Source organism: Hephaestia mangrovi, from assembly GCF_019880555.1.
Taxonomy (GTDB): domain Bacteria; phylum Pseudomonadota; class Alphaproteobacteria; order Sphingomonadales; family Sphingomonadaceae; genus Sphingomonas; species Sphingomonas mangrovi.
In genome coordinates this window covers 1-115343 of record NZ_JAINVU010000004.1, presented here as the reverse complement: position 1 = coordinate 115343, position 115343 = coordinate 1, and the positions used below count along the sequence as shown (strand labels likewise).

Here is a 115343-nt window from a genome sequence, read left to right as displayed (position 1 = left end):
CTGCGCGGGGTGGATCAGCGATTTGCCGTCGGAGCCGAGCGTGCGGCCTTGCGCGCATTCGGCGGCGAAGCGATCGAGATCGGTGAAATCGTTGCTAACCCCGTCGAGCACGACGATGCCCGCCGCGCGCGCCGCCGCGACCGATAAGGCGAGATAGGGCACCAGCCCTGCCCGGTCCGCGGCCGGCTTCGCCCGCAATTCGAGCGCGAGATCGTTGGTGCCGACCACCATCGCCGCCAGCCGGGTGCGCGATGCCATGTCGGCGATCGATTGCAGCTGGCTGATCGCGCGGCAGGTTTCGATCATCACCCACAGTCGCATCGCATTGGGCGCCGTGGCGAGTTCGGCATGGCAGAGCTCGACGTCGCCGGCCGTCGCGACCTTGGGCACCAGCACGGCATCGGCGCCGCAGCGGGCCAGCGCGGCGAGATCGGCAGCACCCCATTCGCTATCGAGCGCATTGGCGCGAACGACGACGGTCGGCGCGCGGAACCCGCCCTGCTTCACGGCCTCGATCGCTGCATCGCGCGCCGCCTCCTTGGCATCGGGAGCGACGGCATCTTCGAGGTCGAGAATCACCGCATCGGCGGCCAGCCCGCGCGCCTTTTCGATCGCGCGGGGATTCGAGGCGGGCAGGAACAGCGCGCTGCGCAGGGGGCGGATCGAGTCGGTCATGTGGGCCTTGTGCCCCAGCCGCCGGGGGTGGACAAATACCCCGGATCGGCGGCATGCGCGCCAGCAAAGGAGAGACTGTGATGGCCGGCATGGCAAGCTTCGACTGGACGGACCCGCTGTTCCTCGACGACCAGTTGAGCGACGACGAACGCATGATTCGCGATACCGCGCGCGCCTATGCGCAAGACAGGCTGGCGCCGCGCGTGATCGAGGCCTTCAACGAGGAAAAGACCGACCCCGCGATCTTCCGTGAGATGGGCGAGCTCGGGCTGCTCGGGCCGACGATCCCGGCGGAATATGGCGGCGTGGGGGCGAGCTATGTCGCTTACGGGCTGGTCGCGCGCGAGGTCGAGCGGATCGATTCGGGCTACCGCTCGATGATGAGCGTGCAATCGAGCCTCGTCATGTATCCGATCCACGCCTACGGCTCCGAGGAGCAGAAGCGGAAATACCTTCCCAAACTGGCGACCGGCGAATGGATCGGCGCGTTCGGGCTGACCGAGCCCGACGCGGGGTCCGATCCCGGCGGCATGAAGACCCGCGCGGTAAAGACCGATGGCGGCTATCGCATTTCGGGCTCGAAGACGTGGATCAGCAATTCGCCGATCGCCGATGTTTTCGTGATCTGGGCGAAATCCGATGAGCATGGCGGCGGCATCCGCGGCTTCATCCTCGAAAAGGGGATGAAGGGGCTCTCCGCGCCCAAGATCGAAGGCAAGCTCTCGCTGCGCGCGTCGATCACCGGCATGGTGATGATGGACGAGGTCGAGGTCGGCGAGGAGGCGCTGCTGCCCGAGGTGCAGGGACTGAAGGGGCCGTTCGGCTGCCTTAACCGCGCGCGCTATGGGATCAGCTGGGGCACGATGGGCGCGGCCGAGTTCTGCTTTCATGCCGCGCGGCAATATGGGCTCGACCGCGAGCAGTTCGGCAAGCCGCTGGCCGCCAACCAGCTCTATCAGAAGAAGCTCGCCGACATGGAGACCGAGATCGCGCTCGGGCTGCAGGCGAGCCTGCGGATCGGGCGCTTGATGGACGAGGGCCGGTTCGCGCCGGAGATGATCTCGATCGTCAAGCGCAACAATTGCGGCAAGGCGCTCGATATCGCCCGCGCGGCGCGCGACATGCACGGCGGCAACGGGATTTCGGCCGAATATCAGGTGATGCGGCATTTGATGAACCTGGAGACGGTCAATACCTATGAGGGCGCGCATGACGTCCACGCGCTGATCCTCGGCCGGGCGATCACGGGGATCGCGGCTTTCTGATGCCCATTCCCCCCTCCCCTGAAAGGGAGAGGCTGAAAAAGGCCACCCCCCTCGCCGGCCTCAAGGTGGTGGAACTCGCCCGCATCCTCGCGGGCCCGTGGGCTGGGCAGACGCTGGCCGATCTCGGCGCCGAGGTGATCAAGGTCGAGAGCCCCGATGGCGACGACACGCGTAAATGGGGGCCGCCGTTCGTCGAGAATGCCGACGGCAGCCATGACGCCGCTTATTTCCATGCCACCAATCGCGGCAAGAAATCGGTGGCGATCGATTTCCGCACTGCCGAGGGACAAGCCGCGGTGCGCGCGCTGATCGCCGACGCCGATGTCGTGATCGAGAATTTCAAGGTCGGCGGGCTCGCCAAATACGGGCTCGATTACGCCAGCCTCGCTGCGATCAACCCGCGCCTCGTCTATTGCTCGATCACCGGCTTCGGGCAGGACGGGCCGTACGCGCGCCGCGCCGGCTACGATTTCATCATCCAGGGCATGTCGGGCATCATGGACCTGACCGGCGACCCGGCGGGCGAGCCGCAGAAGATCGGCGTCGCTTTCGCCGATATCTTCACCGGGCTCTACGCGGTGATCGCGATCCAGGCGGCGCTGGCGATGCGCGAGCGCACGGGGCGCGGTCAGCATATCGACATGGCGCTGCTCGACACGATGACCGGGGTGCTGGGCAACCAGGCGATGAACTATCTCGTCTCGGGCATATCACCCACGCGGCTCGGCAACGCGCATCCCAATATCGCGCCCTATGCCGCGTTTCCGACCAGCGATGGCTGGTTCATCCTCGCAGTCGGCAACGACGCGCAATTCCGCCGCTTCTGCGCGATCGCCGGGCTCGACGACATGGCCGAGCATCCGCGCTTTGCCACCAATCCGGCACGCGTCGCCAATCGCGACGCGCTGACCGCACGCGTGACTGCAGCAACGCAGCGCTTCGCGCGCGACGACTTGCTCTCCCGGCTGGAAGCGGCGGGGGTGCCGGCGGGACCGATCAATACCGTGGCCGAGGCATTCTCCGACCCGCAGGTCGTGCATCGCGGCATGGCGCTCGACATCGCGCGTGAAAGCGGCGGCAACGTGCCGGGCGTTCGCACGCCGATCCGCTTTTCCGACGCCGATCTGTCGCTCGATCGCCCCGCCCCCGCCCTGCCGGGCAAGCGGCGGGACTGATCGAGCCGCGCGCGCTCAGCGCGAGGCGCTGCCGGGGTCCATGCCCTGGCGATATTCGGCCTGGCGCTCGATCATCCAGCCGGGATATTCGCGCGGCAAGGCGCTGACCTCGTCGAGTGTCTGCAGGTCGTCTTCGCTCAGTTCGACATCGACCGAGCCGAGATTGTCCTGCAACTGATCGAGCCGCTTGGCGCCGACGATCACGCTGGTGACATGCGGCCGCGACAACAGCCAGGCGAGCGCGACCTGCGCGACCGACACGCCGTGCGCTGCGGCGATCGGCTCCATCGCATCGAGAACGGCATCGGCGCGCGCCGCATCAACCGGCGGGAAGCTGAAATTGGCGCGACGGCCCTCGGCGCCTTCCTTGCGATACTTGCCCGAGAGCAAGCCGCCGGCGAGCGGGCTCCACACCATCAGGCCGACATTTTCGGACTGCATCATCGGCACGATCTCGCGTTCGAGGTCGCGGCCGGCGATGGTGTAGTAAGCCTGCACCGTCTCGAACCGTGCGAGGTGGTCCCTGGCCGAGATGCCGAGCGCCTTGGCGATCTGCCACGCCGCCCAGTTCGACACGCCGACGTAGCGAACGTGGCCCTGACGGACGAGATCATCGAGCGCGCGCAGCGTCTCCTCGATCGGCGTCACCGGATCCCATCCGTGGATCTGGTAAAGATCGATATGATCGGTGCCGAGCCGCTTCAGGCTGGCCTTGGCCTGATCCATGATGTGGCCGCGCGAGGCGCCGCGATCGTTGACGCCCTCACCCATTGGGCCGAGCACCTTGGTGGCGATGACGACATCCTCGCGCTTGATGCCGAGGTTCTTGAGCGCCTGGCCGGTGATCTCCTCCGACCAGCCCCGCGAATAGACATTGGCGGTATCGAGGAAGTTGATGCCGCCATCGATGGCGGCCTTGACGATCTGATCGGCCTCGTCCTGCTGGACCTGGCCGACCGCCTTGAAGAAGCCCTCGCCGCCGAAGGTCATCGTGCCGAGGCACAATTCGGAGACGAACAGGCCGGTATTGCCGAGTCGGTTGTAGCGCATGGATTTTCCCTGGATCGAACGACCCCCGCCGCTCGCTCCAGAGATGGGGAGGCGGGTGCCCGAGGGCAACCGCACCTTCCCGATTAGACGATTACGGCCGCGCCTGGCCGGTGCCGCGCACGATCCATTTGTAGGTCGTCAGCCCTTCGAGCGCGACGGGGCCGCGCGCGTGGAGGCGGCCGGTGGCAATGCCGATCTCGGCGCCGAGCCCGAATTCGCCGCCGTCGGCGAACTGGGTAGAAGCGTTCCACATGACGATCGCCGAGTCGACCGCCGCAAGGAATTTCTCGGCGACCGCCTCGTCGGCCGCGATGATCGCATCGGTGTGGCCCGACGAATGCGCGGTGATATGCGCCAGCGCGCCATCAACGCCATCGACCATCGCCACCGAAGCGATCGCCTCGAGATATTCGGTGTCCCAATCTTCCGGCGTCGCCGCTTCCAGCGCCGGATCGATCGCCCGCGCCGCCTCGTCACCGCGCAAGTCGCACCCAGCAGCGGCCAGCGCCTTCATGAGGTCGGCGGCTTTCGGATAGGCCTTGTCGATGAGCAGCGTTTCCATCGCACCGCAGATGCCGGTGCGGCGCATCTTGGCATTGACGACCAGTGTTTCCGCCATCTCCGGATCGGCCGAGGCGTGGACGAAGATGTGGTTGATGCCGTCCAAATGCGCGAGCACGGGTACACGCGCCTCGGCCTGAACGCGAGCGACGAGGCTCTTGCCGCCCCGCGGCACGATCATGTCGATCAGCCCGTCGGCCTTGAGCATCGCCCCCACCGCAGCGCGATCGGTGGTCGGCACGAGTTGCACGGCGTCAGCAGGCAGCCCGCCCTTTTCGAGGCCGGCGGCGAGGGCCTTGTGGATCGCGCGGTTGCTCTCGATCGCCTCGGAGCCGCCGCGCAGGATCGCGGCATTGCCCGATTTGACGCACAGCGCCGCAGCGTCGGCGGTGACGTTCGGGCGGCTTTCGTAGATGATGCCGATCACGCCGATCGGAACGCGCACGCGCCGCAGCACCATGCCGTTGGGGCGCTGGGTCTCGTCGATCACGGCGCCGACCGGATCGCGCAGGCCGGCGACCGCTTCGACGGCGTCGGCAACGGCGGCAATGCGCGCTTCGTCGAGCTGGAGGCGATCGAGCATCGCGCTCGACAGGCCCTTGTCGCGGCCTCGCGCCATGTCCCTGGCGTTCGCAGCGATGATCTCGGCGCTGGCGGCGCGCAAAGCATGCGCCGCCTCAATCAGACCGCGCGACTTGGCGCCGGCGGACAGACCGGCGAGCGTTCGCGCCGCGGCGCGGGCGCGCTCGCCCATGGTTGCGATGAGGGTGGTCGGATTGGGTGTTTCAATATCAGCCATGGGTTCCCTTTTAACATGCTTCGCCATCCCAACTCAAAAGCGGATGACTTTATCCGCCAAAGCGATAGCTTTGCGGCATGACTGGGGGATTCGAAGCAGCCGGCGACATCGCCACCGGAGCTTTTATGGGGCGTAGCGTCGAGCCGCGCGCGGGCGAGCATGTCCATGGCGCGGACGGACACGGTGCCTGTCTCAATTGTGGCGCCGCGCTGATCGGCGAGTTCTGCCACGAATGCGGGCAGAACGGGCACGTCCACAAGACGCTCGCCTCGATCGGGCACGACCTGCTTCACGGCGTGTTCCATTTCGAGGGCAAGATCTGGCGGACGCTACCGATGCTCGTCATCCGCCCGGGCGAACTTACGCGGCGCTATATCGCCGGCGAGCGCGCCAAGTTCGTCTCGCCGCTCGCGCTCTATCTGTTCGCGGTGTTCCTGATGTTCGCGGTGATCCACAGCGTCGCTGGCGAATTCGACGGCGAAGGGCTGACCTCTACCAATCGTGCGGCGGCGGTCGAGAAACTCGATACGCAGATCGGCAACGCCAAGAGCGCGCTGGCCAAGGCGCAGGCGGCCCAGACCAGCGCCAAGACCGCGGCCAAGCGCGCCGATGCCGCCGACGACGTCAAGGCGCTGACGATGACCATTTCCGGCCTGGAGACGGCGCGCGAAGGGCTCAAGTCCGACGCCGACGAGAAGGCAGTGACGATCGCCGACATCAAGACCGGCTGGGCGCCGCTCGATCACGGCATCGCCAAGGCGAACGCCAACCCGGGGCTTGCGATCTACAAGCTGCAGATGAGCGCCTACAAATACAGCTGGGTGCTGATCCCGATCTCGGCGCCGCTGGTCGCGCTGCTGTTCCTGTGGCGGCGGCGGTATCATCTTTACGATCACACGATCTTCGTGATCTATTCGCTCGATTTCATGACGTTGCTGGTCACCGTGCTGACGCTGCTCGGCGCCATCGGGGTCGGAAGCGGCGTGATCTCGATCACCGCCATGCTGGTGCCGCCGGTGCATATCTACAAGCAACTGCGCGGCGCTTATCAGCTCCGCCGCTTCTCGGCCTTCTGGCGGATGTGCGTGCTGGTGATATTGGCATTCGTGGCGCTGACGCTGTTCGTGATGCTGCTGCTCGGCCTCGGCCTGATGGGCTGATCGAGCCGGCGCTCGAGCCAGGTCGCCGCCTGGTCGGGCGATTGCTTGTCGACGTCGCGATCGACCAGATAGTTCGCCTGTCGCATCGTCTCGACGGGAATGGCGCCGATCAGCGGCTTCAGCGCCGCTGCCATGCGGGCGTCATCGGCATGGGCGGGCGACAGCATCAGGATCGCATCGTAACCGGGGATCGCTCCCTTGGGATCGCGCAGCACCGCGAGATGCTGCGCGGCGATGCGGCCATCCGAGGAAAAGGCCGAGATCACATCGGCACGGCCGCTGGCCAGCGCGCGATACATGAAGCTGGGGGTGAAACGCTGGGTGTCGGCGAAGCGCAGACCGTAAGCGTCGCGAACCGCGCGCCATTCGGGACGATCGAGAAATTCGAGATCGGAGCCCAGCGTGAGTTGCGGCGCCTGAAGGGCAAGATCGGCGAGGGTGGCGATGTGGCGGCGCTTGGCAACGTCACCGCGCATCGCGAAAGCATAAGCATTCTCGAACCCGAGCGCGCCGAGCACGCGGACGCTGCTGGTGCGCCGCGCCCAATCGGCGACGCCGGCGATGATCTCGGGGCGCGAGGGCGTGTCGTCATGCCCCATCTGGTTGGTCCACAAGGTGCCCGAATAATCGACATAGACATCGATATCGCCGCTCGCGAGCGCCTGGTAGATCACCGCCGAGCCGAGGCCCTCGCGATAGCGGACGTGGTAGCCCGCCGCTTCCAGCCGGTGGCCGATGACGCGAGCGAGAATATATTGCTCGGAGAAATTCTTGGCGCCGATCGTCACCGTGCGGCCCCCGCCGGCGCTCGGCCAGAGCGGGGCGAGCGCGAGGGCGATCCCGGCGAGGAGCAGGCCGGCGCCGGTCCACACCTGCCAGCGGCGGCGCGCCTTGATGCCGCGCTCGATCAGGCCGAGCAGCGCATCGACGATCAGCGCGAGCAGCGCGGCGGCGACGCAGCCGGCGAGCACCAGCGCCCAATTCTGCGTCTGCAGACCGGCAAAGATCAGATCCCCGAGGCTCGGCTGGCCCACGGTGGTGGAAAGCGTCGCCGCGCCGATCGTCCACACCGCAGCGGTGCGGATGCCGGCCATCAGGACGGGCGCAACGAGGGGCGCCTCGACCAGGCGGAGCTTCTGCCAGCTCGTCATACCGACACCGTCGGCCGCCTCGACGATCGCGGGATCGAGGCCGAGCAGGCCGGTGACGGCATTGCGCAGGATCGGCAGCAACGCGTAGAGCGCGAGTGCCAGCAGCGACGGCAGGAAGCCGAGCGCCGGGATACCGCCGCCGACCAGCGCGGAGAGCGACAGCAGCAGCGGATAGAATAGCGCGAGCAGTGCCAGTGACGGGATCGTCTGGACGAGGCTGGCGAAGCCGAGCGATAGGCGCGCGACATGCGCGTTGCGCGCCGACCAGATCGCCAGCGGCAGGCTGATCGCCAGGCCGGCAAGCAGCGCCGAGGCGGCAAGCAGGACGTGGCTCGCCAGCAGATCGGGCACACGCGCCATCGCGGACCAGAACGGGCCGGTCATGCCCGCCCTTCCAACGCGCGCAACCGGTCCGCCTGCGCGCGCGGCACCGCGACCAGCGCATCGGCTTCTTCCCCGCCCTCGCCCGCCAGCAGCGCGCGCGGAGTCGCGTCGGCGACCAACCGGCCAGCCTGCATCACCAGCACGCGATCGGCGAGCAGCAGCGCTTCGGCCATGTCGTGGGTAACCATGATCGTCGTCAGGCCGAGCCTGTCGTGAAGGCGGCGGAAGGCGGCGCCGAGTTGATCGCGCGTGACGGGATCGAGCGCGCCGAACGGCTCATCCATCAGCATCAGCCCCGGCCGCGCCGCCAGCGCGCGCGCAACGCCGACGCGCTGCTGCTGGCCGCCCGACAGCGCATCGGGCATACGGCCTGCGAACTCTCGCGGCAGATCGACGAGATCGAGCAAATCGGCAACGCGATCGGCGGTCTCGCGCTCGCCATCGAGGCGCAGCGCGATCGCGATATTCTCGGCCACCGTCATATGCGGGAACAAGCCGATATTCTGGAACACATAGCCGATCGAGCGGCGCAGCCGGTGCGGCTCGGTGCTGGCCACCGGCTCCCCGGCGATCAGGACACGGCCCTCGCTCGGTTCGACGAGGCGGTTGATCGTCTTGAGCAGCGTCGACTTGCCCGAGCCCGAGCTGCCAACCAGGGCGATGAAGCTGCCCGCGTCGATCTCCGCCGAGACGTGGTCGACCGCCATCGTACCGCCATCATAGCGCTTGGTGACAGCCTCGAACGCGAGGCTCGGGCCGTTGGCGGAAGATGGTGCTGGCATCCGGGCACGATTGTGAGGAAACTACCCGGCAAGGTCAAACGAAGCGGGAGGGTGGCGTGGCGGACGAGCGCAAGGCGATCTTCATTACCGGCGGCGCGTCGGGAATCGGACTGGCAACGGCGAAGCTGTTCGCAAGCCGCGGCTGGACGGTCGGGATCGCCGACGTCAATGCGGCGGCGCTGACGGCGGCCGGGGCCATGGTGCCCGGATCGATCACCTATCGGATGGACGTGCGCGACCGCGAGGCGTGGGCGCAGACGCTCGACGATTTCACCGGCCTGACGCGGCGGCTCGACGTGCTGTTCAACAATGCCGGGATCGGCGTCGGCGGGCCGCTTGCCGAGGCCGATTTCGCCGATCTCGATCGCGTGGTGGCGATCAATTTCGGCGGCGTGCTCAATGGCGCGCGGATCGGCTACGCCTATCTCGCGCGGACGCCGGGCTCATGCCTGCTCAACACCGCCTCGGCCTCGGCGATCTACGGATCGGCCGGGCTCGCCACTTATTCGGCGACCAAGTTCGCGGTGCGCGCGCTGACCGAGGCGCTGGACGGCGAATGGGCGGCGGCGGGGATCAACGTGCGCGATATCGTGCCGGCCTTCATCGAGACCCCGCTACTCGACGGCGGCGTTGCCGGCTCCAACCGCACGATCCGCGACACGGTGACCGACGCCGGGCTCGAACTCACCCCGGTCGAGGCGGTCGCGGAGGCGGCGTGGCGCGCGGTGCATGGGCAGAAGCTGCATACCTATGTCGGCAAGACCGCCGACCGGATGCGCTTCGCGGCGCGGTGGATGCCGGGACAGCTAAGGAAGATGATGCGTCGCGGGGCTGTGGGAAGAGAGTGACGCATCCCCATCGTCCTCAGCCGCCTCTATTCCAGCAACCCCTCGATCGCTTCCGCCATCTCCACGTCGCGACCCGACAGGCCACCGGCATCGTGGGTCGTGAGCGTGATCTCCACGCGGTTCCAGACGTTCGACCATTCGGGATGGTGATCGGCCTTTTCCGCCAACAGTGCGACGCGCGTCATGAAGGCGAAGGCCTCGCTGAAATCGGCGAAGGTGAAGGTGCGCGTGATCGCGTCGCGGCTTTCGTCATAATCCCAGTCGGGCAGGCCATCCAGCGCATCGGCGCGTTCGGCCTCGCTCAATTGTTCGACCATGACGATCCTCCTTGCCGTGCTTTGCCCGCCAGGACTATCACGCAGGCATGACGGGGCAAGCGCCGAGTGCCGGCGATATCGAGGAACTCGCCCGCGCGGCGATGGCGGCGCTGCCCGAAATTTTCCGCGCGCACCTGGGCGACGTCGTGCTGCGCGTCGAGGAATATGCCGACGAGGAGACGCTGGCGGCGCTCGGCATCGATCACCCGCTCGACCTGAGCGGGCTCTATCACGGCCGGCCGGTCGGCGAGAAATCGTCGATGGATTCGGGCGCGCTGCCCGACATGATCACGCTCTATCGCCGCGCGATCCTGGAGGAATGGATCGAGACCGGGGTCGATCTCGATGCGCTGGTAACGCATGTGCTGATCCACGAGGTCGGGCATCATTTCGGCTTGTCGGACGACGACATGCACCGGATCGAACGCGAGCCGTGAGCACGCGGCTGGCTTTCGACGGCGTGACCGGCGTGCGCGGCGGGCGAACGCTGTTCGAGGCGCTGAGCTTCGCGCTCGGCCCGGGCGACGCGGCGCTGGTAACGGGACCGAACGGCGCAGGAAAATCGAGCCTGGTGCGGATTGCCGCGACCCTGCTCGCGCCATTCGCCGGGCGGGTGTCGCGTGCCGGCGACATCGCGCTGCTCGCCGAGGCGCACGCGCTCGATCCCGAACTGCCGTTGGCCCGTGCGCTGGGCTTCTGGGCGGCGCTCGACGAGCGGCGGGGCTCGGTTGGCCCGGCCCTCGCCGTTCTGCGGCTCGACCATCTTGCCGACGTGCCGGTGCGGATGCTCTCGACCGGGCAAAGGCGACGCGCGGCGATGGCTCGGGTGGTGGCGAGCGGCGCGCAACTGTGGCTGCTCGACGAGCCGGCCAACGGGCTCGACGCGGTTGCCGTCGGCACGCTCGAGGCGCTGATCGCCGATCATCGTAAGCAGGGCGGCATCGCGCTGGTGGCGACGCACCTGCCGGTGCATCTGCCCGGCGCCGTGCCGATCGCGCTGGGAGATGCGGCGTGAGCGGGCTTGCCGCGCTGGTCTGGCGCGATCTGCGGCGCGCCTGGGCGGGCGGCGGCGCGGCGCTGCCGGTCGCCTTCTTCCTGCTGGCGACGATCCTGTTTCCGTTCGCAATCGGGCCCGACGCGGCGCTGCTGGCGCGGATCGGCGGCGGGGTGATCTGGGCGGCGGCGCTGCTCGCGGCGTTGCTGCCGGTCGAACGGCTCGTCGCGCCCGATCTGGAAGCAGGCGTGCTCGACCAGTTTGCGGTGCGTGGCGCCAGCATGGCGGCGGTGGCGGCGGCCAAGATCGCGGCGCATTGGCTCGCCTTCGCGCCGCCGCTGATGCTGGCGGCGGTGATCGCGGCCGGGTTGCTCGACCTGCCGGCCGAAACGCTCGGCATGGTCGAGCTCGGCCTGCTGATCGGGACGCCGGGGCTCGCCGCGCTGGCGGTGGCGACGTCGGCGCTCGTCGCCGGACTGCGCGGGGCAAGCGCGCTTGCCGGGCTGGTGATGCTGCCGCTCGCGGTGCCGCTGCTGATCTTCGGCGCGGGCTCGCTGGCGGGCGGGCCGGCGGCGCTCAAGCTGCTTGCGGCGGTAAGCCTGGTGCTCGTTGCCGGCGCCCCCTTCATCGCCGGCGCCGCGATCCGCGCGGGGAATAGCTGAAACGCGATAAAAAGGTGCTTTTCCTAAACACCTCTTAACCCTCCGCGCCTAGCGTGATGGTGCGATGCTGCGCGTGCTCACTCTCTCGACGCTGTTCCCCGACGCGTCCCGGCCGAATTTCGGCATTTTCGTCGAGCGCCAGACGTGCGAGCTCGCCGGCCGGCCGGGCATCGATCTCAAGGTGATCGCGCCGATCGGGCTGCCACCGGGGCCGCTCGCCCGGATGGGGCATTATCAGCCGCTCGCTGCGCTGCCGATGCGCGAGACATGGCGCGGGCTCGACGTTCGCCGGCCGCGCTTCGCGACGATACCCGGCACCGGCGGGCGCTTCCACGTCACCGGCCTGTTTCGGGCGCTGGTGCCGCTGCTCGACCAGTTGCGCGACGACTTCCCGTTCGACGTGATCGACGCCGAGTTCTTCTTTCCCGATGGGCCGGCGGCGGTGGCGCTCGGCGCGCGTTACGGCGTGCCCGTTTCGATCAAGGCGCGGGGCGCCGACATCCACCACTGGGGGCACGGGCCGACCGCGCCGCAGGTCCGCCGCGCCGGGCGGATGGCTGATGGAATGCTCGCGGTATCCGCGGCAATGAAAGACGACATGGCGGCACTGGGTCTGCCCGCCGAGCGCATCCGCGTGCATCACACCGGGGTCGATCTCGATCGCTTCCGGCCGAGCCCTGGCCATGGCGCCAACGCGTCTTTGAACGTCGCCGGACCGCTGATTGTCTCGGTCGGGGCGCTGATCCCGCGCAAGGGACACGATATCGTCATCGACGCGATCAAGGCGCTGCCGCAGGCAACGCTGCTGATCGCCGGCGAGGGGCCGGAGCGCGCGGCGCTGGAGGCCCGGATAGCGGCCGCAGGCCTTGCCGAGCGCGTCAGGTTGCTCGGCGCCATCGCACATGATGCGTTGCCGGCGCTGCTGGCGGCGGCCGACGTGATGGCGCTCGCCTCGTCGTCCGAAGGGCTCGCCAACGCCTGGGTCGAGGCGCTCGCCTGCGGCACGCCGATCGTCATCACCGACGCCGGCGGCGCGCGCGAGGTGGTGACCTCCGCCGGCGCCGGCCGCATCGTGGCCCGCGAGCCCGCCGCGTTCGCTGCCGCGATCGACGACCTGCTTCGCTCCCCGCCACCGCGCGACGAGGTGCGCAAGGCCGCGGCAGGCTTCACCTGGCCGGCCAATGCCGCGGCGCTCCACGCTCATCTTTCCGGGCTGGTCGATGCCGCGCCCCAGCAGCGGCGGCGGGCATGACCGGCGCGTTGTTCGCCGATCGGCCATATGGCCCGCCCGCCGAGGGCGGCGATCACGCGCCGCGCGCACCGCGCACCAACCTGCTGCTGTCGGCGTCGATCGAAACCACTGCCGGCGAAGCACCGGTGCGGGTGCGCAACCTTTCCGAGGGCGGCGCGATGATCGAGGGCGCCGGGCTCCCGGCGCCGGGCGAGCGGCTGCTGCTGCGGCGCGCCATGCTGACGATCGCGGGAACCTGCGCGTGGCGCGACGGCAATCGCTGCGGGGTGCGATTCGATCGCTCGATCTCCGTCCAACAATGGGCGTCGAGCGTGCGCGCGGCGGCGAGCGTCGGCCAGCAACGCGTCGACGCGATCCAGGCGACGCTCCGCGCGGGCGACGCAGCGCCGGCCGCCGATCGGCTGGTAACCCCCGGCAAGGCCGTCGTCATCAACAATGTCGCCGACGAAGTCGCCGCAGCGGCGCGGCTGATCCGCGCGCTGTCCGACCGACTGGCCGACGACATGGCAGTGATCGCCGCGCATGGCGACGCGCTCCAGCAGCTCGATCCGCTCGCCCAGACGCTCGACCACCTCGCGCGCATCCTCAACGCGGCCGACCCCGCGCCAGTGATCGAGGCGATCGGCATGGACGACCTGCGGGCAAGACTGACCCGCCGCCCCTAGGGCCTGGCGAGAATCGTCGAAGTGGAGAAAGTGGAGAGCGTGGCAGGGTTTTGCCGCCTTCCGCGCCGGCGAAGCGCCGTATCGTAAAGACGAAGCGCGGCATCGGCGACACCCGCGCGGCATCCGCGCGCCGGTGACGCGACACCAAGGCGACGGGTGAGCGACCGGTTCGCGGCAGGCGCGCGCCAGGATCGCGCCGGTCGCGCATCGCCGGCGCGGCGGCGGCAAGCGAGCGGGGAATGCGATTGGCGTCCATCGGGAAGGATAAACCAGATGAAATCCAACATTGAAAGGGGCGGCTAGGGTCAGACCCTAGCCTAGCGGCCGGTTTCCGCCTATCTGGACGACCATTCTCCCTCCAGACAGGTGCACTTTCCTCATGGGTTTTCGCTGCGGCATCGTCGGGTTGCCCAATGTCGGCAAATCGACGCTCTTCAACGCACTGACCGAAACCGCCGCGGCGCAGGCGGCCAATTATCCGTTCTGCACGATCGAACCCAATGTCGGGAACGTCGCGGTGCCCGATCCGCGACTCACCAAGCTCGCGGAGATCGCGCATTCGGCCAAGGTGATCGAAACGCAATTGGGCTTCGTCGACATCGCCGGGCTGGTGCGCGGCGCGAGCAAGGGCGAAGGGCTCGGCAACCAGTTTCTCGGCAATATCCGCGAGGTCGACGCGATCGTCCACGTGCTGCGCTGTTTCGAGAATGACGACATCCAGCATGTCGACAACAAGGTCGATCCGATCGCCGATGCCGAGACGGTCGAAACCGAGCTGATGCTCGCCGATCTCGAAAGCCTGGAAAAGCGCGTACCCAATTTCGCCAAGAAAGCGGCACAGGGCGACAAGGAAGCCAAGATCGCCGCCAGCGTGCTGGGCCAGGCGCTCGACCTGCTGCGCGAGGGCAAGCCGGCGCGGCTGACCGAACCGAAGGACGAGGAAGAAGCGCGGGTATTCGGCCAGGCGCAACTGCTGACCGCCAAGCCGGTGCTCTACGTCTGCAACGTCAACGAGGAAGATGCCGCGAACGGCAACGATTATTCGGCGCGCGTGTTCGACAAGGCCAAGGCCGAAGGCGCCGAGGCGGTGGTCGTTTCCGCCGCGATCGAGGCGGAGATCGCGACGATGGAGCCCGAAGACCGCAAGGAATTTCTCGCCGATCTGGGGCTGGAGGAAACCGGGCTCGCCCGCGTGATCCGCGCCGGCTACAAATTGCTCCACCTGCTGACCTTCTTCACCGTCGGCCCGAAGGAGGCACGCGCCTGGACCGTCGAGGCCGGCGCCAAGGCGCCCCAGGCGGCCGGCGTGATCCATACCGATTTCGAACGCGGCTTCATCCGTGCCGAGACGATCGCTTATGACGATTATGTCGCGCTGGGCGGCGAGAGCGGGGCGCGCGAAGCGGGCAAGCTGCGCCAGGAAGGCAAGGACTATATCGTCCATGATGGCGACGTGATGCTGTTCCGCTTCAACGTCTGACGGTCTTGCTCTCGTCATCGGCGCCCGGCATCAGGCGCGCGAAGGAGCTTTGCGCATGACTCGATTCCGTTCGCTCGCCCTGGCGGTTTGCGCGGGCCTGGCCCTGGCCGGGTGCGCGGTCAGCAATACGACGGCCGCCCCGCCGGCACGGACCGCCGCCGATATCGCACAGAAGCCGCCGGTGACGATCCTCGTCTCGATCGACGGGTTTCGCGCGGACTATCTCGATCGCGGTGTCACGCCCCGGCTCAACGCCCTTGCCGCGACGGGGGTCTCGGCGGCGATGGAGCCGAGTTTTCCGTCCAAGACCTTCCCCAATCACTGGGCGATGGTGACCGGCGACTACCCCGATCATTCAGGCATCACCGCGAACAAGATGGAGGATCCCGAGCGGCCGGGCGAGACCTTCACCATGGCGACGGACGACCCGTTCTGGTGGAACACCGCCGCGCCGATCTGGGTCGATGCCGAGAAGGCGGGCATCCGCACCGCGACAATGTTCTGGCCGGGCGCCAACGTCGCCTGGGGCGGCACCGAGGCGAGCGCGTGGCCGCACGACATCACCGGCGGCACCCGGCCCGAGGACTGGCAGCAATTCAACCAGGCAGTGACGGGCGAACAGCGGGTCAATGCGGTGCTCGACTGGCTGCGGCGGCCGGCGGCGATCCGGCCCCGGTTCGTCACGCTCTATTTCGACACCGTCGATACCACCGGGCATGAATATGGGCCGGACGACGCGCGGACGACGCAGGCGGTTGCCGATGTCGATCGCAAGATCGGAATGCTGGTCGATGGACTAAAGCAGCTCGACCAGCCGGCCAATCTCGTCATCGTCGCCGATCATGGCATGGCGCCGATCAGCAGCGACCGCGTCGTCGCGCTCGATCAGATCGCGCCGGCGGCGGACTATCGAGTGATCGAAAGCGGCCCCTATGCCAGCCTGGAACCGACGCCGGGGCACGAGGCCGATGTGGCGCGGCTGATCCCCGGCAAGCACGGCCACGCGACCTGCTGGCGCAAGCAGGATATCCCGGCGCGCTTCCATTACGGCACCAACCGCCGCATCCCGCCCTATTTCTGCCTCGCCGACGTCGATTGGCAGGTGTTGCCGAGCAAGCCCGACAAACCCTCGACGGGCGGCAACCACGGCTATGACAATCTGGCGCCCGAGATGCAGGCGCTGTTCGTCGCGAACGGGCCGGCGTTCGCGGCCGGCAAGACGCTCGCCCCGTTCATCAACGTCGATATCGAACCGCTGCTGCGCGATCTGATCGGGCTACCGCCCAAGAGCGGGATCGACGGCACCGACGCGCCGTTCGGCAGCGTCATGCGGAAGGCTGGATAACGCGATGCAATATTTCGAGGATATCGAGGTCGGGCGGAAGGCACGCTTCGGCCATTACGAGGTGACGCGCGAGGAAGTGGTCGCCTTTGCCGAGCGATACGATCCGCAGCCGTTCCACCTTTCCGACGAGGCGGCGGCGCAGACCCATTTCGGCCGCCTGTCGGCCAGCGGCTGGCACACCTGCGCGATGACGATGGCGATGGTGGTCGAGAATCTGAAGGCGCATGGGCAGGCCGGGCTCGGCTCGCCGGGGATCGACGAGCTGCGCTGGCTCAAGCCTGTCTATCCGGGCGACACGCTGACCTGCGAAACCGAGGTGATCGACAAGCGCGCGTCGCGTAGCCGCCCCGAAATGGGCAGCTACCGCAGCCGCATGACCGTGCTTAACCAGCATGGCGAGCCGGTGATGACCTTCGTTTCGATCGGGCTGATCCGGACGCGGCCGGCCGATTGAGGCCAGCCGCGGCGGCGGCGATCAATGGCGGCGGTGATGACCGCCCCACGAATGGCGGCCGGAATCGCCGTCACCGCCCCGGTGACCGCGGGAATCGCCATCCGAACGGTGCCCGCCGGAATGATGTCCTCCGTCGTGACTGCCGCCCCAATGGCCGCCGCCGTTCCAATGGCCGCTACCATTTGAGCCGCCGTGCGGCGCCGGGTGATGCGGAAAGCGATCCCAATTGCCGTTGTCCGGACGCTGGCCGCGCCAGTTGTGCCCGCGATTCTGCCAATAGCGGCGCTGCGCATCGTTCCAGCGATGGCGGTTGTGGTTGCGATCGTATACATAAACGCCGGTGCCGGGATAATAATAATTGCCATACCATCCGTAATAGGACGGATCGTAATAGAGGCCGCCATCATCCCAATAGCCGCCATTGTAATCGTAATAATCGCCGTAATAGCCGCCGTAGCCTCCATAGCCGCCACCATAATAACCATCGGTGGCACAGGCGCTGACACCGAGGCCAGCAGCGACGACGAGACCGGCCAGCATGAGCCGTGACTTCAACATTATTTCATCTCCCAAGATGAGAGGAATGGATGAGGACGTTATTACACAGGCGTAGTGACTGCAGCCTGAACCGCCGAACAAAAAAGAAACGTGCAGCAATTCGAGTCGGTTCCGGCCGGGAAGTGCTGGAACGGCGCGCGGCGACGACCTATCCCCCGCCTTCCCGCTCGACACGAAATCGCTTTGACAAGGATCGCTTCATGCTCGCCGTCGGATGCCTGGTGCCTTTCATCCTGCTGGTCGGCGGCGCCATCCTTGGCGCGCAGCTCGGCGGGACGGCGGGCTCGATATGGGGCAGCGTGATCGGCCTGGTGGCCGGTCTCGCGGTGCCGGCTGTCATGTTCGGTGCGCTGCTATCGGCGCGCAAGAAGGACTGAAGATCAAGGGCGCCCGACCAGCAGATCGGACGCCCCTTGCCCTGTCAGGCAGGCTCAATGCTCGAGGTCGCGCCAAACGTTCTGGTAGGCGCCCCAGGCAAGGAAGCAGAAGATCACCAGGAAGATCACCGTCGCGAAACCGGCGACATGGCGCGATTCGAGCTTCGGTTCGGCGGCCCAGACGAGGAAGGCCGAAACGTCCTCGGCCATCTGATCGACGGTCGGCCTGGTGCCGTCCTGATACTGAACCTGCCCCTCGGTGGTGAGCTGCTGCGCCATCGCGATGTTGAGGCTGGGGAAATAGGGATTGTAGTGGAGCCCCGGCAGCGGCAGCGAATCGGGAAAGTTCTTCTTGAGCGCGACCGGGATCGGCTCGTAGCCGGTCAGGATCGAATAGATGTACGGCGCGCCGCCCTCGCGTGCCTTGGCCATCAGCGACAGATCGGGCGGCAGCGCGTTGTTGTTAGCAGCGCGCGCGGCGATATCGTTGGCGAACGGCGGCGGGATGTGATCCGACGGCAGGTTCTTGCGCGTCGCCGGCTCACCGGTATCGGGATTGGTGGTCGGCTGCTCGACCGCCCATTGATCGGCGATCGCCTTGATCTGGGCATCGTCGTAACCGATGCCCTTCAGATCGCGGAACGCCACCAGCTTGAGCGAATGGCAGTTCGAGCAGACTTCCTTGAACACCTGGAAGCCGCGCTGGAGCTGCTGCTGGTCGAACTTGCCGAATGGCCCGTCGGAGGCGAGATGCAGCGCCTTGGGCTCCTTGTGGAAGAGATCGGCGGCGGTCGGCTTCGGCGGATCGCTGATCACGCCGCTGATGCTGCCCCAAAGAGCAGCGAGCAGCGAGAGGACGAACAGCGCGCCGACGGCGTTGGCGATGGTGCGGACCATGTGTCTGTTGCCCCCTTATTCGGCCGGAACCGGATCGCCCGCGCCATGCGGCGCACGGTCATGCGCCTTGGCGAGCACCGCCTCGGTGATCGAATTGGGCAGCGGGCGCGGGCGCTCGCTGCGCGAGATGATCGGCAGGATGATCAGGAAGTGCGCGAAATAATACGCCGCCGCGAACTGGCCGACGATGATGTAGCCCGGCGTCGCCGGCGAGCCGCCGCACCAGCCGAGCACCAGAATGTCGAGCAGCCAGATGAAGAAGAACATCCGGTAGGTCGGCCGGTAGCGCGCCGAGCGGACCGGCGAACTGTCGATCCACGGCAGGAAGAACAGGAGCAGGATCGACGAGAACATCGCCATCACCCCCCACAGCTTCGCCGGGATCCACAGGAAATTCGCCGTGAACGCGCGCAGGATCGCGTAGAACGGCCAGAAATACCATTCGGGCACGATCTCGGCAGGCGTCGAGAGCGGGTTGGCCGGGATGTAGTTGTCGGCATGGCCGAGATAATTGGGTGCGAAGAACAGGATCACCGCGAACACCAGCAGGAACACGCCGAGCCCGAAGCCGTCCTTGGCCGTGTAATAGGGGTGGAACGGCACGGTATCCTGCTCGCCCTTCACGTCGACGCCGGTCGGGTTGTTCGAGCCCGGAATGTGCAGCGCCCAGATGTGCAGGATGATGACTGCGGCGATGACGAACGGCAGCAGATAGTGCAGCGAGAAGAACCGGTTCAGCGAGGCGTCACCCGGCGCATAGCCGCCGAGCAGCCAGATGCGGATGTTCTCGCCGACCACGGGAATCGCCGAGAAGAAGCCGGTGATGACCTGAGCGCCCCAGAAGCTCATCTGCCCCCAGGGCAACACGTAGCCCATGAAGGCGGTGGCCATCATCAGCAGGAAGATGACGACGCCGAGCAGCCACACCATCTCCCGCGGGGCCTTGTACGAGCCGTAATAGAGGCCGCGGAAGATGTGGATGTAGACGACGATGAAGAACATGCTGGCGCCGGTCGCGTGCGCATAGCGCAGGAACCAGCCGGCGTTGACGTCGCGCATGATATGCTCGACCGAATCGAACGCGACGCCGGCATTGGCGGCATAGTGCATCGCCAACACGACCCCGGTGATGATCTGGATCGCCAGCGCGGCACCGGCGAGGACGCCGAAATTCCACCAGTAATTGAGGTTGCGCGGCACCGGATAGCCGCCGCCGACCGAATTGTAGACGAGCCGCGGCAACGGCAGCTTCTCGTCGATCCAGCGCATGAGCGGGTGCTTCGGCTGGTATTGCTGTGCCCAGGGAAAGCTCATGTCAGGACCCTACCGTGATCGTCGTCGGCGTGTTGAACTTATAGTCCGGCACGACCAGATTCCTCGGCGCCGGTCCTTTGCGGATGCGCGCCGCGGTATCGTATTGCGAGCCGTGGCAGGGACAGAAATAGCCGCCGAACTCGCCGCGCGGCTCGCCTTCCTTGTTGCCCAGCGGCACACAGCCGAGATGGGTGCAGACGCCGATCACGATCAGCCAGTCCTTATGCCCCTCTTTGGTCCGCTCCTCGAGCGTCTGGGGATCGCGCAGATCGGAAAGCGGCACCGCGTCGGCCTCGGCAATCTCCTTGGGCAGGAGGTTGCGGACGAACAACGGCTGCGAGCGATAGCTGGTCGTCACCGCCTGGCCCTTGCCGATCTTGGAAAGATCGACGTCGGTGGTCGACAGCGCGAGCACGTCGGCCGAGGGGCTCATCTGGTTGATCAGCGGGAGGATGGCGACCACCGCGCCAGCGCCGGCGAAGGAAACCGCGGCGATATTCAGAAAATCACGGCGGCGGGGATCATGAACGTCTTCGTGATAGGGGCCCGGCGCTTCTCCGGGCGGAATCGCATCATCTGCTGTCGCCATTCACTTGCCTCTACCTTCGAACGGGCGAACGCCCTGCGGCGGGAGGTGTGATTGTATCCGGCCCCGCCTTCACCGCAGCTCCCGTCCCCACGGGTGCCGCGGGGGTGATAGCCGGGCGAAACCGTGTTTGCCAATGGCTTTCTGGCATCTTGTGAAGATCGGGCGCGACGGACTAAGCGCACGGCGATGCGCGTCGCCCTTCACCAGCCCGATATCGCCGGCAATGTCGGCACCATCCTGCGCCTCGCGGCGTGCCTGCGGGTCGGCGTCGATCTGATCGAGCCGATGGGCTTCGCCTGGAGCGACCGCGCGCTGGCGCGCGCCGGCATGGATTACGCGGCCGGCGCCGACGTCTCGCGGCATGCCGACTGGGATGCTTTCGACGCTCGCGTGGCAGGACGCATCGTGCTGCTGACCACCAGCGGCGGCGTGCCGCTGCCCGAGGCCCGGTTCGCAGCGGACGACGTGCTGTTGATGGGATCGGAGGGCAGCGGCGTGCCCGATCACGTCCATCAACGCGCCGATCTGCGCGTGCGGATTCCGATGGCGGCGGGGTTCCGGTCATTGAACGTGGCGGTTGCCGCCGCGATGGCGCTGGGCGAAGCATTGAGGCAAACCGAGGGATGGCCGGCATGACGATCGCACTCGACGAGCAACAGGCAGCGGCGAAAGCGTGGTTCGAATCGCTGCGCGACGCGATCTGCGCCGAATTCGAGGCGATCGAGGCCGAAGCCGGGTCCGATGCGCGGTTCGAGCGCACGCCGTGGGACCGGGTCGATCCGTCGGGCGCGCCGGGCGGCGGCGGGGTGCGCGGCGTGATGAAGGGCCGGGTGTTCGAGAAGGTCGGCGTCAACGTCTCGACCGTCGGCGGCAGTTTCGAAGGCGATTTCGCCAAGACCATCCATGGCGCCGGCGACGATCCGCGCTTCTTCGCCACCGGCATCAGCCTGGTCGCGCACATGGCCAACCCGCATGTTCCCGCCGTCCACATGAACACGCGCTTCCTGGCGACCACCAAACGCTGGTTCGGCGGCGGCGCCGATCTCAACCCGCCAATCCCCTATGATGAGGATACCGCCGATTTCCACGCGCGGCTGAAGGCAGCGTGCGATGCGCATGATCCGACGCACTACCCGCGCTTCAAGCAATGGGCCGACGAGTATTTCTACATTCCCCACCGCAAGGTGCACCGCGGCGTGGGCGGCATCTTCTACGATCACCTGGAGGGCGCGTTCGCTGACAATTTCGCCTTCACCCAGGATGTCGGCCGCGCGTTCCTGGATATCTTCCCGCAGATCGTAAGGCGGCGGATGGCAATGCCGTTCACGGACGCCGATATCGCCCGGCGCAACGCCTGGCGCGGGCGATATGCCGAGTTCAACCTGGTCTATGACCGCGGCACGCTGTTCGGGCTCAAGACCGGGGGCAATATCGACGCGATCCTGATGAGCCTGCCGCCGGTCGCGACATGGGACTGACGCCGGTCCTTCCCGGTGAGGTGGCGACGATCGTCACCACGCTGGAAATGACGACGCGGCCCCTGCCCCGCCCGCTGCCCGATGCGCCGCTACGCCTCGTGCCGTGGGACAGGCCCGACCCCGACCGTTATCGCCCATTGTTCCGGCGGGTCGGCGAGCCATGGCTGTGGTTTTCCCGCCTGGCGATGGCCGAGCGCGACCTGCTGGCGATCATCCACGATCCCGCGGTGCGCGTGTTCGCCGCGACCGACCCGCGGCGCATCGAAATCGGCATGATCGAGCTCGATTTCCGCCAGCCGGGGCAATGCGAGATCAGCTATTTCGCGCTCGTCCCCGAGCTCGCCGGCAAGGGCCATGGACGCTGGCTGATGGCGCAGGCGCTGGCGCTCGCCTGGCGCAGCGGGATCGAGCGGGTGTGGCTGCACACCTGCACGCTCGATCATCCATCGGCGCTGAATTTCTATCGCAGGCAGGGATTCACCGCGATCCACCGCGCGGTCGAGACCTTTCCCGATCCCCGCCTCACCGGGCTGCTGCCGCGCGCGGCGGCGCCTCACGTGCCGCTGATCGAGCCTGCCAGCCGGCGATAGAGCGCGACCTGGATCAGCAGTGTCGCCAGGGCGACGATCGCGGCGGCGAGCGAGCCCAGCGCCTCGATCAGCGCGATCGTCACAGGGTTCGCCGCGGCTTCCGCCTGCAGCGCATCGTGGAGCAGGCGAAACGGCGCGGGCGCCAGCATGCCGGCGAGCATCACCGCGGCGGCCAGCGCCATCATCGCCAGCCCGCGCCCCCGCGTCAGCGCGAAGCTGCGCGCGATCGATCGGGCAATGCCGATCGGCCGCTCGGCAACGATGACCGGCGCGACCAGGATCAGCCGGCCGAGCAGGTAGAGGCACGGCAGGATCAGGATCACAAGCATCAGCTCGATCGGCCCGGCCGGCAGCCCGGCGACGATCACCGCGAGCAGATAACGCGGGAACAGTGCCGGCGCGCGGGCGAGCGCCTTGCCCGGCGTACCGGCGGCCGGATCGAGATAGAGCGTGAGGATCGCGAGCGAACCGAACGTCATCACCAGCACCGTGACGAGCATTCCCGGCGCATTGTGGGTGATCCACGCGACCAGCGGCGAATCGGGGGTGAGCAACGCGGACGTGTCCTGCGCCTGTTCAGCCGTAAGCTGCGGAAACGGCGTGGCCAGCAGGTAGAAAGCGAATTGCGGCAGGAACAGCAGCAATCCGGCAAGCGGCAGCAACAGCGCGCGATCGCGCTTCCAGCGGCCCCAGGCGTCGGCGGCGACGCCCGACCAGTCGATCGTCATACCGGGTCGGCCGCCTGTTCGCCGGCTTCGGTGATCGCCATGTAGAGCTTGGCGACGAATATCGCGGCGATCACCTTGAACGCCGTCGACACCGCGCCAACCACCACCGAGGTCAGCACCGTGGCGATGCCGATATCGCCGTCATTGGGCGCGACCAGCGCGAAGATCGCACCGAACACGGTCTGCGCGGCGAGCACCGCGATGGTCGCGACGATCGCGTAGAGGATCAGGACGCCGACGATCCGCAGCGCCAGGCCGCGCGTCATCCGGAAAGCGCGCGCGATCGCGCCGAACCCGCGCCGCTCGGCCAGGATCACCGGCTCGATCACGAGCAGTCGCGCGGTGATCCAGAAAGCGAACACGAGCAGGACGAGCACGTAGATCAGCACGAACCAGGCACCACCCGCCGACATGCTGCCCATGCCCGCGGGATTGCCCGCGCGCAGCTCGGCCATGTTCATGCCAGCGGCGGCGAGGATGCCGCCGATCGGCAGGCAGAGAATGACGATGGCGACGAACATCAGGATGAAGATCGCGATCGTCGGCCCGAGCCGGGGCAAGGCACCGCGCACCGCTTCGCCCGGCCGCAGCGTCGCGCCGAGCGCCAGCACCATCAGCGACAGCGTGCCGAGCAATTCGATCGCCCAGAACACCGCCATCGCGACGATGCGAACCGCGGCGGCCTGCTTGAGCAAAAGCGGCGTGAGCGCGAGTTGGATCGATACCGGCAGGAACAGCAGCACCAGCGCGATCGGCATGATCGCCGGCAGCGCGCTCGAGGCAAAGGCGGTCGTGCGATCCCATACCGTCGACATCTGCACCATTGGCTGGTTCCCCTGTTCGATCGCGCCGCGCTGGCGCCAATTGCCCGCTAGGTAGACGATCGGGATGCCGCTTGCCAGCGCTTGCGCACCACGGCCCGATGGGCGTAGCGGGCGCTTCGTGAACGATTTCCCACCTGATGATATCGAATGGCGCGTGTCGGACGCGCCGGTGCCCTATCCGGATGCGGTCGCCGAGATGGAAGCGCGCGCCGCGGCGATTGCCGCGGGCGAGGCGCGCGAGCTGATCTGGCTGCTCGAACACCCGCCGGTCTATACCGCAGGCACCAGCGCCGATCCCGCCGAACTGCTCGATCCGCGCTTTCCGGTGTTCAAGACCGGGCGCGGCGGCAAATACACCTATCATGGGCCGGGGCAGCGGATCGGTTACGTATTGCTCGACCTCAACCAGCGCGGACGCGACGTGCGGTGTTATGTCCATGCGCTCGAGGGATGGGTGATCGCCGCATTGTCCCACATGGGGATCGCCAGCCATCGCGCGGCCGGCCGCATCGGCATCTGGACCGGCAGCGGCGACGCCGAAGCGAAGATCGGGGCGATCGGCGTGCGCGTCCGCAAATGGGTGACGCTGCACGGCTTTTCGGTGAACATCGCGCCAGACCTCGATAATTTCGGCGGAATCGTGCCGTGCGGGATCGCCGAACACGGCGTTACCAGCGTGGCGGCGCTCGAAAAGACCGCCGATTTCGCAACTTTTGACAGGGCATTGGCGTTCGAATCCGCTGCGTTCCTCGGGTCGCTTGGACATTGCGGCGAAAACGAGGCTTGAGAGGAGTACGATATACGACTAATGTCCACGCCGATTTGGGTCATTACCAAGGCGGGTACGCCAACCAAATCCAGCTATTTAGGGAGCTTCAAATGCGTGCACTCATTGCCAAAGTGGTTACCGGTTCGATGATCGCCGGCGCCGCGCTGATGGTTTCGGCTTGCGGCCACAAGTCGGATACCGCGACCGACAACACCATGGTCACCGACATGAACTCGACCGACGACATGGGCACGATGGACGACAACATGACCGCCGTCGACAGCACCATGGGTAACGACGCGATGATGGCGAACGACACCGCGATGTCGAACGACATGATGGCGAACGACACCGCCGACAACGGCATGTAATTGCCGGTCGGGCCGCCGTGCGCGGCTCGGCGCTCAATACAAAAGGGGCCGACCCGGGCGACCGGGCGGCCCCTTTTCGTTTCCGATTCGCAACGGCTTGACCGTCGGGCGCTCAGTTCGTGCCCAAAAACGATTCGGTTCGCCGCTGGCGTTCATTTTCCGTGCCTGGAAACTAAAAAGATGCTTGGGCCGCGACCGCAAAAGTCTTAACCATGGCGCGTTCGGGGAGGCTTACCGGAAAAGATCATGAGCGTGTTGCGTAAGGTAATGATGGCGTCGGCGGTGCTGGGGATTGCCGCGGCGAACCCGGCATCGGCCCAGTTTTTCTTCAGATCGCACGACATGTCGGGCGCGCCGGTGACCGGGGCCGAGCCCGGCATCCTGCCGCCGATGCCCGGCGCAACGCCGGCCGAGCTCAGCGCGGGCCTGGTGTGGCAGTTGCGGTCCGCGCTCAATGTCGCGGCGTTGCAATGCCAGTTCGCACCAACGCTGCTGACCGTTTCCAACTATAACGCGATCATCCACGATCACGATGCCGAATTCGACGCCGCGCAAAAGACGCTCGGCGCCTATTTTGCGCGCGTCAACAAGACCAAGAAGGCCGGGCAATCGGCGTTCGACCAGTTCAATACGCGGGTCTCGTCGGACTTCTCGACGGTTTCCGCGCAATACAGCTTCTGCCAGACGGCGGGCGCGGTCGGCCAGGCGGTATTGTTCGCGCCGCGCGGCGGCGTGAAGGCGATTGCCGAAGCGCGGATGCGCGAGTTGCGCAATGCGCTGGTGCCTTGGGGCGAACAATATTTCCCCGGCTCGGTCGTGCTCAACGTACCGTCCTACGTGCCGCGAATGGACGACGCCTGCTGGAAGAAGGAAGAGTGGAACGACCGCAAATGCGGCGTCTATCCCTATCCCGTCGGGCAACCGACGGCGATCGCGTCGCGCTGAATCAGCGCAGCCCGAGCAGCTTGTGCGTTTGCAGGCTGAGGCGCCAATTGGGGTGATCGAGCACGAATGCGACTGCCGCGACGCGATTGGCGTCGGCGGTATCGCTGTCGAGCGGCTGGATCAGGAAATGGGCGAAATCCCAATTCTCCATCGCGTCGACGTCGCTGCCCGGTTGCGGCCAGACCAGCTTCAGCTCATCGCCCGACCGCTGCACGACCTCGCTCCCCGCCTTGGGGCTGATGCACACCCAATCGATGCCGGAGTGCGCGGGGATCGTGCCGTTGCTCTCCATCGCGATGGCAAAGCCACGGACGTGAAGGGCATCGACCAGCGCATCGTCGATCTGGAGCATCGGTTCGCCGCCGGTCAGCACGACGAAGCGATCGGACGAACCGGCGCCCCAATGGCCAGCGACCGCATCGGCCAACCCGTCGGCGTCGGCGAAGCGTCCGCCGCCGTCACCATCCGTCCCGACGAAATCGGTATCGCAGAATGAGCAGATCGCGGTGGCGCGATCCGCCTCGCGGCCCGACCAGAGATTGCAGCCCGCGAACCGCACGAATACGGCGCGCCGGCCGGCATTCACGCCTTCGCCCTGGAGCGTCAGGAACATCTCCTTGACGGCGTAGCTCACGGCTGCGTCGCGTAGACGGTCGGATCGGCGAGCCCGGCTTCGGCGAAGCCCTTGGCGCGCAGGCGGCAACTGTCGCACAGCCCGCAATGCACGCCGCCGGGCGCGGGATCGTAGCACGACCAGCTCATCCCCGCGTCGAGCCCGAGCCGCGCAGCCTCGCGCGCGATATCGGCCTTGGTCATGTTTTGCAGCGGCGCGCGGACGCGGAACGGCTCGCCCTCGACCCCCGCCTTGGTGGCAAGTTCGGCCAGCTTCTCGAAACCCTGGATGAATTCGGGCCGGCAATCGGGATAGCCCGAATAATCGAGCGCGTTGACGCCGATATAGATGTCGCGCGCGCCGGCCGCCTCCGCCCAGCCGAGCGCGAGGCTGAGGAAAATCGTGTTGCGCGCCGGAACGTAGGTGACGGGAATGCCCTCCTCGACGCCGGTTTTGGGCACGTCGATATCGTCGGTGAGCGCCGAACCGCCGAATGCCGAAAGATCGAGCGGCAGCACGATGTGCCGCTCGGCACCGAGAGCCGCGGCAATGCGTCGGGCGGCCGCGAGTTCGAGCCGGTGTCGCTGATTGTAATCGATCGAAAGCGCCAGCAGGCGATGCCCCGCCTCGCGCGCCAGGCCGGCTGATACCATCGAATCGAGGCCGCCCGAAACCAGGGCGACCGCCAAGGTCGGTTGATCTGTCATGATCGCCGGTCGCTAAGCGCAATCGCGCGCCATGGCAAGCGGGGGCGCGGGACATGCGCATTCGATGGGCAGCAGCTAGGAGAGAACGGTCCGGGCCTTCGCTTGGACCCGCGGTTCTCTCCGTCGCTCAGGCGAAAATGTCTTGCAACGCCTCGTCCGAATAACCGCCCTTCCAATTGCGCAGCTCGACGTACAAGGCGGTCTGCACGGTGCTCCACATCGCGTTGACGATCGTCGACACGACCGCGGTGCCGATCATCCAGCTGATCGGCAAGCCATGCTGCCCCAGGGTCTGCATACCCTTGATGCCCATCAGGCCGAACAGGAGCCCCCCAAGCACGCCGGAGATTACCCACCAGGCAAGCACGACGACCAGTTCGACGCCAAACACTTTCCAGCGGGCGCCCTTGGTCAGTTCGCGGCTGCGCCCGAATGCGCCGAATACGCCGGTCCGCTCGGCAACCAGCACCGGCGAGGCAACCGCCCACATGACATAGAGGATCACGCCGGGCACGATGAAGAGCATGAACCCAAGCCCGACCGCGATGGCCATCAAAATCGCCAGCCCGACCAGCGGCAACGCCGCGGCGAGCCCCGTCGACGCGCTTTCGGCGAAACTCGCGCGTCCACCTTCGGCATGGGCCAGCGTGGCGCGGACCAAGGCACCCTGCACGAGCGCCGACAGCACCATGCCGACCAGCGCCGATGCCAGCACCACTGCGCCATAGCCGAGCCGCGAATATTCATCGGTCATCGTGCCGCGCAGCCCCATCTCCAGCCAATTGATCAGCACGGCAGGTAGCCGCCTATCTGCTGGTCGCACACGATCCGAGTTGGTTTTACGGGATCATCCCCGACGCGCTGGCCCAAGGCCGCAATCCGGGCGCTTCGGCCGAAACGCTGCGCAATATGCTCTATCACGGCAGCGACAAGGATCCGTTGACGACCTTCGCCACCGCGCTGTTCACGCACAATGCGCAGATCGCGCTGTTCGCCTTCGCGCTGGGGTTCGCCTTCGCGGTGCCGACCGCGCTGCTGCTCGTCTATAACGGGCTGATGCTCGGCGCGCTGCTACGCGTCTATGCCGCAAAGGGATTGGCCATGCCGTTCCTTGGCTGGATCATGATTCATGGCACCACTGAGCTGTTCGCCATCACGCTGGCCGGCGCTGCCGGGTTCCGCATCGGGCTCGCCATCGCCTTTCCCGGCCGCGCGGCGAGGCTCGATTCGGCGGTCGAGGCGGGGCGCAGCGCCGGCGTGGCGATGGCCGGCGTGGTACTGATGCTGCTCGTCGCCGGGCTGCTCGAAGGAATCGGCCGCCAGACCGTCACGATCGACTGGCAACGCTATGCGATCGGCGGCGTCATCTTTGCCGGTTGGCTAATCTATTATTATCTGCCGCGAGGCCGCGATGGCCGGGTCTAGTCGTCGCATCCACGCGCCCCGCTCCATGCGGCGCAGCTTCATCACGCCCGAAGGCGTAGACTTGCAGCTCGATCTCGGTGGCGCGGGCGAGCGAGCAGCGGCGTTCATGATCGACGCCGTGATCCTGGTCTTGACGCTGGTGCTCGCGACCCTGCTGATCGCGTTCGTCGAGCACGAAGCGGGCACCAACGGCTCGGACGATGCCGCGACGGTGATCTGGCTGCTCGGCTTCTTCGTACTACGCAACGGCTGGTTCACGCTGTTCGAGATCGGCGGCCGCGGCGCGACGCCGGGCAAGCGCCTGCTCGGCTTGCGCGTCGTCGCGCGCGACGGCGCCCGGCTGACCGGTGGCGCGGTGATCGTGCGCAACGCGATGCGCGAGATCGAAATCTTCCTGCCGCTCACCGCGCTCGCGATGACGAGCAGCGGCGACGCGTTCATGACGTTGTTCATGCTCGCCTGGACCGGCATCTTCGCATTGTTTCCGCTGTTCAATCGCGATCGCCTACGCGTCGGTGATCTGCTTGCCGGCACCTGGGTAGTGCACAATGTCCGCGCCCGCCTCGCCGCGGATATCGCTGCGCCGCGCGCCGAACAGCCGCGCCGTCAGTTCAGCGACGCGACGCTGCGCCTCTACGGCATCTACGAATTGCAGACGCTAGAAGACGTGTTGCGCCGGCACAATCCGGACACGATGACGCTGGTCGCCGGCTCTATTCGTCGCAAGGCCGGCCTGCCGGACGATGGCGACGATGAAGGTTTCCTGCGCGATTATTATCTCGCCTTGTGCGTCAAGCTCGAGCGCGAGGTCGCGCTCGGCCACCGGCGTTCGGATAAATCAGCAGCCTGAGGGAGGACGCGTCAATGGCGGCATCGGCACGGCGCCGTCGAAGCGTCGATCAGCCTGCTCGGCGTCTCATTGCAAGACAACGGTCTGCAGCGTCGCATCCATCTCCTGCGTCACATCACCAGTGATATCCATAGCGTTGTTCCAGCCGTAGGAATTGTCGCGTTCGAGCACCACGCTGCAGGCCTGACGCGTGACGACCTTGGCCAGCGCCGTGCCGAGAGCCCGATCGAGTTGTTGCTGGCCACGCTGCTGGGCCGCAATGAACCGGGCATTTTGCGCCTGCTCGAGTCCCTGCGCCTGCTGATCGAGAACTTCGATCTGGCGCTTGTAATCGATTGGCGCGATCGAGCCTTGCCGGGCTTCGAGCTGGCGCCGTTGCTGGTCCAGCGCGGCGCGGCGCTGCGCGAGATCGCCGTTCAGCGACGCCTGCATCCGCTTGAGCTGGGCTTGCATCGATTGCCCGGCGCGCGAACCATTAATCGCCCCCGTTCGCGACAACAGGCATATGCCGTGGATCGGCGGTCCGAATGTCTGTGCCGTGGCTGGTGCGCCGGCACAGGCCAACAATGCGGCGGCAACCAGCCTGATCGATCGCATCGTGCCGCTTCTCTCCCGAATTAGCCCGCCGCCGCAACGCGATCGGCGCAGGCCTGGTCCTGCCAGATCACCTGGGACACCACAACATTGTACCGACCACGATGCCGGATGAACCGGAGCGCCATGCGACAACGCATCCGTTCGGTGCTGCCTGACGTCGGCGGGAAGAACAGTACGTAATCCCAGCGACGCGTGATCGTTTCGCCGAAATGAGGCGGTCCGATCAGCCGATAGATCGAGAATTTGTCGATGCCAGGCGTGATCAGCCGCACCGTGGCCGGCGTCGTGACCGTTCCCAGCTTCTTGTGCGGTACCGGGCGGAAGGCGGCTGGGTCGACGTTGCCGGCATAGTTCGTCGCGGGATCAGCAGGCTTGGCATCATCTTTTTCAGCGGCGGTCGCGACTACGGGGACGAGCCCGACACCAACGAGAAGCGGAAGGGCGAGCAACCTGAGTTTCATTGCATCCTCCATGAGAAGATCGGGCGCAGGGGATCAGAACTGGAAGCCGACGCCGACATTGGCGCCGAGATGGTCCTGGCTGTCATAGATGGCACCGGCTTTGACGATGGTCATGCCGTCGTCCATCACGCGCGACAGTCCCAATGCGAAGGCCGACTGCCCCTGGTAGGTGCCGGCGCTGAAGGCGAGCATGCCGCGCCCGGGCTCAAACGCTTGGGGCAGCCCCGCCGCGGCCAGCGCGCCGGCGGTTCCCGCATTGGCGTCGCGCCGGAACTTGGTGAGATCGAACGCAAGCCCCGACACCCTGCGGTCGGTATAGGCATTCGCGCTCGCCAGCGTATCCGAGAGGCCGCTGTTGAGCTGTCCGACGTTGACCGCATCGGTATCCTGCGTGCCGGCCGCGACATTGGTGATCTGCCGCTCCGCCCCTGCCGAACCGACCGAGACGACATTGTCGCGGCCATCGTCGGTCGAGGCGTAGCCGAGCGCCACCGAGTTGTTGCCGGTCGCCTGCGCGCCGGCACCGAGCGCGGTCGAATGCGCGCCGCTGGCGACGGCGCCGAAGCCCCCAGCGACCGAATCGTCACCGGCAGCACTGGGCGCGGCCATGCCGCTGGTGTTGTTCGAGCGGAACGGCCCCGCGTCGCCATTGCCGAGCGCGGCGACCTGCTGATTGGTGTCGTAGAGTTGCGAGCCGTTTACGGCGTCGGTCGACCCCGCACTGACATCGCCGTCGCCAACATTCTGGACGACATTCCCGCCCATGTCGACGGTCGTGCCGGCGCCGACCGTGAGACCACCCTGCGCGTTCACGGTCCCGGAGAATGTCGGATTGTCGGCCATCGCGATTTGAAGCTGATTGCCATTAAGCGTAACCACCGTGTTCGATCCGGCGGTCACGTTGAGCGTGCCGTTGGACGGCACGTTGGTCGCCGGGCCGCCGTTGGCCGAGATGTTCCAGCCGGCACTCGCCGTCGCGTTCAGCGCCTGCAGGGCGTCATTGACGTTGCTGTAGTTGTTGCCGCCGACGTCGAGCGACGTGGTCACCGTGCCCGTGCTCGGGTCGTAGCTCGAGTTGCCGCCAAGACCGGCGGCTGTGCTGTTGCCGAGATTATTGGTGTTGGTCTCGACCTGGGTCACGCGGTTGTCGACATTGCTGATCTGCGCGCCCTGCGCGCCCAGGGCGTCGCCGACATTGTTATAGGTGGTGCCGTTCACCGTGTAGCTGGGCGCGGTATAGGCGCCGGTGCTGGAGTCGTAGCTGGCGCCGCCGCCGAGCGCGCTGGCGGTGTTCTGCGCGACCTGGCTGAGCTGGCTGACATTGACCGCGTCGGTGGGGGCGGAGCCCGCGGCGAGGTTGGTGAGCTGCCGTTCGGCACCCGCCGAACCAACCGATACCTCGCCTGCCGAGTTCTGCGGTGCGGCGAGGCCATAGCCGGTGTAGCCGGTCTGCGAGCCGACCGAGGTCGTGGCGCCGGCGCCAAGCGCGACGCTGCCCGAGAAGCTGGCGTTCGCGCCGGCGCCAAGCGCGACCGACTGGATCGCATCCGCCGTCGCGCTGGTGCCGAGCGCCACGCCGTCGGCTTGCGACACCTGGGCGTTCTCGCCGATCGCGGTGCCGCCGGGCGCGGTCATCTGGACGATCGCGCCATTGCCGATGCCGATGCCGTTGTCGCCGTTGACCACGGTGGTCGGGCCGACCGCCACCGATTCCTGGCCGACAGCAAGCGAATCCCCGGCGCTCGAATTGGCGTGGAAATATTTGGTCGTCGTCACCGATAGCGAGCCGGCCACGCCCTGTAACTGGCGCAGCGTGACGGCGTCCTGCGCGCTGGTGCCGTCGGCGACATTGGTGATCTGGCGATAGGTGCCGGCAGCCGCATCGCCGACCGACACCGAGCCCAGCAGCGTCGCGTCGCTGGTATTGTAGGGAATGAAGCCGACGCCCGCCGGGATGGTACCCGATGTCGGCGCGATCGCGCGATCGGCGGCCGAGCCGGAGCCGAGCGCGATCGACCCGTCGATCGATGCCAGCGCGCCATTGCCGAACGCCATGCTGTCGTCGCCGTTGGCGGTTGCCGCCGGGCCGACCGCGACGCTGTCGGTGCCCACTGCCTGGCTGTCGGGAAGCGTCGAATTGGCGTGGAAATACTTGATCCCCGCGCCGTTGTTGATCGCGGTCAGCGCATTGGTGGCGTTGGTGATGTCGGTGGTGTTCGCCGCCACCTGCTGATTGGTCGCGTAAAGCTGCGAGCCGTTGACCGCGTCGGTCGAGCCGGCGCTGACATCGCCGTCCGCGACATTGGTGATCTTCTGCGGCGACCCGCTGTTGTGGCTCGCGTCATAGGCGCCGAGCGTCGGGTTCCACAGCAGCGCATCCTGCTGGAGCGCGGCGATGTCGGTGGTGTTGGTGGTCGACTGATTGCCGAGATTGGTGATCGCCGTGGTGTTGCCGGCGATGTTGGTGGTGTTGGTCGTTACCTCCTGGTTGGTCGCGTAGAGTTGCGACCCGTTCACCGCGTCGGTCGAGGTCGACGAGATCGTTCCGGGCGCAACGCCGGTGACCTTGGTGCCCGCCATGTCGAGGCCGGTGCTGTCGAAGACCTGGCCGCTGGCCAGCGTCAGGCTGTCGGCCGTCAGGTCCGGGGTGGTCGCGATCGTCACATTGGAGCCGCTGCGCGTGACCGCGATGTTCTGGCCATTGATCAATTGCACCGTGTCACCCGGCGCGACCTTGGTGGCGGTGTCGCCGTTGGTCTGGATGTTCCAGCCGGCGTTCGCGGTCGTCGCGACCGCCTGGAGCTGGTTGACATTGACCGCATCGGTCCCCGCGGTACCGGCAGCAACGCCCGTGATCTTGCCGGTGCCGCCGGCGTTGATGGTAACGCCGCCGAAGGTCGGCGCATCGGCCATCTGGATGTTGACCGCGCCCGTGGTCGGGTCGGTGACCGTCTTGATGTTGCCGCCCGAATAGGTGCCCGACGTGGTCGCCGCGCCCTGGATCGCCAGCGTCTGGCCGAGATTGCGGTGTACGTTGCCGGCGCTGTTGTCGTTGCCGGTGAAGTCCAGACCCGCCGTGGTTACCCCCGAGGTCGCACTGGTGAGCTGGCTGACGTTGACCGCATCGGTGGCGGCGGTGCCCGCCGCGACATTGCTCAGCCGCTGCGCCGTGCCGGGCGCCGCACCCGATCCGCCCGGCGCCACCAGCACCAACTGTCCCGACGTGCCGGTGCGCTGCACCGGGCCGACCCCGCCACCAGTAACGGCGGTGGTCAGATTGCTGATTGCCGTGGTGTTGCCGGCGATGTTGGTGGTGTTGGTCGCCACCTGCTGATTGGTCGCATAGAGCTGCGAGCCGTTCACCGCGTCGGTCGAGGTCGACGAAAGCACGCCTGCGCCGACATTCTGGATCTGCCGTTCGGCGCCGGCGCTGCCGACCGAAACCACGCTGCTACCGCCGGTTCCGACCGCGCCGACGCCGAAATCGCCTGTGTGCGGCGCGTCCGTCACCGAGCCGGAGCCCAGCGCCACATCGCCGGCATCCGTGGCCGTCGCCTGATAGCCCAGCGCGACCGCGCCCGTCGTGTCGGCAACGGAGGTCTGCCCGATCGCAATGGCATGGTCGCCGGATGCGGCGGCCGGTGTGCCGAGGATCGCGTTTCTCGTATCGCCGCCACCGATGGCGATGGCGCCGACGCCGGTCGCGCTGGCGCCATTGGTAAACCCGGCTCCGGACCCGAGCGCGATGCCATATTCGCCGCTGGTCGTTCGCTCGCCGACCGCGACCCCGCCGATATTCGTTACCGACGCCCGCGCACCCACCGCGACGCCTGCCGTGTTCGCGGTACTCGCCGAAAAGCCGAAGGCCACCGAATCAAAGAAGACGCCGGTTGCGGTGCTGGCACCATTGCCAACGGCCGCGCTGGTTCTCGATCCCGAAACCGCATCCGGGCCGATCGCAAGCGAATTGAGCCCGGTCGCACCGTCATTGTTGTAATTACCCCGGATGGTGCCACCGTCGTTCATGCTGACATAATGTGTCGCGTCGGCCGTGACGGTGTCGCTCAAGGTGGTGAGCGCCTGATTGGTCGCGTAGAGCTGCGACCCGTTCACCGCGTCGGTAGAGGTCGATGAAAGCACGCCCGCGCCGACGTTCTGGATCTGCCGCTCGGCACCGACACTGCCGATCGAGACGACACTGGTGCCCCCGTGCCGACGGCTCCAACACCGAAATCTCCTGTGTGCGGCACGTCCGTCACCGAGCCGGATCCGAGCGCCACGTCGTTCGCGTTATTAGCCTGCGCAGCGGCGCCAAGAGCGGTGGATTGATCGCCTATGGCGTTAGCTACGCTGCCCAAGGCCGACGACTCGACGCCGCTCGCCACCGACTGGCGGCCGACGGCGGTGGCGCTGTCGCCACTGGCGACCGTAGCGCTGCCGATTGCCGTTGCCGAAACGTTGCTGGCCAATGAAGAGCGTCCGATGGCGGTCGCGAAATCGGCAGTCGCACCTGCGTGATCGCCGAAAGCCGCCGTCTCCTCTCCGGTGGCATTCGTGCTGGAACCGACCGCCAAGGCATAGGAGCCGTTCGATGTCGAATCTCCGCCCAGCGCGACCGAGTCGCTGCCAGTGGAAGCCGCATTCACGCCAATGGAAATAGCACCTTCGGATGCGGCATTTGCCGTGTCACCGAACGCCAGCGACCCGGCGGCAAGCGCCTGGCTGGTGTTGCCGATCGCCACCGAGCCCTGGCCGACCGCGACATTGCTATTGCCCAGCGCCACCACGCCATTGGCCGCGTTGGCTGCAGACGCGCTCGCCGTCCCGTCGCTGTTGGCGATGTTGTTCGCGCCCAGCGCCACCGCGCCGGTGCCGCTGGCATAGTTCGGATCGCCGATCGACACCGCGCCGTCGCCGCTCGCGACGTTGCCCGAGCCGACCGACACCGCCTTGCCGCCGGTCGCCGTCGCAGTGTTGCCGATCGCCACCGCGTCCGCCGAATCGGCCGTCGCGGTGGTCCCCATGGCAATGGCGTTGAGCGCGGAGGCATTGGCCTGCCTGCCGATCGCCGTGGCGCTCTGCCCGCCCGCTGTCGCGCCCAATCCCAGCGCGGTTGCTTGCGCGGCGGTCGCTGCCGCATTGTTGCCGATAGCAACGGCGGAAACATCGGTAGCCTGCGCTCCCGATCCAGCGGCAACCGAGCCGACGCCGCTCGACACGGCTGAATTGCCCAGCGCAAGCGAGAAATCAGCCGAAGCGTTGGCGACGTTGCCGAACGCGGCCGAGTCCGTGCCCGCCACATTAGCCTGGGCACCGACCGCGACACTATTGTCGCCAGTTGCGCTGGCGGCACGACCGCCGGCGAACGAGTTTTGCCCACTCGCCGAGGAGGCAGAGCCGATCGCGGTGGAGTTTCCGCCGGTAGCGGTGCTGCCGGAGCCAATGCCAATATCGCCGGCGAGGACCGCCTGTGCGCTGACACCAAGCGCCACCGAATTGATGCCGCTTGAAACCGTGCCCTGGCCGATGGCGACCGCCCCGCCAGTGCCCGTGGCGCTGGCGTTCAAGCCGATCGCTACACCGTATTGGGTCGCTGAAACCGACTGACGCCCCATCGCAATGGCATCGACTTGAGATGCGGTCACATCCGTGCCGATGGCGATGGCGCTCTGTGCGATGGCGCCCGTTCCGGCGGCAGTGCGCGAGCCGAGATAGACGGAGTTCAGTGCGGATGCCATCCCCTGGAAACCGATCGCGATGGCGTTCTGGTTACTTGCGATAGTATTCGTGCCCTCGGCAACGGAATCGAGCCCTGATGAGGATGAGCTGTCGCCGATCGCGATGGCGCGGGATCCCGTCGCCGATGCGCCGGGGCCGGTCTGGACTTGCGCGAGGGCCGGCGCGGACAGCCCCAGCGCGGCAATGGCGGCACCGGCATAGAGCAGCGCCTTTGCCACGGCCAAAGAACCGGTGGCCGTCGCCGCCGAATCAGCACTCGAAATCTCCGCAGACGAGACGGGGCCACCGGCCGCGAGCGGCCCCACGCCCAACCTGTCTCTCTTCACCCCCAGCACGCGATGCGCGCGGCGCAGCACGGCCATCAGCCGGCGGCGCTGCGTCCAGCTTCCTCCATCGCTGCCGGGGATCCAGTTGCCGGCGAAACCGGTGTGGCGGGACTTGTTGGTGGCGACCTCGACGTTTCTCATGACACTCTCCATTCCGGGAGTTGATCGAGGCGGCCGGGCGGGACGCAGGCACAAGCCCACCCGTGGCGCCTCACGCGCTGTTCGAATCCGTGATGACAATCGACCGGCCGGCGCCGCGGCGCCGCGCCGGCTATAGCTTCTGCTGGCCCTGGACGATCGAGACGACCACGCAGGTGGACCCGCTCGTGATCATCATCGCCTGGCCCCGATTGGAGCCGAGGTCATAGAGAGGTACGCCCGAAAGGGTGCCGATCGGCTTGCTGCCCTTCGGGAAGCTACGGAAAGCCTCGGCACAGCTGACCTGGAAGGGCACGACGCGGACGAACTGTCCCTCGCACCGGTTGCCGACCGGCGCGGCGGAGACCAGCGCAGCCGCCTGGCCCTTGAGGTCGGGCAGATCGTAGGTCATCCCGGCCGTGCCCTGCATGCCCTGCGCGCCGGGGGCAGCGCGATCGGCCTGGGTTCTCAGCGAGTAGCTCGTACCCACGACGGCGAGCTTGCCGAGCGTGGCATAGAGCGGTGCGCAGGCGTTGGCGTGAAGCGAGTTGGCCTGCCGCATGAACAGATCGACCGATCGGGCGGGCGCTGCCTTTTGCGCCAACGCCGATGTACCGACGCCACCCGCAAATGCGGCCCCGCCCATCGCCACCAAGGCAACGAGGTGGCGCAGTGGGCGCCGCGTTGGCGCCGAAGCGCAGGAAAGCAGCTTGGATTTTCCGCTCATCGGATGCGACCCCTTTTTCCTATCGCCTGATGAATTCGGCCTTTTTTGCGGCGCGCTTTTTCCTTCACCGGCGATATGGGCTTAAAATGACAGACAAATTAGTCAACGTAAATTTGGGTAAATCAATGTTGAAAATTGTTAAAAATGCGAAAAATTCTTGAACATCAATTCGCATTGAAAGAATATTTCTTGCATAAATCTGTGCTAAATTGATACCATTTCGAGAAATATGCAAAATTTACTCTGCGTGAAATCGGACGAATTCGTCTAAATATTCGTACTATATTGATATATTTGATTAATCAGCTCAGTCTTCTGGGAGGGATTTAGTAAGAGATGGGAACGCATTTCATCCGAAAAGCGCACCTCTTGGATGACGCAGTTGGCTCGATGCGCCGACAAGGGTGGCTCCGAGAAACCTCTGAGCTCCTATAACCGGTTCAATACTTGATCTAGGTTATACCATTTCGCCGATGGGTCGAAATGCCGTGCCCGTCAGGACGTCGTCGAGACCAGACGATATCCATGACCGTAAAGCGTGAACAGCCGGAAGCCGTTCGCGGGCTCGAGCCCGAGCTTCGAGCGGATTCGCGAAATATGCGAATCGAGCGTTCTCGATTCGGCGTCATGCGCCCAGCCCCAGACCGTGGAGACCAGATAGGTACGCGATAAGGGGCGCGACATGTTCTGGAAGAGCAGAAGCGCCAGCGCATATTCCTTCGGCGTCAGTTGGATATGCTCGCCGTCGCGGACCACCGTCTCAAGACGATGATCGAATGTATAATCGCCGAAGTCGGACACGGGCCCCTGCGGTGTTGCGGGGTAGGCCCGCCGCGCCAACGCCTCGATACGGGCAAGCAGAACCTCGAGCGTCACGGGCTTGGTAACATAGTCGTCGGCACCGGCGCGCAACGCAGCCAGCATGTCTCTTTCGGCCGCCGAGCCCGTGTAGACGAGAATCGGCAGATGGCTCTCATTACCGGCCCTGACCATTTCGATCAGCTTCAGCCCCGATATGTCGGGGAGATGCCAGTCCAGAAGAATGAGATCGTAGGTTTCTCTCTGCAGCATCGATAGAAAGCGCAACCCATCTGCGCAGACGGTGCATTCATGGCCGTTCTTGACGAAGCCCGTTTCAAGAATGGAAGCCAGCGCCGCGTCATCCTCAACGATAGCAATACGCATGCCAGCGCCCATGCCCCCCGTTTCAGCAGCTATGATTTCGTTCGATCGAATGCCCCCGTTCCCACTCTATTATATACAATACAAATCATCAATCTGGAATTGAACGATTTTTGATGCTTGACGCCATTGCGTCGAGCGCCGATGAGCTGAATGGCGAGCGGTGTCAGCAGCAGGTCGGCGGTCTGAGACGCTAGCCGTCGCCGCCCGCTGCGAAAACGCCTGCCATCTGCGGTACATGGCGATGCGCGATCGGGCGAGGTGCCATTGCCGCCCCGGAGGGGCCGCCGCTCGATCGACGAGGAAGTGCAACCCTCGGCCCAGGGTCAGAGCCCATTACGGAAGAGTCGTGCCGAAACCGCTATCGGCTCATACATATGGCGATCAGCGATCCGGCCGGTCGCTCACTTTCGGACCGCCGATTTCGGCGCGCGTGCACGGCATTCCGTGGGCATTGGCCCAGGCGACGCGCTGCAGCCGCACGGCGTCGGTCGGCGAGATGCCGAGTTCGGCGGCCGCCTGCTCCTTCGGGCCGAACGCGCGGGGATCCTTGCCGGTAATGTCGATGAACACCGTCAGCGCCGTCAGATAATAACCCGGCGTGCTGGCATGGTGAAAATCATAGGCCCACAGATCGATCTTGCCGGCGTCGATGCCGTCATAGGGATTGGCATCGCCCAGCCCCGCCGCGATCGCGCAGTTGAATGCGCGCCCGACCGGGTTAACCTTGTCGATCGCGGGCGAAGCGGCGGCGGCGCGCTCATAATCGCGCTGCAGGTCGAGTGCCATCGCGGTGATCGGCTGGCCGTACCAATGGCCGCTCTTCAGATAGGTATAATCGGGGCGTGACCAGGTGGCGGTGAGGCTGATTTCTACCTTGGGATTGCGCGCGGTGAACAGTCGCGCGAAGCGGCCGGCATAATCGATCGTCTTGGCGGGATCGCCGGGATGCGCTGGATCAAGGACGCTGTGATCCTGCAGCACGACATGATCCCAGGCGCGATCGACCACCGACTTTTCGTGCTGCCAATGCCATTCGAGCGTCTTGCCCGGCGACGTTTCGACGCTGACGTCGTAATCGAGCCCGGCCTCGTCGGCGAACAGCTTGAACAATGCCGGCACCCCGCCGACCCCGCCGTGGTTGAGATCATGCACCGTATCGGCGCGATATTTCCACGCCGCGGCATGGCCGCCGAAGGTGAAACTATTGCCGATGAACAGGATCGTCGGCGCCGCGCCGGATGCCGGTGCGGCGGCGAGGAGCGCCGTACCGAACGACAGCGAAGCAATCAATCGCACAGCCATATGTCTCCTCATAGCGAAAACCCGAACGACGCGTAGAGATAGCGGCCATAGGGTTGATAGAGCGCGCCGTAATAGCCGCCGGCCGAAATCGGCGGCTGTTCGTTGGTGATGTTGCGCGCGCCGATACGGAATCGGCTGCCGTGAAGTGGCCCGGACCTGGCGAAGCGATACTGGACATAGAGGTTGGCGGTGAACTGGCCATCGACCCGATAGGGATCGCCGTCATCGGACAGGAAACCGTGATCGTAGACGACGCCGGTATATTTCCCGAACGCGCCGACCTGCACGGCGCCCAGGCTCCAGGTCAATGAGGTCGACAGCTTCCATTTCGGCCGTCCGCCGTTGCCGAGCAGATTCTCGGCGCTGGTCAGCGGGGTCGCCGCGTCGATCTCGCCGGCGCGGCGCGCCTCGTAGAGTTGTTCGACGGCAGGCCCGTTGCTGCGCGAGAATTTGAGCAGCCGCGCCGCGTTCACGCTGAAATCGAAATCGCCGATCGACGTGTGGTGCAACGAATAGAGAAAGGCGAGATCGAGCCCGCGAACCGTCTGCGGCAACAGGTTGACGAACTGATCGTTGACCGCCGTGACCTGACCGACCGGATCGATTCCCGTGCCGGCGAAGAAGGCGACGTCGTCGGCATTGGGTGCCGTGCGCACGACATTGGGATTGCTCGACCCCTGCTGGCGCAGCAGATAATCGAGCACCAGCGCATTGCTGCCGCCGAACTGGCCGACGATGCCCTTCTGTTTGATTTCCCAATAATCGGCGGTGATCGTCACATGGCCGAGCCGGCGCGGAATGAAACGCGGCTGCAGCACGATGCCGACCGACTTGTCGGTCGAGCGCTCGGGCTGGAGATCGGGATTGCCGGCGACGCGGATCGAATAGCCGACCGGTTCCGAACAGGCATTGAAATTGGCGATGCGACCGGCGCGCAGATCAGCCTCGCAGCGCAGATAATCGTTGTTGGTGTGGAGACGCGCATATTCGGCTGCGTGAAGCTGCTCGAGGTTCGGCGCGCGGAATCCCTGCGACCAGGAGCCGCGCAGGCGCACACCGTCGATCACATCCCAGGCGCCGGCGAACTTCGGCCGGAAGATCGAACCGAAATCGCTATAGTGTTCGTAGCGGCCGGCGATCTGGAACTGGAGGTTGCGGACCAACGGCACGTGCATCTCCGGCGCGATCACCGGCACCGCGAACTCGCCATAAGCGGAAAAGACGTTGCGTGATCCGAAGGTGTCGGGCGTCGGGCTGACAGCCGTGACGTTGCTGGGATTGGTCTCGCCGGTGACCGAATCGACGAAGTTGATCGTGCCGTCGAGATTGGGGTCGCGATTGTCCTCCTGCGTCTCGTGGCGGAATTCGATGCCGACCGCGAGGCCGAGATCACCGCCCGGCAGCGCCAGCAAATCGGCGCGCGACGCCTTGAGATCGGCGAGCGTCAGCGTCGTGCGATCCTCGCGGCGCAGCTTGAACAGGGCAGGTTTGACGGCGGCCGCCGAGCTCGGCGTGCAATCGCCGACGCTGTAATTGGTCCCGCAGCCGCCGCCGTTGAATGGATCATAGGCATCGGGGGTCGACAGCGCGAGTTGCTGCTGGAGGAGCGTCGAGTTGATCGCGTCTGAAAGGTCGACCGACTTGGCCTCGGAATAGGTGGCCGCCGCTTCCCAGTCGAAGCCCGCGAGGTCGCCTCTGAACCCGCCGACGAAGCGCGACTGGTGGCCGGTTACGTCGACATATTGCGGGCCGGTATCCACGAAGCGATAACGTGTCAGGGTGACGGGCAAGACCTCGGCCGGCACATTGGTGAGGCCGGACAGACGGTTTGGATTGGGCGATCCGTCGGGCAGCGTCTCGGCGCCGAACGGGTTCCAGTAATTCGACGCCGGCACGGTCAGCGTGTTGAGCAGGATCACCGGCGGCTGCACCGCGTGCGACGTCGCATGGTAATAGCCCAGTTCGGTGAAGAAGGTGACGTGATCGGTCACATCGTAATGCCCGCTGGCATAGAGGTTCAGCCGGTTGATGCCCGAGCGCACCGTGGTGCCGACCGCGTCGTCGAAGCGCAGATCGGGGTTCTTGCCGTAGGAAATCGACCCCTTGGCCAGGCACATGCCATGGCCGAGCGCCGCGGTGCAGCCGTCCACGGTATCGGGCTGAATATGGAATGCGCCGGCGCCCGAGGTGATCGTCTTGCCGTTGCGCTTGACGGCCATGCCATCAAGCACGCTGAAATTGGCGAACGGCGTGTAGCTCGAGCGGTTTTCGGGTTCGGTACTGTCGGCATAGCCCGGTACATCGTCGAACAGCGATTGCAGGTTGCCGGTCGCGGTATAGGGCTCGTCGGACGCGAGTTCCGGGGTGCGATGAGTGAACTCGCCCATCAACGTGATGTTGCCGCGTCCATCGCCGAAATTCTTCCCGGCCAGGAAGTTGGTCGTATATTCGCGCATGTGCGTGCCTTCGGCACCGCCATATTTCGCGTTGAGCTTGAGCCCCTCGAAATCATCCTTGAGCACGACGTTGACGACGCCCGCCACCGCATCCGCGCCATAGATCGCGGCCGCGCCGTCGCGCAGCACCTCGAGCCGGTCGATGCCGGCGACCGGCAACGCATTGGCATTGTAGGTCAGCACCGGCACGTTGGCGATGCCGGCCTGGCTGACCGGATGCTGCACCATGCGGCGGCCGTTGATCAGCACCAGCGTATTGCCGGCACCGAGATTGCGAAGGTCGACCGAGTTGACGTCGCCGCGCGCCGCGTTGCTGGTCTGCGGATTGTTCGCCGAGTTGAAATCGACATCGCCCATCTGCGGGATCGAACGAAGCAACTCGTCGCCCGAGACAGCGCCGGTCGCCGCGATCTGGTTGCTGTCGACGACGCTGACCGGCAACGCCTCGGTGACCTTGCTGCCGCGAATCTGCGAACCGACGACGACGATGTCGGGGGCCTGGTTCGCACTGTCGGCGGCTGGCGGACTCGCCGGAGCGGGCGCCGTCTGGGCATGCGCCGCGGACGAGGCGATCGATAACGCGGAGAGCGTGGTCGTCGCCAGAATCTTGACCTTGAGTTTCATTGCATCCTCCCTTTGCCGCCGGCTCAACCCGGCAGTCGTTTCTTCAAATCATCGCGACATTGGCGGCGCGCGCCTCGACTTCCTCGATCGGCGCCGGATCGCCAGCCATCGCGCGATCGAACAGGCTCTGATCGAACGCGCCTTCCCATTTGGCGACGACGATGGTCGCCACGGCGTTGCCGCAGAAGTTGGTCAGGCTGCGGCACTCGGACATGAAGCGATCCACCCCGAGGATCAGCGCCATCCCCGCAACCGGTACGGAGGGCACCACCGAGAGCGTCGCGGCCAGGGTGATGAAGCCGGCGCCGGTGACGCCGGCCGCGCCTTTCGAGCTGAGCATCGCGACCGAGAGCAGCAACAGTTGGTCGCCGAGCGATAGATGCGTGCCGGTCGCGTGCGCGATGAACAGCGCGGCAAGCGTCATATAGATGTTGGTGCCGTCAAGGTTGAACGAATAGCCGGTCGGCACCACCAGCCCGACCACCGGCTTGGCGCAACCGGCGCGCTCGAGCTTGTCGAGCAGACTGGGCAGCGCGGCCTCCGACGACGAGGTGCCGAGCACCAACAGCAACTCGGCCTTCAGGTAGCGCAGCAAACCGAGAATGGAGAATCCGCAAAGCCGCGCCACGACGCCGAGCACCACCAGTACGAACAGCAGGCTGGTGAGATAGAAGGTGCCGACCAATGCAGCGAGGCTCATCAGGCTGGCGATGCCGTATTTGCCGATGGTGAAGGCGATCGCGCCGAACGCGCCGACAGGCGCCAGCTTCATCAGGATATGGACGAGCCGGAACACCGCGAGGCTGGCGGATTCGAGCACGTCGTAGACCGGTTTGCCCTTGTCACCGATCAGCGCCAGCGCGATGCCGAACAGCACCGCGACGAACAGCACCTGTAGGATATCACCACCGTTGAGCGCGCTGACCAGCGTCTTGGGAATGATGTTCAGAATAAAGCCGGTGACAGTCTGATCGTGCGCGTGCGCGGCATATTGCGCGACCGCGCCGGGATCGAGCGTGGCCGGATCGACGTGCATCGCCGCGCCCGTCTGGAAGACGTTGGCGACGATGAGGCCGAGGATCAGCGCCAGCGTCGAGAAAAACAGGAAATAGGCGAACGCCTTTGCGGCGACACGCCCCACCGCCATTAGGTCGCGCATACCAGCGATGCCGGTAACGACGGTGAGGAAGATCACCGGCGTGATGACCATCGAGACGATCTTTATGAATCCGTCGCCAAGCGGCTTGAGGCTCTCTCCGAACGACGGCGCGAGTTGCCCGATCGCCGCACCAAGCACGATCGCGACAAGCACCTGGGCGTAAAGATGGCGGTAGAATGGCTGCCGTTTCGGCGCGACGATCGCGTCGCCTGGCTGCATGATCGATCCCCTCCGCCGGCTACGACCGGCCATTTGCCGCTTATCCGGCGATACGTCAGCGTAACGGCCGGACAAGCGCGCTCAAACGCAATTATTTATCCTGTTAAATAATTGATATAGTTACATATTGATTGAGATAAGTTTCGAATTTGTGCGAAATACCGCACATAATGGATCGATTTAATGCGGATTTTCATACATAATGAAAATCGGCAACGGGGAGGGGAAATTGACGCGGCGACTCGGCTGGATCCTGGGCTGCATTCTGTTGATCGGCATATTGGCGACCTTGGCGGCGGGGATAATCGCCGGACGACGAGCCCTGGCTGAGCTGGATCGCAGCGCCGCGGCATCGGCCACGCTCCACAATGCGGTGTTTCGCAGCGAGCTGGAGAAATTCCGGCTGGTCCCCACCGCACTGGCCAGTGACCCCGAGGCGGTTGCAGCCTTGCGGGGCGATGCATCGGCGATCACCTCGTTCGATCGCCGGCTCGAACAATTGAGCGGCAGCATCCGCGCTGCCGCGATCTACCTGATCGATAGCCGGGGGCGCACCGTCGCGGCGAGCAACTGGACGCTGCCGACCAGTTTCGTCGGCTCCAATTACGGCTTTCGTGACTATTTCCGCCGCGCGCTGGCCGATGGTAGCTTCGAGCAGTTCGCGCTCGGTACGGTAAGCCGGGAGCCGGGGCTGTATCTGGCGCGGCGCGTCTCCGCGAACGGCGTGCGTGGCGTGATCGTCGTCAAGGTCGAGTTTACCGCGCTCGAAGCCGAATGGGCGCAATCGACCGAGCCCGCATTCGTCACCGATGCGCGCGGCATCGTGCTCGTTACCAGCGTACCGGGCTGGCGCTTCCTGACCGACGGCGATCTGTCGCCGACGGAGCGAACGACGATCCGCCGCAATCTCGATTTCGGCAATGCGCCACTGACGCCGCTGCCGATTGCGGCGCACCGCAGCCGCCATGCCGCGATGGTCGATGTGACGATCAGTGGGGGGCGACCGCAGACTTATCTTGAAAACGAGGTCCCTACCGCGATCCACGGCTGGACGCTGCACGTGTTGACGCCCGTCGGGACGGTCGTCTCGAACGCCGCTACCAGTGCCCGGCTGGCGACGGCAATGGCGCTGGCGTTATTGATGCTCGGCGTCTGGCTCATCGTCCGCCGGCAGCAACGGATTCGGGCCCGCGAAGCCGCGGCGATCGCGGCGCAGGCCACGCTCGAACGCGAGGTCGACGCCCGCACACGCGACCTGCGCGAGGCCAATCAGCGGCTGCAGGTGGAGATGCACGATCGCCTCGCCAGCGAAGCGAGGCTGCAGGAAGCGCGCGACCAACTGGTCCAGGCCAACAAACTCGCATCGCTCGGTCAGATTGCCGCCGGGGTCGCGCACGAGATCAACCAGCCGGTCGCGGCGATCAGCAGCTACGCCCACAGCGGCCGCCAGTATCTCGATCTTTCGCGCACCGCCGACGCCGCCGACAGTTTCGAATCGATCGCAGCGATGACCGATCGGATCGGCTCGATCACCGGCGAATTGCGCAACTTTGCCCGCAAGGCGACCGGCGCGCTGGGTGAGGTGCGGCTCGACGACGCGATCGACGGCGCACTGCTGCTGCTGCGCGACCGCATCGCCCGCGAGGCCGTGGCGATCGAGCGCCCGCCCGGCGGCGATCTACTGGTTCGCGCCGAACGCATCCGGCTCGAGCAAGTGCTGGTAAACCTGCTGGGCAATGCGCTCGACGCGTTGGAGGACACGCCAGAGCCGGTCATCTCGCTGGCCGTGGCGGCGAGCAGCGACATCGTGGACCTCGATATCGCCAACAACGGCCCGATGCTTCCCGATGCGATCGCAGGGTCGCTGTTCCAGCCGTTCAACAGCTCGAAGGAAGACGGACTTGGCCTTGGCCTCGTCATCTCGCGCGATATCATGACGGATTTCGGCGGCACGCTGACCCATGTGCCGGCCGATCACGGCGTCGTCTTCCGCGTGCGGTTGATGCGGGCATGACGACGGATCAGCCCGCTTGCCGAACCGTGGCGTTCGTCGACGACGATGCCGACATGCGCCGTGCCAACGCCAGGAGCCTGGAGCTTGCTGGTCACGACGTCCGCCTTTTCGAGGGCGCGGCGGCGGCGCTCAAGGCGATCGGGCCCGATTTTCCCGGCGTCGTCGTCAGCGACCTCAGAATGCCGGGAATGGACGGCATGCAGTTGTTCCGCACACTGCGTGAGGCCGATCCCGACCTTCCGGTGATCCTCATCACGGGGCACGGCGATGTCGCGACCGCGGTCGCGGCGATTCGCGAGGGCGCCTATGATTTCATCACCAAGCCGTATCAGCCCGACGTGCTGCTGCGCGTGATTGTGCGGGGGCTGGAACAGCGTCGGTTGACGCTCGAGAACCGCCGCCTGCGACGCGATGCCGAACGTGCCGCTGAAAGCTCGGTGCTGATCGGGCAATCACCGGCGATCGAACAATTGCGGCGCACGATCGACCAGCTCGGCGACGCCGAGGTTGATATCCTGATCGAAGGCGAGACGGGGACCGGCAAGACGCTCGTCGCCAGCCTGCTCCACCGCTCGAGCCGACGTCGCGGCCGGCCGATGGCGACGGTCGACTGCGGCGCGCTACCCGTCGCCGTGATCGACAGCGAACTGTTCGGCCACGTCGCCGGCGCCTTTCCCGGCGCGCAGCACAGCCGCACCGGTCGCATCGAGGCTGCCGGGCTGGGCACGTTGTTTCTGGACGGCATCGATGCGCTGCCGCTTGTCGTCCAGCCCAAACTGCTCCGCGCGATCGAGGATCGCGTCATCACCCCGCTCGGCGCCAACGACGTGCGCCCGATCGACGTCAGAATAATCGCTGCGAGCACCGGCAGGATCGAGGAAATGGCGAGGAGCGGCACCTTCCTCCCCCGTCTGCTCTATCGCCTCAACAGCATCGTGCTGCGCCTGCCGCCGCTGCGCGAGCGCCGCGAAGATATTCCGCTGCTGTTCGACAATTTCCTCCGGGACATGGCGCGGCGCCACAAACGCGATGTGCCGCCGATCACCGAACATCACCGCGACATGTTCCAGCACCACGGCTGGTTCGGAAATGTGCGCGAACTGATGCACTATGCCGAGCGAACGGTGCTGGGGCTTGAGCGCCCCGCCACGCCCGCTACACCTGGCTCACTTTCGCTGGCCGACCGGGTCGCCCGCTTCGAAGCCGAGGAAATCCGTCGTGTGCTGGCCGAGCACGACGGAAAAGTCACCGCAGCGGTTGCGGCGGCGCGGATGCCGCGCAAAACATTCTACGACAAGATGCGGCGCTACAATATCGATCCGGCCAAATGGCGAACGCCGGAGGCAGGTCGACGAGATCGATGATACGCAAGGGTTATCGGCAACGCATCCGGGGCAACACCAACTAGCTGCCCACAAACCCCATCCTTGCCTTGCGACGCCTTGATGACATCGGCTGCACGCCGAAACTTGGCGGTCCGCGATATACCTCAGTCGCGAAGACTCGATTGGCTGGGGCGGCAGGATTCGAACCTGCGAATGGCGGCACCAAAAGCCGCTGCCTTACCACTTGGCGACGCCCCAACGGAGCGGGTCGCTCTAGGCGAGCCCGCGTGCCATGAAAAGACCCTTTCGCCTCAATCGAGCCGGTCGAGCCAGCCGTGGACGTCTTCCGCCGTGCCGCGCTGGATGCCGGTCAACGCGGCATGGAGGCGCTGCGTCAGCGGACCCGGCCGGCCGTCGCCGATCTGGAAACCGCCGGCCTTCATCTTCATGCCGGCGATCGGCGTCACCACCGCGGCGGTGCCGCAGGCGAAAGCCTCGACCAACCGGCCGCTTTCGGCATCCTTGCGCGCCTGATCGATCGCATAGGGCTCCTCGCGCGCGGTGATGCCGAGATCGGCGGCAATCGTCAGCAGCGAATCGCGGGTGATGCCGGGCAGGATCGTGCCGGTCAGCGGCGGCGTGGCAATAGAACCGTCTGCAAACACGAAGAAGATGTTCATGCCGCCGAGTTCCTCGATCCAGCGGCGCTCCGCCGCGTCGAGGAACAGCACCTGATCGCACCCCTGGCGAATCGCCTCGGCCTGGGCGACGAGGCTAGTCGCGTAATTGCCGCCGCACTTGGCCGCGCCGGTGCCGCCGGGCGCCGCGCGGGTATAATCCTCCGATACCCACAGCGTAACCGCGGGCGCGCCGCTCTTGAAATAGCCGCCCACCGAAGAAGCGATCACCGCATAGAGATATTCGGCCGAAGGCTTGACGCCGAGGAACACCTCGGTCGCGAACATGAACGGGCGCAGATAGAGCGCGCCGCCATCGATCGCCGGGATCCAGTCGCGTTCACGGCGGACGATCGTGCGGATCGACGAGAGGAAGATATCCTCGGGCAGCTCGGCCATCGCCATGCGCCGCGCCGAGGACTGGAAACGGCGTGCGTTCATTTCCGGCCGGAACAGCGCGGTGCCGCCATCGGCAAGGCGATAGGCCTTGAGCCCTTCGAAAATCTCCTGCGCATAATGGAGCACCGAAGTCGCGCTATCCATCGTCAGCGGCGCGCGCGGCTCGATGCGGGCATCGTGCCAGCCCTTGCCGGCGGCATAACGCACGGTCGCCATGTGATCGGTGAAGACGCGCCCGAAACCGGGGTTTTCGAGCAGCCGCGCGCGTTCGTTGGCGTCGACCGGCGCGGGATGCGTGGTTTCGGCGAAAGCCAGCGAAGCGGCCGGCGCAAGCGTGTCGTCGATCATCGTCATGGGGCATGCCTTGCCATCTTTGGGGCTTGATGGCCAGTAAGGTTCCCGGCAAACTCGGTCAACATGGCTGCCACAACCCCCGCTTCCCCCCTGTTCCTGCGCGAGCCCGAGATTCGCCGCGGAGTCGAATTGCTCTATTTCGGCTATAGCCACATGACGCGCTCGATCGACGAAGGGCTGGCGAACATGGGGCTCGGCCGCGCGCATCATCGCGCGCTCTATTTCATCGCGCGCCAGCCCGATCTGACGGTGAGCCAGTTGCTCGAACATCTGGCGATCACCAAGCAGTCGCTGGGCCGTGTGCTCAACGAACTGGCCGATCGCGGACTGGTCGAATCGCGCCCCGGCGAGCGCGATCGGCGGCAGCGCCTGCTGCGGCTGACCGAAGAGGGCAGCAAGCTGGAAGGGCAATTGTTCGACGCGTTGCGCGAGAAGGTCGCGGCTGCCTATGCCCGCGCCGGGCACACCGCCGTCGGCGGATTCTGGGCCGTGCTCGAAGGCTTCATCCCCGAAGACGAGCGCGCCCGCGTCGAGGCATTGCGCTTCTGACTACAGCCACGCCTACCGATTGACGCAGCCCGCCGCTCCGGCAGGCTGAACTCAGCGCGTCAGCGCCGCGACGCCGGGCAGTTCCTTGCCTTCCATCCATTCGAGGAACGCGCCGCCCGCCGTCGAGACGAAGGTGAAATCGTCCGCTACACCGGCCTGGTTGAGCGCGGCGACCGTATCGCCGCCGCCGGCGACCGAGATCAGCGAGCCTTCCTTGGTCAACGCGGCCGCCGTTCTGGCGAGACTGACGGTGGCGGCATCGAACGGCGGCGTCTCGAACGCACCGAGCGGCCCGTTCCACACCAGCGTTTTGCAGGTCTTGAGCACGTCGGCGAGCGCCTCGGTCGCGGCGGGGCCGATGTCGAGGATCATCTCGTCGGCCGCGACCTCATGGACGTTGACGGTGCGCGTCTCGGGATTGGCCTTGAATTCCTTCGCGACGACGACGTCATACGGCAGGTGGACGGTGCAGCCGGCGGCATCGGCAGCGTCGAGGATCGCCTCGGCAGTGCCGGCGAGGTCGTGCTCGCACAGGGATTTGCCGACATTCACCCCGCGCGCGGCGAGGAAGGTGTTGGCCATGCCGCCGCCGATAATGAGGTGATCGACCTTGCCGACGAGATGCTTGAGCACATCGAGCTTGGTCGACACCTTGGCGCCCCCCACCACCGCGGCAACGGGATGCCGTGGCGTGCCGAGCGCTTTCTCGAGCGCGTCGAGCTCCGCTTCCATCGCCCGGCCGGCAAAGGCCGGCAGCGCGTGCGCGATGCCCTCGGTCGAGGCGTGCGCGCGGTGCGCAGCCGAAAAGGCGTCGTTGACGTAGAGATCGCCCAGCGCCGCGAGCCGCGTCACCATCTCGGGATCGTTCTTCTCCTCGCCAGCGAAGAAGCGCGTATTCTCGATCACCGCGATATCGCCGTTCCTGAGCGTCGCGACCGCCTCCTCGGCGCCGTCCCAATCGATGAAGCGCACCGGCCGGCCGAGCACCTGACTGTACGGCTTGGTCACCATCGCCAGCGACATATCGGGCCTGCGCTCGCCCTTGGGGCGGCCGAAATGCGCGAGAACCAGGACGATCGCGCCCTTGTCCGCGAGCTCCGTGACGGTGGGGATCGTGGCGCGCAGGCGGGTGTCGTCGGTCACCTCGCCATCGGCCATCGGCACGTTCAGATCCTCACGGACGAGCACCCGCCTGCCCGCGACATCGCCGATATCGTCCAGCGTCTTGAATGCCTTGGCCATCGTTCCAAATCCCTCACATGTCTTTCGTCAGTCTCGCCGGAGCGGGCGCCCTCTCCTGCCGTCGCGACATGTCGAACGGGTAAGGAGATCGGCGGCCCGCTTGTGCGGCGCACGACGCCCGATCAGATCAGCTTGGCCATCGCGCGGGCGGTATCGACCATGCGGTTCGAGAAACCCCACTCGTTGTCGTACCACGACAGCACGCGGACCAGCTTGCCGTCGATCACCGAGGTCTCCAGGCTGTCGACGGTCGACGAAGCCGGCGTGTGCATCAGGTCGATCGAGACCAAAGGCTCATCGGTATAATCGAGCACGCCGACCAGCGGCCCCTCCTCGCTGGCCTTTTTGAGGATCGCGTTGACCTCTTCGATCGACGTATCGCGCTTCGGCGTGAAGGTGAGGTCGATCAGGCTGACATCGGGGGTCGGCACCCGGATCGCCGAACCGTCGAGCTTGCCCTTCAGCTCGGGCAGCACCTCGCCCACCGCGCGCGCGGCACCGGTGGTGGTCGGGATCATCGACATCGCGGCGGCGCGCGCGCGGCGCAGATCCTTGTGGATCTGATCGAGGATCTTCTGATCGTTGGTGTAGCTGTGGATCGTCGTCATCAAGCCGCGCTCGATGCCGATCGAATCGTTCAGCACCTTGGCGACCGGCGCCAGGCAGTTGGTGGTGCACGAGGCATTGGAAACGATCGTGTCTTCCGCCTTCAGCTTGTCGTCGTTGACGCCGTAGACGACGGTGAGATCGACATTCTTGCCCGGCGCCGAGATCAGCACCTTCTTGGCACCGGCATCGATATGCTTCTGGCAGCTCGCGCGATCGGTGAAGAAACCGGTGCATTCGAGCACCAGTTCGACGCCCAGTTCCTTGTGCGGAAGATTGGCGGGATCACGTTCGGCGGTGACGCGGATGTGCTTGCCGTCGACGACGAGATCCTGGCCCTCGGCCTTCACCGTGCCGGGATATTTGCCGTGGATCGAATCGCGCTCGAACAGCCAGGCGTTCGATTTGGCATCGGCAAGATCGTTGATCGCGACGAGATCGAGATCGCCATTGCCGTTTTCCAGAATTGCGCGAGCGACGAGCCGCCCGATCCGTCCGAAGCCGTTGATCGCAACCTTCACGCTCATCGCCAAAACCTCCATTGTTCGCATATTGCCGCCGCGGCGAGCGGCGCGGGTGACTCGATGGTTCGCGCGGTCTTTGCGGTGACCCGTGCCGCGCGTCAACCGGGCCTCAGGTAATCATTCTTGCGGCAACGCCAAGCCGTGCTATCCCAATTGGATGGCAGAAGGTGATCCGAACGAGATCGACCGGATCGAGCGGGCACTGACGCGGATCGAACGCGCAGTGACCGCCAACCGGCAGGCGAACGAGGCGCTGGCCCGACGTCACGCCGCGCTCAAATCGCGCATGGCCGAAGCGCTGACCGCGCTCGACGAGGTGATCGCGCGCGAAGGAGGCGCGTGATGGCGGAAGTGACGCTGACGATTGGTGGCCGCCACCATCAGGTATTGTGTCGCGACGGCGAGGAAGCGCAGGTCGAGCGGCTTGGCCGCATGCTGGAAGAGCGCTGGGCGGATGCCGATCGCGCCGCGGGCGGGCTGAGCGCCGAGCGCGCGATGATGTTCGTCGCCTTGATGCTTGCCGATGACCTCGATGAAGCGCGGCGCAACCCGGCAGCGGCGGCGGACGCAGCGCCCGCGCTGCCGCCCGGCCTCGCCGATCGGCTCGAAGCGATCGCCGCGGCGCTTGAGCAAAGCGCGTCGGGTTCCTAGATTGGCCGGCGGTGGGCACTGCCCGATACGAGCTGATAGATTATCCCTGAGGCTATTCAACATCCACGGGAGCTGTCCCTGCCCGGGCCCTGGCCCGACGTATACGGCGCCCACCTGACGTTCTGGGCGTCAGTGGATATTCAGGCAAACGGTCATGGCGGTCCCACCACCCTCGCCCGGCGCTGACAAGCGCACGCTACGCCGCCGGTTGCGCGATGCACGCGACGCTTTCGTCGCGGGCGATCCGCCGGCGATCGAAGCGCCGGCGCCGTTCCTCGCGCTGTTGCGTCCCGGCCTGACGATCGCGGGGTATCGCCCGCTGGGCAGCGAGGCCGATCCCGCGCGCCTCGTCCAGGCCGCGCTCGATCATGGCTGCACGCTGGCCTTGCCGCACGTTGTTGATCGCGACGGCGCCTTGCGTTTCCTCGTCTGGCATCCCGATCATGCGCTGCATCCCGGCCCGTTCGGGCTGGAGCAGCCGCATGACGAGAGCGACGAGGTTCGCCCCGACATCATCCTGGCGCCGCTGGTCGGCTACGATCATGCGCTGCACCGGCTCGGCCAGGGCGCCGGCCATTACGATCGCGCTTTCGCGGCGCTGCCCGATGCGCGCCGGATCGGCGTCGCCTGGTCGGTGCAGCATGTCGATCCGCTGCCCGCCGACCCATGGGACGTCCCGCTCCACGCCGTCATCACCGAACAGGGCTGGATTGAAAGGACCGAACCATGACGCCGAACTGGCGCAAACCGGTCGGCATGCTGCTGATCCTCGCGATCATCACGATCTGGGCGGTGCTGGTCGCCAGCCTGTCGGGCATCGTCGGAGGCTGGCCCTGGCCGGCGCAGCTGGTCTTTTACGTCGTCGCCGGGCTCATCTGGATCACGCCGCTCAAACCGCTGCTGCGCTGGATGGAAAGCGGTAACGCCTGAGGCGGTTCACGCCACCGGCAAGCGATCGAGATATTTGTCGAGCGTGATCGGATAATCGCGCACGCGCACGCCGGTGGCGTTGTAGATCGCGTTGGCGACCGCCGCCGCGATGCCGCAAATGCCGAGCTCGCCGACACCTTTCGCCTTCATCGGCGACGATATCGGGTCCGCGCCGTCGAGGAAGATCACCTCCTGGTGCGGAATGTCGGCATGGACCATCACCTCATATTGGGCGAGATCGTGGTTGGCGAAGAAGCCGAAGCGCTTGTCGACCACCAGCTCCTCGGTCAGCGCCGCGCCCGCGCCCATCGTCATCGCGCCGATCACCTGGCTGCGCGCCGAGACGGGATTGAGGATACGCCCGGCATCGCACACCGCGAGCATGCGGCGGATGCGCGCCTCGCCGGTAAAGGCGTTGACGCCGACCTCGACGAAATGCGCACCGAAGGTCGATTGCTGATATCGCTTGTCGAGATCGCCGAACTCGATCGTGTCCTCGCCGATCAGATCGCCGGCGTCGGCGAGCCCTGCGAGCGGCACCTTGCGATTGCCGACCGCGACATGGCCATCGGCGAACTCGGCCGCCGCGGGGTCTAGCCCGGCCTTGGCCGCGATCGCCTCGCGCAGCTTGACGCAAGCGGCATAAACGCCCGCGGTCGAGCAATTCGCGCCAAACTGGCCACCTGATCCGGCCGAGACGGGGAATGCCGAATCGCCCAGCCTCACGTCGACCTGATCGAGCGGCAGGCCGAGCATCTCGGCCGCGGTCTGCGCGATGATCGTGTAGCTGCCGGTGCCGATGTCGGTCATGTCGGTCTCGACGATCGCCCGCCCGGCGCGATCGAGCCGCACCCGCGCGCCCGAATCGAGCACGATATTGTTGCGGAACGCCCCCGCCATGCCCAGCCCCGTCAGCCACTGGCCGTCACGCACCGCGCCGGGCCGGGCGTTACGGCGGCTCCAGCCGAATTTGGCGGCGCCGGTGCGCAGACACTCGACGAAATGGCGCTGCGAAAACGGCCGCTCGGGCTTCATCGGATCGACCTGGGTATCATTGATCGCGCGAAACTCGACCGGGTCCATGCCCAGCTTCTCGGCCATCTCGTCCATCGCGATTTCGAGCGCCATCAGCCCCGCCGCCTCGCCCGGCGCGCGCATCGCATTGCCCTCTGGCAGGTCGAGCGTCGCCAGCCGCTCGGCGATCGAGCGATTGGCGCCGGCGTAGAACAGCTTGCTCTGCGATGTCGCACCTTCGGGATCGCCGCCGGGCAGGTTGCCCGACCATGCCTCGTGCGCGGTGGCGGTGATCTTGCCATCCTTCGTCGCGCCGATGCGGATGCGCTGGATCGTCGCCGGGCGGTGGGTGGTGTTGTTGAAAATCTCCGGCCGCGCCAGCGCAATCTTGACCGGCCGTTTTGCCGCGCGGCTGCCGAGCGCCGCGAGGATCGCTTCGGCGCGAACGAACAATTTGCCGCCGAAACCGCCGCCGATATAAGGCGACACCAGCCGCACCTTCTCTTTGGGTATGCCCAGCGTCTTGGCGACGTCGCCGCGCCCCCAATCGATCATCTGGTTCGATGTGTAGAGGATAAGCTCGTCGCCATCCCACACCGCCGTCGACGCCATCGGCTCCATCATCGCATGGGACTGATCGGGCGTGGTGTAGGTCTCGTCCAGCGTGACTGGTGCGGCCGCATAAGCCGTGGCGAAATCGCCGTGCTGCACGTCGGCATTGCCCTTGGGCATCGTCGCCGAGGCCTTGGCCTGGGCGAGATCATATTGCCCCTCGGCGCGGGCATAATCGACGCGGATCAGCCGCGCCGCCGCGCGGGCCTGCTCGAACGTATCGGCGACGACGATGGCGACCGCCTGGTGATAATGCTCGATCTCCGGCCCGCCGAGCAGCTTGGCAGTGTTGAACCGGCCGACCGCGATCGGCCCCGAATTCTTGTAGGTCACGATCGCGCGCACGCCGGGCGCCGCCTCGGCCTCGCTGGTGTCGATCGAGCGGATCGTGCCCTTGGCGATCGCCGCGCCGAGCATATAGCCATAGGCCGGATCGGCGTTCACATCGTGCCGTTCATAGGCATAAGGCGCGGTGCCGGTGGTCTTGTACTTGCCGTCGATCCGCGGCGTCGGGCGGCCGACGACCGTCATCCGGTCGATCGGGTTCGTGGTGGCGGGGGTGTCGAACTTCATGGCTCAGGCCCTCGCTTGCGCCAACACCGCATCGAGCGTGCGCTCGGCAAGCGGCAGCTTGAAACGGTTCTCGCGCGTGGGGTTGGCATCGGCAAAGGCTTGTGCGGTGACCGCCTTCGCGCCTTGCGACATGCCGGCTTCCGCCGCTTCGACCCGCCACGGCTTCGGCGCGACCCCGCCGAACGCGACGCGCCCGCTGCCGTCCTTCTGCACGATCGCGGCAACCGAGACGAGCGCGAAGGCGTAAGACGCCCGATCGCGCACCTTGTGATAGAAATGCGCACCGCCGACCGGTTTGGGCAGCGTGACCGCGGTGATCAGCTCGCCCGGATCGAGCGCGGTCTCGACGTCGGGCGTGTCGCCGGGCAGGCGATGGAAGTCGGCGATCGGAATCGTGCGCGTCTCGCCGTCGGGCTTCACTGTCTCCACCCCGGCATCAAGCACGCGCATCGCCACCGCCATGTCGCCGGGATAGGTGGCGATACACGCCTCCGACCCGCCGATCACCGCCAGCGAGCGGCTGAAGCCCTGGATCGCGGCGCACCCCGAACCCGGCTTGCGCTTGTTGCACGGCATGTTGGGATCGTAGAAATAGGGGCACCGCGTGCGCTGCATCAGGTTGCCGCCGGTGGTCGCCTTGTTGCGCAACTGCCCCGAGGCACCGGCGACGATCGCGCGGGTCAACACGCCGTAATCGCGCCGCACGCGCCGGTCGGCGGCGAGATCGGTGTTGCGGACCAGCGCACCGATCCGCAAGCCGCCCTCATCGGTTTCCTCGATCGTGTCGAGCTTGAGGCCGTTGACGTCGATCAGGTGCGCGGGCGCCTCGATCTCGAGCTTCATCAGGTCGAGCAGATTGGTGCCGCCGGCGATGAACTTGGCGCCCGGCGTCGCCGCGGCGGCCTTGGCAGCGGCGGCGGGCGAGGCAGCGCGTTCGTAGGTGAACGGCCTCATGCCTTTTCTCCCGCCACTTCGGTAATCGCCTCGACGATGTTCGAATAGGCGCCGCAGCGGCAGATGTTGCCGCTCATCCGCTCGCGCAGCTCGTCGTTGGTCAACCGTGCCTTGGCGGTGAGGTCCTGGGTGACGTGGCTCGGCACGTCGTCGGCGATCTCGCCGAGCGTGGCGACGGCGGAGCAGATCTGCCCCGGCGTGCAATAGCCGCACTGATAGCCGTCATGCTTGACGAACGCCGCCTGCATCGGATGCAGCTTGTCGGGCGTGCCCAGTCCCTCGATCGTCGTCACCTCGTCGCCGTCGTGCATCACCGCAAGACTGAGGCAGGAATTGATCCGCCGCCCGTCGACGATCACCGTGCACGCGCCGCACTGGCCGTGATCGCAGCCCTTCTTGGTGCCGGTGAGCTGGAGGTGCTCGCGCAGCGCATCGAGCAGCGTGGTACGCGTATCGAGCGTCAGATCATGGCGCTCGCCATTGACCGTCAGCGATACGTGCCCGGTGGCAGGCTCGGCCGGCGCCGGCGCGGCCTGCGCCGCGCGCGGCATGGTGGTAACAGCTGCCGTTGCAGCACTGCCGGCAAGAACGCCGCGTCGTGACATATCGAAGATTCCCGATCGCTCCATGCGAAGCTCCCTTTCATCAGGAACGCCCAACATAAGGCGGTCGATCCGTCGGGCAACGTCTCAGCCCGATTTTCTTACCACAAGGTGCGGGGGCAGCAGCATCGTGTCGGTCGATTTGCCGGCGATGCGCGCGATCAGCGTATCGACCAGCACCTCGCCGGCACGGCGATAATCCTGGGCGACGGTGGTAAGCGGCGGGTGGCTGAGGCTCGCCGCCGGAATGTCGTCGAAACCGATCAGCGCAACGTCGTCCGGCACCCGCAGGCCGGCCTCTTCCAGCGCGTGCAGCGCGCCGATCGCGATCATGTCGGATGCGGCGAAGATCGCGTCGAAGGCGATGTCGCGTCCCAGCAGCCGCCGCGTCGCCTCATAACCCGATTCCTCGGCCGACAGCGCATCGGCTTGCAGGCCGGGATCGACCGCGAGGCCGGCGTCACGCAGCACACCGCACAGGCCACGATAGCGATCGCGGAATTCGGGATAATGGCCAGAGGCATCGCCGAGGAAGGCGATATGGCGGCGCCCCTGGTCGACCAGCCGCCGCCCCGCCGCCGTGCCGCCCGCGATATTGTCGCAGCCAATCGTCGCCCCACCGCTATCGGGTTCGACCGAGCCCCAGCGGACGAAATGCGTCCCTTGCGAGCGCAATTGCTCCAGTCGCGAGCGATACAGTTCGTAATCGCCATAGCCCAGCAGGATGATGCCGTCGGCCTTGCGCGCATCCTCGTAATCCATATGCCAATCGCCCGACAGCCGCTGGAACGAGGTGAGCAGGTCGTAACCGCGCGCGGCGCAGGTGCGCAGGATCGATTCGAGCATCGACAGGAAGAACGGATTGATCGCCGAGCCGTCGGGCGCGGTATCCTCGAAGAACAGCAGCGCGATCGTGTTGCTCTGGCCGCGGCGCAGCGCCGAGGCATTGCGATCGACGGTATAATTGAGCTGCCGCGCGATCGCCTCGATCCGCATCCGCGTCGCCGGATTGACCGAACGATCACCACGCAACGCGCGCGACACGGTGGGCTGTGAAACCCCGGCCAATGCGGCGATGTCGAACGACGTTGGCTTTTCGGCCGACATGTCCTCTCCTTCAGCGTCTGTCTTAATCCCAACCGCGCGGCGAAGGAAAGCGGGGCCGCAAAAGTGCTTGAATACGTATGTCGGGGGCTTGGCTTCCGGGCGGCGCAAATCCAGACAAGGCGCGAAAGAGCGGCTCATATCGGCCGCACAGGGAGGGGATATGATGAGGCGCACATGGCTCGCCGCCGCGCTCGCGGCCACGATCGCGATGCCTGCCGCCGCCGCGCCCGATGCGGCGCCAGCCACCGTCACCGCGCGCCTGCCGCAGGACGAGGTGATCTATTTCCTGCTGCCTGATCGCTTCGCCAACGGCGATCCGTCGAACGACAAAGGCGGCCTGACCGGCGGCCGCCTCGTCACCGGCTTCGATCCTGCCGATAAGGCCTTCTATCACGGCGGCGACCTGAAAGGGCTGACCGAAAAGCTGCCGTACATCCAGGCGCTCGGCGCGACCGCGATCTGGGTGGGGCCGATCTTCAAGAACAAACCCGTGCAGGGGCCGCCGGGGCACGAATCAGCCGGCTATCACGGCTATTGGATCACCGATTTCACGCGCGTCGATCCGCATTTCGGCACCAATGCCGATTTCAAGACGCTGGTCGATGCCGCGCACGCACGCGGCATGAAGGTCTATATGGATATCGTGGTGAACCACACCGCGGACGTGATCCAGTATCGCGATTGCCCCGAGAGCGGGTGCGCCTATCGCAGCATCGCTGACTATCCTTATCAACGCCAGGGTGGCGTCCACGGCAAGCCGATCAATCCCGGTTTCGCCGGCGATCAGGTGATGACCGCGGACAATTTCGCCAAGCTCACCGATCCGAATTACGCCTATCAGGTCGTCATCCCCAAGGCCGAGGCGCATGAGAAGGTGCCCGACTGGCTCAACGATCCGATCTATTACCACAATCGCGGCAACTCGACCTTCAAGGGCGAGAGTTCGACGATGGGCGATTTCGCCGGGCTCGACGATCTGATGACCGAGAACCCGCGTGTCGTGCAGGGCTTCATCGACATCTTCGGCAAGTGGATCGACGATTTCCGCATCGACGGCTTCCGCATCGATACCGAGCAGCACGTCAATTCGGCCTTCTGGCGCCGCTTCGTCCCCGCGATGCTGGCGCGCGCCAAGGCTGACGGCATCCCGCATTTCCACATTTTCGGCGAAGTAGCGACCGGCGACATGGACCCGGCGCACCTCGCCGAGCACACCCGCACCGACGGCATTCCCGCGGTGCTCGATTTCGCCTTTGCCCGTGCGGTGAACGACGTCGTCGAGGGCAAGGCGGGGACCGAGGAGCTGGCCCGCCTGTTCGCCGCCGATCCGCTCTACGCGGGCGGGGCGGACGCGGCGATGACGCTACCGACCTTCCTCGGCAACCACGATTTCGGCCGGGTCGGCATGTTCCTGCGCACCGCGCTGCCCAAGGCCTCGCCTGACGAGATTCTCAAGCGCGACCTGCTCGCCCACGCCATGCTGCTCACGCTGCGCGGCGTGCCGACGATCTATTCGGGTGACGAGCAGGGCTTTGCCGGCGCGGGCGGCGATCAGGATGCGCGGCAGGATATGTTCGCCAGCAAGGTAGCGAGCTATAACGCGGACAGCCTGATCGGCAGCAACGCCACCACCGCAATCGACAATTTCGACGAGGACCAGCCGCTGTTCCGCGAAATCGCCATGCTGGCAAAGCTGCGCACATCGCACCCCGCGCTGACTCGCGGGCGCCAGATCGTCCGCTACGCCGGCGACGCGCCCGGCCTGTTTGCCGTCTCGCGCTTCGATCCGGATACCGGCGCGGAATATCTGATCGCTTTCAACACCGCCGCCACACCGCTCGACGCTAATGTGCTGATCGAGACCGGCTCGACCGCGTTCGACACGCTCGCCGGCAACGGCTGCGCGGCAACCGCGACCGCGCCCGGCAGCCTGCATCTCTCCCTCGCGCCGTTCGGCTATGCCGTGTGCGCCGCAAAGGCTCATTGAGTGAACGACCAATCCCCCCAGCCGATGACGCGAGCCGCCGAATGGTGGCGCGGTGCCGCGATCTACCAGATTTACCCGCGCAGCTTCGCCGATTCGAACGGCGACGGCATCGGCGACTTGCCCGGAATCACCCAGCATCTCGATTATGTCGCCAGCCTCAGCGTCGACGCGATCTGGCTGTCGCCCTTCTTCACCTCGCCGATGGCCGATTTCGGCTATGACGTGGCCGACTATCGCGATGTCGATCGGATCTTCGGCACGCTCGCCGATTTCGATGCGCTGGTGGAGCGCGCACATGCCCTCGACCTGAAGGTCATCATCGATCAGGTGTGGTCGCACAGCTCGGACCAGCATCCCTGGTTCGCCGACAGCCGCTCATCGCGCGACGGCGCGCACGCCGATTGGTACGTCTGGGCCGATGCCAAGCCCGATGGTAGCCCGCCGTCCAACTGGCAGTCGGTGTTCGGCGGCCCGGCCTGGACGTGGGACGCGCGGCGCGGCCAATATTATCTCCACAATTTCCTGAAGCAGCAGCCGCAGCTCAACGTCCGCAATCCGGCGGTGCAGGACGAGCTGCTCGATACCGCGCGCTTCTGGCTGGACCGCGGCGTCGACGGCTTTCGGCTCGACGCGATCAACTTCGCGATGCACGATCCCGCGCTGACCGATAATCCGCCCGCGCCCGACGACGGCAGCCCGCGCACGCGCCCGTTCGATTTCCAGCTCCACCGCTACAACCAGAGCCATGCCGACATCCTGCCGTTCCTGGAGCGTGTCCGCGCGCTGATGGACGACTATGGCGCGCGCTTCACCGTCGCCGAGGTCGGCGGCGCCGAGGCCGAGCGCGAGATGAAATTGTTCACGCTGCCCGGCCGCCGGCTCGACAGCGCCTATGGCTTCGATTTCCTTTATGCCGACCGCCTGACCGCAAATGTGGTGCGCAGCGCGATGGCGAAATGGCCGACTACGCCGGATACCGGCTGGCCGAGCTGGGCGTTCGAGAACCACGATGCGCCCCGCGCCGTTTCGCGCTGGGCGCCGCCCGAAGCGCACGACGCCTTCGCGCGGATGAAGCTGCTGCTGCTCGCCACGCTGCGCGGCAACATCATCCTCTACAATGGCGAGGAGCTCGGCCTCGGCCAGGTCGATATCCCGTTCGAGGCACTGCAGGATCCCGAAGCGATCGCCAACTGGCCGCTCACCCTGTCGCGCGACGGCGCGCGGACGCCGATGCCGTGGCGGCGGGACGAGGCCGGCCACGGCTTTACCAACGGCACGCCCTGGCTGCCGTTCGGTGACGACAATATCGGCCGCGCGATCGACGTGCAGGAGGGCGATCCCCGCTCACTGCTCCACTGGACGCGGGCGATGCTCGATCTGCGCAACCGGCATCCGGCGCTGCGCGGCGGCGCGCTGATTCCGGTCGAAACCCCGCACGAACTTCTTGCCTTCGAGCGTGTCGAAGGCGACGAACGGCTGTTATGCGCCTTCAACCTCGGCGGCGACACGATCGAGTGGACGCCGGCGGGCTGGACGCCGATCGTCTCGACCGGCAGCATCGACGGCGGCACGATCGGCGCATGGTCCGGCATGATCGCGCGTCGCGGCTGATGGGGAGAGGGGCATGACGGCGAGGCGACCGACACGCGGTTTTGCCGGGTTGTGGAACATCTCGTTCGGCTTCTTCGGCATTCAGATCGGCTTCGCGCTGCAGAATGCCAATGCCAGCCGCATCTTCCAGTCGCTCGGCACTCCGATCGATCACCTCGCCCTGATGTGGATCGCCGCGCCGCTCACCGGCCTGCTCGTGCAGCCGCTGGTCGGCCATTACAGCGATCGCACGTGGGGCCGGCTCGGCCGCCGCCGGCCCTATTTCCTCGCCGGCGCGATCCTCTCGACGATCGCCTTGTTCGTCATGCCCAATGCGCCGGCGATCTGGGTCGCGGCGATCACACTGTGGCTGCTCGACGCCTCGCTCAACATCTCGATGGAGCCGTTCCGCGCGTTCGTCGGCGACATGCTCGATACGCGCCAGCGCCCCGCCGGCTATGGCTTCCAGACCGCGTTCATCGGCGCCGGCGCCGTCGTCGCCAGCGTCGCGCCCTGGGCAATGCAGCATTGGTTCGGCGTCGCCAACGTCGCCCCGCCGGGGGAGACGCCGGATACGGTGCGCTACGGCTTCTATTTCGGCGGCGCGATGCTGCTCGCGGCCGTGCTGTGGACGGTGCTGACGACGCGCGAATTCTCGCCGGCCGAGATGGCAGCGTTCGGCGAAACCACCGAGACCGCCGACCACGAGATCGTCGCGCCGACGACCGGCTGGCGCTGGATCGCCGGCGGCCTGGCGCTGGCGGCGCTGATCTTCATCGCCGAACAATCGGGCTGGCTGGCATCGGCCAACGAAGCCTATTTTGTCGCCGCCGGCGGATGCGCTTACGGCATTGCCCAGCTTGCCGCGCGCACGATGATCGCGGGGGGCCGGCGCGATGGCGCCCTGGTCCAGATCGTCAGCGATCTCGCCACCATGCCGGAGACGATGCGGCGTCTCGCGCTCGTCCAGTTCTTCACCTGGGGCGCGCTGATCATCATGTGGGTTTATACCACCCCGGTCGTCGCCGAACGCGCCTGGCATACCACCGACGCCGCTTCGGCGGCGTACAACGATGCCGGCAATTGGGTGGGCATCCTGTTCGCAATCTATTCGGGCGTCGCCGCCGTCGCCGCAATGGCGCTGCCGCGTGTCGCTCGCATGATCGGCGCCGGGCGCACTCATCTCGCCTGCCTGGCGATCGGGTCGGCGTCGTTCGCCGGGCTGTTCGTCATCCGCGACGCCAATGTGCTGATCGTACCGATGATCGGGATCGGCATCGCCTGGGCGTCGATCCTGTCGATGCCCTATGTGATGCTCGCCAACGCGCTGCCGCAGGCCAAGCTCGGCGTCTATATGGGCATATTCAACTTCTTCATCGTGCTGCCGCAGTTGATCGTGGCGACGCTGATGGGGGCGATCATCAAGCAATATTTCCCCGGCGACCCCGCCTGGACGATGCTGATCGCTGCCGCGGTGATGGCGATCGCGGCGCTGGCGATGCTGCGCCTGCGCGCCGATTGATCGCGCTTCAGTCCCCGCCGAGGGCGCGGGCCAGGGCATCGGCAATCTGGCCGATCTGATAGGGCTTTTGCAGCACGATCCGCGTGTCCTGCTCACCCAGCCCCTGCCGGCCATAGCCGGTGGCGAAGATATAGGGCCGCCCGATCTCATCGAGCGCCGCCGCCACGGTATCGCTACGCTCGCCACCAAGATTGACGTCGAGCACGGCGAGATCGAACTGCCCCTCGGCGACCTGTTCGAGCGCGCCGCGGACGGTCGACACCGGTCCCACCACGCAATGGCCGAGCTCGATCAGATAATCCTCGAGCAGCATCGCGACGATCGGCTCGTCCTCGACGACCAGCACGCGTATCGTCACGAGGCACTCCCGGCCGGCAGCGGTGCATCGACGGTGCAGATCAACCCGGCCGGCGCGAAATCGATCGTCACCGTTCCCGACAATTCGGCGGCAAGCCCGCGTTCGATCATGCGCGAGCCGAAGCCGCGCCGCGATGGCGGCGAAACCGATGGCCCGCCGGTTTCGCGCCATTCGAGGCGCAGCCGCTCGTCGTCGGTCGACCAGCGGATGGCGACCGTGCCACTGTCGTTGGACAAGGCGCCGTATTTCATCGCGTTGGTGCCGAGCTCGTGCAGCGCCATGGCGAGCGACACTGCCGTCTTGGGCGCCAGCGACAGGTCTGGCCCGTCGATCGCGATCCGCTGCTGTTGCGGCACCGCCGCGAGCGCATCGGCGACCACCTGGCGCAGCGACGCCGCTTCCCAATTCTGCTCGGTAAGCAGATTGTGCGCCGCCGACAGCGCGGCCAGCCGGCTTTCGAACCCGGCGCGCGCAACCAAGGGATCGACGCCGGCGCGGAACGATTGGTGCGCGATCGACTGGATGATCGCCAGCGTGTTCTTGACGCGATGGTTGAGCTCGTTGATCAGCAGCCGCTGCCGCCGTTCCCATTGCTTGCGCTGGGTGATGTCGAACGACACGCCGACGAAACGACGGCCCTTGCCCGGCCCCGCGGGCTCGATGCGATTGCCGTGGCTCTGCAGCCAATGCTCTTCGCCGTTATCGGCGCGGCGGATGCGATATTCGGCGTGGAACGGCTCTCCCTCGGCAAAACAGCGCTGAAGCGCCGCATTGACGGCCTCGACGTCCTCGGGATGAATTCGGGCCAGCCACTCGTCGACGCCCGCCGCGTCGCCGGGCGGGCGCGGCAAGCCCAGCAACGCGAAGCGCGTTCCCGACCAGCGCCCGGTCATGGTCTCGAGATCAAGATCCCAGGTCGCCATGCCCGCGCCCTCCGTGGCGAGCCGCAGGCTTTCCTCGTTGTTGCGCAGCACGTCCTCGGCGGCCTTGCGCTCGGTGATCTCCTGGCTGATGCCGATCACGCCGGTCACCTGGCCCCGACTATCGATGACCGGCTGGCCGAAAGTGACGATCCAGCCTATGCTGCCGTCGCGCTGGCGCATCGGATATTCGATGCGATACGATTCACCGGTTTCCAACGCGCGCTCGCCGGCGGCAACCACCGCATCGCGCGCCTCTTCGAGCACGAGCGCCGCGATATCGCCGCTGCTCGGCTGGTAGTCAGGCGGAATGCCGAGCTTTTCCGCGGCGAGCGGCGAAAAGCGGATGCGGTCGGTCCTGGCATCCCAATACCAGTCGGTGAAGCCGCCCGCGACCAGCGCGAGGCGCAGCCGCTCCTCGCTTTGAAGACGCGCCTGCTGCGCCCGTGCGCTCTCGACCGAGGCCCATACGCGCTCGGCGACATCGCGCAGGAAGCTCAGTTCGGCATCGCTCCAGCGCCTCGGCTGGCGATCATGGGCGAACAGCGTCGCCACCAGTTCGCCGTCCTTGACCAGCGGCAGCACCACCTGCGCGCCGATCTGCATCGTTCGATAGGTTTCGATATTGTCGTGCGTTCGCGGGTCGCTGTCGGCATCGTCGATCACGACGTCTTGGCCGGCGGCGAGCGCCGCCATCAGCGGCTCGGCATATTCGGCGATGCGATGCCGGCCGGCGATCGGCGCCATGCCATCGGCCAACCAGTCGGTCTCGACCGACAATGCGCCATCATGCGCTTCGGCATAGCCGACCCGCGACAGGCCGAGATGCTCGCCCAGCACGCGAGCAGCAGCCATGACGATGCTGCGCGGCTCGGCAAGCGGGCGGATTGCGTCGGAAAGCTGCTGCAGCGCCACGATACGGCGCCGTTCCTCGACCCCGGCCGTGGTTTCGACGACAATCGCGAAAACCCCCGTCGGCACGCCATTCTCGTCGACGAGCGGCGAATAATCGAGATCGATCCAGGTGCGCGCCGGTTCGCCGTCGCGATCGAGTTCGAACGGTTGGTCGGTGAAGGTGAGTTGCTCGCCAGCCAGGGTGCGCTTGACGACCCGGTCGTTGAAATCGGCGGCCTCAGGCCACGCCTCGCGGATCGGCATGCCGAGCACGTCCGGGTGCCGACGCCCCGCAAACGCGGCGTAACCATCGTTATACAGCAGGATGCCCTCCCGGCCCCATAGCAGCGCCATCGGCACAACCGACCGCAGGGCGAGCGCCAGCGCATGAGTCAGCGCCGGCGGCCATTGCTCGATCGGGCCCAGCGGCGTCGCCGACCAGTCACGATCGGCGATCATCCGGGCAACCGTGCTGCCCGAAGCGAGGAATGCAGGAAACGGCCGGCCGGCGTGAACGTCCATCGAACTCATCTCGCGGGGGACGTCGAGGGCTGGCGCCCGCCCGATCGAATGTCAAGCGACGGCAATCCCGCTAATTGGCTGGCGGCGCTGCGCAATGAGCGGCGATGAACGCCGCATGGCCCTGCATCCGGCCGGCCTCGCGGCGGTAGAGGAGTTCGAGCGTCTCCATATATTCGGCGAGGTCGCGTTCGGCGATCTGGTCGGCGAGCGGATGATGGCTCTCCGGCAAGATCCCCTGCCCCGCCAGCACCTGCAGCCAGCCGACCTCGGTAAACAATTCCTCGTGCTCGCGGGTAATCGCGCCCACCGTGCGGAACAGATCGATCTTGTGGGCGAGCGTCTCGGGCAATGTCATCGACTGGCATGCCTGCCAGAATGGCTCGGATCGGCGATTTGCCCAATAATGCAGGATAAGGAAATCGCGAATTCGCTCGATCTCGAAATCGGTCTGGCGGTTATATTCGTCGCGCTCGGCATTGTGGATGATGCGAGCGGGAAAGAGCTTGAGGAGCCGCGAGATCGCCGACTGGACCAGATGGATGCTGGTCGATTCGAGCGGTTCCAGAAACCCTGACGATAGTCCGATCGCGACGACGTTGCGATTCCACGCCTTGCGTCGTCGCCCCGTGGTAAAGCGCAGCGGGCGCGGATCGGCTTGGGGCTCGCCGTCGAGATTGGCCAGCAAGGCCGCGGCGGCTTCATCGTCGCTCCACATGCTGCTGCAATAGACGATGCCGTTGCCGGTGCGATGCTGCAGCGGGATGCGCCATTGCCAGCCGGCACCGTGGGCGATCGCGCGGGTGTAGGGCAATGGATCGGCCTGACGCGCGCTGGGCACCGCGAGCGCGCGATCGCACGGCAGCCAGTGCGTCCAGCTCTCGTAGCCGGTTTCCAGTGCCTGCTCGATCAGCACACCCCGAAACCCAGAGCAATCGATGAACAGGTCGCCCGCAACCGTCTCGCCAGACACAAGCGTCAGCGCCGTGACGTCTCCATTCTCGCCGTCGCGTACGACATCGGCGATGCGTCCCTCGATCCGCTCGACGCCGCGCAATTCCGCGAACTTGCGCAGATAGGCCGCGAACAACGACGCATCGAAGTGGAAGGCATAAGGCATCGGCGGGATCGACTTGGCGGTGATCGGCCCGCCGCGGTGCATCTTGCCGGCGCGCGCGGCGATCTCGTTGAGCGAATAGGCGTCGAGCGGCCTGGCGACGCCGAGCGCGCGGGCTCGCGCCCAATAATGCTGGAACGGGATCAGCCCGACATCGCGGCCCACGCCGCCGAACGCGTGCATGTAGCTGTGCTCCGGCTCGCGCCAGCCGGTAAATTCGATGCCGAGCTTGAAGGTCGCCTGCGTAGCGCGGATGAAGGCATCCTCGTCGAGCCCAAGCGCTTCGAGATAGAGCCGGAGTTGCGGAATCGTCGCCTCGCCGACGCCGACCGTGCCGATCTCTTCGGATTCGATCAGCCGGATCCGGAAGCCATTCTCCAGAAAACGCGCGAGCGCCGCCGCCGTCATCCAGCCGGCGGTACCGCCGCCGGCAATGACGATCGTGGTCGGCGGCTGATCGGTCATCGCTTCGACTCCTCCTGCCTATTCCTCCGTTCGTGCTGAGCGTGTCGAAGCACGATCACGCGGCGCCGGGCAGATCAGGGTATGGCGCTCGGTCGCCCTTCGACAAGCTCGGGGTGAACGGATGTTCGGGAAACAAAATGGCCGCCGTCGCGCGTGCGACGACGGCCAGCGAGGATCTGATCGGGAAGGAGATCAGAACTTGTAGGTCAGCCCGACATAATAGTCGCGGCCATAACGCTGGTAATCGATCACCTGGCGCGGATCATCGTTCTGATAGGTGATGAACGGACGATCGGTCAGGTTCTTGCCCTCGACGAGGATCGAAAGACCCTGAAGCGGACCGGACTGGAATTCGTAGCCGATCTGCGCGTCGAGAATGCCTTCCGGCCTGACCTGGCGATAGGTCGGCGCCGCCGACAGGCCGGCAACCTCGCCAAGGAAGGTCGAGCGATAACGATACGAGGCACGCAACTGGAAGCCGTGCTTTTCGTAATAGACCTCGGCCGAACCAACCCATTTCGACAGGCCGGGCAACGTGATGGGCGTCTGGTTGTTGCCATATTTGATAGAGCTGTCGCTATAGGTGCCGCTGGCGAAGATGCCGAAGCCGTCAAGCGCGTGGCTGATGTCCGAGAAGGGCAGCGACAGCGTCGCCTCGACGCCCATGAGCTCGCCGCGGCCGGTGTTGGCGGGCGCCGAAACCGGCCCGATCGTCGCGCCGTCCTTGATGACTTCCTGCTGCTGGGCGGGCGTCAGTGCGCCGAGCAGGGCGGAGAAATCATAAGCGTAGCTGTTGTTCGGATCGACGAAATCGGTGAGGTGCTTGAAATAGCCCGTCAGCGCGACATAGCCGCCGCCGGCGAAATATTTCTCGAACGACACGTCGACATTGGTCGATTGATACGGCCGTAGCTGGACGTTGCCGCCAGTCGAGCTGAACACCGGGTTGAGGATCGGATCCTTGCCGATGTTGCCCGGCGTCACGCTCACCGCCTGGGTGACGCGCTCCTGATCGAGGCGCGGGCGCACCATCGTCTGCGATGCACCCAGCTTGATATAGCCCGCCGGGATCAGCTCGAGCGACATCGTCGCGCTGGGCAGGAAGTTGGTATAGGTCGTCTCGTCATGGGCTGGCGCGACCGTGACCACGCCGTCGAGCAGGCTGGCGATCTCACCCGACGATTGCTGCTTGGTGTGGACGACCTGGACACCGATCGATCCCTTGAGCGCCTTGCCGCCGACCACGCCGTCGACATTGAGCTTGGCATAGCCGGTGATCACGTCTTCGGTGACGGTGTTGTCGCGCGCCAGCGAGTCCGGCCGGTTGTCATAAGCGGCGTGGAACACGTTCTTGTAGAGATACATCGGATTGAGCCCGAGCACGCCCGGCACGCCGAGATAATCGAGCGGAACATTCTGGCCGAGCAACGCATCGTCCGGCACCGGCATAGAGGTAGGCGTGCCGCCGCTGACGGTGCAATCGCCGGCGCCGCCCGGCGGGCACAGGAAGTATGAGGTATAGGCGCTGGTCTTTTCGCGGCGGCTGTAATTGGCACCGATCGCCCAGCTCTTCAGCACGCTGTTGTCGATATCGCCTTCGAGATCGGCGCGCAGCGCCTTGAGATCGTCCTTGAAGCGCGGCTTGTTGAGGAAGCCCGACTGGATGACCGCCTGGGTGCCGTTATAACCCCAGCCCTGCGGATCGGTGATCGAGAAGATGCCGGTATCGGTGTAATCGAGCGTCGGCACGATCGTGTAAGTGCCGTTCTTGTTCTGGCTGACATTGATCGTGTCGCCCGGGCCGCTCTTGTTATAGCCCGTGCCGGTATAGGTCTCGAGCAGGAAATCGGTGCGCTTGGCGTGCGACCAGCTGGCATCGACGATGAAACGCAGCTTGTCGTTCAGGCTGACGACGTTGTTCCACCCGATCGAGAGATTCTGCGCCCGGCGGCGGTTCATGTCGTTGCGCTGCACGGCATGGACGTTGCTGAACGTCTCCTGGGTGTCAAAGCCGTCGACGGTGGTGAAATTGCTGGTGTGAACCGCCGTGTCGTAGCCGTCGCTGGCCGGATCGTTGTTGACGCCGCCATAGCCGAGCGGGAACTCAATGCCCTTGAGGTGCTGGGTCTCCTCGAAATGCGAATAGAGCACGTCGAGAGTCGAGTGGAACCTGTCGCTCGGCTGCCATTCGAAGGTGCCGACCGCGCCATAGCGATCGAGCAGGTTCGACTGGACATAAGGCTTGGCGCCGCCGAGCTCGAGATTGCCGTTGGCGTCGGTCGAATAGCCCCACGCATTGTAGCGCTGATCCTGCGACGGGATGCGCGACGCCGAGAAGCCCAGCGCGACGCCGAACGTATCGTCGGCGAACTGATCGACATAGGTCGCCGACGCGCGATAGCCGTAGCGGCTGCCCTCTGGCGTCAGCTTGTCGATGCTGTTCATCTCGCCGCGCGCCGCGACCGAAAGGACGCGCTTGCCGGTATCGAGCGGACGCAGCATGCGCAGATCGACGGTGCCGGCGATGCCGGCCGCGATCAGCGACGCGTCCGCCGATTTGTACACATTGACGTTCTTGAAGAATTCGGCCGGATACTGGTCGTATTCGACACCGCGATTGTCCCCGACAGTGACTTGCTCGCGGCCGTTCAGCAGCGTGGTCGAGAAATCGGGGCCGAGGCCGCGGATCGACAGGCGCTGGTCACGCCCCTCGAGGCGCTGCGCGGTGACGCCGGGGAGACGCGCGAGCGAGTCGGCGATCGAGACATCGGGCAGCTTACCGATGTCTTCCGCCGAGACCGAATCAACGATCAGCGTCGAATTGCGTTTGATGCGGGCCGACGAATCGAGCGCCGCGCGGATGCCGGTGACGACGATATCGCTGCCGGCCGCCTGGGCCGCATCAGCCGTCTGCGCGGTCGTGTTGTCAGGCGCCGGCGTCGGTTGCGTGGAAACGGCGGTCGCGGCCTCGGCGGCCGGCTGCGCGGTATCGTTGGTCGGCAGCGTCGACTGGTCCTGCGCGAAGGCAGGCGCGCCGGCGATCAGCGCCGCGCCACCCAATGCAATCATGCTGGCGCGCAACGCGAGCCGCGTGCGCACGGAATAGGTGTGGTTGCGAGAAATCATCAATAGCCTCCCCTTTGCGCGACATGCGCCGGTCGTCGCGCTGAACGGCGCGATCGATTGCAGGCTCGATTATTCCCGCGGCGGGCCTAGTGTGAAGAAAGCGACATACGTATTCACATGACTGTCACGCTGCGGCGTGACCCCGCCGTTGCCGAATTGCAACAGCGCTCAGCGGCCTCGCGTTTCCGCCATCAGGAAGGTGTTGACGGTCAACCGCCCGGCTCGGGGATCGGCAACGAACGCCATGTCCTCGGGAATCGCGGCGCAATGCAGCGTGTTGCTGCGATAGAGGATCGCGCGATTGAACCGCCCCTCGTATCGCGCGATCCGGTCGAAGATCGGGGTATTGCCGTCGATATAGCCGGGCGGCGGCAAGCCGTGCGTGCCGATATCGGCATCGAGCGACCGGCGGTAAGCGGGCAGCCGCTCGGCCGTCACGGTTTCAAATCCGGTCGATCGGTGGCGGTAGAAGGCTGTGCCACTGCGTTCGTCGCGAGCAAGGAAATGGAGCAAGGCCAGCCGCTCGCGCTCGACGCCATCGAAATGCGGCAACCGCTGGATCGGCGCCAGCGCGGACGGGCGCGTGGTCACCAGCGAATAGAAGGCATCGATCACCTCGAACGCCGGGCAGCCGAACGCCTCGGCAACGACCGGTTCGAGCGCCACCATCAGGTCGTGCAGCATCGCCGGGGCGACCACCGCGCGAATGCCGGGATAATGCGGGCCGATCGGTTGAAACGACAGGAAGCCGGCATCGTCGATCAAGCGATCGGGCGCGGGGGCGAAATTGTCGATGACGACGACCGGCTCGCGCTCGGCGCCATGTTCGACGAGCGAAAGCGACCAGCCTGCAGAGGCGCTCGCCGCGCTCAGGGCCCACGTCCTGCCAGCACGCGATAGCTCCACGGCGCCAACGTCATCTGCGTCGCGGCGTCGATCGTCATCGCATTGCCATCGTCGAAATCGGTATAACGTCCGGCCACCGGGCCATCGCTGAAGGTGATCGTCTGCGGGGCATCCGACAGATTGAACAGCGCGAACACCTTGTCGCCGCCCTTCTCGCGCACGAACGACAGCACCTTGGCCGGTGCGCTGTTCACGACTGGAATCATCCGCGCGCCCCATGGCGCATTCCACAGCGCGCGATGCGCGGTGCGGAACGCGATCAGCCTGGTGAACAGCGCGTTGTTGGGATCGTCGCGCCACGCAATCGGATCACGCTCGAAGAAAGCGAGCCGCTTGCGGTTGCCCGCTTCCTCGCCGTTGTAGATCAGCGGGATGCCCTCGCCCACGAACGACAGCACGATCGCATCGATCCGCGCCTTGCCGAAACGCTCGTATTCGGTTCCTTCCCAGGCATTCTGATCGTGGTTTTCGGTATAGACCATGCGCATCGCCGCGTCGGGCCAGGCGCTCTGGTTTTCCGAATAATAGCCGAACAGTGCACTGACGTCGGCCTTGCCCGCGGCGATATCGGCCATCGCGTTGTTCCATTTCCACGCATAGCTGGCGTCGAACGCGGCCTTGTGGACATCGCGCTGGTCCCATTCGGCGAGCATGAAGACCGGCTTGATCGCGTCGAGCTCGGCGCGCGCATTTTCCCAGAAATCGAGCGGCACATAACCCGCCACGTCGCAGCGGAAGCCGTCGACATCAGCCTCCCGCACCCAGAATTTCATCGCCTCCGTCATATATCGGCGCAGGCCCGGCTTCGAATAATCGAGGTCGATGATGTCGGACCAGTCCCACCACGGCGTCGGCCGGTTGGCGCCCTTCCAATCATGCTCGTACCAGTCGGGATGCTGGCTGTGCAGCGGATTGTCCCACGCTGTGTGATTGCCGACCCAATCGAGGATGACGTGCATTCCCAGCTTATGGGCAGCGGCGACGAACGCCTTGAGATCGGCCATCGTCCCGAACTCGGGATTGACCGCCTCATAATCGCGCACCGAATAGGGGCTGCCGAGCGTACCCTTGCGATGGACCTCGCCGATCGGCTGCACCGGCATCAGCCAGATGATGCCGACACCGAGCGTCTTCAGCCGCGGCAATTGCCTGGCGGCGGCGTTGAACGTGCCCTCGTGCGTGAACTGCCGCGTATTGAGCTCGTAGAGCACGGCGGTTTTCGACCAGTCGGGATGCTTGATCTCGACATAGGGCCTGGGCGTGTAGCGATCTGCGATCGCCGCGCTCGCCGGGGCCGAACCAGCAACAGTCGCAGCCACTGCCGCGGCCGCGATCGCACGTTTCAGATATCCTCTCATGGCCGCCATCATGCCCAGCGAGCCCGCGCCGTCACGATGAATACGTATGGGCTCACATCCGGAACACGCCGAACCGCGGATTTTCGGGAATCGGCGCGTTGAGCGTCGCCGCGAAAGCAAGGCCGAGCACGTCGCGGGTCTGCGCCGGATCGATGATCCCGTCATCCCACAACCGCGCGGTGGCGTGCCAGGGATTGCCCTCGTCCTCATATTTCTGGCGGATCGGCGCCTTGAATGCCTCGGCCTGTTCGTCGCTCCAGCCATCGGCGTCGCGATGCACCGTCGCCAGCACGCTCGCCGCCTGCTCGCCACCCATCACCGAAATGCGGCTGTTGGGCCAGGTGAACAGGAAGCGCGGGCTATAGGCCCGGCCGCACATGCCGTAATTGCCGGCGCCGAAGCTGCCGCCGATCAGCAATGTGATCTTGGGCACGCTGGCGGTCGCCACCGCCGTCACCAGCTTGGCGCCGTGCTTGGCGATGCCTTCCGCCTCATATTTGCCGCCGACCATGAAGCCCGAGATGTTCTGCAGGAACAGCAGCGGGATGCGCCGCTGGCAAGCGAGCTCGATGAAATGCGCGCCCTTCACGGCACTTTCGCTGAACAGCACGCCATTGTTGGCGAGGATCGCCACCGGCATGCCCCATATATGCGCGAAGCCGCACACCAGCGAGGTGCCGTAGAGCGCCTTGAACTCGGCGAATTCGCTGCCGTCGACCAGCCGCGCGATCACTTCATGGACATCATAGGGCGCGCGGACGTCGTCGGGGATGATGCCGTAAAGCTCCTCGGCGTCGAACTTCGGCGGGCGCGGCTCCTTGAGCGCGATATCCGGCGTGCGGTTGGTGGGCAGTGTCGAGACGATGTCGCGCACGATCGTCAGCGCGTGCTCGTCATTCTCGGCGACGTGATCGACCACCCCGGACTTGCGCCCGTGGGTCTCCGCCCCGCCCAGTTCCTCGGCCGAGATCACTTCGCCCGTCGCCGCCTTCACCAGCGGCGGGCCGGCGAGAAAGATCGTGCCCTGGTTGCGCACGATCACGCTCTCGTCGCTCATCGCCGGCACATAGGCGCCGCCGGCGGTGCAACTGCCCATCACACAGGCGATCTGCGGGATGCCCAGCGCCGACATGTTGGCCTGGTTGAAGAAGATGCGGCCGAAATGATCGCGATCGGGAAAGACCTCGGCCTGATGCGGCAGGTTCGCGCCGCCCGAATCGACCAGATAGATGCACGGCAAAAGGTTGGCCTCGGCGATCTCCTGCGCGCGGAGGTGCTTCTTCACCGTCATCGGATAATAAGTGCCGCCCTTCACCGTGGCGTCGTTGCAGACGATCATCACCTGGCGCCCCGATACGCGCCCGATCCCGCAGATCAGCCCGGCGCCGGGCACGTCGCCCTCGTACATGTCGCAGGCGGCGAGCTGGCCGATCTCGAGGAACGGCGAGCCCGGATCGAGCAGCCGTTCGACGCGCTCGCGCGGCAGCAGCTTGCCGCGACTGGTATGGCGTTCGCGCGAGCGCTCGGAGCCGCCGAGCGCTGCCTTGGCGACATCATTGCGCAGGCGCTCGACCAGGGCGCGATTGTGCGCCACACTGGTCCGAAACGTCTCGCTATCAACCGACAATTTGGTGTCGAGCACGGGCGCGCTCATTCAGGACTCCTCTCTTGGTTGCATGTGTGACTAGGGTTTCGCGGAGCCACTGGCAATCGCCGCGCCGCAGGTGTAGCTCCGCGCTCATACACCGGATTTCGGAGAGACCCTGGCAATGAAGCGTATCGCGATCCTGACGGCGACCCTGCTCGCCACCACTGCCTGCACCGGCCATAGCGGCGGCAGCAACAGCACCGCCGCCGAGCAGTCGGCGGCCACCGGAACCGAGGTCGGCGTCGATCTCACCGGTCTCGACAAGTCAGTGAAGCCGGGCGACAATTTCGACGAATATGCCAATGGCGGCTGGCGCGCCAAGACCGAAATCCCCGCCGACCGCTCCTCGACCGGCGTCTTCCTCGAAGTGTTCAACAAGGCCGAAGCGAACAACAAGGCGATCATCGACGCCGCGCTCAAGGCCAATGCCGCGCCGGGCAGCGACCAACGCAAAATCGCCGATTACTACACCGCTTATATGGACACGCAGGGCATCGAGCGGCGCGGGCTCGCTCCGATCCAGCCCGATCTCGATGCGATCGCCGCGTTGAAGGACAAGACGCAGCTCGCATCGATGCTCGGCGCCAACATGCGCGCCGATGAAGACCCGATCAACGCCACCAACCTCGGCACCGAGAATCTGTTCGGCCTGTTCGTGACGCAGGCGCTGACCGACCCATCGAAGACCGTGCCGTACGTCCTGCAAGGCGGCCTCGGCCTGCCCGATCGCGATTATTACCTCTCGTCCTCGGCCGACATGGCGTCGATCCGCGATGCCTATAAGAAATATATCGCGCAGATCCTGACGCTCGCCGGGATCAGCGATGCGCAGGCCCGCGCCCAGCGCATCTTCGATCTCGAAACCAAGCTCGCGAAGGCGCATGCGACGCTGACCGATACCGAACAGATGTCAAAGGGTCACGATCCCTGGACCAAGGCCGATTTCGCGAAGAAGGCTCCGGGCATCGACTGGAACGCTTATTGGCAGGCCGCCGGCCTTCCCGACCAGCAGGATTTCATCGCCTGGCAACCGCAGGCGATCACCGGCGAGGCTGCTCTGGTCGCTTCCGAACCGCTGCAGACGTGGCAGGACTGGCTGACCTTCCATCGCATCAACCAGGTCGCCTCGGTGCTGCCCAAGACGTTCGACGACGCGCATTTCGCCTTTTACGGCACGACGCTGTCGGGCACGCCCGAGCAGCGCACGCGTGACAAGCGCGCGATCGCCGCGGTGCAGTCGGCGCTGGGCGACGCGGTCGGCCAGCTTTACGTGAAGCAATATTTCCCGGCCTCATCGAAGGCCGACATCCAGAATATGGTGAAGGGTATTCTGGCGGCGTTCGACAAACGCGTCGCGGCAATCGACTGGATGGCGCCCGCGACCAAGGCGGAAGCGCGCAAGAAGATTGAGACGCTGAAAGTCGGCATCGGCTATCCTGAAACCTGGCGCGACTATTCGGGCATGCAGGTGAGCGCCGATGATCCGGTCGCCAATTTCCGCAATGCTCAGCTCGCCGAATATCATCATCAGGTCGCCAAGATCGGCAAGCCGGTGAACCGCGGCGAATGGTGGATGACACCGCAGACTGTCAATGCCGTCAACCTGCCGTTGCAGAACGCGCTCAACTTCCCGGCCGCGATCCTGCAAGCGCCGTTCTATGATCCGCACGCAGATCCGGCCGCCAATTACGGCTCGATCGGCGCGGTGATCGGCCACGAGATCAGCCACAGCTTCGATAACAACGGCGCGATGTTCGATGCCGAGGGCCGCCTGCGCAACTGGTGGACGCCGGCCGATCTCAAGCATTTCGAAGCAGCGGGTGCGGCGCTGGCCAAGCAGTTCGATGCTTACGAGCCGCTACCGGGCATCCATATCAACGGCGAGCAGACGCTGGGCGAGAATATCGCCGATCTCGCTGGCCTCAATGCCGCGCTCGATGCCTATCACGCCTCGCTGGGCGGCAAGCCCGCACCGGTGATCGACGGGCTGACCGGCGACCAACGATTCTTCCTCGCCTTCGCCCAGAGCTGGCGAACGAAGACCCGCGACAAGGCGTTGAAGCAGCAGATCGCCACCGACGGCCATGCGCCGGGCAGCTATCGTGCGCTCACGGTGCGCAACCTCGATGACTGGTACAAGGCCTATAACGTCGAGCCGAACCAAAAACTTTACCTGACGCCCGACCAGCGCGTGCGCATCTGGTAAGCCCCGGCATGCAGCGTCAGGCCCGCGTGGCGTGACGCTGCATGATCAGGCGTTGACCGCTTCGGCGTGATCGGCGGGGATCGCCTGGCGCGCCGCCGAAACAGGCACGATCGACCGGAACACGACCCGCAATACCAGCGGCTCGGTGGCCGCGCTCGGCGGCGGCACGAACAGCAAGCTGCGATCGCCGCACCGCCACAAGCCGTCGGCAACCTGCTCCATTTCATCGAATACCGGCTCGGCGACGATCGGCGTCGGCACGATGCCCGATTTCGCGCCGAGCTCGCCAACCCGATAGAAAGCCACTTCCTCGAGCTGGACGATCTCGCCGAGCGCGCCTAGCTGAACCCCAGCATCGAACTTGGCAGCGCCGATCGGAATGGTGACGGCGTGGTAGCCGTCATGAGTGGGTACGGCATCGAAATCGCGCATCACCTGCTGGTCGCGATGCGCTAGGAACACCGGCACGTCGATCTTGCTTGCAGCAAAATCGCCGCTGCGGATATCGAGCTCGAAGCGGCAGGACAGCCAGTTGGTCAGCGTCAGCGGCAGACCATGCGGCCGGAGTTCGCCCGGCAGGAACATGCGATCGGCTTCGCGCAGATAGGACAGGCCGCGGCGGCGCAGGCCCACACTGGCACGATCGTGATCGACGATGCCAACGAGATCGTCGGTGCCGAGATTCACGTCGTGCTGGAACGGCGTGAAGACCTCGACTTCTTCGGGCTGCGGCAGGAACAGCAAGCGGCCGAGGATGGCGAGCGCCATGCGACGGCGGCCGTCCTCGTCGTCGGACGCCGGCGCGCGATGGAAAGCGTCTGCGGCGGTTCGGGCAAAAGCGATCGCTCCTTCCTGGATCGCCTCCCGCGCCGCCGCCTGGGCCCCGCTGATCCGGCACGGCTTGTGCTTCGACCGGCCGTTGTCGGCATAATCGATTACGGAACCGGTATTCGACGTCGCGACCTGTTCGACGATCGCGATCTGGCGGCTCAGCGCGGTCAGCATGCGGTGATCGTAATGGCGTGAATCGAACAGGCCCCGCTTCTTGTCGGAATCGGCATGATGGTCGGTCAACAGCATATATCGGCCAGTGACGGTAACGCCCAACTGGTCCTCGATGATCGCACCGGCCAGATCTTGCACCGTGCCGCGATAGCCGAGATCGACCAGCATTACCGCGTCGCCCTTCTCGATCCGGCCCTCGCGGCGGAGATGCGCGGCCAACCGCTTTGCGAAGGCGGCGCTGCGCGAGGCGATCCGCTTGACGACGTCAGGCGCCAGGGCAGCCTTGCGGAAAGCCGCACCGGTCGTCCCGATCTTCCGCGCCTCACCCACCGTCAGCCCGAGTTGCGCGGCGAGTACCTCGACCCGATTGGTCTCCTCTTCGTCCAGATAGTCGCGCACCGCGGCTTCGCCGGAAAAGGAGGCGCGCCGCGCGGTGAAGCGGCTGACCGAAACCGCGCTGCCGCTGCCGCCGATCGCCTCGTACATCGCCTTGGGCAAAAATCCGTCGCGCAGCAGGAACAGCGGCTTGACCGGCCGCCCGGTCGCGTCCGCCAGCGCGGCGACCTCTTGCTTCAGCCAGCGCGAGAATGCGTCGAGCAACGGCCCGAATACGTCATGCCCCAGATCCCAAGCCGGATCGCGGCCGGGCCGCAACGCGATCGCCGCGCGGTGCGGCTGCAAGACCGGCCGCGACACGCGTGTCGCGGGGTCGAAGATCGCCGCAGCGGCGGCTTCCAGCCGCAGGCGGCTGGACGACGCGACATCGAATTGCTCGATCTGCACCGCATGAATGCCAGCGGCGGTCGCGGCGATGCCGTCCGCGATCGGATTGTCGCCGACGTGCATGATGGTCTGCGGCGAGGCCTGCAAGGCATGGAGCACGGGCACGAACATCCCGCCGGCTTTCGCCCGGCCAAGCTCGGACGAGCAGAAGACGCGATCGATCATGTCGGCGAGTTTGTCGCCGCCAACTTCGGCGATCAGCGCGCGAAGCTGCGGTTCGGACAGATAGGTGTCGCTGACGATGATGACCTGCAGCCCGCGCGCCTTCGCGCGGCGGATCAGTTCGACGGTCGGCGCGAATGCATAGCAATGACGTGCCTCGAGCGCGAGTTCGGCAGCGACGCCTGCATCGCCTGCCGGAAGCAGACCGTGAATGTCCTCGATCGAGGCCTCGCCCGCTCCCCCGGCCCGCAGATTGTGGCGCCGCGCCTTCTTCTCCGCCTGCACGCGCGGCTCGATCCCGCCACCGGGATAGCCGAATTCGGCGAACACGTCCTGCGGCAGGTGCGTCGCACGCCAGATCAGCGTATCGAAGCAATCGAGCGACAGCGTGCGAATGCCGTCGGGCGCATCATCGAGCAGCGTCGCGATCTGGCACGGGCGAACGGTCTTGGTCATCGGCAAATGGCTCCCTTGCCCACCCTCTATCGGGCGGACATGGCTACCATTTCGTTAACCAAATCGCGCAAAGACGCCGATCGACTAAGCGCCGATCAATTCGCGTCCGATCAGGAAGCGGCGGATTTCGTTGGTCCCGGCGCCGATATCGTAGAGCTTGGCATCGCGCAGGAAGCGCTCGACCGGCCATTCCTTGGTATAACCCGCGCCGCCCAGCGCCTGGATCGCCTCGAGTGCGGTCTTCACCGCATTCTCGCTCGCCAGCAGGATCGCGCCCGCCGCGTCGAACCGCGTCGTCTTGCCCATGTCGCAGGCGCGCGCGACCGCGTAGACATAGGCGCGCGCGCTGTTGAGCGCGACATACATATCGGCGACCTTGGCCTGGATCAGTTGGAAGCTGCCGATCGGCTTGCCGAATTGCTTCCTCTCGCGAACATAGGGCAGCACCACGTCGAGACACGCCTGCATGATGCCGAGCGGCCCCGCCGACAGCACTGCGCGCTCGTAGTCCAGGCCGCTCATCAACACGCCGACGCCGCCGTTGACCGGGCCCATCACGTTCTCGGCCGGCACCTCGCAATCCTCGAACACCAGTTCGGCGGTGTCGGAGCCGCGCATGCCCATCTTGTCGAGCTTCTTCGAGACCGAAAAGCCGGCCATTCCCTTCTCGATCAGGAAAGCGGTGATGCCGCGCGGGCCGCCCTCGCCGTCGGTCTTGGCATAGACCACCAGGGTGTCCGCCTCGGGCGCGTTGGTGATCCAGAACTTGGTGCCGTTGAGCACGTAGCGATCGTTGCCCCGCGCCTCGGCCTTGAGCTTCATCGACACGACGTCCGAGCCGCTGCCCGCCTCGGACATGGCGAGGCTGCCGACATGCTCGCCCGAGATCAGCTTGGGCAGGTATTTCGCCTTCTGCGCGTCATTTCCCCAGCGCCGGATCTGGTTGACGCAGAGGTTCGAGTGCGCGCCGTAGCTCAACCCGATAGAGGCCGAAGCGCGGCTGACTTCCTCCATCGCCACGACATGCTCGAGATAACCGAGACCGAGCCCGCCCCAGTCTTCTTCGACCGTAATGCCGTGCAGGCCGAGCGCGCCCATTTCGGGCCACAGCGCGCGATCGAACCTGTTGTCCTCATCGATCGCCGCGGCTTTCGGCGCGATCTTGTCGGCGGCGAACCGGCGGGTCGTTTCCCGGATCATGTCGGCCGTCTCGCCCAGCGCGAAATCGAGCGCGGTATCCATCAAATCCCTCCTCAAGTCACTGTTCTTGAAGGCGAACCCCCACAAAGGTTGCGGAGTCGCATCATATCCTTACGCTATGGCCAACCGCTCGTGCCCCGGCAAGGGGTTCGGGCTTGACCTTTATCTGGGGGACCATGTGAGCGATCTGTTCCGCAAGAAGATCATCGCGGTTGGCGCCGACCAGCCCAGCGAGCACCGCCTCGCGCGTACGCTTTCTTGGCCGCATCTCGTCGCACTCGGCGTCGGCGCGATCGTGGGCACCGGCATCCTGACGCTGATCGGCGTCGGCGCCGATCGCGCCGGCCCCGCCGTCATCCTGTCGTTCGTCATTGCCGGCGTGATCTGCGCCTGTGCCGCGCTCGCTTATGCCGAAATGTCGACGATGATGCCGGCGTCAGGCAGTGCCTACACCTATTCTTATGCCGTATTGGGCGAGATCATCGCCTGGGTTATCGGTTGGAGCCTGATCCTAGAATATTCGCTGGTGGTGTCCACCGTCGCGGTCGGTTGGTCGGGCTATGCCTCGCCGCTGCTGGAGGGGATCGGGTTTCCGCATGCGCTGACGCAGGGGCCCGATCTCGGCGGCATCATCAACGCACCCGCGATCTTCATCATCGCCGTCGTCGCTGGCGTGCTCAGCGCCGGTACCAAGGAATCAGCGACGCTCAACGCGATCCTCGTCGTCATCAAGATGCTCGCGCTGGCGCTGTTCGTCGTCATCGCGCTGCCGCATTTCGATGCCGCCAACCTTCATCCCTTTATGCCCTACGGCTTCGCCAAATCGTCGCTCGCCGGCCCCGATGGCACCATCGTCGCGCGCGGGGTGATGGCGGCGGCCGCGATCATCTTCTTCGCCTTCTACGGCTTCGACGCGATCTCGACCGCGGCGGAGGAGACGAAGAATCCGGGCCGCGACCTCGCGATCGGCATCGTCGGATCGATGGTTGCCTGCGTCGCGATCTACATCCTGATCGGCATCACCGCAGTCGGCGCGCTGCATTTCACCCAATTCGCCAACAGCCCCGATCCGCTGGCGCTGATCCTGCGCGACATCCACCAGCCGATCGTCGCGACGATCCTGGCCGTCAGCGCTGTCGTGGCGTTGCCCACGGTGCTGCTCGGCTTCCTGTTCGGCCAGAGCCGCATTTTCTTCACCATGGCGCGTGACGGGCTGCTGCCCGAAAAGCTGGCCGTGGTGTCGAAGCGCGGCTCGCCGGTGCGGATCACGATCATCACCGCGATCCTGGTCGCGGTCATCGCCGGGCTCGCACCGATTGACGCGATCGCCGCACTCGCCAATGCCGGAACGCTGGCGGCGTTCACCGCGGTCTCCGTCTGCATGCTGGTCATGCGCCGTCGCGCGCCGGATGCGCCGCGCACGTTCCGCACCCCGCTGGCGCCGCTGGTCGGCACGGTGGCGATCGCCGGCTGCATCTATCTGTTCTTTAGCCTGCCGACCCGGACCGAGCTGTTCTTCCTCGGGTGGAACGCGCTCGGCCTGATCGTCTACTTCGTCTACGGCCGCCCCCGCGCCGGCCATGCGACCGAGGAAGCGGCGGCCTGATTCGTCAGGACGAGGCGATCGCGTCCAATCGCGCGACCGCCTCATCGGGCAGCGTCATCTCGGCAACCGCGAGATTCTCGCGCAGATGGCCGAGCGACGAGGTGCCGGGGATCAACAGGATGTTGGGCGAGCGCTGCAGCAGCCATGCCAGCGCCACCTGCATCGGCGTCGCATCCAGTTCCGCCGCGACCCGCGACAGCGTGTCCGACTGCAACGGGCTGAACCCGCCGAGCGGGAAGAACGGCACATAGGCGATGCCATCGGCGGCGAGCGCGTCGATCAGCGCGTCATCTTCGCGATGCGCGACATTGTATTGGTTCTGCACGCAGACGATCTCCGTGATCTTGCGCCCCTCCTCAATCTGCGCGGCAGTCACATTACTTAATCCGACGTGTCGGATCAGACCTTGCTGCTGCAATTTGGCCAGCGCGGTCAGCGGCGCTTCGATCGAGCCTTCGGCGGGACCGTGAATACCGAACATCGCGCGCAGGTTGACGATTTCGATCTGCTCAATACCGAGATTGCGCAGGTTATCATGCACCGCGGCTTCCAGCTCCTCGGGCGCAAAGGCCGGGTTCCACGAGGCATCGTCGCCGCGCTTGGCGCCGATCTTGGTGACGATGGTGAGATCATCGGCATAGGGATGCAGCGCCTCACGGATCAGGCGATTGGTTACGTGCGGCCCGTAGAAATCGCTGGTGTCGATGTGATCGACCCCGGCTTCGATCGCCGCCCGCAGCACGGCGATCGCGGCGTCGTGATCTTTGGGCGGGCCGAACACGCCGGGCCCGGCGAGTTGCATCGCGCCATAGCCAAGCCGCTTCACCTTGCGGTCGCCCATCGTGAAAGTGCCAGCGGCGGACAGATCGGTCATGTGCAATCTCCTTTTCGTCGCGCGCCATATGCGTCCGCAGCGATTGTTTGATAATGAGATGAAGGCCGCACGGGCTGTTCGGAAATCGGGACAATGGCAGAATTCGACGATCTCAAGGCCCTGGTCACGGTCGCCACCGCCGGTGGCTTCCGCGAGGCCGCACGCGCCACCAACGGCAGCGCATCGCAACTCAGCGAAGCCGTCCGCCGTCTCGAAGCACGCCTCGGCGTCCGCCTGCTCAATCGCACGACGCGTAGCGTCGCCGCCACCGAGGCGGGCCGGGAGTTGATCGGGCGCCTTGGCCCCGCGCTCGGCGAAATCGAAGCGGCGCTCGATATCGTCAACGGCTATCGCGATACGCCGCGCGGAACCCTCCGCCTCAATGTGCCTGTCGTTGCGGCGCGGCTCGTCCTGCCCAGCCTGATCCCCGATTTCCTCGCCACCTATCCGGACGTGCAACTCGAAGTGATCGCCGAAGAGAGCTTCGTCGATCTGCTCGCCGCCGGATGCGATGCCGGCATCCGCTACGACGAACGGCTGGAGCAGGACATGATCGCCGTGCCGATCGGCCCGCGGACGCAACGTTTCGCCACGGCTGCCTCGCCCGACTATCTCGCGCGCCGAGGCCATCCGCGACATCCACGCGAGCTTGCCGATCATGCGTGCATTCTGGGCCGCTTCGCGAGCGGGGCGGTGACGATCTGGGAATTCGAACGCCAGGGTGATGTGGTTCGGATCGAGCCGACTGGGCCGCTGACCGTGCGGGTAGGTGGCGCGACCGATCTCGCGGTGGCGGCCGCGGTTGCCGGCGTCGGCATCATCCAGTTGTTCGAGGAATGGCTGCAGCCGCATTTCGTCGAGGGAACGCTTGTGCCGGTGCTCGAGCCCTGGTGGCAGCAATTCTCCGGCCCGTTCCTCTATTACCCCGGTCGACGCCACTTGCCGGCGCCGCTTCGCGCTTTCGTCGATTTCGTCCGCGCCCGCGCCGAGCCCTAGCAAAACGCGCCAAGAGTTGGGGATCGGCGCGCTGCCCGCTTAATCGCTCTTTACGCAACAATCTATAAAACAACAGTTTTACTGGTTTGGCACGACGTTTGCGAAACAGCGGACATCTGTCATTCGCGCCGCCTCGGCGCAACCAGGAGACCCGATGTGACCGCTTCCGCCCCGACCAAGCTGTTCGATCGCCCCGACACGATGTTCGGCGTTTGCGAAGGCATCGGCCGCGAGTTCGGCATTCATCCGAACATCCTGCGGATCGCCTTCGCCGTCCCGATGATCTGGAATCCGGTCGCGGTGATCGGCACTTATGTCGGCCTCGGCGCGGCATTGTGGGTATCGCACAAGATCGCGCCGAACCGCCGCGCCGCGGGCACCGACCTCGCGACTGTCGAGCACGATGGCCGCGACGAGATGGCGCTGGCGGCCTGACGCTCCTAGCCTGGCAACGCGTCGGCGGCCGCGGCGATCGCGGTGTAGATCGCATCGAGATCGCCGTCGTCGATGCAATAAGGCGGCATCACGTACACCGTATTGCCAAGCGGGCGAAGCAGCAGGTCTCGCTCGCGGAAGAAGGCGAGCAAGGCCGGGCCGCGCGACGAGAGATAATCGCCCTCGCCTTCGCTCAATTCCATCGCGGTGACGGTGCCGATCGCGCGCGGATTGCGGACGTTGGGATGGCTGGCGAGCGCCGCTAGCCGATCCTGTTGGTGGCGAGCGAGGCCGGCTATCCGCTCCCGCACGGGTTCATCGCGCCAAATCTCGAGATTGGCCGCGGCGGCCGCGCAAGCGATCGGATTGGCGGTGTAGCTCGACGAATGGAAGAACATCCGCGCGCGATCGGTCGATAGGTGCGCGGCATAGATCGGCGCGGTCGCCATCGTCACGGCGAGTGGCACGGCGCCGCCGGTCAAGCCCTTCGACAGGCAGAGAATATCCGGCACGACATCGGCCTGCTCGCACGCCAGCAACGTGCCGGTGCGGCCCCAGCCGGTCATCACCTCGTCAGCGATGAACAGCACGCCATGGGCCGCACAAATCCGCCGCATCTCGGCCAGCACCCGCGGCGGGTAAATCAGCATCCCCCCGGCACCGAGCAGCAGCGGCTCGACGATGAACGCCGCGGCGCCCGCGCGACAGCCGGCTTCGAGCGCGTCGAGCGCGGCCTGTTCCGCGCCCCCGGCCGGGAAGGGAATCGTACCGACGTCGAACAACAACGGCGCATAGGCCTGGTTGAACACGCCGCGCGCGCCGATCGACATCGCCCCGATCGTATCGCCGTGGTAGCTGTGCTCCAGCACCAGGACACGATGGCGCGGCTCGCCGCGGTTGAGCCAATAGCCGAGCGCCATCTTGAGCGCGACTTCGACACTGGTCGACCCCGAGTCCGAAAAGAACACATGCTCGAGCGCGGGCGGCATGATCTCGACCAGCCCGCGCGCGACCGCCTCCGCCGGCTCATGCGTCCAGCCGGCGAAGATGATCTGGTCGAGCGCCGCGGCCTGCGCCGCGATCGCGGCCATGATCCGCGGATGGCAATGGCCATGCGTCGTCACCCACCAGGACGAGATCGCGTCGATGATCCGTCGCCCGTCGGCGGTGTGAAGCGCTGCCCCCTCGGCGCGTGTCACCAGCGGGATTGGCTCACCCAACCCGTGCTGGGTGAAGGGATGCCAGACGGGCGAACTCAGCGGAAATCCTCCAGGTCGAATGCCGCGGCAAAGGCGGTAGCAAGGCTGTCGCGATCGAGCACCGGCAGCATCGGCAAGCGGCCGAGCCGCTTGACGGCGCCGATCGCCGCGATCGTCGCCTCGCTGTCCTCCTGCGCTTCGCCGATGAAGGCGATCCCGCGGATCGGCACGCCGCGCGCGCGCAGCGCTTCGATCGAAAGCAGGCTGTGATTGATCGTGCCGAGCCCGGTCCGCGCAACGAGCACCACCGGCTTGCCCCAGCGCGCGAACAGATCGCCGAACAGCAAGTCGCGCGTTACCGGCACCAGCACGCCGCCCGCGCCCTCGACGACCAACGGACCATCGATCGCCGGCAGCGCGAGGCGGGCCGGATCGATCGTCACGCCGTCGATCTCGGCGGCGCGGTGGGGCGAACAGGGCGTGGTCAGCCGATAGGCTTCGTCGAGCAGCTTGCCGGCCGGTAACCCGGAGAGCCGCGCCACCCGCTCGCGGTCTGATCCGTCGTCGAGCCCGGCCTGCACCGGCTTCCAATAATGCGCCGCCAAGGCGCCGGCGAGCCCGGCGGCGAACACCGTCTTGCCGATATCGGTATCGGTGCCGGTGACGATCGTGATGGTCATGCCAGCGCCTCTGCCAAAGCCTCGGCGAGCGCGTCAACATCGGTGCTCGCCACGTTGAGCGTCAGCGACAAGCGAAGCCGCGCGGTGCCGGCGGGCACGGTAGGCGGACGAATCCCGCGCACGTCGAAACCACGCGCCTGGAGTCTTGCAGCCACCGCCATCGCCCGCGCGTCTTCGCCGAGCACCAGCGGCAGGATTTGCGAACCGGTCGGCACGACGCCACACGGTGCGAGCGCGCTTTCGGCGTGCGCGACGAGCGCTTGAAGACGATCGCGCCGCTCGGGTTCATCGACGAGAATGTCCAGCGCCTCGCGCACCACCGCGGCGATCAGCGGTGACGGCGCGGTCGAAAAGATGAAGGCGCGGCCGCGATTGACGAGGAAATCGCGCACAACCGCCGGGCAGGCGAGCAGCGCGCCCTCGACGCCCAGAGCCTTGCCGCAGGTGTGCAGCGTGATGCAAATGTCGCGCGGCACCCCGGCCGCAAGCCCGCGGCCATCGCGGCCGAACACGCCCGTCGCATGAGCTTCGTCGACCACCAGCATTGCGTCATGGCGTCGCGCAACGGCAGCGAGATCATCGATCGGCGCGCGATCGCCATCCATGCTGTAGAGGCTCTCGACCGCGAGCCACGGCGTGCCGGTGCCGCCATCGCGTCGCCATGCCGCGATCGCGTCATCGGCGGCCTGCGCATCATTATGCCCGAAGGCGCGATGGCCCGCTCGAGCGAGGCGCAGGCCTTCGTGAACGCTGGCGTGGCTCAGCGCATCGTAAACGATCAGGTCGCTGCGCTGCGGCACCGTCGCGAAGAAGCACGCGTTGGCGGCGAAGCCGGTCGAAAAGAACAAGGCGGCGTCGCTGCCGAAGAAGCGGGCCGCGTTGGCTTCCAGCGCCTCGTGCTCGGCGTGATTGCCGCGCAGCAGCCGCGAGCCTCCCGAACCGATCGCTATCCCGGCATCGAGCGCGCGCGCCGCGGCCGCCGCAAGCCGCGGCGAGCCGGCAAGCGCGAGATAGTCGTTCGAGGCGAAGTCCAAACCGGCACGCGGCGCGAGCGTTCGCCGCCGATCGCGCGCGGCAAGGCCGGCAAGATCGGCGTGGAGCGACTCCAGACGCGGCATTTATTGGTGGCTACGGCCGAAATCGGGCGCGGCGTCGTCCTGCCCCTGTTCGACGATGCCGCGGCGGATCGCGCGGGTGCGGGTGAACAATTCGAACAATTCGTCGCCCTTGCCCCAGCGGATCGCGCGCTGCAGCGCGGTCAGATCCTCGGAAAAGCGCTGCAGCATCTCGAGCACGGCCTCGCGGTTGGTCAGGAATACATCCCGCCACATCGTCGGATCGGAGGCGGCGATGCGCGTGAAGTCGCGAAATCCGCCGGCCGAATATTTGATCACCTCGCTCTGCGTCACCTCCTCGAGGTCGGAGGCGGTGCCGACGATCGTATAGGCGATCAGATGTGGCAGATGGCTGGTGATCGCCAGCACGCGATCGTGATGATCGGGCGCCATTGTCTCGACATCCGCGCCGAGCTTGAGCCAGAATTCGGCGACGCGCTCGACCGCCGCGGCGCTGGTCTGCGCGGTCGGCGTGAGGATGCACCAGCGGCCATGGAACAGCGTCGCGAAACCGGCCTCGGGGCCGCTTTGCTCGGTGCCGGCAACGGGATGCGCGGGTACGATCGTCGCATTCGGCAACGCGTCGGCGAGTGCGGCGGCGATGGCTTCCTTGCAGCTTCCGACATCGGAGACGATCGCGTCGGCGGGCAGATCGGCGGCGATCTCCGCCGCGGCCGCACCCATCGCACCGACCGGCACGCACAGGATGACGAGATCGGCGTCGATCACGCTGGCCCCGGCAGTATCGGTAATGTCGTCGCACAGATCGATGCGATCGGCGATCGCGCGGACGTCGGGATCGGCATCATAGCCGGTCAATCGCGCCGTCGGCATATGGACGCGCACCGCCCGCGCGATCGACGATCCGATCAGCCCGAGCCCGATGATCGTGATGCGGGAAAAAGGCAGCATCAGCCCGCCGATTCGGCCAGTTCGCGAAGCGCCGTGGCGACGCCCCTGGTCTCGTCCGCGGTGCCGATCGTAATGCGCAGGCCGTTCGCCAACCCCTGGCCCGGCAGCCAGCGGACGATATAGCCTTTCTCCATCAGCCCCTTGTAAGCGGCCTCCGCGGTGAGCCGTCCTTCGAACAGCACGAGTACGAAATTGGCTTGGCTCGGCACCGCGCGCAGCCCAGCATTGCCGAGCTTGCCCATCTCATCACTAAACCAGGCACGCCATTCGGCGTTGTGCGCGCGCGTGTGATCGACGAACGCGGTATCGCCGAGCGCCGCGATCGCCGCCGCCGTGCCGGCGATGGTGATCGAGAATGGTAGCCGGATGCGGTGCATCGCCTCGATGATCGCCGGCGACGCATAGCCCCAGCCGATCCGCTCCGCGGCCAGGCCGTACATCTTGGAGAAGGTGCGCGTCACCAGCACGTTGGGCGCGCTTTCGGCCAGCGCCATGCCGCCGTCCTCGGCATCGCCGTCTATGTATTCGGCATAGGCATGGTCGAGCACCAGCAGAACGTGTTCGGGCAGACCGGCATGGAGGCGCGCGATCTCGTCCTTGGTCGCATAGGTGCCGGTCGGGTTGTTGGGATTGGCAATGTAGACGATGCGCGTCTTGTCGGTGACGCTGGCGAGCACCGCGTCGACATCGGTCGCATACTCCTTGTCGGGCGCCACCACCGGCGTCGCGCCGACACGACGCGCCGCGATCTCGTACACCGCAAAGCCGTAGCGAACGAAGATCACCTCGTCGCCCGGCCCGGCAAAGGCGCCGGCGGCAAGGTGCAGCACCTCGTCCGAGCCGTTGCCGTAGATGATCCGCGCCGGATCGAGCCCGTGCCTGGCCGCCAGCGTCTCGCGAAGCTCGGTGGCGCTGGCGTCGGGATAGCGTTCGAGCCGCCCCGCGGCGGACGCGAATGCCTCGCGGGCCGCGGCCGAGGTGCCGAGCGGGTTCTCGTTCGACGACAGCTTGGCGACCTTGCGGCCGTCGTCGGTGGTCGAGCGGCCGGGGATGTAGGGCGCGATGCCCATGATCCAGGGCTTGGGTGTGGGACCGGTCATGGTCGCGCGCATAGCCCCACGCGCAGCCTCGTTGCAACAATCGCCGCCCTCCGCTAGCGCCGCGCGAATGGACAACCGCTTCGGCCTCGACCGCCGCGTGACGCTCGCCGGGCCGCTTGCGCTCGACAGCGGGGCTGCGCTCGCACCGGTCGAGATCGCTTACGAAACCTACGGCACGTTGGCCGAGAACGGCGGCAACGCCATCCTGATCTGCCATGCGCTGACGATGGATCAATATGTTGCAAGCCGCCATCCGGTCACCGGCAAGCCCGGCTGGTGGCTGCAGATGGTCGGCCCAGGCAAACCGATCGACACCGATCGCCACCTCGTCGTCTGTGCCAATGTGATCGGCAGTTGCATGGGCTCGTCGGGGCCCGCGAGCATCGATCCGGCGACCGGCGAGCCCTATGGCATGGCGTTCCCCGTCATCACCATCCGCGACATGGTGCGTGCCCAGGCCATGCTGCTCGACCATCTCGGCATCGGGCGGCTGAAGGCGGTGGTCGGCGGCTCGATGGGAGGAATGCAGGCCTTGTCATGGCCGGCGACCTTCCCGGATCGAGTCGAAGCCGCGGTGGTAATCGCCTCCACCGCCAGGCATTCGGCGCAGAACATCGCCTTCCACGAAGTCGGCCGGCAGGCGATCATGGCCGATCCCAACTGGCGCGATGGCGATTATTACGGCTCGGGCAGCGCGCCCGCCGCGGGCCTGGCGGTGGCGCGAATGGCGGCGCACATCACCTATCTGTCCGAAGCCGGCCTTACCGAGAAATTCGGCCGCAAGCTTCAGGCGCGCGACGCCAAGACGTTCGGCTTCGACGCCGATTTCCAGGTCGAAAGCTATCTGCGCCACCAGGGCCTTGCCTTCACCGACCGGTTCGATGCCAATGCCTATCTCTACATCACCCGGGCGATGGACTATTTCGACCTTGCCGAGGAACATGGCGGGATGCTGGCCAACGCCTTTCGCGAGACGCGGGCGCGCTTCTGCCTGATCAGTTTCGATACAGACTGGCTCTACCCGACGCGCGAATCGCGTGCCGTGGTGCAAGCGCTCCATGCCGCCGGCGCGCGCGCGAGCTTCGTCGAACTGTCGAGCCCGTTCGGCCACGATGCCTTCCTGCTCGATTCGCCCGAGATGAACCGCGTGATCCACGGCTTCCTGAGGAACGGCGGATGAGCCTGCGTCCAGACCTCGCGGTGATCGCCGATCATGTCGCAGCGGGCAGCCGCGTGCTCGACATCGGCTGCGGTGATGGCGCGCTGATGGCGGCATTGCGCGACGATCGCCAGGTCGATGCGCGCGGGCTGGAGCTCGACCCCGCCAATGTCGCCGCCGCCGTCGGCCGCGGCCTTTCCGTCGTGCAGGGCGATGCCGATGCCGATCTCGCCGCTTATCCCGATCAAAGCTTCGATTACGCGATCCTCAGCCAGACGCTGCAGACGACGCGCAACCCGCACCTAGTGCTCGATCAGTTGCTCCGGATCGGCGGGCGCGCCTTCGTTTCCTTCCCCAATTTCGCGCATTGGCGGGTCCGCGCCTCGCTGTTGTGGGGTGGCCGGATGCCGGTGACCAAACTGCTGCCTGAACGCTGGTATGATACGCCCAACATCCACCACGTCACGATCGACGATTTCCGGGCGCTGGTGAAGGAGCGCGGGATTACGGTGGAGGACGCCTGGTTCCTCAACAACGGCCGGCGCACCGGCGCCGCCGCCGCCAATTTCCGCGCCGAGCACGCGGTGTTCCTGCTGCGGCGCTAAGCCGCGCGGAACTGGCGGTTGCGGTCGAGCCGCTGCATCACATCGGCAGCCAGCACCAACAACCCCTGTCGCTGGAGCGGCGTCAGCCCCTCGCGCGGGCGCGTATCGATCACGCAGAGCGAGCCAAGCGGCGTGCCATCGGACGCGACGATCGGCGCGCCGGCATAGAAGCGGATGCCGGGCTCGCCGGTGACCAGCGGGTTATCGGCAAAGCGGGTGTCGGCCGTCGCATCGGGCACGACCATGATGTCGTTCCCGATCATCGCAAACTGGCAGAAGCTCGTCTCGCGCGGCGTTTCGCTCTGATCGAGGCCGGTTCGCGCCAGGAAAGTTTGCCGCCGTTCCTCGACGATGCTGACGAGCGCAGTCGGCGCGTCGCATAACGCAGCGGCGAAGGCGGTAATCCGGATGAGGGCCGGATCGTCGCGCACCGCTTCGATATCGTGCTCGGCAATGGAGCGCGCCCGCGCGGCCTCATCGATGCGCCAGCCAGGCGCAATTTCGCTATCGTTCATCGCCGCGTCGCTCAGAACGGCACGTCGTCATCGAGATCGTCGGAAAAGCCGCCGCCACCGCCGCCGAACCCGCTCGATCCGCTGCCGCCCTGGCCGCCGCCGCGATTGTTACCACCGCCGAAATCATTGCCGCCGGCGCCCCAATCATCCCGTCCGCTGGAGACGCCGCCACCGCTGCCGCCGCCGCCCGGCGCGCCATCGAGCATGGTCAGCACGCTGTTGAAGCCCTGCAGCACGATCTCGGTCGAGTAGCGATCGTTGCCCGATTGGTCCTGCCATTTGCGCGTCTGGAGCTGGCCTTCGATATAGACCTTGCTGCCTTTGCGCAGATAACGCTCGGCGACATTGGCAAGGCCTTCGTTGAAGATCGCGACCGAATGCCATTCGGTCTTTTCCTTGCGTTCGCCGGTATTGCGATCCTTCCACGATTCGCTGGTCGCGATGCGCAGGTTCACCACCTTGCCGCCATTCTGGAAGGTGCGGCTTTCCGGGTCGCGGCCGAGATTGCCGACCAGAATCACCTTGTTCACGCTGCCGGCCATGTTCGCTCCCTACAATCCGATTGCTGTCGCGACCCAATAGGTCGCCCCCGCAGCGATGTAGGCGAGCACGAACAAATAGCCAACCATGAACGCCGGCCATTTCCAGCCATTCGTCTCTCGCCGGGTAATCGCGATCGTCGAGATGCACTGCGGCGCGAACACGAACCACATCAGGAAAGCGAGCGCGGTGGCCAGGCTCCAGCGGTGGCGCAGATTGTCGATCATCGCGCGATTGCCGTTGTCGCTATCCGGATTGTCGACCGAATAGACCGTGCCGATCGCGGCAACGGCAACCTCCCGCGCCGACATCGCGGGGATAAGCGCCAGCGAAATGTCGCGATTGAACCCGATCGGCTGGACGATCGGCTGGACGACGGTGTTGGCGATCCGCCCGGCAATCGAATAATCGACTGGCGAGACGTGGCTGCCGGCCGGCGGCTGCGGGAAGCTCAACAGCGCCCACAATATGATCGTCGTCGTCGCGATGATCGTGCCGGCGCGTTTGAGAAAGATCACCGCACGGGTCCACAAGCCCAGCACGATATCGCGCGCGCGCGGCATCTGATATTTGGGCATCTCCATCATGAAGCCCGACGAAGCGCCCTTGGTAACGGTCCGCCGCAGCACGAGCGCGGCGAAGAACGCACCGACGATGCCCATCACATAGAGCGCGAACATGACGAGGCCCTGCAGGCCGACGAAGGGCAGTACGCGGGTATCGGGGATCAGCGCGCCGATGATGAGCGTATAGACCGGCAACCGCGCCGAGCAGGTCATCAGGGGCGCGATCAGGATCGTCGTCAGCCGGTCCTTCTCGTCCTCGATCGTGCGCGTCGCCATGATGCCGGGAACGGCGCAGGCGAATGACGAGAGCAACGGGATGAACGCCCGCCCCGACAGGCCGACGCTCGCCATGATGCGGTCCATCAGGAAAGCCGCGCGGACCATGTAGCCCGAGGCTTCGAGCATCAGGATGAAGAAGAACAGGATCAGGATCTGCGGCAGGAACACCACCACCGCGCCGACGCCGGCGATGACCCCATCGACCACCAGCGAGCGCAGGATGCTGTCGGGGAAGGTGGCGGTGATGAAGCGGGCGAGTGCATCGAACCCGGCCTGGATCAGGTCCATCGGCGCCTGCGCCCAGGCGAATACCGCCTGGAACATGACGAACAGGATCGCGCCGAGCAGCGCGAGGCCGAACACCGGATGCAGCGCGACCGCGTCGAACGCGTGCGTCCAGCGCCGCACCGGTGTTTCGGAAACGGTCGCCGCGAGCGAGATCGCGCGGGCACGGCGCTGGAGCGTCGCGATATCCTCATGGACGCTGTTGTCGCCGGCGCGCAGCGCGACGACTGGCCCCTGACGTACCGCCTCGCCTAGCGCGGCCTTCAGTTCATCGATGCCGCGGCGGCGCACCGCGACGGTGGGGACGACGGGCACGCCGAGTTCGCGTTCGAGCGCAGCTGGATCGAGCGTCAGCCCGTCGCGCGCCGCGAGGTCGATCATGTTGAGCGCGACCACCACCGGCAGCCCGAGCGCGATCAGCTGCAGCGTGAAGCGCAGGTGATTATCGAGATTGGCGGCATCGACGACGACGATCAGGGCGTCCGGCAGCCGCTCGCCCGACTGTGCGCCGGTGACGACGTCGCGCGTCACCCGCTCGTCGGGCGATGACGGATCGAGGCTGTAGGCCCCGGGCAGATCGATCAGTTCGACCGGGCGGCCATCGGCGAAACTGGTGCGGCCGGCGTGCCGCTCGACAGTGACGCCGGGATAATTGCCGACCTTCTGCCGCGCGCCGGTCAGCGCATTGAACAGCGCGCTCTTGCCGGAATTGGGGTTCCCGACCAGCGCAACCAGTGGGGTGGCATTCATCCTAGCCGGCGAGCGGCGCTACATGGATCGCGCCAGCGACCGCCCGGCGCAGCGCGACCGTCATCCGGCCGATGCGGCACGCGATCGGGCCGCTGCCAAGCCGCGCGCGGTGCAACACTTCAACCTCGACACCTTCGTCGAAACCGAGTTCGCGCAGCCGCCGCGCCTCGGGCACGGCGAGTCGCGCCCAATCGATCGCGGCGACCGTTGCATGCTGCCGGCGCGGCAGCGATTCGAGGCTGACAGGCAGTATCACGCGCGACGACATATCCATGCTGCGAGTGATTATCAATAACTAGCCCGAAAGAAAAGGCCGAAAGTGCGAATCAATCGCAGATCATGGCACCAGGATCGTATCGACCGCCTCCGGCAGGGTTTCGGGATAGTCGAGCGTGTAGTGCAGCCCCCGACTTTCCTGGCGGTGAAGCGCCGACCGGACGATCAGATCGGCGGTCTGCAGGAGGTTCCTGAGCTCGATCAGATCGGGCGTGACGCGGAAATGACCGTAATAATCGGCGACTTCATCGGTCAGCAGCTTGATCCGATGCGCCGCGCGCTCCAGCCGCTTGGTGGTGCGCACGATGCCGACATAATTCCACATGAAGCGGCGGATCTCGGTCCAGTTCTGCTTGATGACGACTTCCTCGTCCGAATGCGTGACGCGGCTTTCGTCCCACGGCCGGATCGCGGGCGGTGGCGGCAAGTCGGCCCAATTGGCAGCGATATGGTTGGCGCATGCCTCGCCGAACACGAAACATTCGAGCAGCGAGTTGGACGCCAGGCGATTGGCGCCGTGCAGCCCCGATTGCGTCACCTCGCCGGCAGCATAGAGATGCGGCAGATCGGTGCGGCCGTCGCGGTCGATCAGCACCCCGCCGCAGGTATAATGCTGCGCCGGCACCACCGGGATCGGCTCACGCGTCATGTCGATGCCGAGGCCGAGCAACTTCTCATAGATCGTCGGGAAGTGCCCGCGCACGAAAGCCGGATCGAGATGGCTGATGTCGAGATGGACATAGTCGAGCCCGTAGCGCTTGATCTCGGCGTCGATCGCGCGGGCCACCACGTCGCGCGGCGCCAGTTCCATCCGCTCCGGGTCATAATAGGTCATGAAACGCTTGTGCGTGGTCGGGTTGATCAGCCGCCCGCCCTCGCCGCGCACCGCCTCGGTAATCAGGAAGTTCTTGACCTCGACGTTATAAAGGCAGGTCGGGTGGAACTGCATCATTTCCATGTTGGAGATGCGTGCGCCCGCGCGCCACGCCATGGCGATGCCGTCGCCGGTCGCGCCGCGCGGCGCGGTCGAGAAGAGGTAGGTGCGCCCCGCTCCGCCGGTCGCGAGGATCGTCGCGTTCGCGGTGAACAACTCGACATGCCCGCTCTCGCGGTTGACGGCGTAGACGCCCCACACGTTGCCCGCGCCCGAATAGCGCTCCTCGTGACGGCTGGTGGCGAGATCGATCGCCACGCGGTCGGGCACCAAGGTGATGTTGGGATGCGCTTCGGCGGCGCGCTGCAATGCCTCCTGCACTGCCCAGCCGGTAGCGTCGTTGACGTGAACGATGCGGCGGTGGCTGTGCCCGCCCTCGCGAGTCAGATGCAGGCCGCCACCTTCCGTGTTGAACGGCACGCCCAGCTCGACCAGCCGCTCGATCGCGCGGGGCGCATTCTCGACGACGAACTCGACGACCGCGCGGTCGTTGAGACCGGCGCCGGCGATCATCGTGTCCTCGATATGGCTTTCGAACGTATCGCCCGGTTCGAGCACCGCCGCGATCCCGCCCTGCGCCCAGGCCGTCGAGCCTTCGTTCAACTGCCCTTTGGCGAGTACGGTGACGCGAAAGCGGTCAGCGAGATTGAGGGCCGCGGTAAGGCCGGCTGCACCGGAACCGATAATCAGGACGTCGGCGGAACGAATGTCGCTCATGGCGGCTCTATGACAGCCGCGTGACCAATTGGGTAGAGGCCTGATTGTGCCGCCCGCGATCCGCTCGCCGGGCAGTGTGACTCAAGGCTCGATTCGGAGCATGACGACCGCGTGCGGCGCCACCGTGCGTTCCAGCCCGGCTGATTGGCCATGCCAAACTTGTTTGCTCCACAGGTCGGTGACGGTCGCCTTTAGCCGCTTCGGATAGCCGAGCGCGCCCCATTTGACGCCAACCGTACCCGGCGTCTCGCCGCGGTTGAGGAACAGCACCGCGCGTGCACCGCCTGTCAGCGGCTTCATCCATACCTCCATGTCGCCCTGCCGGTCGATCCGTCGCCCCTGCTCGCCGAGCGCGTCCTGATCGACCGCGATAACCTCCTTGTTGAGCAGGATGGCGCGAATCTCCGGCGTCATGTTTGCCAGATCGTTGCCTGCCATCAACGGCGAGGCCATCATCGCCCAAAGCGAGAAATGGGCACGATATTCGTTCTCGCTCATCCCGCCATTGCCGACTTCCAGCATGTCAGCGTCGTTCCAATGGCCCGGTCCGGCGAACGGCCATAACGGCTCGTTGAGGTCGATGATATCCATCACACCGAGCGAATAGCCATTCGAGTTCGGCCCAGCCCAATGATCCCAGATGTCGCCCGTGGTGCGCCATAGATTGCCCGTATTCGTCGCCCACAGCCACGGCTTGGCCGTGCCCCACTCGCAAATCGAGAAGACGATCGGGCGTCCGGTGGCACGCAAAGCCTCAGCCATCGTCCGATAAGCCTCCCGAGCGTCGCGCGTGCCAGTCGAACACCAATCGTATTTGAGATAGTCTACCCCCCACCGGGCATATTGCAGCGCATCCTGATATTCGTGTCCCTGGCTGCCGGGGCGATGTGCGCACGTCTGGAAACCCGCGTCAGAATAAATCCCGAATTTCAGCCCCTTGCTATGAACGTAATCCGCGAGCGCTTTGATCCCGGAGGGGAATTTAGCGGGGTCGGGCTGGATGAACCCGTTGGCGTCACGCTTGCCCTGCCAGCAATCGTCGATGACGAGATATTTGTAGCCGGCGTCACGCATGCCGTTGGATGCCATTGCGTCGGCTGCCGCCCGCACTGTCTTCTCGCTATTGTCGCAACCGAACTTGTTCCAGCTGTTCCAGCCCATCGGCGGGGTCAGCGCCAAACCGTTCGCATCAAGCGGCTTAGGCGGATCGTCGGCGAGGGCCGGCACGGCAAGCAACAATCCCAACAAGATCGCCACCAATACCCGCATTTTCGCTCTCCCCTCCGCCGCTGTTGCCAACTTGCCAATTTCATCTCAATAGCGATATTGCTAACGCTATCAAGCGCAGTAATTTCAATGATCTCCGCGGAAAGCCTATGGCCGCGCGTGCACTGCACGAAAATGGACCTTCGTGTTGAACAGATCGCGCGTGCGACTAATACATATTCATAAAGCGAGAAGCCGCATGAACCCATGCCGTTGTCAATTTCAATTTTAATGTCGCAAATATTCGCTGATCGACGCTCCCCCGTCCGCTCAAGCCCGCCTTGTCGGGAAGCTACTTCGCGTTGCTGGTTCCGCTGGCCTAGCGCCAGCGGGTCTCTTTTTTGCGCTGCTCTCCGCTGACCCGGTTAAGGATTCGACATAAATCAAGGAGGAGCCGGATGCTGATGGGTCTGTCACCGTATCGCCGATTGTTGTTCTGCCTGATCGGTATGTTGGCCTTGGTGACGTGCTTGCCGCCCGCAATGGCTCTGCCGCGCAGCGCGACGCCGATCGACGCTGTCTGGTCGTTCATGAAGGCTGATGCACCGGGTGCCGATGCACCGTCCTTTAACGACGGCGGTTGGAGCCACGTTACGCTGCCGCATACTTTCAACGGTGGCGATGGCGACGACGGCGGCAATTACTATCGGGGACCGGCCTGGTATCGGACCCATATCGAGATGAAGCGAAAAGACCCGGGCCGGCGCTACTATCTCGTGTTCGATGGCGCGGCGCTCGCTACAGACGCATGGGTGAATGGGCGTAAGGTCGGTCGGCATGAAGGCGGCTATGCCCGCTTCAGGTTCGACGTCACGGACGCATTGTCCGTTGGGCCGAACGTGATCGCCGTGCGGGTGGACAACAGCAAAGTTCCTCAAATCGCGCCGCTTGGCGGCGATTTCACGGTATTCGGTGGGCTCTACCGCCCGGTTTCCCTTGTCTCGACTGATAACGTGCATGTCGACATGATGGATTACGGTGGCCCTGGCGTTTACGTGTCGACCCCGCACGTCAGCGCAAAAACCGCGCGCATCCGTGCACGAACGCTGGTGACCAACGATAGCGGCCGAGCGGAGCCGTTGCGCGTCGTGAATAGCATTCGCAATGCCGAAGGCCGGGAAGTTGCACAAAGCACCAAGGCGGTGACGGTGAAAGCGGGCGACACCGTTTCAGTTGTAGCCGAAACCGATCTCGCCGATCCGCATTTGTGGAACGGTGTTGCCGATCCCTACCTTTATTCCGTAGTCACCAAGATAATCGATGTGACGGGCCGAGAGCGGGACCGCGTCGAAACGCCGCTGGGCATTCGTTCGATCGCCATTACCGCGGACCAGGGCCTGATCCTCAACGGCCGGCGCTACGCCGTGCACGGTGTGGACTTTTTCAACAGCGAACGACCAGGCCGCGGAACGGCCGTGACGGACCGGGAAGTATCGGCCGATATGCAAGTGATCGCCGACTTGGGCGCGACAGGCGTTCGCTTCGTTCATTTTCAGCACCCCCAGCGTGCCTACCAGGACGCCGATAGGCTGGGGTTACTCGTCTGGACCGAGATACCGCTAAATGGGGCGATCGACGCGGGGAGCGCCTTCCAGCACAATGTGGAGCAACAAATGCGCGAATTGATCGCGCAGAATTTCAATCATCCCTCGGTCATCGTGTGGGGCCTCGGCAATGAGGTCTATGCCGAAAATCCCGACGTGCTGCGCGTCATACGCGCGGTTCAGGAGGCGGCAAAGGCCGCAGATCCATCGCGTCGAACTGTTTACGCCCATTGTTGTCAGGCTGATGACGCCCCCAAGGCGACGATTTCCGATGTCGGCGCCTACAATCGCTATTTTGGCTGGTATCCTGAGCAGGTAGGTACGCTCGGCGGATGGGCGCGCGATTTCCATACGAAATTTCCGCATCGGGCATTCGCCATCAGCGAATATGGCGCTGGCGGCAGCATTCGCGACCAGGAAGAGGATCCGAAACCACCGGTAACGACGAGTGGATGGCATCCCGAACAATTCCAAACGCTTTACCATGAGAATAATTGGCGTCAAATCAACAATTTAAAGTATATCTGGGGTTCGTTCGTCTGGGTAGCGTTCGATGTGGCATCCGATGGCCGTGCCGAAGGTGATCGCAACGGGATCAACGACAAGGGGTTGGTGACCTATGACCGCGCCGTGAAGAAGGACGCTTATTTCTGGTATCAGGCGAATTGGTCAAATCGACCGATGCTCCACGTCGCTGACAGCCGCTATCGTTATCGAACGAAAAGGAAGGCGCAGGTGAAGGTCTATACCAATAGAACGAGCGTTCATCTGACGCTCAATGGCGAGAATCTTGGGAACGCGCCGGTTCAGGATCATATCGCATTGTGGCCTGACATCAGTCTGCGGCCGGGAGTGAATGTTGTTATGGTCACGGCGGATGGCCTGACAGACGAGGCGATATGGACCTACGATCCGGCGTCGCCTATCACCACCGCGCCGCCGGGGCGCATCCGAGAGTGAGGCCACGCGTTGTCCGCAATCGCCGCCTTTTTGGCGCGATGCGAACCTAGCCTCGATCGCCTAGCATTGCTTAAACGCTGAAATGGTGGGCGGTGACGGGCTCAAACTAACAGCGAAAAATATTGTCTTTACATCAATTTTCCGCGACCAAGGGTCGACTGAGCCCCCGAAGAGGCCCCATTACTCGAGAGATTCTGGGGTTTGGAACCCAGCTGACTTTGGTTCGACCCGTGGGTCAGCAGCGAAAACTATACCAGTAGGCTGCGAGATTGCCACTTCAGAACGGTGTCACCGCGGCGCCACGATCAGCGCTCATTGGGACGAAGCCGCCGTTCGCCGGCGTGACGGGCAAAGTCTGTTTCGTCAGGAGCGGACCCTCGACGGGTTTACGCCTCCTGCTCGCGAAATAGCAAGTTGTCCCCTCGGCTGATGATTAGCGAACAATGGGGTCCAGTACCAAGCCGCTCTCGGTGCCCATTAGGCGTCCATGAAGTTGATACGCTTCGTTTTCAGTCAGAGAGGCGACGCAGTCTGCCGCCAGCCGCGCGGGCTTGTCATCAGAGTTATCCTCCCAGATGTACTGGAGGCGGGTGGGGAACAGGCCAAGATGGCCGGCTTTGCCTTCTGTGAGGAAAATCGAAAATAGGTCCCGCACAATTCGCTTCTGTCCATACTGCTGCGCATGCAAGGCTGGCAGTCCGATAACGTATTGGCGCGCAAAATACTTCAATAGCCGGACTTCATCCGAGGCGTCAGAATCAATGATGACCGCGTCACCCTTAAGGTCTTCAGCTAATGTCACGGCGCGAACGTACCCCCCGATTAACGTCGAAGTGAAGTTTCGAAGCTGACGTCGTTGCTCGCGCGCGCCGTTGTATACTTCATCCGTGACTCTCGGGAACATCTTGGTTCTGAGTTTAATGCGGTCCATCGCACGCTTCAGGCGGACGTGGGAATCGGCAGGATTGCTCGGGTCTCGAGCCCAATCTTTGAGCGCTCCGTCAATAATCCGATCACGGGCCTTATCAGAGAAAATCTCACTCCAAGGGATTATCCCGACGCGATGGAAATCCTCGAGATCGTGTACGGAATAAGCGATGTCGTCCGCCCAATCCATTAGTTCCGCTTCAGCCGTCTTGTAGTCGCCCCGGCAATGCTCACGCGCCCATTCAAATGCCGTCTTTTCAGACGTGTAAGCTGACCACTTCTTTTTCTTTTTGTCGTTTGAAAGGTCGCGCAGCCATGGGTACTTAAGCGTCGCCGCTAACGTCGCTCTGGTAAGGTCGAGCCCAGGACTATCTTTACCGTACCGAACAGCGAGCTTCGTCAAAATGCGGAACGTCTGAGCATTTCCTTCATATCCGTCCGGAGCAGCATCCTCCACAAGGCCGCCGCAAATGGTCGGATCGCGCACGAGCCTGTCAAGCTCGTACTCTGCGGCATGCCCGAAAGGTGGATGCCCGAGGTCGTGCGCGAGACAAGCTGCCTCGACCACCTCAGCGTCCAGTCCTTGAAGCTTCGCCGCCTTAGGCTGCGCATATAGGCGGTACTGCGCTAGGCGGCGTCCTATCTGGGCAACCTTGTAGGTGTGCTGCTGGCGGGTATGAAAAATGTCGAGTTCGCCGGCGCGTACGATCTGCGTAATGCCAGCCAAGCGATGGAACGCTGAAGAGTAAAGTATCCGGTCCCGATCGCGCTCAAATGCGCCTCTCTGGTCCATTGAGGGTACGAGATCGTCTATATGACAACGGCCAATTCTCGCCTTATCAAGAGGCGACTCTTCCCCAACTGACACTCACTGCCCCCAATATTGTTTCTTAGGCAGCTTCAGCAAGCTGGCGCACAGCTACGACCATTCCTGCACGGTCGAGAGTAATTTTTTCACGCTCGATGGCGCGCTGTAGCCCTTCAATGACATTGTCCATCGGATATTTTTCACTGAGCGTAGCGATAAGGTTGTCGGGATTCACGCCCGTACCAACTAGCTCAAGAATTTCGGCATCTTGCGGGTCCCTGTCGGCCATGGTTGCTCTCCGCCTGGTTAGACCTCTCCGGTCTCACGCAAATTCGTCATTATATAGTGAACGACTAGGCGCGCGATCGGTGCCGGCAATCGCCGGCCGATTGCCAATCTCTCATTTCCCTGGATTTTGTCAAATTCGGTCGCCGCGCTGCGTTGACGCCACGGGCAATAAACTTGGCTGCAAAGCGCATGGAAAAGGTCGACGCCATTTTGAGAGTCGAACGCTAAAAAATTAATTCCAGCGCTGTGAAAGGCATTAACGCCGGCGCAAGGGTACAGTTTGTCGCATGCTTGGTGCATTCAAAATCCGCCGCCGGTGAAAGGCCATAATTGGTCGGAAGCCGCCGGCTTCAGAAAGCGTCAACGCCACGACCGCAGCCGCCAACTTAGCTAACATTCGCGGTGCTTTAATTGCACCTTGAAACCGGCCGTTTATGCAGGCGGCAAGTTATAGCACCTCCTGGGCCGCGCACGGCCGGCTAGGTCAGTCGCGGACACATTGGAGTATACTTTGGGCGTGCCGGACATCGGGGTCGCGACACCACGTAATTGGTCAGCGACGCGCGAAGCGAGTTTGCAAAGTGACAACCTTTCCGCTGGCTATCCGATCGCCGGGTTTGGCGAAGGTTTCTCCGCTTACGCGCCACACGGTAATCTCCGGCGCGTAGGTGCGTGCAACAAGCAGACAGCAAAGGCTAAATATTTTAGGGCCAAAGGGAACGAGAACTGTTCGGGAGGACTGAAGTAGCCCAAACACAAGATTTTCAAGTATGGCGTGAACTCGCGCTGGCGCGTCTACGTAATAATTCATCACGCGCTCGTCCCTGAGCATTTCCTTCAGATCACGGTTGGCCTGATTGACGGCATCGTCATACCGTCGGTCTTCTCCAGTCGGAACGAAGACCCAGACGCTGGTTGGCTCAAGATACTCGATGGTACCAAGCGCGAGGTCATGTTCGTAACCCAAGCCAACCACGGCGGTGATGGGGCGTTCGGGAGTTGAGGTCCAACCTGCATAATCGGGTGTGACAGGTTCGGTTACGGCGACTGGCGCATGTTCGGCATTCTCCCTTACGAACTCCGCCGGCAGATAGACAAACGTGACCCTCATGCCGGCAACACGTTCGACCATACTCAGCTGATAAACAATGTCAGCAAGCATCGGGCGTGACATCGATGAGATATCGACGAGGATAGAGAAATCTCGTTTCTCATCTGTAGGATGATTCTCTATAGACGTTGCCAAAACCTTTGAGAACTCTCCGGTATCTTTTGGTAGGATCTCAAATTTGGCCTCGTTGAGGAAGTCGCGGTTGCTCAAATAGGCGGCGTAATCTTCCTCTGGAAATGCTAGCGCAATCTTCCGGCACGCGTTGATCTGGCCGTGTCGGGCTAGGTGGCTAGACCTCGTCTCATAGCCCAGCGTTCCGATGAACAAGTCGAACCGGTCGTCTAGCGATCCGTCGCCGATGATCTCTATGCCGAGCATTACAGGTCTCCGTTGAACAGCGGCACGGAGCTCGCGCGATCGTCCGTAAGCAGGCGTTGAAGCGAGCCCTCGCGCCCCAGCAGCAAGGGAAGGCCGTAGCTAGTTGCAAGCATGTAGGAGAGACGGAAGCGCTTTCCACGGATGGAGCTAGCGATGGCCTCCGCGCCGGAGTCGGGCACCAGGATGATTGCGCCAGCGTTTAGTGCCCGGCCAAGCGCCAACAGAAGACTGTCGGAGGTATTTGCGTCGACAGTAAATGATAGCACCGGATCAGGTGAAAAGTCATCAACGACGATGTGACGGCGAAAGCGCGCGCCGAGGGCGTCCAGCAGCGTGAGTAACCCGCGCGACGCCATCTGTTTGTGGCGAAATGAGCTTGTGCCGTCGGGGACATAGGGAATGGTGCGCAGGAGCGCGCGAAATCGATTTGCGGCGGTCGATATCGCGGTTGCTTGAATTGCACGGGGTACGCGTTGCCCATCATTTTTAAATCGCCGGATCAGCGGGCCCATCAGCCCAATCAGCCAGCGTGGGTTGCCCTCGACGATCGCGAGCAGTGCATCAACGCCATAATAGACGTTTGCGTTCTTGCGACTACGGCCGAGCCGTTGACCGCCGCCGATCGCCTGCGGCTCTGACCGATATGCTTCGCGCACCATGACGATCGAGGTGACCTTGCGAATGACGCTGGCCCGCTCCGCAGAGGGAAGTTCGTGCATCCGGTCGAGATCGACCCGGTTCTCGCTGATATAGGTAGCAAAGCTCGGGTCCTTGATGGCCAGTCGCTTATACCGCTTATGTAGGTCCGTACCTGGGCGGTAGGCCGACGGCTGCACACCTGACACATCTTCGCGCATGCCTATCGAGGCTGTACCAAAGATATCCTCCGGCGTAACGCCGTTACAGCCTGCGTCCGCGATCATAGCTTCCAGAAGGGCGCGTGAGAACTGGAAGCCCTGCTCCTTGCGTGCATACCAGAGTTCGATCGGCTGATAATCCTGCGCCGGCATCGCCGCGATGGCGCTGTTCAGCAGCCCAGCATCTTGATGGTACGGACTGAGCGACAGTTTGAAGAGCAGATTCGAGTTTGTGCTTCGCAAGGCCTTGAGCAGCGTCTGACGAATTGCCTGAGGTGCGATTTCAAGCTCGTCAAACAACAAAGCCCATTTTCGATACGGCTGGTCAGCATAAGTGTTGAACTGCTCGACGCCGAAAGAAACCGCCGAAAGCGCGTCGAGATAAAGAAACTGAGTTTCGGGCAAATGTGGATCGAGTTCTCGCACGCCGGCCAAGGCCAGTTGATTAGCGATCTGTGCGATCTTCGACAGCCGACCTTGGAGCGCTGTCTGCAATGCAAACAATGTCGGTAGTTCGGGCGTCAGCTCCCATTCTCTCGCGAGCGACCGGACAAGCGCAGCTATAGTCTCGCGATCTAGATCGACATATAGGCGGGCAAGCGACGGAATATCAGCGAGGGCCGAGTTCATCGCTTCCTTCATCGCGCGTACCAGCGCAGACAGCATATGCGTGGTAAACGCCGAAAAGCCGAGCAATGTACGCAGGTCATCGGACAACCGAGCTTCGCCGAGCGCCGTCAACTGTGCGCCCCAGCTAATGTCCGCTGCGACAAACACCCCGGTGAAATCGATCTTCTTCCTAAAGCTGTCGGCATCCTGATGATTCCATGACGCGAGCGCTGGCAGCTGGAGCATCTTGAGCAGCGTGGTTTTCCCACTGCCTCGTGGGCCTACCACGATGCTGTGATTCCGGAGGATCAGTTCGTCAAATTGCCGGGGTGGTATAAAGCGCTGAGCAACCTGGGTTGGATCAAGATTTCGCGCATTGAAGGATTCAAAGACGCTTGGTGCTGACATGAGGATATTCATGTTCGCCCCACTTCGCAGATAATGCCGTCCTTGAGTTGAGCGATGATCCCATGTGATGAGCCCAATCGCCGCACGACGGCTTCAATTTCCTCTGGGCGCAGGTAGCGCAATCTCGGGATAGCGGTCAGCAATTCCTCGCCAGTCAAAACGCTCGTTTTGTCTTCCAAATGTTTTGCAATCATCGTTGCGATCGTACGGGCAGATTCCCGCCAACCAAAACCGACCTGGTGCGGTAGGCCTGAGCCGGCGCCCGCGGGTTGCCAGCCGGACATATTGATCCAGTCCCAAGCGGTCAGCGTTCCCGCTAGATCCAGTTCCAACGTGTCGAGATCACCTATAGGAATCTCAAGGATGTAGAATTGATTGCGCGCACGACTGGCAATCTTCTGATACAGGAATGCGCTCAGCGACCCAGCCGAAAAAATTATCGGCGATGATGCGCCCCCAGAGGCATAGGCGAGTCGGGGGTAATGTTTGTGGCCATGGATCATCAGCCATGACCCGTACTCACCGGAATCGAGCAGATCTATCAGGCGATCGCCTCCCACCATCTCGCTATAATCTTCTTCATTGACTGGATTATGCGTAATTGGGTGATGATGACAGACTAGGATGTTGATCCGTTTTTCGCCACCAGCGAGCGCCATACGAAGCGCAGAAAGTGTCTTCGAGCTGATCCTGCCATGACGAAATTCGGGTTTGGCATCGGGTCCATACCCGTGAAAAGCAGACGAGTTGAGCAGCACGACCCGCACTTCGTCAAACTCAACGATCACGAAATTGCGTGACCAGAAGCGATCGCAGAGCGCTTCTTCAACACCTGGAAACATAGGATCCAAGGATTGAAGATTACCTTTAGGATCATGATCGTCGTACTGGTTGCGCGAATCGACATCATGATTGCCCGCGGTGGCCAGAAGATACTTAGCCCCTAGTTGTTCCTTGAGCTCATTGAGCTTTCTCCAGGCGAATATCAGGGCTGCGGGATCAGCCTTATCCGACAAGTCTCCCGGGCAAATCAGCAGGTCTGCGCTCAGCTTATCGCGTTCGATGATCTGGGCTAGGCCACGTAACGGATGCCGCTCGGGAGCGTCCTGAGCATCGGCTGTTCCAATCGTCGACGGGCTTTTGGAATCTTCCGACGAGCCATTAAAGACGTGGAGATCGCTCACCACGGCAATCTTGAGCGTGCGTGAAGTCACGCAGCGATATCCTCGACCTTGAGGATTGGCTGCGTGCGTTGCGTCGCAAGGGTAGCGGCGGCTTTGCCCCGCCAGCGCGCGACAGGATCCTGATAAGCAACGAAGATGTTCTCATCGACGGCATGCTTCTGCGCACCTTTCGATCCGCCCATCGTCGAATGAAGATGCGGAATGACAAGTGGCGCTTCAACGTGCGCGAATTGGTCCGCTAGTAGCTCAAGCACGCGCTTCGTCGAGTTTTTCAGCAGACCATTAGTCGGATAGCTGAGGATGAAGACAGCGGGGAGCTTCGCAGCGGCCGAGATAAGCTCTTTGAAGGCAGCATCAACACCCGCTTTGAGCGAAAAGCCGGAGGTAAATCGGTCTGGTCTATACTGACCTTTTCCTGAAACCTCCGGGTAATCGTAGAGAACTGCATTTTCTAGAACATGATAATATCGGGAATATTGATCGCTGGTGTAGGGGGGGTCGGCGTAAATTACGGCGGGCTGCCCCACTCTTTCCGATAGCGACTGGAGCAGCCTAATGGCGTCCGACTTGAAGATACGATTGCCGCGTCGCCAGACAACATTTCCAATCGGCTGGCTTTCACGAAGTGCAGCGGACCATACTGACCAGCAATTCATTCGTCGTTTGCGCAGCACTCGCCGAATGTTTGCGTCACTCGGCGACAAATATTGAGCAAAGTGGCCGGTGGAATTGCTGACCGTTGACAGCGTCTGGCATAATGCCAGTACCATCCAACCATGCTCTTCGGCAGTCACCTTACCCCGGGACAAAAGATGGTCGGCAGCGTAGCGTATTGAATCGAGTTCGATCGCTTGGCGTACCCCGAAGTAAGTAGCTCCGTGTGAGCCGGTAAGCAGGCAGTGAACCTGCTGGCGGCGCAGGGCACTAATCTGCTTGTCCACTTGCGACATGATCGTGATGACTTCTCGTGTACCTTCCGCGGACCCGCTGGCAAGCGCTCGTCTCTCATGAGCAAGCGTCTCGCCAAACTTTTCTTCAAGTCTGGTCTGGTTGACAGCATAGGGTATCTTCGCACTCTCAACGAGTTCATTCGCTGTCTTGAACGCTCGCGCGGCACAAAACTTCTGACTAGTTAGGAGCGTCGAGAAGTTTTGCACATCATTGCACCAGATAGGTCGCTGGGTGCTGATCTGCGACCCCACAGCGGCAATGCCTGAAAAGAGATCAAGGAAAGGACCATCGGCCATGTCCGCGACGAGGTCAGCGATTTGCGGAGCCAAAAGCTTTTTTGAGCCCATGTAGGTAAAATTTGCCACGATCGCGCTACTCAGCACTTGCCCCGCCGCCTTGGGGCCACGCCGCCCCATGGCATGGCAATCCCGCAGTCTGTTTCCTGTTAGGGACTTTAGGATGTTTAGGTCATCTGTCCACCCTCGGCACCTTATCGCGATTTCGAACATGCGCACTTGAACGAACCCCGAGGTCCGGTGAGAACAAAGTCTCCGTGAATTACCTGGCTAGGGCGCGGAGAAGACAGCCAACCTGACTGCTGCAGTCGCGGTCTGACCAACGGATCCAAGGCAATCTACCCTCAGCCAGTCAACCATGTCGACGGCGCGAACCAGCTATTTTAAACACGCTTTATGCAAATTTATACCGACGATGTAATTAACATGCTTAGTGCCTCGTGTGGCGCGGACGGGAGGGGAATCCATGACAACATTGAACGATGCCGATATTGCGAATGAAATCAGCCGACGTCGGCTGATTCTCAACGCCGACACGAAAAGTTTGAGTGGCGCCTGCTACGAACTTCGGATGGGGAATGTCTATTATGATCTGACGGAAGGCGGTAGGCGCTTTGCGCTTGTCGCGGATGAGACGGCGTTGCTCAAACCGGGACATCGCGTGGTGCTAATTACTGCCGAAGAATTCGACGTTCCAATCGACGTCCTCGTTCGTATCGTTTCGAAGGGATCGCTGTTCAGCATTGGACTGAGCCCGGTTGCGACCTACGCCGATCCAGGGTTCAAAGGCAATCTCGGTATCGTCACCGAAAATATCAGCGATAAATATATCGAGCTCCCGCAAGGTGAGCCGATCGCCAAGGCCGATTTCACCCGGCTATCTGGCCCAGCAGCAAAGCCTTACCACGGGCAGCATGGCTTTCAGGCCGGCATCTGGCCAATCAAAACCCAACTTCAGAAAAGCCATGCCGAACTCTCGCATGACCCGCGCGTGCAATCGGAACGGTCCGAAGCCCTGGCACTTCTCCCGGCGGCGACGCGCACGATCATCAAGAAGATCGAGCGGTCGCAGGCATGGATCAATGGCGCGCTCGCGCTAGCCATGATTGTCAATGCCGGGGCGCTATTCGCGATGGGTCGGGGGTGGATCGACGCATTTCATGCTATCCTCACCAACCTGGTGAGCAGCGCGATCGTTGGTCTTCTTACCTTTTTTGTAACATATTTTCGGAAGCCATGAGCTATGGAATTGTCGGCCCTGATTGAGCAGCAGATCGAACGAGATCGTCGGCGTGGGTTCAGGGTTGATTTCAAGGACTTTGCAGCGCGCGAACAACAAATCACCAACGACCTAGTCGGCCTGTTCGGCGAGATCGGCGAGTTTTCGAACGCCTTGAAAAAGGTGACGCTCGCCCGCACAACACAAGGTTATGAGGGGCAAACGCTCGCGCAGGCCACCCCATATTTGCGCGAGGAGCTTGCCGACGCCGCGATCTACATCTTTCGGCTTGCGACGCTGCTCGGCGCAGATCTTGAAGCGGATATTCTGGAGAAAATCAGTCGTAATGACGAACGCTATCGCCAACTCGAGCGGTAAGCACATATTCTTTTTGGGCGTAAATACGGGCTATGTCACAAATGGCTTGCCCGATAGCCGCTATGTAGATTTCTACCGGCGACGATCTTCACACGGTCTGCATTGCGCCATTATCGGGAATGTAGTGGTGCCTGGGGGGTACGGGAGTAATGAGGTGACGCCGACGCTCACAGGCGACCCCGTGTGGAGTAGGGTGGCTGCCGCCATTACTGAGGGCGGGAGCATAGCCGGCATCCAACTCGCCACAAGCTGGCCAGGTTATGTCGGCACCCGGAAGTTTGTAGGGAATGACCCAGGCAGTGTGATCGAGGACGCCCGCGCGCTCGTCGAGCAACTCGGCCCCGATGGCAGCGCAGCCATAATAAACGCGTTTCACGAGGCGTCGGACGTGGCAATCGGCCATGGATATCGGCATGTACAGCTCCATGGTGCGCACGGCTATCTCCTCAGCCTGCTAATAGACTCTCGCATCAATTCGCGGAGCGAGGAGACCCTTGACCGCTTATCTTTGCTTGCTGAGCGGCTAGCGACTGCTAGGGTTGAGACCTCTCTTCGCATTTCGCTGTTGACGGGGTATGCCGCCTTCGACGCGGCAGGCGCCAAACGCTTCCAAGACAGCGTCGCGGCATTGCCCTTCGACTTCATCGATCTATCGTCCGGCTTTTACAACATCGACAAGCGATTGATCTATCCGAGCCGTCCGGATGTGATCGCTTTACGTCACTCGATGAGTATCAACGTCGCCAGACGCCACCCTGATCGAAAATTCATTTTGTCCGGACGGGCGGTGAACGCCGCCAGCGAGGCGCTTCCAGATAATCTTCATCTTGGGCTCTGCCGCGATTTGATCGCGAACCCGCTCTTTTTGGCTCAACCCGAGCAAGGATGCGAGAATCGCAGCAAGTGTCACTATTTCTCGAGGCGTGAGGGGTCACTGCGTTGCGCGCGTTGGGGCGACGGTGGAAACGCGTCAACTCTGCCACTAGGTGCTATGTGACAAACAGCCGAGGGGGTCCGCCATCAATTATGATAGGGTAAGTCACCCTCCAATGCCGATCGCTCTGGGCGGCTTATGACTAGCATAGTCGCGCGACAATCTGAAAGCGCGTGCCGATTGTTGAAGCTAAGCGGACAGAGGGTTCGGATAACAACTTGGCGATCATCTTAACCGATAATCGATTTGAGCAGGATGACTAGCATCCGAAAAACCGGCAAATTTACAGCGCGAAGCTGGCGCGCCGGCTCCGCACCCAAAACGTCAGCTATCCCAATCTGCGCTCCTTAAACGAGATTTACCGGTTCGTCCGACAGACAAGACATTTTGGTTCAGGTCTCGCAGGCCACGCCCCTTCCTCTCACATCCCGATCTCAAGTCCCCTGCTCCGCCCACGACCAATCATCTCGCCAAGCGCCCGGCCGACGCTCTCGACCGAGTGCGCCGGCAACCCCAACTGCACGCGCCGATTGCGTAGCAGCGATTCCACCTGCGGATCGCGCTCGAGCGACGTCGCCATGCCAATCATCCGGTCGCCCAGCGTGTTGGCGCGTGTGGTTTCGTGCCTGTCCAAGAGGTAGCGGCGTTGCCGCTCGAGCGCCTGCCAGCGCCGAACGAACACGTCGGCGCGGAGGGTGGGATTGGTCCGCATCTCGGCCTCAAGCTGCATCGCCTGGATGGCGTTGCGAGTCTGCCCCCTGGACGCTTCGGTGATCAGGTCGCGATCGTTGGCAAACGCAGCTTCAAGATCTCGCGCGCCATCGGGTTGCAGCTTGCCGAGCTGGGAGCGGCTGTCGGCCAATTCGGCGCGTTGCTCCGCGGTGGGTTTGTCTCCAAGAGACTGCGCGAACAGCATCGCCCGCACGACGCGCCCATGCCGAGTTACCGCCGACGAGAGATAAGGGCGCGGATCGCGCGTCAACGCCGGCGTTGGATCGCGCGTCGGAGCAATGGTGCGTTCGACTGTCGCTGGTTGCCGCTGTGGCGGGGATACCGACCTCAGCTTGAGCCCCGCGAACCGATTCCGCGGTGGTTGGGGCGGCTCGATCTGCCGGCGATCGGCAAATGCGCGCGTATAGTCTGACGCCATGTCCTTGCCACGCTCGCGCGACAGGCCCCGCGTCAATGCCTGTCGATCGGCGAAGTCATCGCGACCATAATGGAGGTCGACGCTATCGCGATGACGGGACAGCGCGACATAGGCGGCGTGCCGATCGAGCCCTGGCGTCGCCAGGACATGCACGCGGTCGACCGTCACCCCCTGCGCCTTGTGGATCGTCGCGGCGTAGCCATGATCTACGGCGGCATAGTCTTTCACGTCGAACGCGATCGCGCGACCGTCGTCCAGCAGCACCGCCATACGGGTCGGCGTTACCGAATCCACTTGGCCGAGCGTGCCGTTCTTCACACCCAGGCTGCGCTCGTTGCGCAGGAACATGACGCGGTCGCCGTCGGCGAACGCGCGTTCGCCACGCTCGGTGGCGACCGTCACGTCGATACCTAGTTCGCCGCCCGCGCGTAGCCGTTCACGCGCGGCAACATTCAGCGCGCGCACCTCGTCATTGGTGTGCGTCAGGATGATGCGTGACGCGCCTGGCGCACTGTGCCGGTCGCGGTCCCACCGCTCGATCAGTCCGGCGCGCGCCTCATCGCGCGTCTCGGCAACGTGGATGCGGTCATGGCGCTCATACAGGCTGATCGCCTCGCCGGTGCGCTCGGTCGCGAGGTACCGCGTGGCATCGCGCTGCCAGTCCTCGCGCTGCCGGCGGATGTCGGTGATCTCGACGCCGCCATGCCGCGCGGCGACCGAGCGGAACGCCGCCCCCGCTTCGATCGCCTGAAGCTGTTCTGGATCGCCGACCAGCACGACCTTGGCCCCGCGTTTCTCGGCTTCGGACAAAACGCGCTCCATCTGCCGCGTCCCGACCATTCCCGCCTCGTCGATCACCAGCACGTCGCGATTGGTCAGCAGCTCGCGACGCTCGGACCATTGATGCTCCAGGCTCGCAATCGTGCGCGATGCAATGCCTGAGCCGCCTTCGAGATTCTCCGCCGCAATGCCCGACAACGCGACGCCGCAGACGTGGTAGCCGACGCTCTCCCACGCCTCACGGGCGACGCCCAGCATCGCCGACTTGCCGGTCCCGGCATAGCCGATCACCACGCCCAACCCTTGTCCTTTGGTGACGTGATCGAACGCGCTGCGCTGCTCGCTCGATAGCATTAGCCCGCGCATCTCCGCGCGCGCGAGTGCGAGCTTGCGGTGTTGCTCACCGACGCCGTGGCGCCGCGCGGCCTCCAGCCGGACGGTGGCCCGCTCGAGCTGCTGCTCGGTGGCGATCATCTCGCGGCTGGTGAACCGGTCGTGCCCGCGCCCGTCCTTGCCCAGCGCCACCAGCTCGGGCGACGCACTTACCGCCGCCATCACGCGGTCGAACTGTTCTTTCCCCTCGCTATGGCGGTGAACGAACATGGCGAGATCGCGGGTGGTGAACGTCGCCTGGGTGCGGGTGATCGCATTGAGCGCCAGCGCCGGGTTCGCCAGCAGCTTGTCGCCATTGGCGCGAGCAATGGCATGATGCTCGTCGAGGCGTTCGGAAGTCAGCCCGTCGGCGACCATCCGGCTCGCAGCAAGGCCGATCTTGTGCTGCGGCTCGAGATCGATGCCCTGTGCTTCCAGCGACCGGTGATCGATCCGCGCGTCGATGTCGAGTTCGGCAAGCCGCGTGTTGACGTGCTGCTCCCACGCTTCGCGCCAATGCTCGAGAAGATCGGTCCGGTTCCAGTCGCGCACCTTGGGCCCGAACCCATCGGCATCGACCGAGCGCATCGTCAGCATCACGTGCGCGTGTGGCTTGGGCAGACCGTCGCTGCCGATATCCCAATGCACGTTCAAATCGGCGATCATCCCGCGGTCGACGAACTCGGCTTTCGCGAACTCGCGCGCGAGGCGAATACCTTCCGCCTGGTCGAGCTCCCTTGGAATGGCGAACTCGATCTCACGCGCAAGCTGCGCGTCCTTGCGCACCTCCGCCGCCTCGACGTCATTCCACAGCCGCTCGCGGTCGCGCAGATGCTCGGGCGCGCCGTCGGGCAGCAGCACCTCGGAATGCACGACGCCCGCCTTGTTGGAAAAGTCATGATGGCGATCGAGACGCTGGTCGTGCAGCCGCGAGGCGGAGCGATAGGCAGCAGCCGCCAGCGCCGACGAGCCGGCAGCGCGCGAGATGACTTTGGCGGAGAAATGGTAGATCGCCATGGCGGCATACCATCTACACCAAACAAGCGACGTCGGCACGACGTATAAGCGCGCCCTCGAAAGATTTCATCAATCTCGGGACGAGGATATCCCAAGAGATTTCAGCGCATTGTTTGTGATCGAGCACCACGATAACTGGTCGATCCTCACATCGCAATGGAGGACCGACTCATGCGTAAGCCACGCGACTTCGATGCCGAACTAAAGGCACTCGACGACAGAGCGAGACAGCTCAAGCAGCGCAAGGTTCAACAGCTCGGCGAGCTGGTGATGGCCACCGGCGCCGACGCATTGCCGGTCGAGGAACTCGCGGGCGCGCTGCTCGCGGTCGCTGCGCAGCGCGATGCAGCGACCAAGGCGGCATGGCGGTCCGCAGGCGAGGCATTCTTTCGCGGCGATGCGAAGGCCGTTGCTCACGGCAATTTGCGCGACGGCAAGGGCGTTGCGCCAGGCAGCGGCGCGCCGCAACCGACTGACGCTAAAGCTGGCGCGTCATGACAGGCGCGCGTGGCAAGTGAAGCGCCGTGAACGAACGCGCCAGCTGATCGAGCTTGGCGGTCTCGTCGCCAAAGCCGGGCTGGTCGAGCTGACGGACGACGATCGCGCGGTGATTCTCGGCTTGCTCGACGAAGCGGCGGCGAAGCTGCGCAGCGCCGAACAGGATCAGTTGCTGATACTGTGGCGGCGACGCGGTCGACGCGCGTTCGACGCCTCGGAATAGTCGCGCCGGGCTACTCGGCGATCGAGCAGAGGTCGGCCCATTCGGCGCCAACCAGTTCGACCAGCCGGTCAGGCGTGACCCGCACCGACGCGGTGCGGCTGCCGGCGGCGGGATAGACGACATCGAACCGCCGCAGCGACATGTCGCAATAGATCGGCAGCGGGCTCGCCAGGCCGAACGGACATACGCCACCGACCGGGTGACCGGTCAGCTGCTCGACCTCGTCGACGCCGAGCATGCGCGGCCGGCCGCCGAGCGCATTCTTTACCTTGCGGTTGTCGAGCCGGGCGTCACCGGCGG

At 64.9% G+C, this 115343-nt stretch carries 102 protein-coding genes, 1 tRNA gene, 1 other RNA gene and 1 pseudogene (1 of these 105 running past the window's edge); 44 read left to right on the top strand and 61 right to left on the bottom strand.

Annotated features, from left to right (window positions below):
• Nucleotides 1–675, bottom strand: the 5' portion of a protein-coding gene (locus K7G81_RS10910; protein WP_223030828.1) for an HpcH/HpaI aldolase/citrate lyase family protein. Its footprint begins 204 nt before the window's first position; 675 of the gene's 879 nt are visible here — the first part of the coding sequence; the start codon lies at nt 673–675; its stop codon lies off the left edge, out of view.
• Nucleotides 676–755: 80 nt separating this feature from the next.
• Between K7G81_RS10910 and K7G81_RS10905 the strand changes: the two genes are divergently transcribed.
• Both K7G81_RS10905 and K7G81_RS10900 read left to right on the top strand, forming a co-directional pair.
• Nucleotides 756–1940: an acyl-CoA dehydrogenase gene (locus K7G81_RS10905; RefSeq protein WP_223030827.1), complete on the top strand. Its 1185-nt coding sequence runs from the start codon at nt 756–758 to the stop codon at nt 1938–1940.
• Nucleotides 1940–3115: a CaiB/BaiF CoA transferase family protein gene (locus K7G81_RS10900; protein WP_223030826.1), complete on the top strand. Its 1176-nt coding sequence runs from the start codon at nt 1940–1942 to the stop codon at nt 3113–3115. The genes K7G81_RS10905 and K7G81_RS10900 overlap by 1 nt, the downstream gene beginning before the upstream one ends.
• A 15-nt stretch (nt 3116–3130) precedes the next feature.
• Here the strand turns inward: K7G81_RS10900 and K7G81_RS10895 are convergent, their stop codons facing one another.
• On the bottom strand, nt 3131–4165 hold the full coding sequence (locus K7G81_RS10895; RefSeq protein WP_223030825.1) for an aldo/keto reductase: 1035 nt from the start codon (nt 4163–4165) through the stop codon (nt 3131–3133).
• A gap of 91 nt (nt 4166–4256) precedes the next feature.
• Entirely contained in the window at nt 4257–5525 is a 1269-nt protein-coding gene (locus K7G81_RS10890) for a glutamate-5-semialdehyde dehydrogenase (RefSeq protein ID WP_223030824.1), read from the bottom strand.
• A gap of 77 nt (nt 5526–5602) precedes the next feature.
• Here K7G81_RS10890 and K7G81_RS10885 point away from each other — a divergent pair, with 77 nt between their 5' ends.
• Nucleotides 5603–6685, top strand: coding sequence for a DUF3667 domain-containing protein (locus tag K7G81_RS10885; protein ID WP_223030823.1), 1083 nt, complete (start codon nt 5603–5605; stop codon nt 6683–6685).
• Here K7G81_RS10885 and K7G81_RS10880 read toward each other — a convergent pair.
• Nucleotides 6574–8220, bottom strand: a complete 1647-nt coding sequence (locus tag K7G81_RS10880; RefSeq protein WP_223030822.1) for an ABC transporter permease/substrate-binding protein — start codon at nt 8218–8220, stop codon at nt 6574–6576. The two genes, K7G81_RS10885 and K7G81_RS10880, sit on opposite strands and share 112 nt — an antisense overlap.
• Nucleotides 8217–9002 (bottom strand): ATP-binding cassette domain-containing protein, encoded by a 786-nt coding sequence (locus tag K7G81_RS10875; RefSeq protein WP_223030821.1) that lies wholly within the window; start codon nt 9000–9002, stop codon nt 8217–8219. Before K7G81_RS10875 ends, K7G81_RS10880 begins: the two co-directional genes overlap by 4 nt.
• Nucleotides 9003–9058: 56 nt before the next feature.
• Between K7G81_RS10875 and K7G81_RS10870 the strand changes: the two genes are divergently transcribed.
• On the top strand, nt 9059–9850 hold the full coding sequence (locus tag K7G81_RS10870; protein ID WP_369412090.1) for an SDR family oxidoreductase: 792 nt from the start codon (nt 9059–9061) through the stop codon (nt 9848–9850).
• Nucleotides 9851–9876: 26 nt separating this feature from the next.
• Here K7G81_RS10870 and K7G81_RS10865 read toward each other — a convergent pair whose 3' ends face one another.
• On the bottom strand, nt 9877–10167 hold the full coding sequence (locus tag K7G81_RS10865; protein ID WP_223030819.1) for a 4a-hydroxytetrahydrobiopterin dehydratase: 291 nt from the start codon (nt 10165–10167) through the stop codon (nt 9877–9879).
• 47 nt (nt 10168–10214) lie between these two features.
• On the opposite strand from K7G81_RS10865, the gene K7G81_RS10860 reads away from it, so the two are divergent.
• From K7G81_RS10860 to K7G81_RS10825, 8 genes are all read left to right on the top strand, one after another.
• Complete coding sequence (locus tag K7G81_RS10860) at nt 10215–10604, top strand: metallopeptidase family protein (protein ID WP_223030818.1); 390 nt, start codon at nt 10215–10217, stop codon at nt 10602–10604.
• Nucleotides 10601–11182, top strand: coding sequence for a heme ABC exporter ATP-binding protein CcmA (gene ccmA, locus K7G81_RS10855; RefSeq protein WP_369412089.1), 582 nt, complete (start codon nt 10601–10603; stop codon nt 11180–11182). Before K7G81_RS10860 ends, ccmA begins: the two co-directional genes overlap by 4 nt.
• On the top strand, nt 11179–11823 hold the full coding sequence (locus K7G81_RS10850) for a heme exporter protein CcmB (RefSeq protein WP_223030816.1): 645 nt from the start codon (nt 11179–11181) through the stop codon (nt 11821–11823). Before ccmA ends, K7G81_RS10850 begins: the two co-directional genes overlap by 4 nt.
• A gap of 64 nt (nt 11824–11887) precedes the next feature.
• Nucleotides 11888–13075, top strand: a complete 1188-nt coding sequence (locus tag K7G81_RS10845) for a glycosyltransferase (protein WP_223030815.1) — start codon at nt 11888–11890, stop codon at nt 13073–13075.
• Nucleotides 13072–13740, top strand: a complete 669-nt coding sequence (locus tag K7G81_RS10840; RefSeq protein ID WP_223030814.1) for a PilZ domain-containing protein — start codon at nt 13072–13074, stop codon at nt 13738–13740. Before K7G81_RS10845 ends, K7G81_RS10840 begins: the two co-directional genes overlap by 4 nt.
• A 379-nt stretch (nt 13741–14119) precedes the next feature.
• Nucleotides 14120–15220, top strand: a complete 1101-nt coding sequence (gene ychF / locus K7G81_RS10835) for a redox-regulated ATPase YchF (RefSeq protein ID WP_223030813.1) — start codon at nt 14120–14122, stop codon at nt 15218–15220.
• Nucleotides 15221–15275: 55 nt separating this feature from the next.
• The gene (locus tag K7G81_RS10830) at nt 15276–16565 is read left to right on the top strand and encodes an alkaline phosphatase family protein (RefSeq protein WP_223030812.1); all 1290 of its coding nucleotides are present in this window, start codon (nt 15276–15278) and stop codon (nt 16563–16565) included.
• A gap of 4 nt (nt 16566–16569) precedes the next feature.
• The gene (locus K7G81_RS10825; protein ID WP_223030811.1) at nt 16570–17019 is read left to right on the top strand and encodes a MaoC family dehydratase; all 450 of its coding nucleotides are present in this window, start codon (nt 16570–16572) and stop codon (nt 17017–17019) included.
• A gap of 21 nt (nt 17020–17040) precedes the next feature.
• Here K7G81_RS10825 and K7G81_RS10820 read toward each other — a convergent pair whose 3' ends face one another.
• The gene (locus tag K7G81_RS10820; RefSeq protein WP_223030810.1) at nt 17041–17577 is read right to left on the bottom strand and encodes a hypothetical protein; all 537 of its coding nucleotides are present in this window, start codon (nt 17575–17577) and stop codon (nt 17041–17043) included.
• A gap of 200 nt (nt 17578–17777) precedes the next feature.
• Here K7G81_RS10820 and K7G81_RS10815 point away from each other — a divergent pair, with 200 nt between their 5' ends.
• Nucleotides 17778–17954: a hypothetical protein gene (locus tag K7G81_RS10815; RefSeq protein ID WP_223030809.1), complete on the top strand. Its 177-nt coding sequence runs from the start codon at nt 17778–17780 to the stop codon at nt 17952–17954.
• A gap of 54 nt (nt 17955–18008) precedes the next feature.
• On the opposite strand, the gene K7G81_RS10810 is transcribed toward K7G81_RS10815, so the two are convergent.
• The 3 genes from K7G81_RS10810 to petA are packed head-to-tail and all read right to left on the bottom strand — an operon-like array spanning nt 18009 to nt 20754.
• Entirely contained in the window at nt 18009–18851 is an 843-nt protein-coding gene (locus K7G81_RS10810) for a cytochrome c1 (RefSeq protein ID WP_223030808.1), read from the bottom strand.
• A gap of 15 nt (nt 18852–18866) precedes the next feature.
• Nucleotides 18867–20165, bottom strand: coding sequence for a cytochrome b (locus tag K7G81_RS10805; protein ID WP_223030807.1), 1299 nt, complete (start codon nt 20163–20165; stop codon nt 18867–18869).
• 1 nt (nt 20166) lies between these two features.
• A complete protein-coding gene (gene petA / locus K7G81_RS10800) occupies nt 20167–20754 on the bottom strand; it encodes a ubiquinol-cytochrome c reductase iron-sulfur subunit (protein ID WP_223030806.1) in 588 nt (195 codons plus the stop codon).
• A 186-nt stretch (nt 20755–20940) separates the two neighbouring features.
• Between petA and K7G81_RS10795 the strand changes: the two genes are divergently transcribed.
• Genes K7G81_RS10795 through K7G81_RS10785 form a run of 3 tightly spaced genes read left to right on the top strand, consistent with a single transcriptional unit; the run spans nt 20941 to nt 22822 of the window.
• Nucleotides 20941–21390 carry a tRNA (cytidine(34)-2'-O)-methyltransferase gene (locus K7G81_RS10795; protein ID WP_223030805.1) on the top strand — a complete coding sequence of 150 codons (450 nt, stop codon included), beginning with the start codon at nt 20941–20943 and terminating at the stop codon, nt 21388–21390.
• Nucleotides 21387–22232 (top strand): oxygen-dependent coproporphyrinogen oxidase, encoded by an 846-nt coding sequence (gene hemF, locus K7G81_RS10790; protein WP_223030804.1) that lies wholly within the window; start codon nt 21387–21389, stop codon nt 22230–22232. Before K7G81_RS10795 ends, hemF begins: the two co-directional genes overlap by 4 nt.
• A complete protein-coding gene (locus K7G81_RS10785; protein ID WP_223030803.1) occupies nt 22223–22822 on the top strand; it encodes a GNAT family N-acetyltransferase in 600 nt (199 codons plus the stop codon). Before hemF ends, K7G81_RS10785 begins: the two co-directional genes overlap by 10 nt.
• Here the strand turns inward: K7G81_RS10785 and K7G81_RS10780 are convergent.
• Both K7G81_RS10780 and K7G81_RS10775 read right to left on the bottom strand, forming a co-directional pair.
• Nucleotides 22786–23550 (bottom strand): hypothetical protein, encoded by a 765-nt coding sequence (locus K7G81_RS10780; RefSeq protein WP_223030802.1) that lies wholly within the window; start codon nt 23548–23550, stop codon nt 22786–22788. The genes K7G81_RS10785 and K7G81_RS10780 overlap by 37 nt on opposite strands.
• Nucleotides 23547–24374 carry a hypothetical protein gene (locus K7G81_RS10775; protein ID WP_223030801.1) on the bottom strand — a complete coding sequence of 276 codons (828 nt, stop codon included), beginning with the start codon at nt 24372–24374 and terminating at the stop codon, nt 23547–23549. The genes K7G81_RS10780 and K7G81_RS10775 overlap by 4 nt, the downstream gene beginning before the upstream one ends.
• Nucleotides 24375–24492: 118 nt before the next feature.
• Between K7G81_RS10775 and lipB the strand changes: the two genes are divergently transcribed.
• From lipB to K7G81_RS10760, 3 genes are all read left to right on the top strand, one after another.
• Complete coding sequence (gene lipB / locus K7G81_RS10770) at nt 24493–25161, top strand: lipoyl(octanoyl) transferase LipB (RefSeq protein WP_369412088.1); 669 nt, start codon at nt 24493–24495, stop codon at nt 25159–25161.
• Between the two features lie 92 nt (nt 25162–25253).
• Nucleotides 25254–25514 carry a hypothetical protein gene (locus K7G81_RS10765; RefSeq protein WP_223030799.1) on the top strand — a complete coding sequence of 87 codons (261 nt, stop codon included), beginning with the start codon at nt 25254–25256 and terminating at the stop codon, nt 25512–25514.
• Nucleotides 25515–25760: 246 nt separating this feature from the next.
• Complete coding sequence (locus K7G81_RS10760) at nt 25761–26459, top strand: hypothetical protein (protein WP_223030798.1); 699 nt, start codon at nt 25761–25763, stop codon at nt 26457–26459.
• Nucleotide 26460: 1 nt separating this feature from the next.
• Here the strand turns inward: K7G81_RS10760 and queE are convergent, their stop codons facing one another.
• From queE to K7G81_RS10745, 3 genes are all read right to left on the bottom strand, one after another.
• On the bottom strand, nt 26461–27093 hold the full coding sequence (gene queE / locus K7G81_RS10755) for a 7-carboxy-7-deazaguanine synthase (RefSeq protein ID WP_223030797.1): 633 nt from the start codon (nt 27091–27093) through the stop codon (nt 26461–26463).
• Nucleotides 27090–27779 (bottom strand): 7-cyano-7-deazaguanine synthase QueC, encoded by a 690-nt coding sequence (gene queC, locus K7G81_RS10750; protein ID WP_223030796.1) that lies wholly within the window; start codon nt 27777–27779, stop codon nt 27090–27092. The genes queE and queC overlap by 4 nt, the downstream gene beginning before the upstream one ends.
• 127 nt (nt 27780–27906) lie before the next feature.
• Nucleotides 27907–28572 carry a DUF7847 domain-containing protein gene (locus tag K7G81_RS10745; RefSeq protein WP_223030795.1) on the bottom strand — a complete coding sequence of 222 codons (666 nt, stop codon included), beginning with the start codon at nt 28570–28572 and terminating at the stop codon, nt 27907–27909.
• Between the two features lie 116 nt (nt 28573–28688).
• On the opposite strand from K7G81_RS10745, the gene K7G81_RS10740 reads away from it, so the two are divergent.
• The gene (locus K7G81_RS10740) at nt 28689–29204 is read left to right on the top strand and encodes a stage II sporulation protein M (protein ID WP_369412087.1); all 516 of its coding nucleotides are present in this window, start codon (nt 28689–28691) and stop codon (nt 29202–29204) included.
• Between the two features lie 25 nt (nt 29205–29229).
• Nucleotides 29230–30054 carry an RDD family protein gene (locus K7G81_RS10735; RefSeq protein WP_223030794.1) on the top strand — a complete coding sequence of 275 codons (825 nt, stop codon included), beginning with the start codon at nt 29230–29232 and terminating at the stop codon, nt 30052–30054.
• 66 nt (nt 30055–30120) lie between these two features.
• Here the strand turns inward: K7G81_RS10735 and K7G81_RS10730 are convergent, their stop codons facing one another.
• The 9 genes from K7G81_RS10730 to K7G81_RS10690 form a co-directional block, all read right to left on the bottom strand.
• Nucleotides 30121–30651 (bottom strand): OmpH/Skp family outer membrane protein, encoded by a 531-nt coding sequence (locus K7G81_RS10730; RefSeq protein ID WP_223030793.1) that lies wholly within the window; start codon nt 30649–30651, stop codon nt 30121–30123.
• Between the two features lie 20 nt (nt 30652–30671).
• Complete coding sequence (gene bamE, locus K7G81_RS10725) at nt 30672–31124, bottom strand: outer membrane protein assembly factor BamE domain-containing protein (RefSeq protein WP_223030792.1); 453 nt, start codon at nt 31122–31124, stop codon at nt 30672–30674.
• A gap of 21 nt (nt 31125–31145) precedes the next feature.
• Complete coding sequence (locus K7G81_RS10720; RefSeq protein WP_223030791.1) at nt 31146–35252, bottom strand: YadA-like family protein; 4107 nt, start codon at nt 35250–35252, stop codon at nt 31146–31148.
• Nucleotides 35222–37318: a hypothetical protein gene (locus K7G81_RS10715; protein WP_223030790.1), complete on the bottom strand. Its 2097-nt coding sequence runs from the start codon at nt 37316–37318 to the stop codon at nt 35222–35224. Before K7G81_RS10715 ends, K7G81_RS10720 begins: the two co-directional genes overlap by 31 nt.
• Before the next feature lie 130 nt (nt 37319–37448).
• On the bottom strand, nt 37449–38042 hold the full coding sequence (locus K7G81_RS10710) for a hypothetical protein (RefSeq protein ID WP_223030789.1): 594 nt from the start codon (nt 38040–38042) through the stop codon (nt 37449–37451).
• A 495-nt stretch (nt 38043–38537) separates the two neighbouring features.
• Nucleotides 38538–39227, bottom strand: coding sequence for a response regulator transcription factor (locus K7G81_RS10705; RefSeq protein WP_223030788.1), 690 nt, complete (start codon nt 39225–39227; stop codon nt 38538–38540).
• Nucleotides 39228–39608: 381 nt separating this feature from the next.
• A complete protein-coding gene (locus K7G81_RS10700; protein ID WP_255586917.1) occupies nt 39609–40529 on the bottom strand; it encodes an SGNH/GDSL hydrolase family protein in 921 nt (306 codons plus the stop codon).
• A gap of 8 nt (nt 40530–40537) precedes the next feature.
• Nucleotides 40538–43609 carry a TonB-dependent receptor plug domain-containing protein gene (locus K7G81_RS10695; RefSeq protein WP_223030786.1) on the bottom strand — a complete coding sequence of 1024 codons (3072 nt, stop codon included), beginning with the start codon at nt 43607–43609 and terminating at the stop codon, nt 40538–40540.
• A gap of 43 nt (nt 43610–43652) precedes the next feature.
• On the bottom strand, nt 43653–44987 hold the full coding sequence (locus tag K7G81_RS10690) for a dicarboxylate/amino acid:cation symporter (protein WP_223030785.1): 1335 nt from the start codon (nt 44985–44987) through the stop codon (nt 43653–43655).
• Nucleotides 44988–45216: 229 nt separating this feature from the next.
• On the opposite strand from K7G81_RS10690, the gene K7G81_RS10685 reads away from it, so the two are divergent.
• Together K7G81_RS10685 and K7G81_RS10680 are read left to right on the top strand one after the other, a co-directional pair.
• A complete protein-coding gene (locus tag K7G81_RS10685; protein ID WP_223030784.1) occupies nt 45217–47001 on the top strand; it encodes a sensor histidine kinase in 1785 nt (594 codons plus the stop codon).
• Nucleotides 46998–48365 carry a sigma-54-dependent transcriptional regulator gene (locus K7G81_RS10680; RefSeq protein ID WP_223030783.1) on the top strand — a complete coding sequence of 456 codons (1368 nt, stop codon included), beginning with the start codon at nt 46998–47000 and terminating at the stop codon, nt 48363–48365. The genes K7G81_RS10685 and K7G81_RS10680 overlap by 4 nt, the downstream gene beginning before the upstream one ends.
• A gap of 144 nt (nt 48366–48509) precedes the next feature.
• Here the strand turns inward: K7G81_RS10680 and K7G81_RS10675 are convergent.
• A tRNA-Gln gene (locus K7G81_RS10675) sits at nt 48510–48584 on the bottom strand.
• 53 nt (nt 48585–48637) lie between these two features.
• Complete coding sequence (locus K7G81_RS10670) at nt 48638–49750, bottom strand: branched-chain amino acid aminotransferase (protein WP_223031035.1); 1113 nt, start codon at nt 49748–49750, stop codon at nt 48638–48640.
• Between the two features lie 69 nt (nt 49751–49819).
• On the opposite strand from K7G81_RS10670, the gene K7G81_RS10665 reads away from it, so the two are divergent.
• Entirely contained in the window at nt 49820–50305 is a 486-nt protein-coding gene (locus K7G81_RS10665; protein ID WP_223030782.1) for a MarR family transcriptional regulator, read from the top strand.
• Between the two features lie 51 nt (nt 50306–50356).
• Here the strand turns inward: K7G81_RS10665 and K7G81_RS10660 are convergent, their stop codons facing one another.
• Both K7G81_RS10660 and gap read right to left on the bottom strand, forming a co-directional pair.
• The gene (locus K7G81_RS10660; RefSeq protein ID WP_223030781.1) at nt 50357–51547 is read right to left on the bottom strand and encodes a phosphoglycerate kinase; all 1191 of its coding nucleotides are present in this window, start codon (nt 51545–51547) and stop codon (nt 50357–50359) included.
• Nucleotides 51548–51669: 122 nt separating this feature from the next.
• Nucleotides 51670–52680 (bottom strand): type I glyceraldehyde-3-phosphate dehydrogenase, encoded by a 1011-nt coding sequence (gene gap, locus K7G81_RS10655; RefSeq protein ID WP_223030780.1) that lies wholly within the window; start codon nt 52678–52680, stop codon nt 51670–51672.
• Nucleotides 52681–52834: 154 nt separating this feature from the next.
• Between gap and K7G81_RS10650 the strand changes: the two genes are divergently transcribed.
• From K7G81_RS10650 to K7G81_RS10635, 5 genes are all read left to right on the top strand, one after another.
• Nucleotides 52835–53020, top strand: coding sequence for a hypothetical protein (locus K7G81_RS10650; protein WP_223030779.1), 186 nt, complete (start codon nt 52835–52837; stop codon nt 53018–53020).
• A complete protein-coding gene (locus tag K7G81_RS10645) occupies nt 53020–53328 on the top strand; it encodes a cell division protein ZapA (RefSeq protein ID WP_223030778.1) in 309 nt (102 codons plus the stop codon). The genes K7G81_RS10650 and K7G81_RS10645 overlap by 1 nt, the downstream gene beginning before the upstream one ends.
• A 12-nt stretch (nt 53329–53340) precedes the next feature.
• Nucleotides 53341–53496, top strand: a non-coding RNA gene (gene ssrS / locus K7G81_RS18110) — 6S RNA.
• On the top strand, nt 53483–54058 hold the full coding sequence (locus tag K7G81_RS10640) for a 5-formyltetrahydrofolate cyclo-ligase (RefSeq protein ID WP_223030777.1): 576 nt from the start codon (nt 53483–53485) through the stop codon (nt 54056–54058). The genes ssrS and K7G81_RS10640 overlap by 14 nt, the downstream gene beginning before the upstream one ends.
• A complete protein-coding gene (locus K7G81_RS10635) occupies nt 54055–54258 on the top strand; it encodes a DUF2842 domain-containing protein (protein ID WP_223030776.1) in 204 nt (67 codons plus the stop codon). Before K7G81_RS10640 ends, K7G81_RS10635 begins: the two co-directional genes overlap by 4 nt.
• Nucleotides 54259–54264: 6 nt before the next feature.
• Here K7G81_RS10635 and paoC read toward each other — a convergent pair whose 3' ends face one another.
• The 4 genes from paoC to K7G81_RS10615 are packed head-to-tail and all read right to left on the bottom strand — an operon-like array spanning nt 54265 to nt 59120.
• Nucleotides 54265–56457, bottom strand: a complete 2193-nt coding sequence (gene paoC / locus K7G81_RS10630; protein WP_223030775.1) for an aldehyde oxidoreductase molybdenum-binding subunit PaoC — start codon at nt 56455–56457, stop codon at nt 54265–54267.
• 3 nt (nt 56458–56460) lie between these two features.
• Nucleotides 56461–57411, bottom strand: a complete 951-nt coding sequence (locus K7G81_RS10625; protein ID WP_223030774.1) for an FAD binding domain-containing protein — start codon at nt 57409–57411, stop codon at nt 56461–56463.
• Nucleotides 57408–58040 (bottom strand): aldehyde dehydrogenase iron-sulfur subunit PaoA, encoded by a 633-nt coding sequence (gene paoA / locus K7G81_RS10620; RefSeq protein WP_223030773.1) that lies wholly within the window; start codon nt 58038–58040, stop codon nt 57408–57410. The genes K7G81_RS10625 and paoA overlap by 4 nt, the downstream gene beginning before the upstream one ends.
• A gap of 60 nt (nt 58041–58100) precedes the next feature.
• Nucleotides 58101–59120 (bottom strand): LacI family DNA-binding transcriptional regulator, encoded by a 1020-nt coding sequence (locus K7G81_RS10615; protein WP_223030772.1) that lies wholly within the window; start codon nt 59118–59120, stop codon nt 58101–58103.
• 160 nt (nt 59121–59280) lie between these two features.
• Between K7G81_RS10615 and K7G81_RS10610 the strand changes: the two genes are divergently transcribed.
• The 3 genes from K7G81_RS10610 to K7G81_RS10600 are packed head-to-tail and all read left to right on the top strand — an operon-like array spanning nt 59281 to nt 64219.
• A complete protein-coding gene (locus K7G81_RS10610) occupies nt 59281–61107 on the top strand; it encodes an alpha-amylase family glycosyl hydrolase (RefSeq protein WP_223030771.1) in 1827 nt (608 codons plus the stop codon).
• Nucleotides 61108–61131: 24 nt separating this feature from the next.
• Nucleotides 61132–62718, top strand: coding sequence for an alpha-amylase family glycosyl hydrolase (locus tag K7G81_RS10605; protein ID WP_223031034.1), 1587 nt, complete (start codon nt 61132–61134; stop codon nt 62716–62718).
• Nucleotides 62719–62731: 13 nt separating this feature from the next.
• A complete protein-coding gene (locus K7G81_RS10600) occupies nt 62732–64219 on the top strand; it encodes an MFS transporter (protein WP_223030770.1) in 1488 nt (495 codons plus the stop codon).
• 7 nt (nt 64220–64226) lie between these two features.
• Here K7G81_RS10600 and K7G81_RS10595 read toward each other — a convergent pair whose 3' ends face one another.
• The 7 genes from K7G81_RS10595 to K7G81_RS10565 form a co-directional block, all read right to left on the bottom strand.
• Nucleotides 64227–64577: a response regulator gene (locus tag K7G81_RS10595; protein WP_369412086.1), complete on the bottom strand. Its 351-nt coding sequence runs from the start codon at nt 64575–64577 to the stop codon at nt 64227–64229.
• Nucleotides 64574–66913 (bottom strand): PAS domain-containing protein, encoded by a 2340-nt coding sequence (locus K7G81_RS10590; protein WP_223030769.1) that lies wholly within the window; start codon nt 66911–66913, stop codon nt 64574–64576. The genes K7G81_RS10595 and K7G81_RS10590 overlap by 4 nt, the downstream gene beginning before the upstream one ends.
• 70 nt (nt 66914–66983) lie before the next feature.
• Nucleotides 66984–68492 carry a tryptophan halogenase family protein gene (locus K7G81_RS10585; protein ID WP_223030768.1) on the bottom strand — a complete coding sequence of 503 codons (1509 nt, stop codon included), beginning with the start codon at nt 68490–68492 and terminating at the stop codon, nt 66984–66986.
• Nucleotides 68493–68684: 192 nt separating this feature from the next.
• The gene (locus tag K7G81_RS10580; protein ID WP_223030767.1) at nt 68685–71618 is read right to left on the bottom strand and encodes a TonB-dependent receptor; all 2934 of its coding nucleotides are present in this window, start codon (nt 71616–71618) and stop codon (nt 68685–68687) included.
• Nucleotides 71619–71786: 168 nt separating this feature from the next.
• Nucleotides 71787–72524, bottom strand: a complete 738-nt coding sequence (locus tag K7G81_RS10575; RefSeq protein WP_369412085.1) for a DUF6445 family protein — start codon at nt 72522–72524, stop codon at nt 71787–71789.
• Nucleotides 72488–73843, bottom strand: a complete 1356-nt coding sequence (locus K7G81_RS10570) for an alpha-amylase family glycosyl hydrolase (RefSeq protein WP_369412084.1) — start codon at nt 73841–73843, stop codon at nt 72488–72490. Before K7G81_RS10570 ends, K7G81_RS10575 begins: the two co-directional genes overlap by 37 nt.
• 91 nt (nt 73844–73934) lie before the next feature.
• On the bottom strand, nt 73935–75536 hold the full coding sequence (locus K7G81_RS10565) for a carboxyl transferase domain-containing protein (RefSeq protein ID WP_223030765.1): 1602 nt from the start codon (nt 75534–75536) through the stop codon (nt 73935–73937).
• A gap of 115 nt (nt 75537–75651) precedes the next feature.
• Between K7G81_RS10565 and K7G81_RS10560 the strand changes: the two genes are divergently transcribed.
• Nucleotides 75652–77736 (top strand): M13 family metallopeptidase, encoded by a 2085-nt coding sequence (locus K7G81_RS10560; protein ID WP_223030764.1) that lies wholly within the window; start codon nt 75652–75654, stop codon nt 77734–77736.
• Between the two features lie 45 nt (nt 77737–77781).
• Here the strand turns inward: K7G81_RS10560 and K7G81_RS10555 are convergent, their stop codons facing one another.
• A complete protein-coding gene (locus K7G81_RS10555) occupies nt 77782–80142 on the bottom strand; it encodes an HAD family hydrolase (RefSeq protein WP_223030763.1) in 2361 nt (786 codons plus the stop codon).
• An 84-nt stretch (nt 80143–80226) separates the two neighbouring features.
• Nucleotides 80227–81384 (bottom strand): isovaleryl-CoA dehydrogenase, encoded by a 1158-nt coding sequence (locus K7G81_RS10550; RefSeq protein ID WP_305038454.1) that lies wholly within the window; start codon nt 81382–81384, stop codon nt 80227–80229.
• Nucleotides 81385–81520: 136 nt separating this feature from the next.
• On the opposite strand from K7G81_RS10550, the gene K7G81_RS10545 reads away from it, so the two are divergent.
• The gene (locus K7G81_RS10545) at nt 81521–82948 is read left to right on the top strand and encodes an amino acid permease (RefSeq protein WP_369412083.1); all 1428 of its coding nucleotides are present in this window, start codon (nt 81521–81523) and stop codon (nt 82946–82948) included.
• A gap of 4 nt (nt 82949–82952) precedes the next feature.
• Here K7G81_RS10545 and K7G81_RS10540 read toward each other — a convergent pair whose 3' ends face one another.
• Nucleotides 82953–83822 carry an aldo/keto reductase family oxidoreductase gene (locus tag K7G81_RS10540; RefSeq protein WP_223030761.1) on the bottom strand — a complete coding sequence of 290 codons (870 nt, stop codon included), beginning with the start codon at nt 83820–83822 and terminating at the stop codon, nt 82953–82955.
• 93 nt (nt 83823–83915) lie between these two features.
• Here K7G81_RS10540 and K7G81_RS10535 point away from each other — a divergent pair, with 93 nt between their 5' ends.
• A complete protein-coding gene (locus K7G81_RS10535; RefSeq protein WP_223030760.1) occupies nt 83916–84818 on the top strand; it encodes a LysR family transcriptional regulator in 903 nt (300 codons plus the stop codon).
• 156 nt (nt 84819–84974) lie between these two features.
• Complete coding sequence (locus K7G81_RS10530; protein WP_223030759.1) at nt 84975–85253, top strand: PspC domain-containing protein; 279 nt, start codon at nt 84975–84977, stop codon at nt 85251–85253.
• A gap of 5 nt (nt 85254–85258) precedes the next feature.
• Here K7G81_RS10530 and K7G81_RS10525 read toward each other — a convergent pair whose 3' ends face one another.
• From K7G81_RS10525 to hisC, 5 genes are read right to left on the bottom strand one after another with little or no spacing between them, the layout of a single operon-like run.
• Nucleotides 85259–86512 carry an adenosylmethionine--8-amino-7-oxononanoate transaminase gene (locus tag K7G81_RS10525; RefSeq protein ID WP_255586968.1) on the bottom strand — a complete coding sequence of 418 codons (1254 nt, stop codon included), beginning with the start codon at nt 86510–86512 and terminating at the stop codon, nt 85259–85261.
• Nucleotides 86509–87132, bottom strand: coding sequence for a dethiobiotin synthase (gene bioD, locus K7G81_RS17790; RefSeq protein WP_255586909.1), 624 nt, complete (start codon nt 87130–87132; stop codon nt 86509–86511). Before bioD ends, K7G81_RS10525 begins: the two co-directional genes overlap by 4 nt.
• The gene (locus tag K7G81_RS10520) at nt 87129–88250 is read right to left on the bottom strand and encodes an 8-amino-7-oxononanoate synthase (RefSeq protein ID WP_223030757.1); all 1122 of its coding nucleotides are present in this window, start codon (nt 88248–88250) and stop codon (nt 87129–87131) included. The genes bioD and K7G81_RS10520 overlap by 4 nt, the downstream gene beginning before the upstream one ends.
• Complete coding sequence (locus K7G81_RS10515) at nt 88251–89159, bottom strand: prephenate/arogenate dehydrogenase family protein (protein WP_223030756.1); 909 nt, start codon at nt 89157–89159, stop codon at nt 88251–88253.
• Entirely contained in the window at nt 89159–90259 is a 1101-nt protein-coding gene (hisC, locus tag K7G81_RS10510) for a histidinol-phosphate transaminase (RefSeq protein ID WP_223030755.1), read from the bottom strand. Before hisC ends, K7G81_RS10515 begins: the two co-directional genes overlap by 1 nt.
• 67 nt (nt 90260–90326) lie before the next feature.
• Between hisC and metX the strand changes: the two genes are divergently transcribed.
• Both metX and metW read left to right on the top strand, forming a co-directional pair.
• Nucleotides 90327–91439, top strand: a complete 1113-nt coding sequence (gene metX, locus K7G81_RS10505; RefSeq protein WP_223030754.1) for a homoserine O-acetyltransferase MetX — start codon at nt 90327–90329, stop codon at nt 91437–91439.
• The gene (gene metW, locus K7G81_RS10500; protein ID WP_223030753.1) at nt 91436–92023 is read left to right on the top strand and encodes a methionine biosynthesis protein MetW; all 588 of its coding nucleotides are present in this window, start codon (nt 91436–91438) and stop codon (nt 92021–92023) included. Before metX ends, metW begins: the two co-directional genes overlap by 4 nt.
• A 5-nt stretch (nt 92024–92028) precedes the next feature.
• Here metW and K7G81_RS10495 read toward each other — a convergent pair.
• From K7G81_RS10495 to K7G81_RS10470, 6 genes and pseudogenes are all read right to left on the bottom strand, one after another.
• Nucleotides 92029–92538: pseudogene (locus K7G81_RS10495) on the bottom strand (GAF domain-containing protein); the annotation flags it as partial.
• Between the two features lie 11 nt (nt 92539–92549).
• Nucleotides 92550–93080 (bottom strand): single-stranded DNA-binding protein, encoded by a 531-nt coding sequence (gene ssb, locus K7G81_RS10490; RefSeq protein ID WP_223030751.1) that lies wholly within the window; start codon nt 93078–93080, stop codon nt 92550–92552.
• 9 nt (nt 93081–93089) lie between these two features.
• Nucleotides 93090–94958, bottom strand: coding sequence for a ferrous iron transporter B (gene feoB, locus K7G81_RS10485; protein ID WP_223030750.1), 1869 nt, complete (start codon nt 94956–94958; stop codon nt 93090–93092).
• A gap of 1 nt (nt 94959) precedes the next feature.
• The gene (locus K7G81_RS10480) at nt 94960–95232 is read right to left on the bottom strand and encodes a FeoA family protein (protein ID WP_223030749.1); all 273 of its coding nucleotides are present in this window, start codon (nt 95230–95232) and stop codon (nt 94960–94962) included.
• A gap of 63 nt (nt 95233–95295) precedes the next feature.
• Nucleotides 95296–96885: an L-aspartate oxidase gene (gene nadB / locus K7G81_RS10475; RefSeq protein ID WP_223030748.1), complete on the bottom strand. Its 1590-nt coding sequence runs from the start codon at nt 96883–96885 to the stop codon at nt 95296–95298.
• An 81-nt stretch (nt 96886–96966) separates the two neighbouring features.
• A complete protein-coding gene (locus K7G81_RS10470; protein ID WP_223030747.1) occupies nt 96967–98154 on the bottom strand; it encodes a glycoside hydrolase family 27 protein in 1188 nt (395 codons plus the stop codon).
• Nucleotides 98155–98549: 395 nt separating this feature from the next.
• Between K7G81_RS10470 and K7G81_RS10465 the strand changes: the two genes are divergently transcribed.
• Nucleotides 98550–100655 (top strand): glycoside hydrolase family 2 protein, encoded by a 2106-nt coding sequence (locus K7G81_RS10465; protein ID WP_255586908.1) that lies wholly within the window; start codon nt 98550–98552, stop codon nt 100653–100655.
• A gap of 433 nt (nt 100656–101088) precedes the next feature.
• On the opposite strand, the gene K7G81_RS10460 is transcribed toward K7G81_RS10465, so the two are convergent.
• The 6 genes from K7G81_RS10460 to K7G81_RS10435 all read right to left on the bottom strand — a co-directional run bounded on the left by K7G81_RS10460 (nt 101089) and on the right by K7G81_RS10435 (nt 108541).
• Nucleotides 101089–102375, bottom strand: coding sequence for a deoxyguanosinetriphosphate triphosphohydrolase family protein (locus K7G81_RS10460; protein ID WP_223030746.1), 1287 nt, complete (start codon nt 102373–102375; stop codon nt 101089–101091).
• A 97-nt stretch (nt 102376–102472) separates the two neighbouring features.
• Nucleotides 102473–102679, bottom strand: coding sequence for a hypothetical protein (locus K7G81_RS10455; protein WP_223030745.1), 207 nt, complete (start codon nt 102677–102679; stop codon nt 102473–102475).
• Between the two features lie 552 nt (nt 102680–103231).
• The gene (locus tag K7G81_RS10450) at nt 103232–104167 is read right to left on the bottom strand and encodes a hypothetical protein (RefSeq protein ID WP_223030744.1); all 936 of its coding nucleotides are present in this window, start codon (nt 104165–104167) and stop codon (nt 103232–103234) included.
• Complete coding sequence (locus tag K7G81_RS10445) at nt 104167–106053, bottom strand: ORC-CDC6 family AAA ATPase (protein WP_223030743.1); 1887 nt, start codon at nt 106051–106053, stop codon at nt 104167–104169. Before K7G81_RS10445 ends, K7G81_RS10450 begins: the two co-directional genes overlap by 1 nt.
• The gene (locus K7G81_RS10440) at nt 106050–107255 is read right to left on the bottom strand and encodes a metallophosphoesterase family protein (RefSeq protein ID WP_223030742.1); all 1206 of its coding nucleotides are present in this window, start codon (nt 107253–107255) and stop codon (nt 106050–106052) included. Before K7G81_RS10440 ends, K7G81_RS10445 begins: the two co-directional genes overlap by 4 nt.
• A complete protein-coding gene (locus K7G81_RS10435) occupies nt 107252–108541 on the bottom strand; it encodes a DNA adenine methylase (protein ID WP_223030741.1) in 1290 nt (429 codons plus the stop codon). The genes K7G81_RS10440 and K7G81_RS10435 overlap by 4 nt, the downstream gene beginning before the upstream one ends.
• Nucleotides 108542–108938: 397 nt before the next feature.
• Between K7G81_RS10435 and K7G81_RS10430 the strand changes: the two genes are divergently transcribed.
• The 3 genes from K7G81_RS10430 (at nt 108939) to K7G81_RS10420 (ending at nt 111066) form a co-directional block, all read left to right on the top strand.
• Nucleotides 108939–109712: a dCTP deaminase domain-containing protein gene (locus tag K7G81_RS10430; protein ID WP_223030740.1), complete on the top strand. Its 774-nt coding sequence runs from the start codon at nt 108939–108941 to the stop codon at nt 109710–109712.
• 3 nt (nt 109713–109715) lie between these two features.
• The gene (locus K7G81_RS10425; RefSeq protein WP_223030739.1) at nt 109716–110069 is read left to right on the top strand and encodes a hypothetical protein; all 354 of its coding nucleotides are present in this window, start codon (nt 109716–109718) and stop codon (nt 110067–110069) included.
• Between the two features lie 193 nt (nt 110070–110262).
• Nucleotides 110263–111066 (top strand): beta/alpha barrel domain-containing protein, encoded by an 804-nt coding sequence (locus K7G81_RS10420; protein WP_369412082.1) that lies wholly within the window; start codon nt 110263–110265, stop codon nt 111064–111066.
• Between the two features lie 358 nt (nt 111067–111424).
• Here the strand turns inward: K7G81_RS10420 and traA are convergent, their stop codons facing one another.
• Complete coding sequence (traA, locus tag K7G81_RS10415) at nt 111425–114322, bottom strand: Ti-type conjugative transfer relaxase TraA (protein WP_223030737.1); 2898 nt, start codon at nt 114320–114322, stop codon at nt 111425–111427.
• A gap of 171 nt (nt 114323–114493) precedes the next feature.
• Here traA and K7G81_RS10410 point away from each other — a divergent pair, with 171 nt between their 5' ends.
• The gene (locus K7G81_RS10410) at nt 114494–114820 is read left to right on the top strand and encodes a conjugal transfer protein TraD (protein WP_223030736.1); all 327 of its coding nucleotides are present in this window, start codon (nt 114494–114496) and stop codon (nt 114818–114820) included.
• A gap of 16 nt (nt 114821–114836) precedes the next feature.
• The gene (locus K7G81_RS18025) at nt 114837–115043 is read left to right on the top strand and encodes a conjugal transfer protein TraD (protein WP_223030735.1); all 207 of its coding nucleotides are present in this window, start codon (nt 114837–114839) and stop codon (nt 115041–115043) included.
• Nucleotides 115044–115053: 10 nt separating this feature from the next.
• Here the strand turns inward: K7G81_RS18025 and K7G81_RS10400 are convergent.
• Nucleotides 115054–115343, bottom strand: a 290-nt coding sequence (locus K7G81_RS10400; RefSeq protein WP_223030734.1) for a YbaK/EbsC family protein, incomplete at its 5' end; no start/stop codon positions are given.

Coding starts and splice junctions, on each gene's coding strand:
- K7G81_RS10905 (WP_223030827.1), top strand. CDS start 756: ATGGCCGGCATGGCAAGCTTCGACTGGACGGACCCGCTGTTCCTCGAC.
- K7G81_RS10900 (WP_223030826.1), top strand. CDS start 1,940: ATGCCCATTCCCCCCTCCCCTGAAAGGGAGAGGCTGAAAAAGGCCACC.
- K7G81_RS10895 (WP_223030825.1), bottom strand. CDS start 4,165: ATGCGCTACAACCGACTCGGCAATACCGGCCTGTTCGTCTCCGAATTG.
- K7G81_RS10890 (WP_223030824.1), bottom strand. CDS start 5,525: ATGGCTGATATTGAAACACCCAATCCGACCACCCTCATCGCAACCATG.
- K7G81_RS10885 (WP_223030823.1), top strand. CDS start 5,603: ATGACTGGGGGATTCGAAGCAGCCGGCGACATCGCCACCGGAGCTTTT.
- K7G81_RS10880 (WP_223030822.1), bottom strand. CDS start 8,220: ATGACCGGCCCGTTCTGGTCCGCGATGGCGCGTGTGCCCGATCTGCTG.
- K7G81_RS10875 (WP_223030821.1), bottom strand. CDS start 9,002: ATGCCAGCACCATCTTCCGCCAACGGCCCGAGCCTCGCGTTCGAGGCT.
- K7G81_RS10865 (WP_223030819.1), bottom strand. CDS start 10,167: ATGGTCGAACAATTGAGCGAGGCCGAACGCGCCGATGCGCTGGATGGC.
- K7G81_RS10860 (WP_223030818.1), top strand. CDS start 10,215: ATGACGGGGCAAGCGCCGAGTGCCGGCGATATCGAGGAACTCGCCCGC.
- K7G81_RS10845 (WP_223030815.1), top strand. CDS start 11,888: ATGCTGCGCGTGCTCACTCTCTCGACGCTGTTCCCCGACGCGTCCCGG.
- K7G81_RS10840 (WP_223030814.1), top strand. CDS start 13,072: ATGACCGGCGCGTTGTTCGCCGATCGGCCATATGGCCCGCCCGCCGAG.
- ychF (WP_223030813.1), top strand. CDS start 14,120: ATGGGTTTTCGCTGCGGCATCGTCGGGTTGCCCAATGTCGGCAAATCG.
- K7G81_RS10830 (WP_223030812.1), top strand. CDS start 15,276: ATGACTCGATTCCGTTCGCTCGCCCTGGCGGTTTGCGCGGGCCTGGCC.
- K7G81_RS10825 (WP_223030811.1), top strand. CDS start 16,570: ATGCAATATTTCGAGGATATCGAGGTCGGGCGGAAGGCACGCTTCGGC.
- K7G81_RS10820 (WP_223030810.1), bottom strand. CDS start 17,577: ATGTTGAAGTCACGGCTCATGCTGGCCGGTCTCGTCGTCGCTGCTGGC.
- K7G81_RS10815 (WP_223030809.1), top strand. CDS start 17,778: ATGCTCGCCGTCGGATGCCTGGTGCCTTTCATCCTGCTGGTCGGCGGC.
- K7G81_RS10810 (WP_223030808.1), bottom strand. CDS start 18,851: ATGGTCCGCACCATCGCCAACGCCGTCGGCGCGCTGTTCGTCCTCTCG.
- K7G81_RS10805 (WP_223030807.1), bottom strand. CDS start 20,165: ATGAGCTTTCCCTGGGCACAGCAATACCAGCCGAAGCACCCGCTCATG.
- petA (WP_223030806.1), bottom strand. CDS start 20,754: ATGGCGACAGCAGATGATGCGATTCCGCCCGGAGAAGCGCCGGGCCCC.
- K7G81_RS10795 (WP_223030805.1), top strand. CDS start 20,941: ATGCGCGTCGCCCTTCACCAGCCCGATATCGCCGGCAATGTCGGCACC.
- hemF (WP_223030804.1), top strand. CDS start 21,387: ATGACGATCGCACTCGACGAGCAACAGGCAGCGGCGAAAGCGTGGTTC.
- K7G81_RS10785 (WP_223030803.1), top strand. CDS start 22,223: ATGGGACTGACGCCGGTCCTTCCCGGTGAGGTGGCGACGATCGTCACC.
- K7G81_RS10780 (WP_223030802.1), bottom strand. CDS start 23,550: ATGACGATCGACTGGTCGGGCGTCGCCGCCGACGCCTGGGGCCGCTGG.
- K7G81_RS10775 (WP_223030801.1), bottom strand. CDS start 24,374: ATGGTGCAGATGTCGACGGTATGGGATCGCACGACCGCCTTTGCCTCG.
- K7G81_RS10765 (WP_223030799.1), top strand. CDS start 25,254: ATGCGTGCACTCATTGCCAAAGTGGTTACCGGTTCGATGATCGCCGGC.
- K7G81_RS10760 (WP_223030798.1), top strand. CDS start 25,761: ATGAGCGTGTTGCGTAAGGTAATGATGGCGTCGGCGGTGCTGGGGATT.
- queC (WP_223030796.1), bottom strand. CDS start 27,779: ATGACAGATCAACCGACCTTGGCGGTCGCCCTGGTTTCGGGCGGCCTC.
- K7G81_RS10740 (WP_369412087.1), top strand. CDS start 28,689: ATGCTCTATCACGGCAGCGACAAGGATCCGTTGACGACCTTCGCCACC.
- K7G81_RS10735 (WP_223030794.1), top strand. CDS start 29,230: ATGCGGCGCAGCTTCATCACGCCCGAAGGCGTAGACTTGCAGCTCGAT.
- K7G81_RS10730 (WP_223030793.1), bottom strand. CDS start 30,651: ATGCGATCGATCAGGCTGGTTGCCGCCGCATTGTTGGCCTGTGCCGGC.
- bamE (WP_223030792.1), bottom strand. CDS start 31,124: ATGGAGGATGCAATGAAACTCAGGTTGCTCGCCCTTCCGCTTCTCGTT.
- K7G81_RS10715 (WP_223030790.1), bottom strand. CDS start 37,318: ATGAGAAACGTCGAGGTCGCCACCAACAAGTCCCGCCACACCGGTTTC.
- K7G81_RS10710 (WP_223030789.1), bottom strand. CDS start 38,042: ATGAGCGGAAAATCCAAGCTGCTTTCCTGCGCTTCGGCGCCAACGCGG.
- K7G81_RS10705 (WP_223030788.1), bottom strand. CDS start 39,227: ATGCGTATTGCTATCGTTGAGGATGACGCGGCGCTGGCTTCCATTCTT.
- K7G81_RS10700 (WP_255586917.1), bottom strand. CDS start 40,529: ATGGCTGTGCGATTGATTGCTTCGCTGTCGTTCGGTACGGCGCTCCTC.
- K7G81_RS10695 (WP_223030786.1), bottom strand. CDS start 43,609: ATGAAACTCAAGGTCAAGATTCTGGCGACGACCACGCTCTCCGCGTTA.
- K7G81_RS10690 (WP_223030785.1), bottom strand. CDS start 44,987: ATGCAGCCAGGCGACGCGATCGTCGCGCCGAAACGGCAGCCATTCTAC.
- K7G81_RS10680 (WP_223030783.1), top strand. CDS start 46,998: ATGACGACGGATCAGCCCGCTTGCCGAACCGTGGCGTTCGTCGACGAC.
- K7G81_RS10670 (WP_223031035.1), bottom strand. CDS start 49,750: ATGATCGACGACACGCTTGCGCCGGCCGCTTCGCTGGCTTTCGCCGAA.
- K7G81_RS10665 (WP_223030782.1), top strand. CDS start 49,820: ATGGCTGCCACAACCCCCGCTTCCCCCCTGTTCCTGCGCGAGCCCGAG.
- K7G81_RS10660 (WP_223030781.1), bottom strand. CDS start 51,547: ATGGCCAAGGCATTCAAGACGCTGGACGATATCGGCGATGTCGCGGGC.
- gap (WP_223030780.1), bottom strand. CDS start 52,680: ATGAGCGTGAAGGTTGCGATCAACGGCTTCGGACGGATCGGGCGGCTC.
- K7G81_RS10650 (WP_223030779.1), top strand. CDS start 52,835: ATGGCAGAAGGTGATCCGAACGAGATCGACCGGATCGAGCGGGCACTG.
- K7G81_RS10645 (WP_223030778.1), top strand. CDS start 53,020: ATGGCGGAAGTGACGCTGACGATTGGTGGCCGCCACCATCAGGTATTG.
- K7G81_RS10640 (WP_223030777.1), top strand. CDS start 53,483: ATGGCGGTCCCACCACCCTCGCCCGGCGCTGACAAGCGCACGCTACGC.
- K7G81_RS10635 (WP_223030776.1), top strand. CDS start 54,055: ATGACGCCGAACTGGCGCAAACCGGTCGGCATGCTGCTGATCCTCGCG.
- paoC (WP_223030775.1), bottom strand. CDS start 56,457: ATGAAGTTCGACACCCCCGCCACCACGAACCCGATCGACCGGATGACG.
- K7G81_RS10625 (WP_223030774.1), bottom strand. CDS start 57,411: ATGAGGCCGTTCACCTACGAACGCGCTGCCTCGCCCGCCGCCGCTGCC.
- paoA (WP_223030773.1), bottom strand. CDS start 58,040: ATGGAGCGATCGGGAATCTTCGATATGTCACGACGCGGCGTTCTTGCC.
- K7G81_RS10615 (WP_223030772.1), bottom strand. CDS start 59,120: ATGTCGGCCGAAAAGCCAACGTCGTTCGACATCGCCGCATTGGCCGGG.
- K7G81_RS10610 (WP_223030771.1), top strand. CDS start 59,281: ATGATGAGGCGCACATGGCTCGCCGCCGCGCTCGCGGCCACGATCGCG.
- K7G81_RS10605 (WP_223031034.1), top strand. CDS start 61,132: ATGACGCGAGCCGCCGAATGGTGGCGCGGTGCCGCGATCTACCAGATT.
- K7G81_RS10600 (WP_223030770.1), top strand. CDS start 62,732: ATGACGGCGAGGCGACCGACACGCGGTTTTGCCGGGTTGTGGAACATC.
- K7G81_RS10590 (WP_223030769.1), bottom strand. CDS start 66,913: ATGGACGTTCACGCCGGCCGGCCGTTTCCTGCATTCCTCGCTTCGGGC.
- K7G81_RS10585 (WP_223030768.1), bottom strand. CDS start 68,492: ATGACCGATCAGCCGCCGACCACGATCGTCATTGCCGGCGGCGGTACC.
- K7G81_RS10580 (WP_223030767.1), bottom strand. CDS start 71,618: ATGATTTCTCGCAACCACACCTATTCCGTGCGCACGCGGCTCGCGTTG.
- K7G81_RS10565 (WP_223030765.1), bottom strand. CDS start 75,536: ATGAGCGCGCCCGTGCTCGACACCAAATTGTCGGTTGATAGCGAGACG.
- K7G81_RS10560 (WP_223030764.1), top strand. CDS start 75,652: ATGAAGCGTATCGCGATCCTGACGGCGACCCTGCTCGCCACCACTGCC.
- K7G81_RS10555 (WP_223030763.1), bottom strand. CDS start 80,142: ATGACCAAGACCGTTCGCCCGTGCCAGATCGCGACGCTGCTCGATGAT.
- K7G81_RS10550 (WP_305038454.1), bottom strand. CDS start 81,384: ATGGATACCGCGCTCGATTTCGCGCTGGGCGAGACGGCCGACATGATC.
- K7G81_RS10540 (WP_223030761.1), bottom strand. CDS start 83,822: ATGACCGATCTGTCCGCCGCTGGCACTTTCACGATGGGCGACCGCAAG.
- K7G81_RS10535 (WP_223030760.1), top strand. CDS start 83,916: ATGGCAGAATTCGACGATCTCAAGGCCCTGGTCACGGTCGCCACCGCC.
- bioD (WP_255586909.1), bottom strand. CDS start 87,132: ATGACCATCACGATCGTCACCGGCACCGATACCGATATCGGCAAGACG.
- K7G81_RS10520 (WP_223030757.1), bottom strand. CDS start 88,250: ATGCCGCGTCTGGAGTCGCTCCACGCCGATCTTGCCGGCCTTGCCGCG.
- K7G81_RS10515 (WP_223030756.1), bottom strand. CDS start 89,159: ATGCTGCCTTTTTCCCGCATCACGATCATCGGGCTCGGGCTGATCGGA.
- hisC (WP_223030755.1), bottom strand. CDS start 90,259: ATGACCGGTCCCACACCCAAGCCCTGGATCATGGGCATCGCGCCCTAC.
- metX (WP_223030754.1), top strand. CDS start 90,327: ATGGACAACCGCTTCGGCCTCGACCGCCGCGTGACGCTCGCCGGGCCG.
- metW (WP_223030753.1), top strand. CDS start 91,436: ATGAGCCTGCGTCCAGACCTCGCGGTGATCGCCGATCATGTCGCAGCG.
- ssb (WP_223030751.1), bottom strand. CDS start 93,080: ATGGCCGGCAGCGTGAACAAGGTGATTCTGGTCGGCAATCTCGGCCGC.
- feoB (WP_223030750.1), bottom strand. CDS start 94,958: ATGAATGCCACCCCACTGGTTGCGCTGGTCGGGAACCCCAATTCCGGC.
- K7G81_RS10480 (WP_223030749.1), bottom strand. CDS start 95,232: ATGGATATGTCGTCGCGCGTGATACTGCCTGTCAGCCTCGAATCGCTG.
- nadB (WP_223030748.1), bottom strand. CDS start 96,885: ATGAGCGACATTCGTTCCGCCGACGTCCTGATTATCGGTTCCGGTGCA.
- K7G81_RS10470 (WP_223030747.1), bottom strand. CDS start 98,154: ATGCGGGTATTGGTGGCGATCTTGTTGGGATTGTTGCTTGCCGTGCCG.
- K7G81_RS10465 (WP_255586908.1), top strand. CDS start 98,550: ATGCTGATGGGTCTGTCACCGTATCGCCGATTGTTGTTCTGCCTGATC.
- K7G81_RS10460 (WP_223030746.1), bottom strand. CDS start 102,375: ATGGACCAGAGAGGCGCATTTGAGCGCGATCGGGACCGGATACTTTAC.
- K7G81_RS10455 (WP_223030745.1), bottom strand. CDS start 102,679: ATGGCCGACAGGGACCCGCAAGATGCCGAAATTCTTGAGCTAGTTGGT.
- K7G81_RS10450 (WP_223030744.1), bottom strand. CDS start 104,167: ATGCTCGGCATAGAGATCATCGGCGACGGATCGCTAGACGACCGGTTC.
- K7G81_RS10445 (WP_223030743.1), bottom strand. CDS start 106,053: ATGAATATCCTCATGTCAGCACCAAGCGTCTTTGAATCCTTCAATGCG.
- K7G81_RS10430 (WP_223030740.1), top strand. CDS start 108,939: ATGACAACATTGAACGATGCCGATATTGCGAATGAAATCAGCCGACGT.
- K7G81_RS10425 (WP_223030739.1), top strand. CDS start 109,716: ATGGAATTGTCGGCCCTGATTGAGCAGCAGATCGAACGAGATCGTCGG.
- traA (WP_223030737.1), bottom strand. CDS start 114,322: ATGGCGATCTACCATTTCTCCGCCAAAGTCATCTCGCGCGCTGCCGGC.
- K7G81_RS10410 (WP_223030736.1), top strand. CDS start 114,494: ATGCGTAAGCCACGCGACTTCGATGCCGAACTAAAGGCACTCGACGAC.